Source organism: Streptomyces rimosus subsp. rimosus (assembly GCF_000720725.1).
In the GTDB taxonomy this organism is placed as follows: Bacteria; Actinomycetota; Actinomycetes; order Streptomycetales; family Streptomycetaceae; genus Streptomyces; species Streptomyces rimosus_A.
Genome location: NZ_JOCQ01000032.1, coordinates 1 through 84441, shown reverse-complemented (window position 1 = coordinate 84441; position 84441 = coordinate 1). Strand labels below are relative to the sequence as shown.

Below are 84441 nucleotides of genomic sequence, written 5' to 3'. Positions count from 1 at the left end.
CCCCGGCCCCGCCCCCCGCCGTAACCCCTGCCCCTGCGCCCGCCGCCCGCCTGGCCTCGGCCCTGCGCATCGGCGCGACCGCCACCGCCGTCGGCCTGCTGACCGGCTTCTTCGGTGTCGGCGGCGGCTTCGTCGTCGTACCGGCGCTGACGCTCGTCCTCGGCCTGGAGATGCCGGTCGCCGTCGGTACGTCCCTCCTCGTCATCCTCGTCAACTCGGTCACGGCCTTCGCCACCCGGGCCGGGGCGGGCGGCCTGGACTGGCCGCTGCTGGCGTCCTTCGCCGCCTGCGCCGCGCTCGGCAGCTGGCTCGGCAACCGGCTGGCCGCACGGGTACGGCCGCAGGCCCTGTCCACGGCGTTCGCGTCGCTGGTCACGGTGCTCGCCATATCGATGGTGGTAACCAGCATTCCCCGCTTATAGCCCCCGGGGAACAATCCCCCGATCCCGTCCTCGACCCCAGGAGGAAAACCCATATGACCCCCGCCTCGTCGCACCACCAGGTCGTCATCATCGGCGGCGGTACCGCGGGCATCACCGTCGCCGCCCGGCTGCGCCGCGCCGGGCTGCGCGACATCGCGGTGCTGGAGCCTTCCGAGACGCACTGGTACCAGCCGCTGTGGACGCTGGTCGGCGGCGGTCAGGCGCCGCTGCGGGCCGCACTGCGCACGGAGGCGGAGGTCATGCCGCCCGGCGTGCGCTGGCTGCGCGAGTCCGCCGCCTCGGTCGACCCGGCCGCGCGGACGGTCGGTACCGCTTCGGGGCGGACGGTCTCGTACGACCGGCTGGTGCTCGCCCCCGGGCTGGCCCTCGACTGGGACGGCATACCGGGCCTGGCGCAGGCCCTCGGCCACGGCGGCGTGTCCAGCAACTACCGGCCCGATCTCGCCCCCCTGACCTGGGACTTCATCCGCCGCACCCAGCGCGGTACGGCGCTGTTCACGATGCCGTCCGGGCCGGTGAAGTGCGGCGGCGCGCCGCAGAAGATCGCGTATCTCGCCGCCGACCACTGGCGCAAGCGCGGCGTGCTGGGCCGCATCCGGACGATCCTGGTGCTGCCCGAGCCCGCCATGTTCAAGGTGCCGGTCTTCAACCGGGCGCTGGAGGAGACGGCGCGGCGGTACGGCATCGAGGTGCGCCTCCAGTCGGAGCTGACGCAGGTGGACGGCGCCGCGCGGGAGGCGGAGATCGTCGATCACGCGACCGGCGAGAAGGAGACGATCCGCTACGACCTGCTGCACGCCGTACCGCCGCAGCGTGCGCCGCGGTGGGTGGCGGACAGCCCGCTCGCCGACCCGGCCTCCCCCTTCGGCTATGCCAAGGCCGACCGGGCGACGCTCCAGAACCCGGACTTCCCCGAGGTGTACGCGATCGGCGACGTGGCCAACCTGCCGACGTCCAAGACGGGCGCCGCGATCCGCAAGCAGGCCCCGGTCGTCGTCGCCAACCTGCGCGCCGGGCTGCGCGGGCGGCCCGCCACCGCCCGCTACGACGGCTACACCTCCTGCCCCTTGGTCACCGCCCGCCACAAGATGCTGCTGGCCGAGTTCGACTACGACCTGGAGCCCGCGCCGTCCATCCCGTTCATCGACACGACGAAGGAGCGGACGGACATGTGGTTCCTGAAGCGGTACGGGCTGCCGCAGCTGTACTTCAAGGGGATGCTCAAGGGACTGGCCTGAGCGACACGTCCGCCACCACGCAGCTCACGTTGTCCGGCGCACCGGCCCGATGGGCCAGCGCCACCAGGTCCCGTACGGCCTGGCCGGGGTCCGGTGCCCCGGCCAGGGCGTCCTGTACGGCGTCGGAGGGCACCACCGCCGACAGGCCGTCGGAGCACAGCAGGTAGCGGTCGCCGGGGCGCGCCTCGTGCAGCCCCACTTCGGGCTCACAGTCGGTACCGCCGTCCAAGGCCCTTACCAGGAGCGCGCGTTGCGGGTGCGACTCGGCCTCCTCGGGGGTCAGCCGCCCTTCCTCGACGAGGGACCATACGTGGGTGTGGTCGTGCGTGATCTGGAACAGCGCGCCGTCGCGCAACAGGTACGCACGCGAGTCCCCCACGTGGACGAGGGCAAGGTGGGAGCCGGTCCAGAGCAGGGCGGTCAGGGTGGTACCGGCGGGGTCCTTACCGGTACCGGCCGCCACCACTTGCCGTACGGACCGGTTCGCCTCCCGAGCCGCATCCGCCAGCGCGTTGAGCAGGTCTCCGGGCCGCAACGCCCCGCCGTCGAAGCTCTCCAGGCCACGCAGGGCCTCGACGGCCGCGGCCCCGGCGGACGCCCCGGCCCCGCCGAACCCGTCGGCCACGGCCAGCAGCCGCTCCCCCGCATACGCCGTGTCCTGGTTGCTCTCCCGGACCAGCCCGGTGTCCGACAGCGCCGCGTAACGGATCTCCAGGCGGCGCCGCGTCCGCGGCTCCCCTGCCGGTGTCCGTCCCCTGTTCGCGTCCATGCCCGTCTCCTTCCCTCTCAGGTGGTTCACGAGGAAGGCGGCCAGCTCCCGGCGGGCGGCGGTGTCGGCCTCGGTACGTGCCCAGTACGCCGCCACCGCTTCGGCGGCGGGCCCCGGTGCCAGCCCGCACACGTCCCGTATACGGGCCAGCGGCATGCCGAGCTGCCGCAGCCAGGCGACCAGCCGGGCCTGCTCCAACTGGGCGAGGCGGTAACGCCGGTAGCCGTTGGCGGGGTCGACCTGCGCGGGCGGCAGCAGCCCCAGTTCGTCGTACAGCCGCAACGCCTTCGGCGACAGCCGCGAGGCCCTGGCGAACGCCCCGATGCTCAGCAGTTCCCCAAGCTCCCCGCCCGGCTCCGGTCCCACCCGTCCACCCTCCTCGTACGGGGGTGTTCCCCGCTGCCCCGAGCCTGGGTGTTCCCCCAAGGGCAAGGTCAAGCGCTCTGCCGCCCGGTGAGCGGAGTCAGATGGCTGAGGGCCGCGACGGTGAGGGCCTCGACGCCCATGGCCAGCGTCGGCTGCTTCACCGGCGCGAAGTGCGGTGAGTGGTTGGACGGGATGTCCTGGGCGAGGCGGCCGGAAGCCATGGCGGTGCGGAATTCGTCGGGGTCCCAGCCGCCGAGCCACCAGTAGTAGAGCGGCGCGTCGGCGGCCGTGGCGATCAGGCCGGCGTCCTCGCTGCCGGCGGCCGGTTCGTAGGCGAACAGCCGCGGCGCCCCGAAGTGGTCGGTGAAGGCCGCATTGACCTGCTCCAGCGTCCGGTCGTCGTTGCGGGTGACGGGGAAGGTGTTCAGCACCTCCGACTCCGGCTCCCGCGGCGCGCCGGAGGCGGCGGCCTCGGCCTTGGCGATGCGGTCGATGGCCGCCAGCACCTGGGTGCGGATGTGCTCGTCGAAGGTACGGACGCTGAGCTGCACCACCGCCTGGTCGGGGATGACGTTGGGGGCGTCCCCGGCCTGGAAGGAGCCGACGGTGACGACGGCCCGGTCCTTGGCGGCGATCTCCCGGGCGACGACGGACTGGAGGCGCTGGACGAAGGCGGCGGCCATCAGGATCGGGTCGACGGCGGTCTCGGGGCGGGAGCCGTGGCCGCCGGTGCCATGGAAGGTGATCTTCAGGCTGTCCGAGGCGGCCATGCAGGCGTCGTGCGCGTACGCGATCAGCCCGGCCCCGAACGGGGCGACGTGCTGGGCGAACATCACGTCGGGGGTGGGGATGTCGCCGTGCCCCTCACCGAACAGCCCGTCCTCGACCATCGCCCGCGCCCCGTCCCCGACCTCCTCGGCGGGCTGGAAGAGCACCACCAGGGTGCCGGACCAGTGCTCCCGCCCCGCCGCGAGCAGGTCGGCGGCGCCCGCCAGGCAGGTGACGTGCACATCGTGGCCGCAGGCGTGCATCACGCCGGGGACGGTGGAGGCGTACGGCAGGCCGGAGCGCTCGGTGACGGGCAGGGCGTCCATGTCGGCCCGCAGCAGGACGACCGGTCCGGGCCCGTTGCGCAGCACGCCGACCACACCGGTGCGGCCGATGCCGGTGGTGACCTCGTAGCCGTACGAGGTCAGCCGGCGGGCCGCCTCGGCGGACGTACGGGCTTCCCGGAAGCCGAGTTCGGGGTGGCGGTGGAGGTCTTCGTAGAGGGATTCGAGGTCCGCCATGCGGGCGTCGAGCGGGGCCAGTACGGTGTCACGCGCGCTATCGCTCATACGTAGCATTTGATCACGTAACGGACGCGCGGGCGAGGCCCGGGCCGGTCGCGGCAGGCCCGGATCAGGCCGCGGACGGCGGGCGGGAGACGGGCCGGGAGCACGCTCGGAACCCCGGAGAAACCCCCTACGCACAACGCGCGTTATGCGCGCATGGTTCCCGCGCGCCTCGTGGCGGCCCCCGTCCACGCCAGCTCTACTGAGACGCACCCCTCGACGTGGCACGGAGCAAGGAGCAGCAGTTGCACCGGACGGCCCGCCCATGATGGCCCGCATGAAGGCGCGCGGCCGTTCCGAGACCCACCGCGCCGCCACCCCCCTGGAGCTCTTCTTCGACCTGTGCTTCGTCGTGGCCGTCGCGCAGGCCGGCCGGCAGCTCGTGCACGCGCTCGCGGAGGGACATCCGGGGCACGGCATCCCCGGCTACCTGATGCTGTTCTTCGCCGTGTTCTGGGCGTGGGTGAACTTCTCGTGGTTCTCGTCCGCGTACGACACCGATGACGCGCTGTACCGGGTGGTGACGCTCGTGCAGATCGCGGGCGTGCTGATCCTGGCGGCGGGGGTGCCGCGGGCCTTCGACGGCGACTTCACGGTGGTGTGGTTCGGCTACCTGGTGATGCGGCTCGCGCTGGTGGCGCAGTGGCTGCGGGCCGCGCGCAACAGCACCGGCCGCGAGCGGACCACCGCGCTGCGCTACGCCGCCGGGGTGACCTTGTGCCAGTTCGGCTGGCTGGCGCTGCTGCTGTCGCCGGACGCCGCCCGGCCGTGGGTGTTCCTGGTGCTGGCGGTCGCGGAAATGGCCGTACCCACGCTGGCCGAGCGCGACCACCAGACCTCCTGGCACCCGCACCACATCGCGGAGCGGTACGGCCTGTTCGTCATCATCGTGCTCGGCGAGACGGTTTCCGCCGCCACGGTGGCGGTGCAGTCCGCGGTGGACGAGCAGGACGCACTGGGTGACCTGCTGCCCATCGCGGCGGGCGGCCTGCTGCTGATCTTCGCCGCGTACTGGATCTACTTCGCGGTCCCCATCCACCTGCACCTCGCCTCCAACCGCCAGGCCTTCCTTTGGGGTTACGGCCACTACCTGGTCTTCGGCTCGGCGGCGGCCATCGGCGCGGGCATCGAGGTGGCGGTGGAGGAGGCGGTCGGCAAGGCGCACCTCTCCGTCTTCGCGGCGTCCGCGACCGTGACCGTGCCCGGCGCGCTGTTCATGTTCACCGTGTGGCTGATCCACTCCCGCCACCAGAAGCGCAACCTGGCCCAGCAACTGGTGCTGCCGGTGTCCTCCGTGGTTGTCCTGGCCTGTACGTTCGCGGGGCACGCGGCGGTACTGCTGGCCGGGCTGGCCGGAGCGGTGACGGTCGCGGTGGGCGCGACGCTGACGGCGCGGCAAGGGCAGGCCTTGGGAAGCTGACGGCACGCCAAGGCCAGACCCGACAAAGCTGACGGCGCGACAGAGGCCCACGCCGAAGCGCCGACTCACCGCCACCCTCGCCCCCCTCCAGGCCATCGGACCCCACCATTCCGGCCAATGGTCCCGCGCCTTTCGGCCATTGGCCGGGCGTGACGCATGAAGACGCGAGGGACGGGGCGGGGCGTTTCCGTGGACGGTGTAGGGTGCGGATTGCCCGTTTTATGCCTACGACAGCCCACCGGCCCGGAGCCGACGGGCGAGGAGACGCCACGCATATGGCTGCCCGCCACGCCCAGCAACGCGAGACGCGAATAAGGATGACCCGTCGCGGCAAGGCCGTGAGCGGCCTCGCCCTGACCACGCTGGTGGGCACCGCACTGTGGGCCTGGCCCGCCTCGGGCGACGACCACGACGGCCACCGCTCCGAGCAGGCCCGCCCGGCCCCCTCGGCGCCGGAGGTGCCCGCGCACGCCGCCGCCGGACACGCGGAGGCGACCGTGCCGCGCGCGATCCCGGGCCTGAGCGACGCCGCCCGCAAGCAGATCCCGGCGGACTCCCGGCAGGTGCTCGTCGTCACCGGGCAGGGCGTGGACCAGCACGATTCCTCCGTCGTCCTGTACACCCGCGCGCAGGACTCCGACGACTGGCGCCCCGGCGCGCGCTGGGCCGCGCACAACGCGTCCCGCGGCTGGACCAAGGACCACCGTTACGGTGACCTGCGCTCGCCGGAGGGCGTGTTCACGCTCAGCGACGCGGGCGGCAAGCTGGCACCCCCGGAGGGCACCAAGCTGCCGTACGACCGCAACGACAGTTTCGTCGCGCACGGCACCGGCGTGGAGGGCGAGCCGCTGGGCGGTGCGTTCAACTACGTCATCGCCATCGACTACAACCGGGTCAAGGGCTCGTCCCCGCTGGACCAGCGGCGCCCGCAGGGCGCGGCGAAGGGCGGCGGCGTCTGGCTGCACGTGGACCACGACGGGCCGACGCAGGGCTGCATCAGCCTCAAGCCCGAGGTCATGCAGGAGCTGCTGCGCACGCTGGACCCGGCGCAGCACCCGGTGATCGTGATGGGCCCGTCGGGGCACTGAGGGGGCATCAGGCGGCCCGCCGTGGCACGTACCGCCCATGCCGCCACCGCGGCACGTACCGCCCATGTCGCCACCGCGGCACGTACCGCCCACCCCGTCACGGTGGCTCGTACGGGACATCCCGCCACCGCATACCCCGTGGTACGCATGTGCCATGGCCGACGACACCGAGCAGCCGCGCACCGCGACCGGTAACCACGCCCCGGCTTCCCGCAACCACCCCGGCCCCCGCCCCGGCCCCCGCGACGCCCTGACCGACGTCCCCGGGCTGCGGGTCGGCCACGCGCAGCGCCTCGGTGACGGGTGGCTGTCCGGCATCACCGTCGTCCTGGCCCCCGAAGGCGGCGCCATCGCCGCCGTGGATGTGCGCGGCGGGGGCCCGGGCACCCGCGAGACGGACGCCCTGGACCCGCGCAACCTGGTCCAGCGCATCGACGCCGTCGTCCTGGCCGGCGGCAGCGCCTTCGGCCTCGACGCCGCGTCAGGTGCGGTGGCCTGGCTGGAGGAACACGGCCGCGGCTACCGCGTCGGCCCGGACCCGGCGCAGGTCGTGCCCGTCGTACCGGCCGCGGCCCTGTTCGACCTGGGCCGGGGCGGTGACTGGCGGGCCCGCCCGGATGCCGCGCTCGGCCGCGCCGCCGTCGAGGACGCCGCCGGTACCGAACCGGGCGCGCCTGTCGCCCAGGGCAACACCGGCGCCGGTACGGGCGCGGTGGCCGGCGGCGTCAAGGGCGGCATCGGCACCGCCAGCCAGGTCCTGCCGTCGGGCGTGACCGTCGCCGCGCTCGCGGCCGTCAACGCGGCGGGCTCAGTGGTCGATCCACGTACCGGCGTACTGTACGGGCGGTACGGGGAGGTGTCCGGCCGAGGCGTGCCCTCCCCGGAAATCCACGCCGCCGCTCAGCACCGCCTCGCCGAGGCCCGTAGCGCTTCCGGGCGACGTTCGGCCACCTCCGTACACCCGCCCCTGAACACCACCCTCGCCGTCGTCGCTACGGACGCGGCCCTCAGCCGTGCCCAGGCCCAGAAGCTGGCGGGCATCGCGCACGACGGTCTGGCGCGCGCTGTGCGCCCGGCGCACCTGCTCACCGACGGCGACACCGTCTTCGCGCTCGCCACCGGGGACCGGCCGCTGGTGCCGGAAGAGGCCGCGTCCGACCCGGCGTTCGGGGTGCATCCCGAGACCGGCGCACTCAACGACATCCTGGCCGCGGGGGCCGAGGCGCTGACCCGTGCGGTGGTCAAGGCCGTACTCGCGGCCGAGACGGTGGACACCCCGGGCGGTTGCTTCCCGTCGTACCGCGACCTCTACCCGGCCCCGTAACCGCCCCCGTAACCGCCCCCGGCCCGCCACCCGTCGGAGCCCGCCACCTGGCTCCGGTGGTAGAACGGGCCATATGTCCGCGCCGCCGCCTCCTCCCACGCTCGTCCAGCCGCCCACCGGAAAGAAACCCGGTCCGCCGAGACGGCACCGGCTGTGGTGGCACCGCCTGGTACTCGGCCTCTGGTACCGGCCGGTCGAGGTGATGGACGAGGCCCGGGACCGCAGCGCGTGGAGTGCGGCGGTCCTGCTGTGCCTGGTCAGCGGCGCCCTCGGCATCGTGTCGGTGGACGCCTTCCGCAAGCAGTGGGCGCTGGACCAGCAGCTGGCGCTGCAGATGGCGGCGATCGCGGAGGCGGGGGTGCTGGTCGCCAGCCTCGCGCTGGGCGTGGTCACGCATGCCATCGCCCGTACGATCGGCGGGAACGGCCGGTTCGAGCCGACGGTCAGTCTGTTCGTCGTGCTGTTCTGGGTCACCGACCTGCCGCGGCTCGCGCTGGCGACGTGGCTGCCGCACGGCTCCACCCTCGTACAGGCCGTCGCCTGGACGACCTGGGGCTTCGGCTACCTGCTGGCCATACTGCTCATCCGGGGTCAGCACCACCTGTCCACCCTCAAGGCGGCCGTGGCGGTGGCGGTACAGATGCTGGCGTCACTGGCACTGCTGAAACTGGGGCCGGTGCGGTGACGGCCTGACCGTGGCCGGTCGGCGTGGCCGCGGCCACGCACCGTTCAGCCCTGCTCAGTACCGCTCAGCGCTGCCCAAGTACCGCTCGTCCCCGCTCAGTGCCGCTCCGGCCGCTCCGGCCGCTCCGGCCGCTCGTCCCCGTTCAGGTGCTTCAGCTGCCGTACGAGTCCGGCGAACGCCTCGCGCTCGGCGGCACTCAGCTCCACCCGTTCGGACGGCGGTCCGGCCGGTCCGGTCTGCCGGGGCACCGCGCCGAGCATCGGTCTCTGGCCGTTCGCGCCCGGGATCTCGAAGCGGTGCCGGCGCACGACCCGGGCCTGGCTCACGGCCCACCCGATGGTGACGGCGAGCAGGATGGCCAGGCCGATCTGCTGGAGGAGCGAGACGGAGGGGAGCATGCGGTCCTCCAGGTCGGTGCGCGGTTCCGGGCCCGTTCTCGGGCCCCGGCGGGGCGGACTCCAGCAGTAGACACCATGTCAGGGACCAACGTCAGGGGATTGAAGGGACTTACGTCCCACAAGTGACGTATCTCCCACACCTCCGCACCTCCCGCCCGCTGCCCCCACGCTTCGCCCACACCTCACCGCACGCCCGTCCCACCGCCTCACCACCGCCTCACGCGACGCCCTCCGCGGACGCGCCCTTCCCCTCTCCCAAGATCGTCCCCCAGCATGTCGGCACACCGCCCGCGCGACGTGAGGAGTACGCACGTGCCGCAGCCGACCCCCTCCCCCGGCGCCGCCCCCGAAGCCTCCACCGCCCCCGAAGCTCCTACCGCTCCCGCCACTCCCGCCGCTCCCAAGGCCCTGGCCGGCGTCCTGGTCGCCGACTTCAGCCGCGTCCTGGCCGGCCCGCTGGCCGCCGTCACGCTGGCCGACCTGGGCGCCGACGTGATCAAGGTGGAGCGGCCGGGGGACGGCGACGACACCCGTTCCTGGGGGCCGCCCTTCGCCCCCGGCGGCACGGCCGCTTACTTCGACGCGGCCAACCGCTCCAAGCGCGGCCTCGCCCTGGACCTCGCCGATCCCACCGACGCGGCGGCGGCCCGCGAGTTGGCCCGCCGGGCCGACGTACTGATCGAGAACTTCCGGCCGGGCGCGCTCGCCCGCTACGGCCTGGACCCCGCGACGACCCTCGCCGCCCACCCCGGTCTGGTCCACTGCTCGATCACCGGCTTCGGCTCCGGCGCGGGCGCGCACCTGCCGGGCTACGACTTCGTCGTCCAGGCCGTCGGGGGCCTGATGAGCATCACCGGCGAGCCGGGCGGCGCGCCCCTGAAGGCGGGCGTCGCGCTCGTCGACGTACTGACGGCGAAGGACGCGGCCACTGCCGTACTGGCCGCGCTGCGCCACCGCGACCGTACGGGGCAGGGCCAGCACGTCGAGGTCAACCTGCTGTCGTCGCTGCTCGGCTCGCTGGTGAACCAGGCGTCCGGACAGCTGGCCACCGGCCGGGACCCGGGCCCGATGGGCAACCGCCACCCGAGCATCGCCCCGTACGAGACGCTGGCCTGCCGGGACGGCGAGCCGCTGGCCGTCGCGGTCGGCAACGACCGGCAGTTCCGCGCGCTGGCGCACGCGCTGGGCGCGCCGGAACTGGCCGACGACGAGCGTTTCGCGCGCAACCAGGACCGGGTCCGCCACCGCACCGAGCTGGTCAAGGAGCTGGAGGAGCGGCTGGCGGCGGACACGCCCGCGGCCTGGACCGAGCGGCTGACCGCCGCGTCCGTCCCCTGCGGGCCGGTCAACACCGTCGGCGAGGCGCTGCGGCTGGCCGAACGGCTCGGCCTGGAGCCGGTCGTGCCGGTCGGCGCGGACCGGATACCCCAGGTGCGCAGTCCCCTACGGCTGTCCGCGACGCCGGTCGCCGCCCCGCACGCCCCGCCCGCGCTGGACGAGCACGGCGAGCCCCTGCGCGCCTGGCTGTCCGGCCCGCCCGACGCGCCCCTGCCGCCCCTCCGTGACTCCTGAAGTGACGTTCATCACACCAGCTTCGGGAGTGCAACCAAACCCGCCCGTAGTTGCTGTTTACCAGCACTGACTAACAACACCCTTGCATGGAGCAGCCCGTGACAATGCCGGACAACACCGCGCCGCCCGCACCGTCCCGCACCCGTCGGCTGCGTCGCGGACTCGCGGCGGCCTCCCTCCTCGCCGCTGGTGCCCTGGCCCTGTCCGCCTGCGGCGGTGACGCCTCGGCGGGCGGCAAGGACGGCAAGGACCAGGCCGGCGCGGACGCCGCGGCAGCCAAGGACGCCTCCGAGGCGAAGATCTCGGTCACCTCCAAGGACGGCGCCACCGACGCCAGCATCAACGACACCGGCGTCAAGGTCAGCGGCGGCAAGCTGACCGACGTCAAGCTGGTGCAGGCGGACAACGGCGCCACGGTCAAGGGCTCGATAGCCGCCGACGGCTCCTCCTGGAAGCCGTCGGTGCAGCTGGAGCGCGGCACCAAGTACAAGCTGGTCGCCAACGCCAAGGACGGCAAGGGCCGCCCCGCCACCGAGAACCGCACCTTCACCACGGTCACCTCGAAGAACAGCTTCATCGGCTCCTACACGCCCGACGGCGGCAAGACCGTCGGTGTGGGCATGCCGGTGTCCTTCAACTTCGACAAGGTCATCACCAACAAGAAGGACGTCCAGTCCCACATCACGGTGACCTCCAGCAGCGGCCAGAAGGTCGTCGGCCACTGGTTCGGCTCGCAGCGCCTGGACTTCCGTCCGGAGCAGTACTGGAAGGCCGGCTCCAAGATCACGCTGAAGATCGACCTGGACGGGGTCAAGGGCGGCGAGGGCATCACCGGTGTCCAGTCCAAGACGGTGAACTTCACCATCGGCCGTTCGCAGGTCTCCACCGTCGACATGAACACCCAGACCATGACGGTGGTCCAGGACGGCAAGACCATCAAGTCGATCCCGATCTCCGGCGGCAGCCCGAAGAACCCGACCTACAACGGCCAGATGGTCATCTCCGAGAAGTTCACCCAGACCCGGATGGACGGCTCGACGGTCGGCTTCGGCGGCGAGTACGACATCAAGGACGTACCGCACGCCATGCGCCTGTCCTCCTCCGGCACGTTCATCCACGGCAACTACTGGGGCAGCCCGTCGATCTTCGGCCGGTCCGGCACCAGCCACGGCTGCGTCGGTCTGCGGGACAACAAGGGCGGTGGCGGCGACACCCCGGGCAAGTGGTTCTTCGAGAACTCGCTCGTCGGCGACGTGGTGGTCGTCAAGAACTCGCCCGACAGCACGGTCAAGCCGGACAACGGCCTCAACGGCTGGAACATGTCGTGGAGCCAGTGGACCGCGGGCAGCGCGAGCTGATGCGGTAGCCGCGAGGCGCTAGCAAGGTGGCCGGTCCCCGCGGGGGACCGGCCACTTCCATGTCACCGTCCGTACCGGTGCACCGGTGGGGCGTACGGCATCAGCCACAGCGCCTCTCAGGTGTTGGCGCCTCGTGCCGATATCTGCCAGCGGTCGACCACCTCACGGTGCCGGACGACCACCAGCTCATCGGCGAGGTTCACCGGCGTGCAGATGTGGTTGGGGACGAGGGCGACCCGCGAGCCCAGGCGCGGCCCCGGCACACCGTCCGGAAGGCGGACCACCGCATGGTGCTCCCACAGCCCCGAGACGGTCCCCTCCGGGTACCGGGGCAGGTAGCCGTGGCCCCTCACCCACGGTGACCGGTCGGAGCCCAGGACCTTGCTGCCGACGTCCAGCACGAAGCGGTCGCGCGCGGGAACGCTGATCACCGTCGCCTCGACGGTCAGCGCGAGGTCCTCCACCCCGCACGTGCCGATGGCCAGCTGTGTGGCGTCGTTGAAAACGTAGACGCCGGGGCGCAATTCGTTGACCACGCCCGGCTGCCAGCGGCCCGCGGTCGGGGTCGATCCGCCACTGACCACCTGGGCGTCGAGGCCCAGGTCCCGCAGCGTCTGTGCGGCCTCGCCCAACGCCTGCTCCTCGTCACGAGCGGCGAGTTCCCGCGCCCGCGGGACGTGGCCGTAGCCGTGCCCCGGGAACGTGAACACGCCGACGACGTGTAGTCCTGCGTCCGCCGCGCCTTCTTCATGACAGGTCCCCCACCGGCCCCGTCAGGCCGCCACCGGAGTGCCCTCCGCCGGCTCCGGCTCCGGCGCCACGGAGGCCGGTTCTGTCGTCTTCCGCAGCCCCTTCAGCAGCACCACCAGCGCGGCGCTTACCGCCGTACCGGCGAGCACGGCCACCAGGTACAGCAGCGGCTGTCCGATCAGCGGCACCACGAAGACGCCGCCGTGCGGGGCGCGCAGTGTGCAGCCGAAGGCCATCGACAGGGCGCCGGTCACCGCGCCGCCCGCCATCGCGGACGGGATGACGCGCAGCGGGTCGGCCGCCGCGAACGGGATGGCGCCTTCGGTGATGAAGGAGGCGCCCAGTACCCAGGCCGCCTTGCCGTTCTCCCGCTCGGTACGGGTGAAGAGCCGGCCGCGGACGGTCGTGGCCACGGCCATCGCCAGCGGCGGCACCATGCCCGCCGCCATCACCGCGGCCATCACCTTGAGGCTGCCCTCGTTGGGGTTGGCCAGGCCGCCCACCGCGAACGCGTAGGCCACCTTGTTGAGCGGGCCGCCGAGGTCGAACGTCATCATCAGGCCGAGGATGACGCCCAGGATGACCGCGTTGGCGCCGGAGAGGCCGCTCAGCCAGTCGGTCAGCGCCTTCTGGAGTGCCGCGACGGGCTTGCCGATCACCAGGAACATCAGGAACCCGACGACCGCCGACGAGAGCAGCGGAATGACGACGACGGGCATGATGCCGCGCAGCGCGGGCGGTACCCGGACCCGCTGGACCGCCATCACCACCGCGCCCGCGATCAGGCCCGCGATCAGGCCGCCGAGGAAGCCCGCGTTGACGGTCAGGGAGATCGCGCCGCCGACGAAGCCCGGCACCAGGCCCGGCCGGTCGGCCATGCCGTACGCGATGAAACCGGCGAGGACCGGGACGAGGAAGCCGAAGGCGACGTTGCCGATCTGGAAGAGCAGTGCCGCCCAGCTCGCGGACTCGGTCCACACGAAGTGCTCGGCGACGGACGGCGCCTTGTTGATCCCGTACCCGCCGATCGCGAAGGCCAGCGCGATCAGCAGGCCGCCCGCGGCGACGAACGGGACCATGTAGCTGACGCCGGTCATCAGCCACTTGCGCAGCCGGGTGCCGAAGCCGTCGCCCGCCTCGCCGCCCCGGTCCATGGGCGCGGGGCCGGCCGTCGCGGGCGCGGAGACGTCGCCGCGCGCGGCCTTCTCCCGTACTTCCGCGATCAGTTCGGCGGGCCGGTTGACCCCGGCCTTCACGCCCACGTCGACCGTCGGCTTCCCGGCGAACCGCGCCTTGTCCCGTACTTCCACGTCGTGCGCGAAGATCACGGCGTCCGCCGCCGCGACGACCTCCGGGTCCAGCCGTGTGAACCCGGCCGAGCCCTGTGTCTCCACGACCAGCTCGACCCCGGCTTCCTTGCCCGCCTTGGCCAGCGCTTCGGCGGCCATGTAGGTGTGGGCGATGCCGGTGGGGCAGGAGGTTACGGCGACGATTTTGAAGGGGGCGGCCGTGTTCTCCGGCGCGGCACCGGGCTCGGGCGTTGCCCCGGGTGCGGACTCTGCCTCGTCCTCTGCCTTGTCCTCCGCCTTGTCCTCTGCCTTGTCCTCCGCCTCCGTTACGGCTCCCGGCTCATCACCCCGGATGAGCGCCGCCGCGGCCGCCGGATCGTCCGCCGCCCGCAGCGCCCCCGTGAACTCCTCGTCCATCAGGTGCCGGGCCAGCGTCGACAGGATCGACAGGTGGTCGGCGTCGCCGCCCGCCGGGGCCGCGATCAGGAAGATCAGGTCGGCCGGGCCGTCGGCGGCGCCGAAGTCGATCCCGGCGGCGCTGCGTCCGAAGGCGAGCGTCGGCTCGGTGACGTGCGCGCTGCGGCAGTGCGGTATGCCGATGCCGCCGTCCAGGCCGGTCGGCATCTGGGCCTCGCGCGCGGCCACGTCCGCGAGGAAGCCCTCCAGATCGGTGACCCGGCCCCGCCCGGCCATCCGCTCGGCCAGCGACCGCGCCGCCGCTTCCTTGCTCCCGGCGGACAGGTCCAGATCGACCAGTTCCGCGGTGATCAGCTCACTCATCGCGGGCTCCTTCGCTCGCTCCACGTCCACGCCCGGTTCCGGAAGGAACCGGTCCGCTCAACCCCGCCCCGCTCACCCCGCCGGCTCCCGCAGCTCCATCGCCACGGGCACCGTCTCCCCCACGACCACTGCCGAAAGATCGAGATCCTTCGGCGTCGGCATCGCACTGCCCGGCAACTGCACCGCCGCGGCCCCGTACGCCACCGCCGAGGCCAGCGCCGATACGCCGGTCCCGCCCGCCGCCAGGAACCCGGCCAGCGAAGCGTCGCCCGCGCCCACGTTGCTGCGTACGGCCCCGACCCGCGCGGAAGCGAACCGCACCCCGTCCGCGTCCACGAGCAGCTGCCCGTCCGCGCCGAGGGAGGCGAGCACCGCGCCCGCGCCCAGGTCCCGCAGTTCGCGCGCGGCCTCGACCGCGTCGCCGATGGTGCGCAGCGGGCGGCCCACCGCCTGGGCGAGTTCCTCCGCGTTCGGTTTGACGACGTCCGGCCGCGCGCGCAGCGCCGCGGTCAGCGACGGTCCCGACGTGTCGAGCGCGATCCGGGCTCCGGCCCGGTGCACCTGGGCGACCAGTTCCGCGTACCAGGAAGGGGCCAGCCCGCGCGGCAGGCTGCCGCAGCAGGCGATCCAGTCCGCCCCGGCCGACCGGGTCCGTACGGTGTCCAGCAGCGCCCGCGACTCGTCGGCCGTCAGCTCCGGCCCCGCAGCGTTGATCTTCGTGAGGGTGCCGTCCGGTTCGACGGCGGAGATGTTCGACCGGGTCTGCCCGGCCACCGGTACGCCCGCGACCTCGATGCCCTCCGCCGCCAGCAGGCCGCCCAGCGCCGCGCCCGCCGGTCCGCCCAGCGGCAGCACGGCGAGCGTGCGGTGCCCGGCCGCCGCGACGGCCCGGGAGACGTTGACGCCCTTGCCGCCCGGGTCGATCCGGTCGGCGGTGGCGCGCAGCACGGCGCCGCGCTCCAGCGCGGGGATCTCGTACGTACGGTCCAGGCTGGGGTTGGGGGTGACGGTGAGGATCATGCGCGCACTACTTCCGTGCCCGCGCGCTCGATGGCGAGGGCGTCGTCGGGGCTGAGCCCGGTGTCGGTGACGAGCAGGTCCACGTCGTCGAGTCCGCCGAAGCGGGCGAAGTGCACCTGCCCGAACTTGCTGCTGTCCGCGACGAGCACGACCCGCCGCGCGGCGGCGACCGCGGCCCGCTTGACGGCCGCCTCGGCGAGGTCGGGGGTGGTCAGGCCGCCTTCCAGGGAGAAGCCGTTGGTCGCCAGGAACACCACGTCCGCGTTGATCTCGCGGTAGGCGCGCAGGGCCCAGTCGTCGACGGCGGCCCGCGTACGGTGCCGGATGCGGCCGCCGACGAGGTGCAGGGTCAGGCCCGGGTGGTCGGCCAGCCGGGCGGCGACCGGGAGGGCGTGCGTGACGACGGTCAGCTCGGCCTCCAGCGGCAGCTCGGCGGCGATCCGGGCGGCCGTGGTGCCCGCGTCGAGGATCACGCTGCCGGGTGCGGAGCCGCCGGGCAGTTCGGCGAGCGCGGCCCGCGCGATGCGCTGCTTCTCGTCGGCGGCGACGGTGTCCCGCTCGGCGAGGTCCGGCTCGAAGTCCAGGCGCCCGGCCGGGATGGCGCCGCCGTGCACCCGGCGCACCAGCCCGGCCCGGTCCAGGGCCTTCAGGTCCCGGCGGACGGTCTCGGCGGTGACCTGGAACTCCTCGGCGAGGGAGAGGACGTCGACCCGCCCGCCCTCGCGCGCCAGACGCAGGATCTCCTGCTGCCGCTCCGCTGCGTACATGATGATTTACGCCTGCCTCATGCCCGACCGTGTGGTTTCAAGGCAAAGGTACGACCGGACAGGCGTGAAGTAAACACATCCGGGCCCGCAATCAACGTAAACGGGCACACCCGGCAGCACGAAGCCGGTGCTGAAGGGCAGTAAGAAGTGCCGAAGCGCAGCAAAGAGCCCCGGTACCGAAGGGGGGAGTACGGCACCGGGGCTCGTCTTGAGGGAAGGGGTGAGGGAGGCAGGGACCACGCACACGCGACCGCCGCTCATCCCGCGTCAGGCCACCACCGACGGGGACGCGAGAGCGGGGCCCAGGGCGCGACCGCCCTATGCCGCCGCGTCGAACCCCGTGTCGCGTGCCATCCGCTTCAGCTCCAGCAGCGCGTGCTTCTCTATCTGCCGGATGCGCTCGCGCGTGAGGCCGTGCTGCTTGCCGACCTCGGTGAGCGTCCGCTCGCGGCCGTCCTCGATGCCGTACCGAGCCTTGATGATCGAGGCCGTGCGGTGGTCGAGGCGGTCGATCAGGTCCTCCAGCTCCTCGCTGCGCAGCAGCGTCAGGACGGACTGCTCGGGCGAGGCCGCGGAGGTGTCCTCCAGCAGGTCGCCGAACTGGGTGTCGCCCTCGTCGTCGACCGACATGTTCAGGCTGACCGGGTCGCGCGCCCAGTCCAGCACGTCCGTGACGCGCTCGGGCGTGGAGCCCAGCTCCTGGGCGACCTCGGCGGGCTCCGGGTCGCGGCCGTTCTCGCGGTTGAACTCGCGCTGGACGCGGCGGATGCGGCCCAGCTCCTCCACGAGGTGGACGGGCAGCCGGATGGTGCGCGACTGGTCCGCGATGGAGCGGGTGATGGCCTGGCGGATCCACCACGTCGCGTACGTGGAGAACTTGAAGCCCTTGGCGTAGTCGAACTTCTCGACCGCACGGACCAGGCCCGCGTTGCCCTCCTGGATCAGGTCGAGCAGGGGCAGGCCGGAGCGCGGGTAGCGGCGGGCGACCGCTACGACCAGGCGCAGGTTGGAGCGGATGAAGATGTCCTTGGCCTTCTCCGCCTCGTCGGCCAGGGCCTGGAGCTCCTCGCGGGTGCCGCCGGCGGCGTTGCCGTCCTCGACGATCCCGTCGAGGATCTGCCGGGCGTAGACACCCGCTTCGATGGTCTGGGAGAGCTCGACCTCACGGGCGGCGTCGAGCAGAGGGGTACGCGCGATCTCGTCGAGGTACATGCCGACCAGGTCGCGGTCGGCGATCTCCCCGCCTACGGCGCGAACACTGTTGGCCCCGTCGGCACCGCTGCTGGTGGCCTGACGACGGGCGACGGCACGGGTTGCCATGCGTGTGCTCCCTTGCGATGAGTCTGCGTGAGTCGGTCGCGGGATGGTGGCGGTGGGGACACCGGGTGCTGTCTGGCCTCCGAGTACCCCTTCCGAAGGAAACAACGGCTGGAATCCGGACAGAATTCCCACGACGCGCACCCATTTTCGTGATCATGCAGTACCCTGCATCCCCACCAAGGAGGGCGGATGCCGTCGGAGTACCGGGAAGTGCAGGTCAGAACGGCCACCGAAGCTGATCTCGGTGCCCTCACGGACCTCTACAACCACTACGTCCGTGAGACGACCATCACATTCGACACGGAGCCCTTCACCCCCGAGCAGCGGCGCCCGTGGTTGCTCTCCCACCCTGAAGACGGCCCGCACCGCCTTCTGGTTGCTCAGGAGCGGGCGCAGCGGGAGCGGGCACCGGACGGGCGGCTCCCCGGTCACGGTGACGGGCTATTGGGCTATGTGACCAGTAGTCCTTTCCGGATCAAGCCCGCCTATTCCACTTCGGTCGAGGTCAGCGTCTACTGCGCGCCGCAGGCCGCGGGCCGCGGCGTCGGCACGCTGCTCTACAAGGCGCTCTTCGAAGCCCTCGCCGACGAGGACGTGCACCGCGCCTACGCGGGCATCGCCCTGCCCAACGAGGCATCCGTCCGGCTCCACGCCCGCTTCGGCTTCCGGCACGTCGGTACGTACGGGGAGGTCGGCCGCAAGTTCGGGCGCTACTGGGACGTCGCCTGGTACGAGAAACACCTGGGCACCGGCTCCTCCGGTTGACGCTCGCGGGGTGCGGGTGTGGCCTGGAAGACGGGGCGAGTGAGAGGAGCCCGTCATGCAGACGCCCGCCCACCGGCACGGCGCGACCGCCGACCAGCGGCCGCGGCCCGCGTCGCACCCGAACGCAGCACCCGCGCACACACCCGGCTCGAACACACCCGGCTCCGAGCCGCACGGCAGGTCCGGCACCGCCGTGGCCCTGCCCGTCGCCGCGGCACTCCTCTACGGCCTGTGGACCGTCTTCGTCGACCGCACCAGCGGTTCCTCGCTGGGCCACGCCTGGCTGCTGGGCCTGATCACGGCCGTCGTCAGCGGAGTGCTCGGCCTGCTGCTCGTACGGGTCCAGCCGACCCTGGTCACGGAGGTACGGGCGCTGGCGTACGGAGCCTTCTTCGGCACCGCGATCGGCTACCTCTACAGCATCTCCGGCACGGCCGGGCACACCACCCTGGAGTCGGTGCGCATGGGGCTGGTGATGGGCGCGGTGATGTTCGCCGTCTCCCTGTACATCTTCCGTACCCACCGCACCCGCGAGCCCCACGGCGAACACCGCCCGCGCCGGGCCCACCGCCACCCGCACCCGTCCAACTGAGCACCCGCCTCCAGGGGTCCCGTTCCTCCGGCACGGCTGCCACCCTGCCGTCATGCCGAGACACCAGAGACCCCGGAGAACCCCGTATGTCAGCAGGCGCGCCTTACTGGCGGCCACCGCGTGCGGAGCGATGACCGCCGTCGCCGGTGCCACCCCGGCGACGGCGGCCGTACGCGGCGCGCCCCGCCGCGTGACCTCCGCCCCCGTGGGCGACCCGGACGGCTTCCACATGTGGCAGCCCCTGGACCTGAACCGGAACGGTCATGTGATCGGGTCCTCGGAAGGGACGGGCGGCACCGCCAACGCGCTGGTCTGGGCGAACCGGCGGCTGACCACGGCCCGGCTGCCCGCCTCCGGCGGCAGCCTCTACCTGGAAGCGATCAACGACAACGGGCAGCTCGCGGGCAGTCACCGGGGCGGTGCGGAGGACCTTCAGACTGCCACCGCCTGGCCCGGCGGCGCGGCCGCGGAGCCCGTGTTCCTGGAGACCGACCCGCGCTACCGGGACAGCCGCGCCCACTGCCTCAACAACCGCGGCCAGGTCGTCTACCGCTCCTCGGAGCGCCCCGCCCTCCCCTACCGCGGCTTCGTGTACGACCTGGCGAGCGGCGCCCGCACCGAGATCGTTCCGCCCGCGGGCCAGACCGGCGGTGTCCATCCGCGTGGCTTCAACGACAGCGGCCAGCTGATCAGCAGCGTCTACGCCTCCGGCACCACGTACGCCTTCTTCTGGGACGGCCGTACCGCCACCGACCTGACCCCGCTCGGCATCTCCGGCCTGACCGATCTCAACGCGCGCGGTCAGGTGCTCGGCACCTACCGCCCGCCCTCGGGCGGCGGCTTCCAGCGCGCCTTCATCTGGCAGGACGGCCATCTGACCGACCTGGGCTCGCTGGGCCCGTACGGCGTCGATCTCTCCTTCACCCGCCGGCCCATGAACGACCTCGGCGACGTGATCGGGATCAGCCACACCGCCGACGGGCACCTCCCCTTCCTGTGGAGCGAAGGCCGGATGACCCGGCTGCCCACCAACGGCAAGAAGGACGTGTGGCCGCTGGGCATCAACAACCGCCGGGAGATCGCGGGCCGTTACTCCACGGACGGCTATGCCACCCGGGCCTGCCTGTGGCGGAACGGCGCATTCGTCGACCTGGGCACACCACGCGGTTACAGCGACTGCGAGGGCCTGATGGTCACCGAACAGGGCGACGTACTGGCCTTCGCGTCCGACTACGACAGCCGCCGCAACTGCACCTTCCAGATCACCGCGACCTGACGGGCGCGCCCGCTCCGGCTCACCCGGACGCGAGCGTGACCTCGGGCGGCTCGGCCCCGTTCCCCCGCCGGATGACGCGCAGGGGGCCGCTGGACCGCCAGGCTTCGAGCACGATGTGCGGGTCCGCCACGTACGTACGGATCACCTCGGTCAGCTCCGCCCGGAACAGGTGGAACGGCTCCGGCGGCTCCGTCTCGTCCACGTACCACGCGAGGACCGCCGGGTCGGTCACCTCCACGGCCCGCCCGGCGATCCGCACGTCGCCGCCCGCCAGGTCCGTGCCCGGCCCCGGGTTGGCGTGCAGCGCGAAGCGCGGGTCGCGCCGCAGGTCCCGTGCCTTGCGGGAGCCGGACATCATGCCCAGCCACAGTTCTCCGGCGCGGAAGTCCGCCTCGATGCCGCTCAGGCGCGGCGAACCGTCGCGGCGGAGCGTCCCGAGGACGTGGTGCCGGTACGCCCCGAAGCGCGCCTCCACCCGCTCCGCCGCCTCCGGCTCCGCGGCCGCGAAACCGGCCCAGCTCACGCCCGTGCATGTCTCATCGCTCGTCATGCACCCACCTTCCTTCCGATACCCGACACCTTCTGTCGGGTATCGGGAGCAGTAGGCCCGCCGCCGGCCGTACGACCATCTGCGTACCGCGACGTAGGACCGCCGTCCGTTACCGCGCCCACATCACGCGCCTAGCCTCGGCGGATGGACACCACGAGCGGAATTCTCGACGAAGCTCTGGAGCGCCTGCACGCCTCGGGGCCCGAGTTCCGGGGCTTCCTCGCCAATCACGGGCCGATGGCCGTGGAAGCGCTGGTCAGGCATGGGCAGGCGGATTCCGTGCACCGCTGGCTCGATCATTACGAGGAGAAGCTGGAGGACGTGCCGAGCCTCCGAGGCGCGGTCACCGACGCCAACTGGCGGCAGGCGCTGGGAGATCCGCGCCGGGTCGCCGACTGGACCGCGTACTTCACCCGGCTCGTCGCCGAACGCCCGTGGCGCGACGTGCTCGCCGAGTGGTGGCCGCGCTTACTGCCCGGCATCGCCGGGGCCGCGACGCACCCCGTCATCCGGGTCGGCCACGTCGTACGCACGCTCCTTGAGGACGGTGAAGAGGCGCCCCGCGTCGCGGAGTTGGCGCACGCCCTCGGCTACTGGGCCGCCCGGCACACCGCCCTGCCCGTCTCCGTGAACCCCACCGGCACCGCCTCCCCCGCCGAAGCGCTGGCCGCCCTCCCGCGCGTCGCCGACCAGCAGGTCCTGCCCCTGGACGGCTTGGCCCAGCTGCCCGGCACGCCCGGCTGGCTGACCACCGCCGAGTCGCTGCACGTACCGGACGACGACCCCGACGCCGTACGCGCCCAACTCACCGCGCTCGTCAGGGAAACCGTGCACCACTACCTCGGCCATGGGCACGGCCACGGGGTCCTGATGGTGCACACCGCCACCGCCCCGAACGCCGTCCTGCGCACCCTGCCCGCGCTCCCCCGCGGGCTGTGGGCGCCCTCGCTCGGCGCGGTCTGGACGGCGAGCGCGGCGATCACTTCGGTCTACTCCGCCCCCGAGGCGCAACCGCCGCTGGAGGACGGCGGGCGGCTCGTGGCCGAGGAGGTTTTCGAGCGGGCGGCGCTGCACGGCGACGAACACGTCATCAAGATGACCGACACCGCGCTGGACGTGGCGAAGTGGTCCGCGGAGAGTGACGAGGGCGCGGACGGCGGTGCGGACGGCGCTCCGCAGGGCGCCGATCGGGCTCTGTCCGCCGCTGTACGCGCCCAGCAGCTGATTCCCGCCGATTCCTGAACGGATCGGCCACGTTCCGGAGCGTTCCTGAAAAAACCGGGGCTCCGCGGACGATGGCTCACCTGCGCATTTCCCGCTCGTCACCCTTGGTTAAAACTTCAAGAATCAGCGTGGCGGTGAGACAGTGGATGGTATGAGCAACGAACCCGCAGGCGAGCCGCACTGGCTCAGCGACGAAGAGCAGTACGCCTGGCAGTCGTACCTGCATGCCACCACGCTCCTGGAGGACCATCTCGACCGCCAGCTCCAGCGGGACGCGGGCATGCCGCACGTCTATTACGGGCTGCTCGTCCAGCTCTCCCGGGCGCCCCGGCGCCGGTTGCGGATGACCGAACTGGCCCAGAACGCCAAGATCACCCGCTCCCGGCTGTCGCACGCCGTGGCCCGCCTGGAGAAGAGCGGCTGGGTCCGGCGCGAGGACTGCCCGTCGGACAAGCGCGGCCAGAACGCCGTCCTCACCGACGAGGGCCTGCGCGTCCTGGAGAAGGCCGCGCCCGGCCATGTCTCCGCCGTACGGGCGGCCATATTCGACCGGCTCAGCCCCGAGCAGGTCGGCCAGCTGGCCGCCATCTGCCGCACGGTGGCCGACGGCCTGCAACCGCAAGGCGCCGACCTGCCCTGGCTCCGCTGAGGAGCAAGGGCAGGCCGGCGCCGTAGGGGCCTGTGGCCGGGGCGGCCACAGGCCCGTTCGTGTGCGCTCAGTGCGCCATGACCGGAATCGGCACATCCGCCTCCGCGTCGGCACCCGCCTCCGCGTCCGCACCGTCGCCGGAGCGGGCGACCGGTCCGTTGCCGCCCTGGCTGCCGGTGGTGACCATGGTGAAGGCGATGGCCGCGGCGACGGCCAGGATGCCGACCGCCCACCAGATCGCGGCGGTGTAGCCGTGCACCATCGACTCCAGCTTCAGCAGGTCCACCGAGGGCGCGGACTTCGCGTGCGAGGTGGCGTACGCGGTGGTGGCGCTGGCCGCGATGGTGTTCAGCAGGGCGGTGCCGATCGCGCCGCCCACCTGCTGCGAGGTGTTGACCATCGCCGAGGCGACACCCGCGTCCCGCGGCTGCACGCCGTGCGTGGCGAGCGACATGGCGGGCATGAAGGCCGTACCCATGCCGAGGCCGAGCAGCAGGAAGGCGGGCAGGATCAGCGCCGGGTAGGACGTGTCCAGGCCGATGTGGGTCAGCAGGAACATGCCGACGGCGGCGAGCAGGAAGCCCGGGGCCATCAGCAGCCGCGGCCGGACGCGGGTCATCAGCCGGGCGCCGATCTGCGTCGAGCCGGTGATCATACCGACGATCATCGGCAGGAAGGCCAGACCGGTCGTGACCGGCGTGTAGCCCTTCACAATCTGCATGTAGTACGTCAGGAACAGGAACAGACCGAACATGCCGATGACGGCCAGGCCCAGCGACGTGTAGACGCCGGCGCGGTTGCGGTCGGTGAGCACCCGCAGCGGCAGCAGCGGGGACTTGACCTTCGACTCGACCAGCACGAACGCGGCGAGCAGCACGGCCGCGGCCACGAACAGGCCGATGGTCATCCCGGCGCCCCAGCCGTCGGACTCGGCGCGCGTGAAGCCGTAGACCAGGGACACCAGGCCGAGGGTGGCCAGGATGACGCCGGGCACGTCCAGGCGGGACGGGTTACGGCTGCCGGCGGGCTCGCGGATCACCAGCAGCGCGCCGGCGGCCGCGATCACGGCGAACGGGATGTTGACGAAGAAGGTCCAGCGCCAGTTCATGTACTCGGTCAGCACGCCGCCGAGGATCAGGCCGACGGCACCGCCGCCACCGGCGATGGCACCGAAGATGCCGAACGCCTTGGCCCGCTCCCGCGCCTCGGTGAACGTCACCGCGAGCAGCGACAGCGCCGACGGCGCCAGCAGCGCGCCGAAGACGCCCTGGAGGGCGCGGGCGCCGAGCAGGACGCCCTCGTTGGACGCGGCGCCGCCGAGGGCGGAGGCCAGCGCGAAGCCGACCAGGCCGATGATGAAGGTCCGCTTGCGGCCCATCAGGTCGGCGAGCCGCCCGCCGAACAGCAGCAGGCCGCCGAAGGCGAGGGCGTACGCCGTGATGACCCACTGCCGGTTGGCATCGGAGATGCCGAGGTCGGCCTGGGCGGAGGGCAGCGCGATGTTCACGATCGTCGCGTCGAGCACGACCATGAGCTGCGCCAGGGCGATGAATATGAGCGCTTTCCAGCGCCGGGGATCGACGTTCGTGGCCGATTCAGACATGGGTGGGTCCACCTAGTGGTGCGTGAGCGAGCAGCGGGACGTGGGCGTGAGCCGGTGCGGTGTTCGTAAGTGAGAAGGTCGGTGCCGTTGTGGTGTTGATTTGCTGTTGAACGTGTGTTGATCGGGCGTTGAGCGGCTTGGGATATGGCCGGGCGGGACCGGCTGTGCCAGGGCTCGCGAAAGCCGGTGATCGGGCGGCGATCGGATGGCGATCGGGCGGCGATCGGATGGCAGCGATTTCCGGCCGGGTGGGCCGGAGTCGTGCAGCGGCCTTCCGTCATCCCGTGATCAGCGTCAATGCCCCCGCCGGGCCGCCCCGGCCGGGTCTCGATCCCCCGTGTTCCCCCGTGGTTCCCCGAGTTCCCCCGTGTTTCTCCGTTTCCCCCGTGTGGTCCCCTAGCCGTGCCGGAGGTCCTCCAGCGTGGCCGCGCAACCGGGCAGTTCAGAGCGCGCCGGCGCCCGCAGTCCGTCGAGGAACAGCAGCAGGTGCCGGTACACGAACCGGTCGAAGTCCGTACACCCGCTTCCAGGCAGCGGGCGCGTAAGTTGAGTCAGCGCGACCATCAGGTCACCGACGGCGATGTCGGTACGCAGCTGGCCGCTGTCGCGCGCGGCACCCATCAGGGCCTCGACGGCCCCCTCCAGGCGCCCGCGCGCTGCGAGCAGATCAGGGTGGTCCTTGTCGACGCCGTCCGAGAGCAGCGGGCACAGGGCCCCGATCCGCTCCTCGACCGCCGCGAACACGAAACGCCGCAACGCCTGGAAGGCGTCGGGCTCCTCGGTGAGCGCGGTCTCCGCCTTGTCCGCGGTGCGGTCCATGACGGAGAGCGTGACGTGGTGGATCAAATCCAGGCGATCCGGGAAGTGACGGTAGAGCGTCGCATTGCCGACCCCGGCGCGTCGAGCGATTTCATCGAGCGGGATCTCCGCCCCGAACTCGACCATCGCTTCACGCGCCGCCCCGATGATCCGCTCCCGGTTGCGCAGCGCGTCCGCCCGCAGCCGGTGCGGGGGCGTCGCCGCGCATGCGCCGGGGGCGCGGGTGCGGGACCGGGTGGCGGTCATGTCGGCACGTTCCTTTCGTCTTCGTCGCGTCTCTTCTTCGGCGCGTCGCTTCGTATCCGAGTCGCGCATCCGGGTCGCGTATCCGGGGCGGGCCCGGAAGGCGGTGGTCCGGTAAGCGGGGAGTGATCCCCCGCTTCAGTCGGACACCCGGTTAAACGGGGAGGGCGTCCCCGGTTATTTCAGCCATTCCTGTGTTCTGCGCCACACGCGCCGTACGACCCTCACCCGATACGGCGCGTCGCGCACCGTGGCGTATACATGCGCCATGAGGGATTCGCTCCGCCCGGCCGCCCTGGCCCGCGCGGTCTGGTCTTACGTACGCCGAGCCCCCGGCACGTTCATCTGGCTCGCGATCCTCTTCGGCACGTCGGTGATCGTGCACCACCTGACGCCCGACACCCTGGAGCACGTCCTGCAACGCCGCTCCACCAACATCCACAACCTGCTGTTCTCACCCGGCCGGGTACTGCTTACCAGCGCCCTCTGGCTCGACGGCGGCGGCTGGCCCCTCTACTTCATCCTCTTCAACATCTTCCACGTCCCCGCCGAACGCTGGCTCGGCACCCGCCGCTGGCTGGCGGTCATGGGCGTAGCCCATATCGGCGCCACGTATCTGAGTGAAGGCGTCCTCGCCCTCGCCATCCACACGGACGCGGCGCCGCACTCCGCCGTCAACACGCTGGACGTCGGCGTCAGCTACGCACTGGCCGGCGTCATCGCCGTCCTGACGTACCGCCTCCCCTGGCACCCCCTCCGCTACGTCTACGCCGCAGGCGTCCTCGTCTTCTACGCGATCCCCCTCTTCGACAACCTCACCTTCACCGACATCGGCCACCTGTCGGCTGCGCTGCTGGGGCTGGCGTGTTACCCCCTCACGCCGAACGGTCGCGCGCGTACGCGAGGAATGTGGTCCAGGCGGCGGCCCCGAAGGCGATCTGGGGGCCGCGTGGGTGCTTCGAATCCCGGACGTGAATAGCGTCCGGGGCGGTGGATATCTCTACGCATTCGCCGCCGTCAGTACTGCTGTAGCTCGACTTAAACCACACCAAGCGTCCGCTCATAGCTTCTCGACCAACTCCTTGATGAACCGAGCCGTCTCCATCGGGTCAAGCGCGAGCTGGACGAGCTTGGCCCATCGCTGGCTGATGGTGCTCACGCGCTCCGCATCGTTGCTCAGAGCCGAGCCGAGTTGGCCCTCCTGGTAGACGAGCTGCTCGTGCTCTGCAGTCTCCAGCAGGACGAACGGACCGGCCAGAGCTGGATTGGCCCGCTTGCCAGCCAGCAGGACTTGGATGTCCACGTTGCGCCGTTCCCCGCACTCCAGAATCCGGAGCAACTGCTCCTTGTGCTCCTCCTCGCTCGCGATGGGGTTCGTGAGCACCCCCTCGCTGATCACGAAGCTGAACGCCGTGGTCGTCTTGTCCAGCAACGACTGACGTTCGATACGCGACTTGATGCGCTTCTCGATCGTCGCGTCATCCAGCGGCGGCCAATGCCCGACGATGAGACTCCGTGCGTACGCCTCGGTCTGGAGCAGACCTGGCACCAGCAGAGCCTGGTAGAACCGCAGGGCAATCGCGTCGACCTCGTACAGCATGTAATCCGCCGAATACGAGGCGAACTTTTCGGGCTGTAGATACTCCTCCGCCGCCAGCAGCATCCCCTGTGCCCGGCACACTTGGTCGGCTACGAGTAGGAGCAGATTGGTCGGCTTTCGCCTCCCTTGCTCCATCGACTTCACGTACTCCGCCGAGTATCCGACCTCCTTGGCCAACTCCTCCCGGCTCACCTGCGCATGTGTGCGCCAGAGCTTGATTTGATTGCCGCAGTACCGCCACGCCATCGGTGGTTCGGAATTGCCGACCGTCATCGCTCCCGCCTCCGCTACTCGCGTAGTCCTGACACGGCAAACGCTAGACCCACCCACTGACAATTGAGCCAAATGACTTAGCTACGCCACCAATTGATCAGCGACGGCCAAACACCGATCAGGAAACGGCATCATGCCAATGCCGACGCCCCACGCTGATAAGACGCAGCTGCCTACGCGCAGTTCGAGCGACCGCCCGCCACCGCTCCGAGTCCTCGCCCTCCCCGTCACTCACGTCCAGGAACGCCGAGGCCGTCATCACGAGCCGGTCCACATACAACTCGGCCAGCATCCGGACGTCTTCGTCGCTCCAACCAACCGACACCGGCTGCACCTTGAGCGCCGCCGCAACCTCCGTGGCGAAGCGGTCCAGCTCGCCTGCTATGGCCTGGCGTACGGCCCGTACGCCACCGTGCCGTTCGCGCGCGATGAACCGGACGTGCGCGGGGTGTTCCCGTACGTACCGCTCAACGACCGCCACCGTGTGGTCGATCCGCTCCTCCGCGCCGGCCTGCTCCGCCAGGACCGCCCGCACCGTCGCGTGCAGGCTGGCCAACGACTCCTGGACCAGGGCGACTCCGAGCTCCCCCAGATCACGGAAGTGCCGGTAGAAGGCCGTGGGCGCGACGCCGACCGCGCGGGTCACCTCGCGCAACCCCATGCTGCTCAGGCTCTGTTCCTCCAGCAGGCCCAGTGCCGCGTCGAGCAGGGCCTGCCGGGTGCGCTGCTTCTGGGCCTGGCGGACTCCGACGGTCTCACTGTGACTCATGTCATCCAGTAAACAACCGTTCTCTGAGTTTCTCCACCCCTACACTGGGAACCCAGGTACTGAGTGAACAACTGTCCTCCGAATCGGAAAGGCAGATCATGCTCTTCCTTGTCGCAGCCCTCCTCCTGCTGGGGATTGTGGTGGGTACCGCGGCACATCTCCCGGTCCCCGTCACGATCATCGCGGCAGCGGCCATCGGTTGCTGGCTGCTCGTCTTCACCATTCGCGAGCGCCGCCACCACACCACCCACAGCGAGGGAGCGTCCCGATGACCACCCTCATCACCGGCAGCAAGCACGACACAAAGCCCGAGACCAAGACCGAGGCCAAGACCGACACCGAATCGTCCGCCGACCCGAAGCCCGCGCAGGGCAAAACGCCCTTCGGGCAGGCCGACGGCATGGCCGTGGCCGCGTTCGTGCTCGGCCTCGTCGGCACCCTGGTCGCCAACGTGATCCTCGGCCCCTGCGCCCTCGTACTCGGTGCGCTGGCCCTGGCACGCCACACCACCCGGCGCGCCCGCGCCATGCTCGGCATGGCCCTCGGCGCCGCCGACCTGATCATCCTGGCCACGCTGGCCACCGCCGACGGCTCGCTGAGCTGGACGTTCGGCGGCTGACCGGCCCGTAACCGGTCTGCGCGGCTGCCCGTCACCCCACGAGGGTGAGGGGCAGTTCGCATGCGCGCCGGCCGGGCCCGTGCGGGGCGTGCGGCACAGGCGCGTACGCGGGCTCGTAGGCGGGCGCGGGCGTGCGGGACCGCTGCGCCTCGCGGGCCGACCGTACGGCGTCGAGCGCGGTGAGCGACTGGACCACGTACGCGACCGAGGCCAGCGTCATGTGGCGGTGCCAGCCGTCGTACGACCGCCCCTCGAAGTCGCGCAGCCCCGTACGGCCCCCCGTACGGACACTGTCGCGGGCCACGTGCGCGGCGGTCCGGGTGAGCAGGTGCAGTTCGGCCGGGGCCTTCCGGGTGGGCGTCGTCAGCCAGAAGTCCGCGCGGACACCCGTCCCGCGCCCGTCGTAGTCACCCGCACCTTGCCCGTCGTACGCCTCAAGGCCCTCGTACCGCTGGGCATAGAGCAGCAGTTCGCCGCCGTTTCCGCCCTCCCCGGTCCGCGCGGGGGCGACGCGGGCCAGAACGGCCCGTACACCGGGGGCGACGTTGTGCACGGGCAGGCCGAAACGTTCCGGAGCGGCGAGGACGCGCTGCGCGGTGAGGGCGCCGCGGTGGGACGGCCGGCCGTAACGGTCCACCAGGTGGAGCGGCAGGGAACCGGGCGTACGGGCCATGACGGGCAGGCCGAGCGGCGCCAGCGCGCCCAGCACGTCGGCGGCGTGGTGCATCTGGCTGTCCCAGACCACCGGGGGCAGCTCCTCCGTGTCCGGGCAGGCGGACCGCCGCGCGAGGGAGAGGACCCGCGCGACGCCCTCGTCGCTGAGGACGAACGATCCGGGGTCCGGTGAGGGCAGGTGCAGGCGCCAGTCGACGGGGGCGACGAGGGACCGGCCCGCGTACCAGAGGCCGTATGCCAGCTGCCCGTTGACCAGTTGCCCGGTGGCGGGGACGAAGCGACGGTGGACGCCGACCGAGTTCGTACCGGACTTGGGGATGAGCATCGGGCGGACCACCCAGGAACGCGGCCGGGCATGCCGCACCAGGTACTCCGACAGGGCCTCGCGGACGGCGCGCCAGTTCCACGGGGCGTTGCAGATGAAGTGGTGCAGGCGCTGGGCCGCGCCGGTGTCCTCCAGGGTGCGGGCGATGTTGCGGATGGACTTGCGGCCGGGGGCGGTGAGCAGCCCGCGTACGTACTGCTCACCCTTGAGGTGGTGGTCCGCCCTGGTGAAGGACACGAAAAGCTGTCTGCACAGATCCTCGATCCACGCCTCCTGTGTGCTGGTCGGCCGCCCGGGGAGAGGCGGCGGAACGGCGGTGCGGCGGGCTGTGGGCACGGACAAGGGACTGGCCCCCGGGGAGAGGTTGGCAGGCGGGCGACAGCTCGACAATAAAGAACGTTCGCTATGTTTCTTGAGCCGGTGGGCGGATCGCGGACTACTTCACAAAGTTCCGGAGCGGCACGAAACCAGGGGGCGCGGCCCCCGACAGGGGCCCGAAGCCCGGCCCTCTGTCGGCCCGTTGTCGGCAGTCGTCGGCGCTTGTCGGCAGCCCGTCAGCGCAGCTTGTCACCTTTCCACCATGACCACACCCACACACGTAACGATCATCGGCGCCGGCCTCGGCGGCCTGACGCTCGCCCGCGTCCTGCACGTACACGGCATACCGGCCACGGTCTACGAGGCGGAGGCCTCCCCCACCGCTCGCTCTCAGGGCGGAATGCTCGACATCCACGACGACAACGGACAGCTCGCCCTCAAGGCAGCCGATCTGCTGGACGAGTTCCGTGGCCTCGTTTTGGAGGGCCGCCAGTCGCTGCGGGTCCTCGGCCGCGACGGCGACGTCCTGCACGACCGGCCCGACGACGGCACGGGCGGACGTCCCGAGGTGCAGCGCGGCGAACTGCGGCAGGTCCTGCTCGACTCGCTCCCGGCGGAAACCGTCCGGTGGGGGTACAAGGTCAGCCGTACCCGTGCCCTCGGCGAGGGCCGCCACGAGGTCACGTTCGCCGACGGCAGCACCGTCGAAACGTCCCTGCTGGTCGGCGCGGACGGCGCCTGGTCACGGGTCCGGCCGCTGCTGTCCACCGCCACACCCGAGTACACCGGCGCGTCGGTCGTCGAGACCTACCTGCTCGATGCCGACACCCGGCACCCGGCCGCCGTGACCACGGTCGGCGGCGGATCACTGCTCGCCCTCGCACCGGGCAAGGGCATCCTGGCCCACCGGGAAAAGGGCGGGACCCTCCACATCTACGTATCGCTGGCCAGGCCCCAGGACTGGTTCGCTGCGATCCACTTCACCGATGCCGCGGCGGCCACCGCACGGATCGCGCGCGAATTCGACGGCTGGGCACCCGAGCTGACCGCGCTGATCACCGACGCCGACACCACCCCCGTCCTGCGCCCCCTCAACACGCTGCCGCTCGAACACCGGTGGGGCCGCGTACCGGGGGTGACCCTGATCGGCGACGCCGCCCACCTCGCGCTCCCGAGCGGTGAAGGCGGCGCCAACCTGGCCATGCTCGACGGCGCCGAACTCGCCCAGGCCCTCGCCGCGCGCCCCGACGACACCGAGGCCGCGCTCACCGAGTACGAGCAGGCCATGTTCCCCCGTAGCGCCAGGGCCGCCACCGGGGGCTCCGAACTCCACGAGTTGATGTACGGCGACAACGCGCCCCACAGCCTGATCGCCATGTTCGCCGAACACGACCGGGGCCGGTCCTAGGGAGGCCGGCTCCCGAGGCCATCTCTAAGGCCGGCCCCCGAGGCCGCCCCCGAGGCCGCCTCCGAGGCCGGCCCCAGGGCCAGGACCCGAACCCGGGCCCGTTAGACGTCGGTAGACATCGGCACGACGTCAGCCCTCCAGGCCCCCGGCAAACGGCATGGCCCGCCACTGCTCGATCGCCGGCTTCAGGCCATCCGCGAGCAGGGGCAGTTCCGGTACGAACGCGAGGCACGCCACCACCCGCAGCATTCCCACGGCGTTGACGGCACGCATGGCGCGTTCGTCCAGCTCCCGGAGGCCCAGGCGCCGCGCGGCGTCGTTGTACGCGGCCTCGCACTCGGGACCGTGGGCTGCCATGTCCCATTCAACGGGTCCGAGCGTGGCCAGCTCGAAGTCGGAGTACAGCGTGCCGCCCGTCGTGGTGACGATGTTGACGGCGGGCGCGTCCCCGTGGACCGGCTGGAAGCCGACGCCGGGGAACGCCGCCTCGAACGCGGCGCGCGAGCTGAAGGCGGGCTCCAGGACGGCCCACTCGCGCCGTGCGCGGTCGAGGTCGGCCGGCTCGATGAGGTCGGTGTGCCCTTCGAGGGCGGCGAGCCCGTCGGTGACGAACCGGGGCTCGGCGGCCCCCAGGAACGGCAGCTCGCCCGGGTAGGCACGCAGCGCGGCGTGCAGGTCGGCGACCAGGCCGGAGTTGCGCACGTAGTCAGGCTCGCCGGTCCCGTCCTGCTCGACGAACTGCCAGAACGTCATGGAGAAACCGTCGCGCTGTACGGGCTCACGGGGCACGAGCGGGCTCGGCGGCACCACCGGAACCCCCTGTTCCGCGAGCCAGGCCACCACATCCAGCTCCACCCGCTGACGCGCCGCCTGGCTGTCGGGGGTGGCGTACGGCGGCAGGACGGTCGGGACCCGGACCACCACGGGCGAGGGGGCGAGGTGGACGACGACGGAGAACACATCGTGGAGGATCTTCGCGTCGGTGACCGTGAGCCCCAGGTCACGGCCTGCGCCGACAGCGGCGTCCCGGGCGCGTGACGTACGGGCCGCAAGCTGGTCGGGCGTCATGAACGCCGGCAATCCGGGCATGCCGCCGATGGTCCCACGCCGGGCTGACGGCCGCGACGGATTTGATCGCTACGGCTGCGCTTTGATCGCTGCCGCTTTGATCGCTACGGCACTCCCGACACCATCCCCGACGGCGCAGCCGTCACCGCGTCGCCACCCACCAACAGCGGCGTACGGGCCCCCAGCAGCAGCCCCCACACCCGGTCCACGTGCTCCCACGGCGACAGCCCGGCCGTGGCCCCGCGCGATACACCGATCCGGGCCGCGAACTCCGCACCGGTCACCACGGACAGCGCCGTCGCGGTGACCGCCTCCGAGGTCGTCCAGCCGGCGATGTCCGCGCGCGCCCGGTCGACGAGATCGCCGAGCCACGGCAGCCACATCGCGTACCAGGTGTTGCCGTCGCCCGGGAAGTCCCAGGCGAGGCGGGCGGCGGCCCGTACGGTCGGCTCCTCTTCGAGGAGGCGCGCGAGCGTGCGCGTGAAGGTGACGACCCGTCGTAACTCGCCGTGCGGGCCGGGCTTGGGGCACGCGCCCGCCGACAACAGCGTCGCCAGCGCGCTGCGCGTCAGGGCGCAACCGGAATCCCGGACCGCCTCCGCGAGCGCGGCTTTCGAGGCGAAGTGGAAGGTCAGGCCGCCGATCGTCACCTCGGCGGCGGTGCTGACACGGGCCAGCGAGGCGCCCGCGTACCCCTTCTCGGCGATCTCGTCGGCGGCCGCCCGCAGCAGGGCCCGGCGCGTCCGCTCAGCTCGGTCCTGTCGCGCCATTGTCCCGCCTCGGTGATCGCCCTCGGTTGCCAGCGCCGTACCGGTGACATCCAACCGCCCATGCTAGGGCCGAAATTCGGCGGGCCGCACGGCGACGGGGGCAGTTGGCGGAGACTTGATCAGTATGGGAACCGGGGGCCCGCAGGGGTGCTCTTGAAGCGGTTGCGGGGCCGGGCGGGCGCCGGGCCGGTGCCGGCGGCGAAGCGGAATCGGGGCGCGGCGCCGGGGCGGCTTCCCCGGCGGCTCCCTCCGCGGGCCGTATACGGTCCGTGGCCGCGCGTACGGACGGGCTCGCCCCGCCGCCGGACCGCTGCCGCGCCCCTCCCCGGGGGTACGCGCATGCCCGTCTCCACAGTCGTCCGAGCGTCGCTCAACAGCCTCCCGAGCCGGTTCCGGGTATGACGGAAACAGCCCCGGACCTCGTGGGCTCGCAAAAAAAACGATCGTTCTTTATTCTTTGCGGGTCGGCGCCCGATTCACGGGATGACCACGGGAGGGAACGAACACATGACGACAGAAACCGCGCAGCCGGCCACCCGCACACCCGCACGATCCCTGTCCGCCACCCTCCCTTCCGGCCACCCCTTTGCAGCCGTCGGCGCGACCGACAAGTCCGGTGCGCATGATCGCTCCGGTGTCGCGGCCGACGCCTTCCCCGGCGGCACCGGCCGCGCCGTACGACCGGGCCGGGCCACCCGGTCCGCCACCACCGCAACCACCGGCCGGACCGCCACCACCGGCCGAACCGGAAGCGCCCGCCGGAGCGGCACCGCCGATGCCCCCGCCGCGGCCCCGGCCGCCGCCACCGGTTCCGCGAGCGTCTCCGCCGACGCGCCGGGGTCGTTCGACGCCTTCGCGGACGACCTTTTCGGCCACCTGCCGCGTACCGATCAGCGCCGCTGGGCGCACGCGTACCTGCTGGGCCTGCTGACCACCGAGGGCAAGAAGTCCGTACGCCGGCTGGCCGCCGCGGTGTCCGACTCGCCGACCGCCTCGCAGTCGCTGCACCAGTTCCTCAACGCCAGCCCCTGGGACTGGAACCCCGTACGGCGCGAGATCGCCCGCCGGGCGGAGGCCACCGGCCCGGCCCGGGCGTGGATCCTCGCCCCGGCGGTGATCCCCAAGCGCGGCGGCCACTCCGTCGGCGTGCACCGCCGCTTCTGCGCCCGCGCGGGACGCACCGTCAGCTGCCAACTTGCCATGGGCATGTTCTTCCCGGTGGGCGACGCGGCAGCGCCACCCGCCGCCTCGACGGCGAGCGTCGCCTCGGCCGCCGACTGCGGCGGCAGCGCGGCCGTCTCCGTCGACTGGCGGCTGTTCCTGCCGCCGCAGTGGGCCGGTGACCCGGACCTGCTGCGCCGCAACCGCATCCCCGCCGCGGAGGCGGCCAACCCGCGCCCGATGTGGGTGCACGCCCTGGACCTGGTGGAGGCGCAGGCCGCCCGTACCTGCTCCGCGCCGGCGCCCGTCGTCGCCGACCTGAGCGAGTACTCCGACTCCGTACGGCTCATCGAGGCGCTGGCCCGGCAGGGGCGCGACTTCGTCATCGCCGTACCGTCCGCCACCGCACTGGCCACCCCGGCCGCCCCCGGCGCGCCCGGCGACCCGGGCGCACGCCCGCGGCTCCTGCAGACCGCGCCCACGCCCGTACGCATCCAGGGCTCGCACCACACCTACCGCGCCTTCGCGGAGCCGGGGCAGACCGCCGCCCGGCCGAACCGGATCTGGCTCACCAACATGGCGCACCGCCGCATGGGCCAGCTCGTCGGCCTGGCCCGGCTGCACCAGCTGCCCGCGGCGACCCTGCGCACCCTGGAGACGGACTTCGGACTGCACGACTTCGAGGGCCGCTCGTTCCCGGGGTGGCACCACCACATGACGCTGTCGTCCGCCGCACACGCCTATCGTGCCCTGACGGCGGTGCAGGACGAACAGACGTTGTCTCGGGTGCGGTTCGTGTCCTGAGGTTGTAGGGCCTGATCTTGTAGGGCCTGGCCTTGTAGGTCCTGGCCCTGTAGGCAGGCGGGTCGGAGGGCCGGGTCTTCGAGAAGGTTCGATCCGTTCGCGCGTTCCCGCCGTACGCCCGGGTCTAGGCATGCGTTTGCAGGCGGGCGCGGAGGTGGGCCCGGTACCAGTCCGCCGCCTCCGCGAGGCGTGCCAGCGGGCCGGGGCCCGGGTCGCAGGCTGCCGCCGTCCACACCTCGTCGCTGCGGTACCAGTGATCGCGGGCGAGAAGGGCGAACTGCCGCTCGCTCACCCGGCCGGGGGCGGCTTCGAGCCACTGGAGGCAGTCGGGCCAGGAGAGGCCGGGGAGGGCGGAGGCCCTGTACGGGGCGTTGGGGAAGACTGCGTGGGCAAGGAGGGTGTCCATGAGGTCCCCGTTGCTCACGGGGGTGGGGTGGCTGGCGTGGTGCACGCCGCCGGGGATGTCGTACGGGCTGAGGGCCAGCCGTACGAAGAGGCGGGCCAGGTCCTCGACCGCCACGACCGAGAGCAGTCCGCGGCCCCCGTCCCAGCGTGCCGGCACCCGGCTCAGCAGCTCGGCCAGCGCGGGCACCACCCACCGGTCACCGGCGCCGAGCACGAGGCCCGGGCGCAGCACCGTGCCGCCCGCCGCCAGCACCAGTTGCTCGGCGGCCAGACGGGTGCGGCTGGCGGCGGAGACCGGTTCGGGCGCGATCTCGTCCACGTCCAGGCCTGAGTGCGGTCCCGCCCCGTACACGGCGGCGGTGGAGAGGTGGACGATACGGCCGACACCGGCGCGTACGGCCTCGTCGACCAGCGCGGCGGTGCCGCGGACGTTCACCAGCTCGCAGTGCTCCTCGTCCCGGCCGATGTCGGAGGCCAGGTGGAGCAGTACGTCGACGCGGCCGCCATCGCCGTCATCCCCGCCATCGCCGCCGTCGCCGCCATCGCCTTCGCCGCAGATGCCGCGGAGGGTGGCGGGGTCGGACAGGTCGGCCTGGAGCCAGGCGAGGTTGGGGGCGGTGGTGTGGTCAGGGGATGCGGGCGGCTTGCGCGATGTGGCAAGGATCTGGAGGGGGCGCGGGGAGGAGCCCGGTTCCGTCGCCGGGAGGGGCTGGGACTGCGAGGAAGAGACCGGTTCCGTAGACAGGGGGAACTGCGGAGACGTATCGACTTCCGTGCGCAGAAGCTCGCGCAGGACCGCCGACCCGATGAAGCCGGTCGCTCCGGTGACGAGCACACGCCACGGGCGCGCCGCCGGGCTGCTGTCGGCCCCGGCCTCGGCCCGGCTCTCCGTCTCGGCCCGGCTCACCGTCCCGGCCTGACCCACCATCCCGGCCTGACCCACCGTCCCGACCTGGCTCTCCGTCTTCGCCGTCACGCTCGTGCACTCGCTTCCTGACGCGCTGTCGGAACCGTTCCGGCCACCGGAACCGCTTCACGTCATCTGTCGAAACCGCTCCGCGCCATGGTCTCGTACACGCCTGAGCGGGCCTGCACCGCCTCCTACGGCGGGCCTGGCCTGCACCGCCTCCTACAGGGGGCTTGTCCTGAACCGCCCCCTACAGGCCGCCTCGCTCTCCGGGCCTGTGCGCGCTCACGCCACCGCCCGGCGCCGGCGCGCCGCGAAGGTCAGCAGCGGCCTGAGGGGCGGGGTGGCGACGCCCGGCAGCAGATAGCGCCAGAGGGAGACCACGCGCTGGTGCAGGTCGGCACGGCCGGAGGAGATCTGGGAGAAAAGCTGCGTACCGGTGTAGGCACTGACCAGGACCCAGGCCAGCTCGTCCACGTTCACTTCGGGGAGCAGTTCGCCCTTTTCGCGCGCGGCGCGCAGCTGGCCGCCGAACTCCTCGGCCCAGGCGCGGTACGCGGAGTCGTCCTGCACCCCGAACTCGCCCTGTTCCACCGCAAGCCGGACGCCCGCCCGCAGCTTGGGATTTGTCTGCAATTCCTCGGCCAAATACAGGGTGATGTCGATCAGGCGCTGGAGGCCGTCCTCTCCGGGTGGCAGGTCCAGCCCGCCGCCCTGCTCGACCATCACGGCCTGGGCCAGTGCCTCTTTTGACGGAAAGTGGAAGTACATCCCACCCTGTGTCACTCCGGCCCGCTTCATGATCTTGCTGATACTGGCGCCGCTGAACCCGAACTCGTCGAACACTTCGGCGGCCGCCCGGAGGATGACCTCACGTGTCCTGACCGCACGCTCCTGCATGGACAGCACCAGCTCCCTCGACAAACAAAACGAATACTATTTATTTTATGAAAGCCGAGGCTCTCACGCTGTGCTGACCGAACCGACCGCACAGCGGCCGTCGTTGGCCACCCGGCGGCCGTGCAGGAACGTAGCGGACCGGCGGAGCGCCCCGGCTGACCACAACGGGCCGCAACGGACCGGACCTGCAGACACTCCTCAGGGGGATACCCGCATGAGCACCACCGGCCAGCTTCCGAAGTTTCCCGCACCCGCTGCCGCCGGCCCTTCCCCGCGCACGCTGACCACCACCGTGCCCAAGGAGTATGTGCACAAGACGGCATTGTCCGAAGTCCTGCTCACCAGTTGGCAGGAGACGGCCCCGGATGTCCACACCGTGACCGCGGAATGGCCGCGGGCCCATACGTTCTACTCCTCAAGAAATCGGCTGCACGACCCGCTTCTGCTCGTCGAGACGATCCGGCAGACCATTCCGCTGCTCTCACATCTCGCTTACAACGTGCCGTTCGGACACCAACTCATCTGGGACCACTTCACTTATTCGCTGGAACCTGACGCACTGCGTACCGAGACTGCCCCCACCGAGATCGAACTACGCATCGCCTGCTCCGACATCAAACGCCGCAAGGACACACTGAGTGCCTTGACCATGGATGTCGAGGCCACCCGGAACGGAGTCCGCCTCGGTACCGCGGTCGCACGTTTCACCAGCCACGCGCCGGCCATCTATCGCCGGCTGCGCGGTGAATACGGCGATGCCCGGGAAGCGATGGCCCGCGCGGTACCGCTGCCGCCGCCGGTCGCGCCGCACAGGGTGGCCCGCGCGCAGTTCGAGAGCGTCATGCTCTCGCCCACGGACACCCGCAACCGCTGGCAGCTCCGTACGGACACCACCCACCCGGTCATCTTCGACCACCCCGTCGACCACGCCCCCGGCATGCTGCTGCTGGAGGCCGCCCACCAGGCGGTCCACGCGGCGCTCCACCCGATGGAGGTCATACCCGTCGGCCTGAGCACCGTCTTCACACGGTACGCGGAATTGGACGCACCGTGCTGGATAGAGGCGACGGTACTCGGCCGCCCGGAAGCGGGGGCGGGAAAGATGACGAAGTCGGAACCGGAATCGGGCCCGGAATCGGGTCCGGAGCCGGACGCAGGAGCGGAAGCAGAGGCCGGTACTGCGGATTCGTGGGCCGAAGTCCCGGCCGGGGATACGCCGTGGATCGACGACTCCGGCCTCATCCACACGCGCGTCACCGCGCTTCAGAACGGGCATGAGCTGTTCTCTGCGCGGGTCACGGCACGGCCGCTGGAGAGCGTGCCGGGTGGGGATTCGTAGAGGTCACGCCATAGGGGGGCACAGGGGAGCCGCAGGGGGTTCGCCGACGGGTGCGGGCGTGGGGCCGTTCACGAAGGTGCGTACGGAACGGTGGGCCGGCTCCGGGTGAATTCCGGTGGCGGCCGGGGGCAAGGCCGCGCCGGGGGTGCCCGGAACTGCCAAGGGGATTGCGCGGCGGCTCGCCGGTGATTGCGTGGCGGTTCGCCGGTGATTGCGTGGTCCGCGATCGGTGATTGCGCGGGGATTCGCGTACGGGCGCGGGCGTGGTGGGGAGGGCTGTCGCAGCCCTCCCCACACCGCGTTCCGGGTACCTCCGGGACACGTTCACGGCGCTCGCCCGGCAGGCGCACATTGACCGTCATCCCGGCGCGACTTCGGGAAATCCACCAAGGGTTCACCGCGCGGACGCCTGGTCGCAAACCAGCCACTGGAATCCGTTCCGGCCAACGGCCGGTTTGGCATGCCCATGCTGTACCAATCGGCCACCTTGCCCCCGATGCCAGCACACATTCCCGGCCACGAACGGTCACTATCAGCCACAAACCCCTGCCGAACCATGGCCACAACAGGAAGGATCAAGCCAAAGCACCCCCTCATGCCCGCGTTTGAGCCATCCCGGCATGACAAGCCTTTGACGATCACTTGGTCTTTCTTTTACGTTCTAGGGAGCGGCACCCGCGCGGCTCGCGTGGCTGATCATCGCCGTTTTCCACCATCCCCTGCCTGCGGAGGCTCGACGGACATGGAACAGCTGATCAAGAAGATGGCCCAGGACGGCGTCTGGCGTGAGTGGGTCGCCCTGAACTCGCCGCGCGACGCCGGGAAGGACGGCTGCATCAGCGCCACGAAGTCCGGCTGCATCAGCGCGACCACGGCCGCGCCCAAGACGGGATGTATTTCCTGACCGGGCGCTGAGCCCTCCCGGCGGGGAACCGGTCGGCGGCCCGCACACCACCGGCCGGCTCCCCGCCACTTCACGGCGCCTTACGGCACGACGCACCACGCCACGACGCACTACGCCACGTAACGAACGCCACGCCACGCCCGTACAACAGCCGCCCGAATCGGCGACGTTCCCGGCACGACGCAGGTCCCGCACCCCGCATTCCGTACGCCGCGACACCGATCACTCCCCGTCCGCCACACACGACAGACCTGAGGGTGACCATGGATGGCCAGCCGAGCCGGTCGGGACAACCGACCGCCGACACCGTGCACCGGATAAGGGACATACCCATCTACCGCGCGTCGATAGAACGGGGGCATTTCCCCATACTCGACAAACCGGAGATCGCCCGGGGTTTCCCGGACAATTGGATGACACCGGAACTGGCCGACGCACTCGCCACCGGCAAGGCAGAGTACGTACTCTCCACGGGCACCAATCACGCCCGGATGCAGATCATCCGGCCCCCGTACTTCCTGCTGAACTCCTATTACCGGCTGTGGAGTGAGCACCCGGACATCTCCGGCACCTGGCACGCGGGCTGTCAACGCGTGTCCCTGACGACCGTGTTGGCGACGGAGCACGTGGCGCGCGTCAACGCGAAGAAGCACGGACGGACCGCGCCCGCTCCCGTACCGGGCCCGGAAGGCCGGCCTCCCGCACCGGCCCTGGAAGACCGGCGGCTCGACGACCGCACCTTCTACGTCAACCTCACGCTGGACCCCGCCCATTGGGACCGCGCGGACGTGGAACGGATGCTCGCCGAGATCCGTACGGCCCAGCAGGCACACCCGGACGGCCTCTACCACCTCGACTGCTCCAGCTACCACCTGGCGCACCTGGTGCGGAAGGCCACCGTCTGGGGCCTGTGGGACCGGTTCCCGAGGCCGGCGAGCATCGTGCACGCCTACGAGTACACGCCGGTCAACGTACGGCGCTTCCTGCACGAGCACTTCGACTGCCCGGTCATCGACCTGTTCGGCAGCACCGAACTGGGCTACCTGTACTACAGCGACCGGAACGGCCGGTACCACCCCTACCTCGACAAGATGAGCGTCGAGCTGGTCCCGGTGGCGCCGGGCAGCGGCATCTTCAGCATGATCGTGTCGAGCGTGCGCAACCCGTACATGCCGTTGATCCGCTACCGGTCCGGTGACTGCGCGCGCACGCTGGACGGCACACCGGACCCGACGAAGATCGTCCGGTTCTGCGGCCGCGAGAAGGAACTGCTCACGTCGGCGCACGGCCGGGGGCCGGTCGCGCAGGGCGACCTGGACGATTGTGTGAGCGGGGTTTCGTCCCGGGTGTTCGTCCACCAGCTGCGCGTACTCGGGGGCGGGCCCGGCGAGGCCACGGCCGAGCTGCGGTACACGACGTTCGACGGCGCCCCTCTGGACCCGCCGGAAGCGGCAGCGCTGAGCGCCGGGGTGGAACAGCTGACCGGCATGACGTGCCGGGCCGAGCACCGCGCGCACATCCCGATCGGGAAGTCGGGGAAGTACGCGTGGCTCGATCGGGGGACGGACGGGGCGGGCATGGCGGACGGGGTGGACTGAGCCGGTGGACGGATCCACCCGCCGCCTTACGGACCTCACGCAGTACCCGCGGTAGGCGCGGTACATGCGATTGGCGCGGTACATGCGATACACGCAAAACCCACGGGAGAACCATGACCACGCACCCGCAGGACCAGCTTCCGGCCCCCGCCGGCCATGCGCCCCGCATCACCCCGGACGACCTCGTGACCCTGCTCGGCGACAATCTGCACGCCGAGGTGGTGCAGCACTTCGTGGCGCTGAGCGGCGCGACGCCCGAGTACGTGGAGCGGCAGGTCGTCGAATGCCTGCGGTACCTGTACCTCGTATCCCGGCACCGCGAGCAGCTGAGCGGCCTCTTCCTGCCCGTCGAGCAGGACATCGACGAGATCTGGCACTACCTCATCCTGCAGACGCGCGAATACCGGCAGTTCTGCGAGGAGCGGCTGCCGGGACGGTTCTTCATCGAGCACCGCAGCATCGGCTACGAGGACTACCAGCAGGAACCCGGCCGCGAGCAGGCGATCGAGGAGGCCCTGCGCTGGATACCGCTGTACGTCCGGGAGTTCGGCCCCTACGACGAGGGCGCGCTGCCGCACTGGACGATCGTGCGCTTCCTGCACGACCAGCTGAACATGTCGCTGCGGGACATCGCGGCACTCCAGCCCGCCGGCGCGCCCTGAGGGCGCTTCCGGGGCAGCCCGCCCCTCCCGATCACGAGGACACGGACCCATGAGCGCTCGGCCCGGCGAACCGGCCCCGCACGCCACACCACCCCATGGCCCGCACCCCGCTCCGCACGACGGCACGCCCGCGGGGGTGACCGAGCCCCCCGAGCAGCGGCGTGTGCTGGCCGTGCTCGCCCTCTCGCAGACGCTCAGCGGCGCGGGGCTGGCCGCGGGCATCACGGTGGGCGCGCTGCTCGCCGAGGAAATGCTCGGCTCCACCGGCCTGGCCGGTCTGCCTGCGGCCCTGTTCACGGGCGGTGCCGCGCTCGGCGCCGTGGGGATCGGCCGCGTCTGCCAGCGCTGGGGGCGGCGCCCGGGGCTCACCCTGGGGTACGCCACGGCCGGTTTCGGCAGCCTCGGCGTCGTCATCGCCGCCGCCGTCGCCAACGTGTGGCTGCTGTTCCTGTCCCTCCTCGTGTACGGGGCGGGTACGGCGACGACCCTGATGGCCCGGTACGCGGGCGCCGACCTGGCCTCTCCCGCGCGCCGGGGGCGCGCGGTGAGCCTCGTACTGTTCGCCACGACGCTCGGCGCCGTGGTCGGCCCGAACCTGGTCGGCGTCACGGGCGACCTCGCGCACGGCTGGGGCGTTCCGCGCCTGGCCGGACCGTTCCTGCTGGCGGTGGTCGCGTACGCGGCCGCGGCGGTGGTGCTGGGGGCGTTCCTGCGCCCGGACCCGCTGCGGCTGGCGCGGGCTCGTGCGGCGGAGGCTGAGGCGAAGGCAGGGGCTGAGGCAAAGGCAGGGGCTGAGGGGGAGCCGAGGGCGGCGGCCGCAGGCGCAGGTACGGGCACGGGTACGGGCACGGGCACTGGTACGGGCACGGGCACGGGCCGGGGCGGAAGCGAACGCGCCCCCGAGGAGGCCCTCACGGAGGCCACCGAGGATGCCTCCAAGGAAGCCGCCGAGAAGACCGCCAACTCTGCCGCCCCCACGAACATCCGCGGCATCATCTCCGGCGCCGCCGTCATGACCCTCACCCAGCTGGTCATGATCGCGATCATGACGATGACGCCCGTCCACATGCGGGCGCACGGCCACCCGACCGAGACCGCCGGGCTCGTCATAGCCCTGCACGTGGCGGCGATGTACCTGCCGTCACCGCTCACCGGCCTCCTCGTGGACCGGATCGGCCGGCAGCGGGTCGCGGCGGCCTCCGGCATCGTGCTGCTCGCCGCCGGCGCCCTGGCCGCGCTGGCACCGGCGCACTCCGTACCGGCGCTGGCCACCGCACTCGTACTGCTCGGCGTCGGCTGGAACTTCGGCCTGGTGAGCGGCACCGCCATCGTCACCGACGCCGTGCCGCTGGCCACCCGAGCCTCGACGCAGGGCCTGGTCGACGTGGGGATAGCCGTCGCGGGCGCCACGGGCGGCATGGCGTCGGGGCTGGTCGTGGCCACCGGCGGGTACTCGACGCTGGCGCTGGCCGGCGGGCTGGTGGCGCTCGGTCTCGTACCGGTGCTGGCGCTCACCAGGCGGTCGAAGGGCGAAGCCCGTACGGCATCCGCCGCCGCACCGAGCTCGCCCGCCGTTTCCGCGACCTCCGGGGAGCGGACATGAACGGCGTGACCGGCGACCGCGGTCGCTTCTCCTGGTTCCCGCGGCCGCACAGCCCGCCGGGGACGGTAGCGGGAGCGGGATATACGCCGCCCCGTCGTACCCCGGCCCCGGCCCCAGTCCCAGTCCCCGGCCCGGCCCCGGTCCTTACGGTGGCGCGCGCCGCAGCCCATACGCCGGTACGTACGCCGGTAGGCACACCCGTACACACGCCGGTACGCACGCCGGACCGCGACCCCGGCCGCACGCCTGCACGTACACCAACTGCCCCCCGGCACGGGGCCCGGGCGCGTATGCGCACCGCCCCCGCCAGGCGACCCCGCAGTGGCGCGCGTGCCGGCCGACGGGACGGAGGAGCCCCGGCGTACGGCTACGGCAACCAGCCGTCAAGCACCCGCCCCCTCAGCTCCCCCATCTCCCCCAGTCCCCTCAGTTCCCTCCGCCCCCTCCCCCTCCTCGGCGTCCTCGCCGTGGTCCTGACCCTGCTCTTCTCGGGTACGGCAGCGGCCAAGGGCGGCAAGACCCCGTTCCTCCCGGCCCCCGGCACCACACCGACCCTCGCTCACGCCCATGCCCACGGGCCCGACCACGCCCACGGCCCCGCCCACACTCCCGACCCGGCCCCTGACCCCACCCCGGCGGCTCCCCCGGGCGCGCACGGGACGCCGACCGAGCTGTCCCCGGCGACCAAGCCCCGCACCACGGGCATCCAGTACCGGCGCGACAACGAGCGCGACCCCGGGCGGGAGAAGGAGAAGGACCGCAACCACGCGCGCCGCTGCACGCGGACCGCGCAGGGCGCGCCGTGCCCGTACCGCCGCCCGACCCCGCCGTACCTCCGTACGGCCCGGCCCTACCCGGCCGGCCCCCTGTCGCCCGCGCGCCTCGGCGCCGCCGCCACGCTCACCACCTCAAGACCAGGTGTCTCCACCCGTCCAGCCCTGCACTGTCTGCACTGCGTCTTCCGCTGCTGAGGCGCACCGCTGGGGCTTCCTGCTCCGCACCAGTCGAACGGGTTCTGCCATGCCCTCAGTGGCGCCACGGAACATCCGCGGCACCGCGACACCTTCATGGCACCACTTAACCGACCAGCAGGAGACATTCCCTCGTGGAAACCTTCATCGAACACGCCCGCTCCTTCAACGCCCGCATCGCGGCCGTACACGAGGAGCGTGAGACCTACCGGCGGCTCGCCGACGGCCAGTCGCCGCTCGCCCTGTTCATCACCTGCTCCGACTCACGGATCATCCCGTCCCTGATCACCGGGGCCCTGCCGGGCGAGCTCTTCGAACTCCGTACGGCGGGCAACGCCGTACCTCCGCACCGTCCGGGCATGCCGGCCAGCGCGGAGGCCGCGACGATCGAGTACGCGATGCGGGTGCTGCGCGTCGCGGACATCGTGGTGTGCGGCCACTCGCACTGCGGGGCGGTCGGCGCCATGGCGCGCCGCGAGGACCTCGCCGGCGCCCCCGACGTACGCGCCTGGCTCACCGAGCAGGTCTCCGGCGAACTGCCCAGGGACGAGGCGCCGACAGTGGCGACCGCGGTCCAGCAGCACGTCACCGAACAGCTGGCGCGGCTGCGCGAGTACCCGTGTGTACGCGAGCGCGTCGACGCGGGCGAGGTGGCCCTGCACGGCTGGTACTACGAGGTCCACACCGGCCTCGTCTCCGCGCACCGGCCCACCACCGACACCTTCCTCCCCCTCTGACGGCGAAGGCGCTCCCCATGACACCGAAATCGACCTCGGGCGCGACCACGGGCCCCCGCCCCGCCGCCAACTCCTCCACCCCCACTCCCCAACCACCCTCTCCCCCCTCTCCAGTCTCTCCCTCTCCCGCCTCCCCCTCCCCTTCCCCCCGCTGGCCCTTCCTCCGCGCGGACTTCACGGCCTCCGTCGTCGTCTTCCTGGTGGCCCTGCCGCTGTGCGTCGGCGTGGCCGTCGCCTCCGGCGTCCCCGCCGAACTCGGCCTCATCACGGGCATCGTCGGCGGCCTGCTCACGGGCTTCCTGCCGGGCAGCAGCCTCCAGGTCAGTGGCCCGGCGGCCGGACTGACCGTCCTCGTGTACGAGGCGGTGCAGCAGTTCGGGCTCGGCACCCTGGGGGCGCTCGTCCTCGTGGCGGGCCTCCTCCAGGTCGCGATGGGCGCCCTGCGCCTCGGCAGCTGGTTCCGCGCGATCTCCGTGGCCGTCGTCCAGGGCATGCTCGCGGGCATCGGCCTCGTACTGATCGCCGGCCAGCTGTACGCCCTCACCGACGCCAAGGCGCCCGGCAGCGGCCTCGCCAACCTCGGCGGCCTGCCCCGCCTGGTCACCGGTACTGCCGGGTCGGGCGCGGCGCTGACCGCGTTCGCCGTCGGCGCGGGCACCATCGCCGTACTGGTGCTGTGGCCGCGCTGGAAGCCCGCGGCCCGCGTCCTGCCGGCCCCGCTCGCGGCCGTGGCCCTGGCCACGCTCGCCGTCTTCGCCCTCGACCTGCCCATAGCGCGAGTCGAGGTCACCGGGCTGCTCTCCTCCATCCAGCCGCCCGGAGGCTCGGACTTCGCCCAGCTCGCAGGGGTCGGCGCGATCGGCACCATCCTCGCCTTCGCGCTGATCGCGTCCGCCGAGTCGCTGTTCAGCGCGGCGGCCGTGGACCGGCTGCACGACGGCCCCCGTACGCAGTACGACAAGGAGCTGATGGCCCAGGGCGCGGGCAACACCGTCTGCGGCATCCTCGGCGCCCTGCCGATGACCGCGGTGATCGTACGCAGCTCCGCGAACGTCCAGGCCGGGGCCCGTACGAAGGCGTCCCGCGTGATGCACGGCGCCTGGCTGCTGATCTTCGCGGCGGCGTTCCCGGCGGCGCTGGGCATCATCCCCGTGGCCGCCCTGGCAGGCGTACTGGTCCACGCAGGCTGGAAACTCCTCCCGCTGCGGGACTTCAGGCCCCTCTGGCGTGAGCACCGCGGCGAGGCCGTGATCCTCGCGGCGACCGCCATCGCGATCGTCGTGACCAACATGTTCGAGGGTGTGCTGATCGGCCTCCTGCTGGCCATTGCCAAGACCGCCTGGGAGACCTCGCACGTCCACCTGGAGATCTCCGGCCTGGACGCCCCGTCCACCGACCCCATCCAGGTACGCGCCCTGGGCAACGCCACCTTCCTCCGCCTCCCCAAACTCCTCGACCAGCTGGAGTCCCTCCCCCACAACCGCCGCGTCACCCTCGACCTCACCGGCCTACGCCACCTCGACCACGCCTGCGCCACAGCCCTGACCAGCTGGGAAACCCAGCGCAGCAAGACCACGACCAACTCCCCGACTCCTGATAACCCGGCGCACGCGCCTTAAGCCGGCCGCCTGCTGATCAGGGGGCGGTCCGCCAGGTTCCGCCCGGCTCCGCTCCCTCCAGGGGCCCGAAGGCCCCAAAGCCTTCGGGCCCCGGCCCGTCCCCACCCCCGCCCCCACATCCGCTACCCTGTCCAAAGCTGCCCACCAGCAGCCCGTCCGCGCCCCACGGGGCGCCGGCCACGCCCCGCCTCCGTAGCTCAGGGGATAGAGCACCGCTCTCCTAAAGCGGGTGTCGCAGGTTCGAATCCTGCCGGGGGCACAGCGCGAAGGGTCGGCTCAGGAGGAAATTCCTCCCGTGCCGGCCCTTCTTTTCGTTTCAGGCATAGCGGGCAGGCTATGGGCTGGTCAGCAGCGACGCCAGCGCGCGGGCGGGGGCGGTCGGGGTGGTGGGGTGGATCAGTTCGGTTCGGTGGGTCAGGCGAGGGTGGGTTATCGGGACCGGGGTGGTGTTGGGGGCGGAGGACAGGGATAGCGGGAGTGCGGCCAGGCCGTGACCAGCCGCGATCAGGGTGGTGAGGGTGTGGAGGTCGCTTCCGTGGTGGTGGAGGCGGGGGCGGAAGCCATCGGTTTGGGTTATGGCGCGTAGGCGGCCCAAGGGGATGGCGGTGTCGGGGGCGTCGATCCAGTGGGCTTGGGACAGGTCGGCCAGGTTCAGAGAGTGGCGCATTGCCAGGGGGTGGTCGTGTGGGAACAGCACGGCCAGAGGCTCTTCGGCTATGGGGTAGGTGGTTGCCGGGCCTAGGTCGGGTACGGGAAGAGGGTCGCTGGGGGCGGCTGCGCCGTCGATGAGGCCGATATCGGATTTGCCGGTGAGTACGTCTTCGATAACTGCGTCACGGGCCATTGTGCGTAGCCGGAGATTCAGGGGGTGGGTTTTCGCTCGCAGGTCGGTCAGTGCCCTCGCCACTTTGGGGGTGAAGGATGCCGGCGCGCAGGCGAGCGTCAGTTGGGTGGGGTGGGGGTTGTGGAGGCGGGTGATGTCGGCGCGGGCGGCGTCGAGGCGTAGGAGCAGGGCGGGGGCGTGTTCCAGCAGGCGTTCGCCGGCCGGTGTGGGGGCTACGGGGCGGCGTTCCAGCAGGCGGGTACCGAGATCGGTTTCGAGGGCGGCGATGTGCTGGGAAACGGCGGACTGGGTGTAGCCGAGGGCCGAGGCGGCGGCGGAGAACGAGCGGTGGTCGAGGACGGCGACGAAGGTGCGCAGGAGGTGGGGGTCCATGGACAACAAGCATCATCGATCGGCATCAGTAGGCCTTATGGACGGTGCAGACATCATTGTTGGACGTGATTCGGGACGCGGATGGATGATCCTCGGCATGGCATATACCGCTCGTATCGCTTTGGTTGGGGATCGTTCCGCGGCTGTTCGGTCCCACGTCCGCATTCCTGGTCTGCTCGACGCGTTGCGGGTGCGGGAGGGGCTGGATCTGGATGCGTACTGGGTGCGCAGTGAGGATGCAGGGCAGGGGGTGGAGGGGTTCGACGCGGTTTGGGTGGTGCCGGGGAGTCCGTACCGTAGTGAGGCCGGGGTGGTGGCGGCGATACGGGCTGCACGCGAGGGAGGCATTCCCTTTCTGGGCACCTGTGGGGGCTTTCAGCACATGCTGCTGGAGTTCGCTCGGAATGTGTGCGGCTTGGACCGTGCCGGGCATGCCGAGAACGAGCCGGGTATCGCTGCCGAAGAAGCCGTGGTCGTGGCGATGGCCTGCTCGCTCGTCGGTCATGAGGGCCTCGTCGACATCGCTCCCGGATCGCGGGCGGCGGAGCTGATCGGTGCGGGCCGTACGCAAGCGAGATACCACTGCAACTACGGTCCCAATGCGCGGTACCTCGGCGTCTTGCGTGAGCATGGACTGGTCTTCAGCGGCACCGATGAGGCCGGGGATGTCCGTATCGCCGAACTGCGCGATCACCCCTTCTTCTTGGCCACCCTCTTTCAGCCCGAACTGGACGGTGAGGGCAGCGGACGAGACGGCGACGGGCGAGGTGGCGACGGCGGACGGGCGCATCCGCTGATCGCGGGGCTGGCCAGGGCGGCCGTCGCGCATGCCGCGGACCGTCGCGATTGACCGCGCCGTCCCCCGCACTTCGCGCCCGTACCGATGGGCGCCGTCAACCGTGCTTCGACGTGGTCAGTTGGGTGATCCGTTCCGCGAAGCCGACCGGTGGCAGGGGCAGGTCCAGGTCGGGGTTGTCGGTGAATTGGATGGCCTTGGAGACGTAGCCGAGTACGGCGGCGGCTGTGGTGCGGGTCGGCGGCGGGGCGAAGCCCCGGGCCACTTCGAGGCTTACGGCCCAGGAGATGACCAGGTCGTACGCGTCGGCCGAGGGACGGGTGCGGGCGGGGCGGTCCGGGTCGGCGTGGGCGTGCCACCAGTGGGCCTCGCCGACTTCGGCGAGGGAGAGGTGGTGGAGGTAGAGGCAGTAGGCGGAGGAGGTGTCGCCGGCGCCGGCGGCGTACTGCCACCAGAAGCGGGCGGAGTCCTCGCGCCCGGCCAGTTGCAGGACGCAGGCCAGTACGCGCGCGCCGTCGGGTTCGAGGAGACGTCCGCCGCCGATGAAGGCGGACATCTGGTGGAGGGCTTCGGGCTCGGCGACGACGAGGGCGCAGAGGCGCTGGAGATCCTGCGCGGCGTCGTGCATCCGGCGTTGTTCGGCGGGTTCGCCGCGTTCGCCGGTGGTGCGGTCGCGGCCCAGGGCGGCTTCCACGCGGGCCTGTATGGCGGCGTCGAAGGACAGGGCGCCGTGCAGGACACGGTCGGCCACCCGGGCGCTCAACCGGGCCTCGGCAGCGGCCACCTCGCGTTCTGTGTAAGGGGGCGTGTCGAGGCGGGCCTTGGCCAGGAGGCGGTCGAGATCAGTCGGCGAGGCGGGCATCGTCTTCCCCTTCCTCCAGGCCGAAAGCCTGGCGCAGACGGCGGAGTGCGTGGCGGATGGTCGAGCGGACGCCGGCCTCGGTGATCCCCATGAGGCGCGCCGTTTCCTTGGTGGCGTATCCGAGGGCGTACCGCAGCAGCATGACGTCCCGCTGGCGCTCGGGCAGCGCGGCGAGTGTCTGGTAGAGGGTGAGGGATTCCTCCAACTCGCTGATGGGGTCGAGGGCGTGGCGCAGGGAGTGGGTCTCGAACGCGGCGACGTCGACGACGACCGGGCGGCGGCCGCGGGCCCTGGCGTGGTCGATGGTGCGGTGCTTCACCACGCGCCAGGCGTACGCCTCGGGGACCGCCTGTCGCAGAACGGTCGGCCAGGCGAGCATGAGCTGCTCGAAGGCCAGGTCCACGGCTTCCTCGGCGTCCGCGCGGGACTTCAGGTAGAGCTCGGCGTACCGGATGTATCCGGCGCGGTAGAGCTGGTGGAAGGCGCGGAAGTCGGCGGGCAGGCCGATGCTGGGGAGGGTGTGGGTGCCGGGGGTGCCGGTGGCGCCGGGGGTGCCGGCCGTTCCCGGCGCGCCGGGCGGGCGGAAAGGATACTTCTGGGGGCCGGTGGCGGATTGGGGTGTACGGGTGGGGGCCGCGTGCGGCCCCCGGACCGGTCCGGGCCGCGGGTCGTGGTCGGCGCTCGGCTCGCGTTCGGACATCAGCGCTCGCCCTCCCGGAGGTCGTGATCGCGCTGGGGGTCGTAGGAGGAAGCGCCGGAGGGGTCGTCGTACGGCGAGTTGTACGGGGAGACGGGCGGGGAGACATCCGGGGATACGTACGGGGAGACGTACGGAGAGGCGTAGTCGCGCGGCCGGCGGGCGGGGGCATCGGCACGGCTGCGGGTTCGGGTACGGAGGCGTTCGCGGGTGGCGGCACCGGTACGGGTTCCCGCGCCGGCGCGCGTGAGTTCGGCTACGCCCGCCAGCACCTGGGCGGCGGCGAGGCGGCGCAGCAGCATTCGTATGTCGGCGCTGAACACCCGGGCCGCGATGGCGGCCACGGTCCAGTCACGTACGAGATCAAGGTTCACGGAGCCCTCGGTCCCTCCGGTCGGGGGTGGACGGTGCCTGCTCGTCCCGGCACCGGAGAGCCAGTACGAGCTCTCTGCCCGCAATAGCGTTCAGGAGTGCTCAAGCGTGCAAGGAAAGAAGGCAAAATCTTACGGAGTGCTACCAGCCAGTTACTCTTGTTCGAGGGTCGGGCGGAATGGGCGAACGGGCGGAGCGCGCGAACGGGCGAACGGGCGAACGGGACGCGGCCCGGGAGTCAGGACGAGCGGGTGCGGCCCCGGCGGGGGCGCTGGGAACGCGGGGCTGAACAGCGCGGGCACCAGTAACCGTCGCCCTGGTAGTACGTCCAGCCCATGTCGGCGATGTGCGGGGCGGCCGTCTTGGCACTGTGCAAGAGGTGACCGAAGAGGTCCTTCTCGATGTCCGGCGGCGGATCGGCGACGACCAGGTCGAGAACGGCGCGGGAATCGCAGCCCATGCGGTCGCACAGCAGGAAGAAACGCACGGGGCCCGGCGACTCGCCGGCAGTCGTGAGACTCATGCGCTCACTTTGGTGGATGACGGGGGCGGGGGCGGGCGGTTCGCCATAACCCGCCCCCGGCGTACGCCAGTTGAACCGCGGGGTGGCCGTACGGCGCCGACTTGATCAGCGGGCGCTCGGGCGCCACCAGGTCGTGGTCGGCGACCAGACGGGGATGCCGGCGGGCGCACCCAGGGCCGCGGCGTCGAAGCGGCGGCCGTGGTGGGCGGGGTCGGCGGCGACGGTGACGAAGCCGACGGTACGGGTGGACGGGGACGGCCCGCCGGTGACCGTACGGACCGTCGCGTACGCACTGGCCCCCGGCGCGAGCCGGTACGGGGCGCTCTCGGAGGGCGGGTCGGGCTGCGCGGCGCCGTCCAGGTCACCGAAGGTCACGGTGGGGATGCGGTCGATGACGCAGGTGGTGGTGCGGTTGGTGGCGCTGATGCGCAGGGTGTCGGGGTGCTGAGGGGTGAGGGTGGATGCGGTGATCTTCAGGGCGGATTCGGGGCAGGGGCGGGGTGGGGAGGTGGTGGAGGGGATGGAGGGAGTGGAGGGGGTGGTGGCTGAGGCGGTGGTGGTGGGGGTGGTGAAGGTCATGAGTGTTGCGGCGGCGGTGGTGAGGAGGAGGGTGGCGGGGCGGTGGAAGCGCATGTGGGTCTCCGGGAGTGAAGAAGGCCGATGGGCGCTACTGGGTGCGTCAGGGTGTGGGACGGGTTGCTGGAACGTGTCGGGGTGCTGAGCGGGCCCCGCAGGCTGTATGGGCCGTACAGCCTGCGTTGGGTCGCGGGCGTTGACGGCGTTGACGGCGTTGTACGGCGTTGTACGGCGTTGTTCGGTGTTCCTCGTCGTCGTGTGAGACGGCTGGGTGGTGGATTTCGTTGTACGAGGACGCCAAGGCCCTGCGGCGCCGCAGCGGCCGTGCGAGCTGCGCGGGAGTAGCAGAGGCGGCCGGTCCCGCGCCGAGTTATCCACAGGCTTGAGCGCGGGTGGCGGGATAGCTCGTACGCTGCTGGCATGAGCGAGGTGGAGATGGCTCCCGGGGCCGGGGAAACGGTGGACGACGCCAGTGGCGCAGTGGGCGTGCTGCGGCGGGTATTCGGTTACGACGCGTTCCGCGGGGAACAGCAAACGATCATTGAGCACGTCATAACGGGTGGCGACGCGGTCGTACTGATGCCGACCGGCGGCGGGAAATCCCTCTGCTACCAGATTCCGGCGCTGGTGCGGCCCGGGGTCGGGATCGTGATCTCGCCGCTGATCGCGCTCATGCAGGACCAGGTCGACGCGCTGCGGGCGCTGGGGGTCCGGGCCGGGTTCCTCAATTCCACGCAGGACTTCGAAGAGCGGCGGCTGGTGGAGGCCGAGTTCCTTTCCGGGGAGCTGGACCTGCTGTATCTGGCGCCGGAGCGGCTGCGCGTGGAGCAGACGCTGAACCTGCTGGACCGGGGCAAGATCTCCCTGTTCGCGATCGACGAGGCGCACTGCGTCGCGCAGTGGGGCCACGACTTCCGGCCGGACTACCTGGCCCTGTCGATGCTGCGCGAGCGGTGGCCCGAGGTGCCGCGGATGGCGCTGACGGCGACGGCCACGGAGGCCACCCACCGGGAGATCACCACACGGCTGGGCATGGAGGGCGCCCGGCATTTCGTGGCCAGTTTCGACCGGCCGAACATTCAGTACCGTATCGCCGGCAAGAGCGACCCGAAGAAGCAGCTGCTGGAATTGCTGCGTACCGAGCACGCCGGTGACGCCGGAATCGTGTACTGCCTCTCGCGCGCTTCGGTGGAGAAGACCGCCGAATTCCTGGCGCAGAACGGGATCACGGCGCTTCCGTATCACGCCGGGCTGGAAGCGCGGACGCGCGCGGAACACCAGGCGCGTTTTCTGCGGGAGGACGGGGTGGTTGTCGTCGCCACCATCGCGTTCGGGATGGGCATCGACAAGCCGGACGTACGGTTCGTGGCCCACCTCGACCTGCCGAAATCGGTGGAGGGCTATTACCAGGAAACGGGCCGCGCGGGGCGGGACGGCCAGCCGTCAACGGCGTGGCTGGCGTACGGGCTCCAGGACGTCGTCCAGCAGCGCAAGATGATCGACGGATCGGACGGCGACGACGCCCACCGCAGGCGGCTGACGGCGCACCTCGACGCGATGCTGGCACTGTGCGAGACGGTGGAGTGCCGGCGGGTGCGGCTGCTCGCCTACTTCGGGCAGGAGAGCGGCCCGTGCGGGAACTGCGACACGTGCCTGACGCCGCCGCAGACCTGGGACGGCACGGTCCCCGCGCAGAAGCTGCTCTCCACGGTGGTGCGGTTGCAGCGGGAGCGGAAGCAGAAGTTCGGCGCCGGACAGATCATCGACATCCTGCTGGGGAAGAAGACCGCGAAGGTCATCCAGTTCGATCACGACGCGCTGAGCGTCTTCGGGATCGGGAGCGATCTGCGCGAGGCCGAATGGCGGGGCGTGGTGCGGCAGTTGCTGGCGCAGCGGCTGCTCGCGGTGGAGGGCGACTACGGCACGCTGGTGCTCACCGAGGAGAGCGGTGAGGTGCTGCGGGGGCGGCGTGAGGTGCCGATGCGGCGCGAGCCCGAGAAGACGGCCAAGGCCGCCAAGGCCGCGAAGGCGGCCAAGGGGCGGCGCGCGGCGCCGGTGGACCTGCCGGAGGAGGCCGTTCCGGTCTTCGAGGAGCTGCGGGCCTGGCGGGCGCGTACGGCCAAGGAGCAGGGCGTACCGGCGTACGTGATCTTCCACGACGCCACGCTGCGCGAGATCGCCACGGCCCACCCGGCGAGCCTGGCCGCACTCGGCTCGGTGAGCGGCGTGGGCGAGAACAAGCTCGCGAAGTACGGCGAGCAGATCCTGGACGTGCTGGCGGGGCAGGGGGCGTCGACTGCGGGCGCGTCGGCTGCGGGCGCGTCAGCTGCGGGCGCGTCAGCCGCGGATGGGGCGACCGCAGGTGCGCCTGCCTCGGGTGCGCCTGCCTCGGGTGGACCGGCTGGGGGCGCGCCCGCGGGAGGTCCTACCGCGGGCGCGCCGACCACCGAAGGCCCGGGCGCCGGGTTCAGCGATGAGCTGGGCTGGGATGAACCGGACTGGGGGGAGCCGCCGTACGAGGAGGAGTGAAACGGGGCCGTACGGAGCGGGTCGGGCCTGTACGCAGTGGCCGGGCCTGCATGCGGTGGTCACGCCTGCACGGAGCGGTCGGCCCGCACGGAGTGACCGGGCCCGCACGGAGCGGTCGAGCCCGTACGCAGGGCCGGGCCCGTACGGAGCGGTCCGGACCGTTCTCCCGCCGCGGGAGGGCGGCTCAGGCCCGCATCCCTCCGTCCACCCGGAGCACCGTCCCGGTGACGTAGGAGGAGCGGTCGCTGAGGAGCCAGGCCGCGGCCTGGGCGATCTCTTCCGGGTCGGCGGGGCGGCCAAGCGGGGTCTGCGCGTTGAGCTGCTCGATGGTGCCGGGGGACTTCTCGTCCCACTCGCGCAGCATCTCGGTGAGCGTGGTGCCGGGCGCGATGGCGTTGACGCGGATGTCCTCCGGGCCGTACGTGACGGCCGCCGACGCGGTGAGGCTGTTGAGCGCCCGCTTCGCGGCGCCGTACGCGGGCAGCTCGGGGTTGCCCATCAGACTGCCGACGCTGGAGGTGTTGACGATGGCTCCGCGCCGCGCGGTGGCGCGGATGGCGGTGATCTCGGCGGTCATGGCCAGCCATGGGCCTTTGAGGTTGACGGCGCAGACGTGGTCGAAGTCGGCCTCCGACAGCTGGTCCATCGGGCCGGGCGGCTGGCCCGTGGCGCCGTTGTTGAAGGCCACGTCGAGCCTGCCGTACAGCTCGACACACCGGTCGACGGCCGCCTGGACGCTCGCCGGGTCGGCCAGGTCGCACACCACATGGTCCGCGGTGCCGCCGGCCGCCCGGATCTCCTCCGTCACCGCCTTGAGCTGGTGCTCGGTACGTGCCGCGAGGAGCACCCGGGCACCCTCCCGGGCGAACAGCCGCGCCGAGGCGGCGCCGATGCCCCGCCCGGCACCGGTGACGAAGGCGACCTTGCCGACGAGCAGCCCCGAGACGGGCGTGGCCGTACCGGACCCAGAGGCAGCAGGCACAGAGTCAGCAGACACGGTAGGTATGTCGTTCATGCCGATGAGCCTGCGCGCGCCCGCCCCGCTCATCCAGGAACCAGCAGTACCTGGATGGGTGGCGCGCCCCCGCGCACACTGGCGAGATGGATCAGCGAGTACGACAAGAGCTGGGCGACTTCCTGCGCAGCAGGCGCGAACGCATCAGGCCCGCCGATGTGGGACTGCCCACCGGGACGCGCCGCCGCACGCCGGGGCTGCGGCGTGAGGAGGTGGCGCAGCTGGCGTACATCTCGACCGAGTACTACGCGCGGCTGGAGCAGGCCCGCGCTCCGCACCCCTCCCGCGAGGTGCTGGCCCAGCTCGCCCGCGCGCTGCGCCTCTCGGAAGCCGAGCGCGACCATCTCCACCACCTCGCCGGCACCCCGCCCGGCCCCCCTCCCGGTCCTTCGCGCGAGGTGCGGCAGAGCATCGTCGATCTGCTGAAGCGGCTGCCGGACGCGGCGGCAATCGTGCTGTCGGCGACGTACGAGGTCATCGCCTGGAACGACCTGGCCGCCGCGCTGATGGAGGACTTCTCAGCACTGCCGCGCCGGGACCGCAACCTCCTGCGGCGAGCCTTCCTCGGTCCGCGCGAGGACGGTCGGCGGCTGTACGGCGTATCGGACGCGGACGAGTTCGCCCGGTCCACGGCCCGGCACCTGCGCGCGGCCGCGGCCCGCTACCCCAACGATCCGGAGGTGACCGGCCTGGTCGACGAACTCCTCGCCGGGAGCGAGGAGTTCGCCCGCCTCTGGGCCGCCCATGACGTGGCCGCCCGGCCCACCCTCTGCAAGACCTTCGCGCATCCGCTCGTCGGCCCGGTCAGCGTCACCTGCGACGTCCTGGACATCGCCGACCGCGACCAGAAGGTCGCCATCTACACCGCCGCGCCCGGCTCACCGTCGGAGGAGGCGTTGCGGCTGCTGTCGGTGATCGGGACGCAGCGCATGGACGTACCGGCTGATCCGAGGACCTGACCGTACCGGCTGGTCCGAGGACCTGAACCCGCCGGCTGATCCGAGAACCTGAACGGCACCGACTGGTCCGAGAACCTGAACCCCCCGGCTACTCATGGAACCTGAACCCCAGGCGCTCCCGCAGTGCCTGCGCCTGCTCGGGCGTGACCAGGACCATGATGTTGTCGTAACCGCGGTACGGTTCGCGCTCGAAGTCGAGCTCGCGCCAGGTGCGGGGGTCGTCCTCGTGGGCGGTCACGGCGATGACCTCGCAGGCCGCGGCCGGGTCGTAGTAGTCCTCCGCGTAGTGATCGGCGACGATGGACATGGGTATGCCGTTCCGTTCGAACATCAGGGTGTCCATCCGGCCGCCTTCGAGGTCCCCCTCGCCCTCGACGAGCCGCACGCCGGTGATGGTGACCCGGCCGCCCGCGGCTTCGACGGCGGACTCCATCAGGTCCGTGTAGTCGTCGTAGATCGAGTCGATGTCGTCGGCGTGGACGGAGACCGCCACACCGAACTCTTCCAGGGCGCCCGCCGCCTCGTACTGGTCGATCTCCTCGTCCGCGTAGTCGGCGGCCTCCGCGAGGACGCTGCGCAACTTCTCCTCGGTCACCATGCCGATCTCGTGCAGGATCGCCCCGACACGGGTGTAGGTGTACGTATTCGATGAAACGTTCGACATGAAGGTGATCCTGCCAGAGAGGTCCGCCGAGGGCATTCGGTTCCGGCGGCCCTCCTCCCCACGTCAACTCTTCGACGAATATGCCTCGTTCGGGTGCATCGCTGCTCGGAGCACGCCCACCATTCCGTGAATCCCGGCGGGGCGGCGGGGTATGGGGCGAGAGTTGGCACGAGGCCGGACGGCGGCAGACGGCGACATGGGGGACGGATGAGCATTCAGGTCAGGCTGGACGATGCCGGGAGCGACCGGGAGCTGCGGTCGCTGTGCGACTGGCTGGCGGACGACCCCGCGGTCGCCCGCAGCGCGCGGGTCTCGTTGCGGGCGCGCGAGGCGGAGCCCGGGAGGATGGGGCTGGGGTTCGAGGCGGTGCAGCTGATCGTGGACAGCGCGTTCCAGCTCAGCAGCCTCGCGATCGCCATCGACGGCTGGCGCAGGGCTTACGCGGCGCGCCCCAGGATTACGGTCGAACGCGACGGCGTACGGGTCAGTTTCGCCACGTCGGACACGGACGGCGCGCGGAGCATCCTGCGCGCCCTGGAGGAGTTGGAGCGGCCCCGGGAGCCGAGCGGGCACCGGAACCCGGGCGGGGACCGGAACCCGGACGGGGACCGAAACCCGGACGGGGACCGGAACCCGGACAGGGACCGGAACCCGGACGCCCGGAACAGGGGCTGACATGACGGACTTCGGTTCCGCCCCCGGGCCGGTGTTCAACCCCGCCGAGTCGGCCTGTGTGATCGTCGGCGTCGATTCGTACACCAGCCTGCCGCAGCTGCCCGCCGTGCGGAACAACCTCAAGGCGCTCCGGGCCGCGCTGACCGACCGGACCATCGGCGGCATGCCGAAGCGCAACTGCCGGGTGGTGCTCAACCCGCGGACGATCACCGCCGCGTTGCGCCCGGTCGAGCAGGCGGTCCACACCGCGAAGGACACGCTGATCGTGTACTACGCCGGGCACGGCTTCCTCGACTCCAAACAGGAGGGGCTGTACCTCACGCTGCCCGGCACGGAGGCCGGGAAGCTGCACAGCGGCATCCCGTACGCCTGGCTGCGCAGCGTGCTGGGCACCCGTACGCCGCCCAGGCTCCGCATCGTCATCCTCGACTGCTGCTACAGCGGCAGCGTGATCAAGGGAATGTCCGCCGGGACGATGGCCGGCGGTGCCATGTCCACCGCCGCGGCCACCCAACTGGCGTCCAGCCGGCTCGGCGAGGCCCTGTTCGAGGGCATGGACAGCATGGAGGGCGTCTCGTACCTGCTCACCTCGACGCCGTGGAACGTCGAGGCGCTGGCCCCCGAGGGCGAGGAGTACACGGCGTTCACCGGGGAGTTCCTGCGGGTGCTGTGGGACGGCGTTCCGGGGCCGCAAGGGGGCAGCCGGGCTACGGATGCAGCGCCCTCAGGGCCTGGTGAGCCTCCGGACGCGAACGGGGTGGACACCCACCTCACCCTGGAAGCCATCTACCGCGAGGTCCGCCGCGCGCTACGGGCGAAGAACCGGCCGCTTCCCCAGCAGCAGAGCCAGAACAGCATCGAGAAGCTGCCGTTCGTACGGAACCGGGCGGCGCGACCCGTACCCCAGGTGCCGCAGGGCGGCCGGACCGCGGCCGGAGGACCGGACAGCCCGGGCGGTTCCGCGACGGACCGGGAACGGGAGCTGGAGCAACAGCGCGAGCAGGAGCGGGAGGAGGAGGCGAGGAAGCGCCGGGTTCGGCGCCGGGGGCTGGTCGCCTCCCTCTGCGTGGCGGCCGTCGCCGTACCGTCCTTCGTGTGGTGGCGGTCCGGGGACGACGAGCCGTCCTCCGGCGACTGTTCCGACGATGTGGCGCTGATCGGCCACAGCGACGCGCTCGACGGTGTCGAGTACGAGGCCGCCGTACCGGTCGACGGGCTGTCCGGCCTGGCGATGTCCGGCCCCTCCCGCGCCTGGGCGCTGGCCGACAACCCGCCCGGCCGGATCTTCGACCTGGACCTCGGCACTACGGGGGCCGCCCCGCCCGCCGCCCGCGCCGTGGACATGCGCACCCTCCACCCCACCGGTGGCGGCCGTTTCGACGGCGAGGGACTGGTCCTGGAGCAGGGCGGGCGCACCGTACTGGTCGCCTCGGAGGCGGGCCCGTCCATCCGCAGGTTCCGGGTGTCGGACGGCGCGGAGCTGGGCCGTATCGAGCTGCCGCGCAACCTCGTCGAGTGGTCGGGGCCGGAGAATCTGGAGGCACTGGGCGCGTCCTCGGACGGGCGGTATCTGTACGCGGGCCTGGAGGCGCCGCTCTTCCGCGACGGCAAGGCGCGCGGCCGCGGCCTGCTGCGCATCCAGCGCTTCAAGGGGACGCCCGGCGGCACGTACGTACCGGACAAGCAGTACGCCTATCAGTCGGCGGCCGGTCTGCGCGTGTCGGAGCTGGTGGTGCTGGGCGGCGACCGGCTGCTGGTCCTGGAGACCAACCACGCCGAGGGCCAGGGGAACGCGGTACGGATCTTCGGCGCCGATCTGAGCCGTGCGAAGGACGTGTCCCGGGTCGAGTCGCTGCAGTCCGAGCCGGTCGACGCGTTCGCGAAGAAGTGGGAGGCCGTCGATCTCGTGACGTGTCCGAGGGGCGGTTCGGCGGCTGCGCAGCCACAGTTGAACCCGCTGCTGGAGAACGCCGAAGGGATGGCGCTCGGCACCGCGCCGCTGTCCTCGGGCCCGTACAAGGGGCGGCTGCCGCTGTTCCTCGTCTCGGACAACAACAACAGCCCGCATCAGATCACCCGGGTGTACGCCCTGGCTGTCCGGGTGGGTCGGCCGGCCGCGGAGTAGGCGACGCGGCGGGTGGGCCGTCCGGCGGCGGGGTGAGGCGGAGCACGGCCCGCGCGCCGCCGTCCGGGGCGTTGGTGAAGCTCAGCCCGATCCCCATGACGGCCGCCTGCCCGACCGCGATGGTCAGGCCGAGGCCGTGCCCCTTGCCGCGGCCGGGCGCGTCGGTACGGAAGCGCTGCGGACCGCGGTTCAGCAGCGCTTGCGGGAAGCCCGGGCCGTGGTCGCGTACTTCCACGACGGGGACCGGTTCGGGGCCGCCCCCGTGCGCGCCCTGGCTGCCGTCTCCGCCGTACGCCGCCTGCGTCCCGTACGCGGCCTGTGACCCGTACGCCGCGTGCGTCCCGTACGTGCCTCCGCCCTCCCCCGCCGCGGAAGACCCCCCGTCCGGCACGTCCACCGTCACCACCACCGGCGGCTCCCCGTGCCGGTGCGCGTTCAGGACGAGGTTGCACAGGATGCGGTCCAGGCGGCGGCGGTCCGTCCGGACGACCGCTTCGCGCACGATCCGTACCTCGGTGTCGAGGCCCAGGCCCCGCACCGAACTGCGGACCAGCGCGCCCAGCTCGTAAGAGGCCAGGTCGGCGCGTTCGGCGCCGGAGTCGAGCCGGGAGATCTCCAGCAGGTCCTCGGTGAGCCGGTGCAGCGCCCGCAGCCGGTCGTTGATCATCTCCTTGGGGCGGCCCTCGGGCAGCAGCTCGGCCGAGGCAAGGATGCCGGTCAGCGGGGTACGCAGCTCGTGGGCGACGTCGGCGGTGAAGCGCTGTTCGGCCTGGAGGCGGCCCTGGAGCGAACCGGCCACCGAGTCCAGTGCCGCGGCCACCGCCGCCACCTCGTCCTGCGGCGCGGGGCGGCGCCGCCCCCGGTCCTCGGCGCCGACCCGCGCGTCCAGGTCCCCGGCCGTGATGCGGCGGGCGACGGCGGCCGTGGTGCCCAGCCGTCGGCTGATGCGGTGGGCGAGGAACAGGCCGGCGAGGGCGACGGCGGTGGCGGCGAGGACGGCCGAGCCGAAGATGGCCGTGTCCAGGTTCTCCAGGGAGCGGCGGGTGTTCTCGTACGGGGACCAGACCGCCATCACCTGGTCGCCGGCCGGCGCCGCCGCCCACATGACGCGCTTCCCCCGGTAGGTGCCGACCATGCTGCCGCGCCGGTCGTGATGCACCGACGTGCGGAGTTCCGGCGGCAGTTCGGCGGGGTCCAGTACGGAGTTCAGGCCCTCGCGAGAAGTGCCGTACTCGTACAGTTCCAGCGCCTCGTCCAGGTCGGTCAGTGTCTCCTTGTGCACCTGGCCGACGGTCTGGCGGGCCACTGCGTTGTGGACGAGCACACCCAGGACGGCGGCCACGGCGCAGCACACCGCCGTGACGGTCAGCGCGATCTTCCAGCGGAGGGAGAGCGCCGGGCGGGTCACAGCCGGTCTCCGGCGGAGGGGGGTGGTGGGGGACTTGCCGACGAGCCGGGCGACGTTGTGGGCAGCGGGTTCTGCGGGTGCCGGTACTCGTCCAGGGTGAGGTCCCACAGGCCCATCCGGCTGCCGTCCCAGACGTAGTCGGTGACGCTGACGTAGCGCGGGTCCTTGGTGGGCTCGCGTACGGAGAGGTGCCCGGCGGCCAGGTCGACGCCGGCGAGCACGGCGCGCAGGGCGAGGACGCGGGTCACCACCTCCTTCCGGACGCTGTAGACGCGCAGTTCGCTGGTGCGTCCGTCCAGGTCGACGGCGCTGATCAGGTCGGGCCGTCCGTCGTCCGTGAGGTCGTGGTACACCGGTGCGCGGACGGCTTTCGCGGCGGGCGGCCGCTCCCCGTCAGCCGTATGGTCCGCGCGGACGACGGCCGCCGGGTCGGTGTCCTTCATGTCACCGGACGGGACCCGCGCGACGCCCGGCACGGCGCGCTGGTCGCCGGGGTCCGCCTCGCGAAAGCGCGGCGAGGGCGTCCTGTCGGCCCACAAGGCGAGCGGCGCCTTCACACTCCGCGCCCGCCCGTCGTCGTGCAGGCCCGTGAAGTCCGCGCAGCCCGCCGTCAGGGCGAGCGGCAGCGGCACCACGAGGGGCACCACGAGCGGGACCACCGCCGAGAGCATCCGGCGCCGCACGGCCCACCACCACCTTCCCGCCACGGGGCTCCCGCAGCCGTAGGTACGGACACGGTCGTACGTAACGAGACAAAGTTACCCATAGTGGGGGCGCGACGACGGCTGGTCACCCCCGTGCCGTGACACCACTGCCCGCAGAGCGGGCCCAGGCTGTTACACAACCTACGGATCGCCGTGAAACACGCCTCGTAGATTGATCTCTGCCAGCACGACGCAGCACGAGCCGCAACACGATGCAGCAGCACGACGCAGCAGCAGATCCACGCACGACGAACCCAGCAGACCTACGGCGGCCGGAAACCGCCACGACGAGGAGTAGTCCCATGCGGGCAAAGCGCCGCTCCGTGATCCGTACCGCCGCCGTCGCGACCGGTGTCGCAGCCGTTCTGGCCCTCCCGGCGAGCGGCGCGTTCGCCGCCGACACCGCCACCGACGCCTCCCGCACCTCCGACACCACCGTTTCGCACGCGATGGGCCGCAAGTCCGCCGTACTGCCGGAGGACGGCATCGTCGGAGTCGCCGAGCGGATCGGCCAGCTCCCGACGGGCGGGCTCGTGGGCGCGGCCGGCGTGCTGGGCGCGGCGGGCGTGGGCCTCACGGTGCACCGTCGGCGGCAGGCGCAGCAGGGCTGAGCACCACCAGGCCCGCAGGCCTGATCGCCCACCACTCACTCCAGCCCCACCACTCACTCCAGCCCCGCCAGGCGCTGCACCTCCCCGTAACCGGGCACCCCGGCAAGGCCGGCCCCCAGGTCGTCCGCCCGTACGGACTCGGCCAGCCCCACCGCCGCGTGCAGCGCCGAACGGAACAGCAGGGAGCCGGTGCTGACGCGCCGTACTCCCAGCTCCGCCAAGCGGGCGAGGCGGTGGCGGCCCGGCGCGTACAGGATGTTCAGCGGCGCCGGGATGGCCGCGACGAGTGTGGCGATGGCCCGCTCGTCGGCGACCCCCGGTACGAAGATCCCGTCCGCCCCGGCCGACAGATACGTTTCGGCGCGTCGCAGCGTCTCGTCCAGCGGCCGTTCGGCGGGGTCCGCCACGAGCCAGTGCGTATCGATGCGGGCGTTGACGTAGAGGCCCGGCGCACTCTCCTTGACGGCTCGGATCAACTCGGCCTGCTCCTGGGCCGGGACCAGCGGGCCGTCCCCCGCGCGCCCCGGCAGCCCGTCCTCCAGGTTGACGCCGGAGGCGCCCGCCCCGGCCAACTCCCGCGCCAGTTGCCCCACTTCCTCCGGCCCACCGCCGAAGCCGCCCTCGATGTCCACCGTGTACGGGCAGGCCAGGCGGCTGCCCAGCCGCCGAGCGAGGGCGAGCGTGGCGTCCCGTACGAGAGCCGATCCCTGCCCGTCGGGTTCGCCGAGGGCGGCGGCGACACCCAGGCTCGTGGTGCCGACCGCGGCGAAGCCCGCGGCCGCGAGGGCGACGGCCGAGGCGGCGTCCCAGGCGTTGGGGAGCAGGAGCGGCGCGTCGCGGTGGTGGAGGGCGTGGAAGGTACGGGTTCGATCCGTGCGGTCGGCACCTGTTGGCCTGCTGGTTTCAGCACTCACGCGCACGTCACCTCCAGCCTCACCGGCACCCGCAGGTTCGCGGACGGTTCGGACGGCTCGTACGGCCCATACTCGGACGGTTCGGACGGTTCGGACGGTTCGGACGGCTCATACGGCTCATACGCGGAATCCGGCCCGACGAGTCGACAGCCGCATACGAGCAGCGCGTCCAGCACTCCGGCCGCGAGGGCCCGGGCGTGGGCGCGCCCGGGGCAGGCGTGCGGTCCGGCGCCGAAGGCGAGCGATCCGTCGTCCGTGACGAGGCTGATCCGTACCGGGTCACCGCCGTCCACGCGGGCGCGGAAGGTGCCCCGTACGGGTGGGTCGACGCTCAGCGTCCGGTCGAGCCGGCCGGTGACGACGGAATCGGCAACGGGCCCGGCCTGTCGCTCCGGCGCGTCCTCCGCCAGCATCCGGTACGCCGCGTTGCCGATCAGCCCCGCCGTCGCGTCGTACGCCTGCACCAGCAGCCCGATCCGGGCCGCCGTGGCCTCGTCCCACGCACCGCCGCAGGCCGTCACGAGCCGGGCGAGGGCGCGGTCGGCGGCCGGGACGGTCTCGCCGTGCGCGTGGTAGGCGCGGGCGACGTGCCCGACCAGCCCGGCCGTCTCCGCCGTGACCGGCAGCCCGAGAAATCCGGCGAGCACCTCGGCGGGTACGACGCGCGCCACCCGCGCCATCACGTCCACCGTGCCCGGCTCCGTCCCCGACCCCGGTTTCATCCCGTCCAGCAGCGCTTCCGTCCGTACGCGTGCGGCGTCGCGCAGTGTGTCCGCCGCGTCCTGTCCGCCGAGCGGGCCGACCGCGAGGGCCCGCCGCCGCGTGTGTGCCTCCCCGCTGCTGAAGCGGGCGACCCGGGCCCGCAGCCAGGCCATCCCGCCCTCCGGTACGTCCTGGGGCACCGGCGGCACCACCCATCCCGGGTCGGTGAGCGCGTCCGGGCCCACATCCGCTCGTGTCTCGTCCGAGGTTTCCAAGGTCCGCATGACTGGACCGTAGGACCGTTTCGTTTCGGGGTCGGCCGAAACGTGGCCGCGCACAATGGACTACATGACCACACGGGCACCGTCATCGGTTTCAGCACCGGCTCCGGATCACAGCTCCGAGCTGGCGCGCCTCGCGGGCCTGCTCGCGGACCGCACCCGGGCCGCCTTCTGCCTGGCCCTGCTGGACGGGCGGGCCTGGACGGCGGGCGAGCTGGCGGCGTACGCGCGAGTCGCGCCGTCCAGCGCGAGCGAGCACCTGACGCGGCTGACCGAGGGCGGGCTGCTGGTGCAGCGGCGCCAGGGCCGCCACCGTTACGTACAGCTCGCGAGCCCCCGCGTCGCCGAACTGCTCGAAGTACTCACCGCGCACCTCGAACCGCCCGCCGCCCCGCCGCGCGGGCTGCGCGCCGTCAACGCCTCGGCCGCGCTGGCCCGCGGGCGCACGTGCTACGACCACCTGGCCGGACGCCTGGGCGTGGCCCTCACCGACGCCATGACCGAGCGCGGCCTGCTCGACCAGGACGGCGGCTTCGCACTCACCGGTACGGGCCGTACGTGGTTCGCCGACGCCCTCGGCACCGACGCCGCCGCCCTACGCGCGGGCCGCCGCCCGACGGCCCGCGGCTGCCTGGACTGGACCGAACGACGGCAGCACCTGGCGGGCGTGGCGGGCGCCCGGCTGTGCGCGGAACTGCTGGAGCGGGCATGGGTACGGCGCGTCGGCAGCGGCCGTGCGGTACGGCTGACGACGACGGGCGCGGGGGCTCTGCGCGACCTGCTGGGGCTGGAGGCGGAGGCGCTCCTGTAAGGGCCCTGCAAGAGGCCGTCAATGGTCCCGTAAGGGCGCCTCGCAGTACCCCGGTTAGCAATACCCCGGCCGCGCATACAACGTAACCCTTGCCCCCGTGAGCTCCCGCGTCGCGCAGACCTGGAAAGCGGCGCGCAGAGTCATCCGCTTGGCTATTTCCTGGTCGGTCTTGTCGAGCGGCTGCCCCTTCGCGTCGCCGACCGCGACGATACGGCGGGCCTGCATCATGTGCGCGTGGATGCGGTCGCCGGACAGCTCCGTGCCGTACAGGGTGTGCGAGGCGACCGGGCTGCGGTCGAGCGCCAGGTCCCGCAGGCGGAGGAACTCGTGCGGCTCGGCAGCCGCCCACACCCGCCGCCGGGCGGGCAGGAACAGCAGCCCGTCGCCCGGTGACGACAGCTCCTCGACCGCGCGGGTCACCGCGATCGCGTCGTCCGTACGGCTCTGCGGGCTGCGCAGGAAGACGTTGACGGGGACGAGCAGCGCCGGCACCACGGCCAGCGCCACCGACCGGTACAGCAGTCGGCGCCGGGTCTGGCCGCGATGGCCGACGGGCCGCAACACCCAGTCGAGCGCGGCGCCCGCCAGGAGGGCGAAGCCGGCCACGTAGTACAGGACGTAACGGTCCACGTACATCGGCTTGAGCTGGGAGAGCAGCACCAGCAGCGCCGTGGGCAGCACCAGCAGCGGCAGTGCGACCGGCCGCAGCCGCAGCCGCCGGACGCCCGCCCGGCCGACCGGGGCGCGGGAGCAGAGCAGGCCACCCAGCACCAGGGCGATGAACGTGCCCAGCTGGACGGGGTTGGGCCACTGGAGCCAGCTGAGCTGTTCCGACTGCCCCATGCTGAACAGCGCCAGCGGGACGAGCGCGACGACCACCGCGCCCGCCACCACACACCAGGCCCGCCGGACGGCACGCGGCAGGCCGGACAGGACGACGGCGGCGCCGTGCGCGGGCAGGGCCAGTACGGCGAACTCGTGCATCAGGCAGGCCGCCAGCGACAGCGCCCCGTAGCCCGCCCACAGGCGCCTGCCCGGACGGGCCGCGACCCGCGCCAGTACGTACGTGGACCACACCACCAGCGCGCAGACCAACGCGTAGGAGCGGCCCTCCTGCGCGTACTGCTGCACCATCGGCAGCAGGACGAAGACCAGCCCCGCGAAGAGCCCCGCCCGCCGGCCCGCCAGTTGCCGGCCGAGCAGCGTGACACCGGCGGCGGCGGCCGCCATCGCGACCACGGACGGCAGTCGCAGAGCCACCACTCCCCCGTCGAAGACGAGGAACCAGCCGCGCATGAGGACGTAATAGAGGCCGTGCACCGCGTCCACGGTCTGGAGCGTCGGCCACAGCTCCGCCAGCGTGCGGTGCGCCATGTCGTACGTGACCGCCTCGTCACGCCACATGCTGCCCTGGCGGCGAATCCCCCACAGCCCCGTAACCAGCATCAGAGCCGCCGGAAACAGCGCGACGGCCCCCCGCGACGCCCAGGCACCCCGGGCGCGCGCGAAGGACGCGTACGCGGTCTGCGCTACATCGATGACGGACTCCGCTTCACCGGGCCGGGCGTGACTGTCCGGACACGCTTAGACCGTACGACAGCCGCCGCCCACCGGCAGGCGGGGGCCTGCCGGTGGGCGGCGGCTCGTGTCGTACGGCCCGCTCGCGCGCGCTCAGCCGATGCGCGTCAGCTTCGCGCCGAAGGTCGGTTCGGCGAGGTCCTTCTGCAGGGCCACCGGCACCTTGGCCGCCCTCGCCCCGGTGCCGACGGTCAGCTCGCCGACGACGGTGCCGGCCTTGGCCTCGTGGGGGACGGGCTTGCCGGCGGCCGGGCCGATCTTGAAGTCGATCTTCTGGCCGGGGACGCCGATCGCCTCCAGGTCCTTCGTCGCCACGACGGGCGTCTGACCGCCGACGCCGTCGTCCACGTAGCCGACGACCTGGCCCTTCTTGACGGTTGTGGCGGAGACCAGGGCGTTACGGATGGCTTCGATCATGGGCTTGGTGCGCTGCTGGACCAGGGCGAGGCTGTTCTCGCCGTTACGGTCCGGCCCCTTGGCGTGCTGCCCCATCGTGGCGCCCAGGATGAGCTGGTCCTTGCCGTCCACCGTCTTGTAGGCCGCCCACACCAGGGTTCCGCCGGCCGCCGTGCTGGAGCCGGTCTTGATGCCCTTGACGCTCAGCTCACGGGCCGTCGCGAGCAGCTGGTTGTTGTTGAAGATCCGCTCCGGCAGCCCCTTCTCCGCGTCGGGGAGCGCGACGATCGGCCTGAACGCGTCGAACTTCATGACCTCCTCGGCCAGCTTGAGCTGGTCGACGGCGGTGCTGACGGTGGTCTTGTTCAGACCGCTGGGGTCGGTGTACGTGCTGTTCTTCATGCCGAGGTCCTTGGCCGCGGCGTTCATCTTCTCGGCGAACTTCGCCTCGGACCCGGCGTCCCAACGGGCCAGCGCGCGGGCGATGTTGTTGCCCGAGGGGATCATCAGCATCTGAAGCATTTTGGCCTCGCTGTACTGCTGCCCCTCCTTGAGGCTCTTGATCGTCGACTCGCCCTCGGCCTTGCCCTCCTGCACCGTCTTGGCGTCGATCGTGAGCTTCGGTCCCTCTTCGTCCTTCTTGAGAGGGTGGTTCTTCAGAATCACGTACGCGGTCATGATCTTGGCGACACTCGCCGTCGGCACCGGCTTCTCGTCCCCGGACGTGCCCAGGTTGCCCGCGCCCACGACCTTCGCCGCCGCCTGGCCCTCGCTGGGCCACGGCATCTGGAACGGGCTGCCCCCGAACGTGAACGAGGACTTCTCGCCCAGCGCCAACGTCGGGTCCGGCAGCGGCCGCACCTGCTGGACGACCACGAAGATGATCGCCAACAGGATCACCACCGGGGTCCAGATCTTGAACCGGCGGGCGACCGACCGCATCGGGGTCTCGGGCGGCGGCGGGGTGTTGGTCAGCTGGGCCAGCAGGTCCAGCGGCGGGAGCGGCTGCTGCTTGGTCCGCTCGGAGTCCGGGAGTGCGCCGGGCTGCGCGGCCGTGCCGGTCGTCGCCCCGGCGGGCGCCTCGGGCGTGGCGGTCTTGGCTTCGGCTCCGGTGGTGCCGGCCGCCTTCGCGCCCCACTTCGTGCCCGGGGCGGCGTCCGGCTCGGCGGCCGGCTTCGTGTCCGTACCGGCGGCGGCCTTACCGGCCGCCGCCTTGGTGCCGGGCTTCTCCTCGGTCTTCGCGGCGTCCTTCTCCGCCTTGCCCGGCTTACCCGCCTTGCCCTGCTTGCCGGGCTTGTCGGCCACGACCGGGCGCGGCGGCTTGATCGGCTGCGGGTCGGTGGACTTCAGCGCCACGAACTGGCTGGTGCGCTCCCCGTCCGACTCCGCGGCGCCGGCCGGCCGTACGGCCTTGATCGCCGTGGTCGGCTGGTCGGCCGGCGGCTTGGGGGTCGACGGCTTGGCAGCAGCCGACGGCTTGTCGTCGGACTTGCCGGGGGCAGGAGCGGCCTTCGTACCGGGCTTGGCGTCCGCCTTGGCGTCGGCCTTCCCGGCCTCGTCCGCGCCCTTCGCACCCTTCGCGTCCTTCGCGTCCTTCGTGCCCTCGGCGGTCTTCGCGGAATCGCCGCCGTCCGAACCCTTCTGCTTTGCGATCGAGAACGCGCGCGTCGCGTTGTCGGCCGGCTTGCTCGCGGCCTCGTCGGCACTCGGCGCCTTGAAGATCGCGGTCGGCTGGTCGACGGACTTCGACTGCTTCACGACCTTGGGCTCGCCCTCGGTCGCGGAAGCGGCAGCGTCCTTGGCCGCGGACCCGGAGGAGTCCTTGGCGCCGCTCTCCGCGCCGGAACCCCCGGCGCCGCCCTTGACGCCGGAAGCGGACCCGGAAGCCTTGCCACCACCCTTGGAGGGGCTCTCAGAGGCGCTCTGAGACGTGTCCTCGGCCTCTGCCTTGGCGGCACCCTTGCCCGCGCCCCCGGAAGCGCCCTCGGCCGCGCTCTTGGCGCCGCTCTTCGCCGCGCCCCCGGTGGCCTTCTCCGTCGCCGTACCGGCGTCTCCCGACGCCTTCGTCACCGGCGCCTCAGCCGCCTCATCCTTCGCACGGTCTTCCGGCTCCGATTCAGGCTTCGGCTTCGACTCGCCCTCCGCGTCGCCACCAGCCGCGCTCTCGCCACCGGCCGCGCTCTCGCCACCGTCCTCGTCCGACGTCGCCACCCACGCGGCAACCGCTTCGCGCAGCCGCGCGTCACGGCCCTCGCCGTCCGCCCCGGCCTTGCCGTCAGCGGCGGCCTTGTCCGCCGTACCGGACTTGTCCACCGTACGAGCCTCACCGGCCGAACCCGGCTCACCCGCCTCAGCGACCGCGTCCGACTTCCCGGGCTTACCGGACTTACCGGTCTTCCCGGCCGCCGCACCCTCGCCCTCGGACCCGCCGGCCTTCCCGTCGCGCTCGCCGGCCTTCTCGTCCGGCTTCGGCGCCTCTCGGAAGACCGCGAGTCGCGGGTCGCGTTCGCTCCCCGTCGTCTCCCCCGACGACTGCTTCTGCTCCGGCTTGCCGGGGGACTCGCCCGCCACCTATGTCTCCTTCACACGTCGCGATACGTCGCGCTCTGTCTGGCCCAGTGTTCCCAAGTGTCCTGTGTCCGCGAGGCACGTCCGCACCGCCACGCGAAACGATGGGCGCCCCGCCCCACAAGAGGCGTCGCCAAGCAGCTAGACGAGAACGACATACCTACAGGTTCCCTGCCTAACCCCCCAGGCACTCTCGACAGATGAATGTGAGAGGGGTCACCCTGTCATTCATCCACGCGGGGAGGCATGGATGGGCAGGAGCCGCAGAACAATTCCGGAGGAGCTTCTGCTGCTCGCTTTGGACCCGGCAACGGGAACCACAGCGCAGCCGCAGTCGCTCGACCTCGGTCTGGCCGGGGCCCAGCTAGTAGAGCTGGCTCTGGCCGGACGGATAGCCCCAGACGGGGATCGTATCGCCGTGGTGCTGCCACGGCCGACCGGAGATCCGACTCTGGACTCCGCGCTCGAGTTGCTGCGACGCCGCGGCAGCCCGGTGCGCGCCGTCCACTGGATCGGCGGGCCCCGGCTGGGGCTGCGCCAGACGTATCTCACGCACCTGGAGCGGTGCGGCATGGTGCATGCCGTGGCGGGCCAGATGTGTGGGGTACTGCCGACGACTCGCTATCAGGCGACGGACACGGCCATCAGCCGGGAGATCAAGGCCCGGCTCGACAGCGCGATCCGCACCGGCGTGCCGCCGGACCCGCGGACCGCGGCGCTCGCCGCGCTGGCCCACGCGGTCGGCCTCGGCAAGCACCTGTATCCCGGGAACGAGGGGCGCTCCTCGCGCTCCCGCCTCCGGGACCTGATCCGGCACGACCCGATGGGCGGGCTGGTCGCACATGCCGTCATGGATGTGCAGAACGGCGTCGCGGCGCAGCCGAGGCGCGCACCGGTGGCGACCGCCACCGGGCCGGGAGCGGGCCGGCAGCCCGCGAGCCGCGTCGCGGCGGAACCGGCGGGCGTGCCGGTCCAGCCACGGCACGGTTCCATGGCCCGCGTCGGCGCGCGTTGACGCTCCGCGTCAGCGGAGGTTGACGGAGAACCGGGTACGACACGGGCAATTCACAGAGCGCACACACACCACGCACCACCCACGCATCACCCATGTGGGGCGCGCGTCAGCCGCACCCCCGTAAGACCCACCGCAAGACCCACCGCAAGATCTACCGCAAGACCGGCACCACAGCACCACCGTCCCCACAGTCCCGTTCGGGAGCCGCAGCAAGCGCGGGGTGGCGGGGCCGGCCGTTCCGGACGACGGCCGGCCCCGCCACCCCGCGCGCACGCCGGGGGCCGGTGCCGTCGCCGCGCGCGTACGTCCCGCCCGCCACTCGTACGTACGTCGGGCCCACCACCGCACGCGCACGTCCGCTCGCCTTGTGTGTCCATTCCACTGCGCCGCGCGGACCTGGGATGGCAATCTGCTGAGCAGGAGAAATCAGCAGTACGGAGCCGGAGGTGCACGTCCCGTGGCGTCCAACATCAATCCCACCGTCCGGCGTCGCCGGCTGGGCCAGGAGCTGCGCAGGCTCCGCGAGCTGAAGGGCATGACGGCCGAGGAGGTCGCCGAGCGCCTGCTCGTGTCGCAGTCGAAGATCAGCCGCCTGGAGAACGGCCGCCGCAGCATCAGCCAGCGGGACGTCCGGGACCTGTGCGGGGTCTACGAGGTCGACGACCACCGTGTGGTGGATTCGCTGATGCAGATGGCCAAGGATTCGCGGCAGCAGGGCTGGTGGCACGCGTTCGGCGACATCCCGTACAGCGTCTACATCGGCCTGGAGACCGAGGCGGCCTCGTTGCGGGTGTACGAGTCGCTGCTCGTACCGGGCCTGCTCCAGACGCCCGGATACGCCGAGGCCGTCATTCCCGGCACGGTCCCGGAGCTGACCCAGGAGCAGTTGGAAAAACGGATTCAGGTGCGGATGCGCCGCCAGGAGCGGGTCAACCACCCGGACAATCCGCTGCGGCTGTGGGTCGTCATGGACGAGAGCGCGCTGCGCCGGGTCGTGGGCAGCCACCTGATCATGCGCGAGCAGCTCGACCACCTCGTGGAGGTCAGCCACCTGCCGCATGTGACGGTTCAGGTGCTGCCGTACGACGCGGGCGCGCACGCCGGCATGTCGGGGACGTTCTCGATCCTGGAGTTCGACGACGCGGCCGATTCGAGCGTGGTCTACATCGAAGGCGTCACGAGCGATCTGTATCTGGAGAAGACCAACGACGTCCACAAGTACACGATCATGTACGAGCATCTGCGGGCCCAGGCGCTGAGCGCGGACCAGAGCCGGGAGTTCATCGCCTCGGCCGCCAAGAAGCACGCGGACAGCATGGCCTGACCAGGACGTCAGGATGGCTGAATCGGGGATTCCGGCGCGCAGCGTGGCACCGTACACCGGTGCACCCAGCCTTGAAAAGAGATCAAGGAATATGCCATACGGATGAGTGAACTGCTCCTGCCCTCGGTGATGTTGGCGCGTAGCGTCGGGTCTACCGAATCCGCGGCAACGCGGTGCACCTCAGAGCGAGTCGGAGTGAACATGGCCATTCAGCCCAATTCCGCATTCTCCTGGACGAAGTCCTCGTACTCCGGTGGAAACGGCGCCTGCGTCGAGATCGCCGCTCCGGCGTCGGCCGCCATCGCGGTACGCGACTCCAAGGACCCCGACGGCCCGCGCCTGACCTTCGGCACCTCCGCGTGGAGCACCTTCGTGGCGGACGTGAGCAAAGGCGCCCGCGACCTGACCTGAGCCGACGGGTTCAGGACGGGTCGGATGCGGATTCCGTTCGCATCCTTCTGGTCCGGTCAACCGCATGGCGCACGCCGCCATCCGTACACCGCATGGATGAAGAGCACCACCCCAGAGCCCTCTCGACTGGATCGCCGTCCCGGCCGAGGGGGCTCGGCCATGCCCGAGGAGGGCAGCGCACCCGTCCCCGCCCCGGCGCCTCAGCGCAGCTCGTCCACGTACCGGTCGGTGCCGGGCACCGTGGGCACGAACGGCGCGACCAGCTCCACCCGCCCCAGCCCCGCGTCGGCCACCTCCCCGTCCAGCCCCGTGAAGCAGCGCGTCCAGCACACGCGCGGGTCCTCCTGGAGGAACCACAGCAGCGTCAGCCGGTTGTCCACGCCCTCCACCTGCCGTACGTACGGCATCCGGTCGTCCGGGAGCGGCGTGGGCCGGAACACCGTCACCATGGCCGCGGGCGAGCCCGCCAGCCGGCGCGGCAGCCGATCGTCCCGCAGCCACCGGAGCAGCGCGGCCCGCCCGTCCGCGTCCGCCGCGTCGATGATCTCGACGACCAGTCCGGCGTACGGGTGGTCCAGGGCGTGGAAGTCGCGCGGGCCGCGGTCGCCGTCCCGGTAGACGGTGGCCACATGATCATGGAAGGCGGTGAAGACGTGGGTACGGGCGTGGTGGATGCGGCCGTCGGCGTTCAGGCGCCGGTTGATCGCGACGGTCCACCGCATGTGGTCGTCGTAGCGGCCCTCGGTGATCCAGTACGTGGAGAGATAGCAGCCCGCCGTGACCGGCCGGGCGACGGCGGAGCGCACCGGGCGGCGCAGGAGCCGGAGCTCGCGGGTGGCAACCCAGCGGCGCCCCGCGAAGATCCACGGCATCGCCATGGCCCCGGCGATGTAGTGGTCGTCCTCGTACCAACGGTTGTACGCGCGCTCCTGGCCGGGATGCGGCTCGACCATGGTGATCAGCGCGTGCCCCGGGCGCACGCCGTACGGACCGACGGCGGCCAGGTCGGCATAGGTACCGCTGTTGAGGACGGTGTGCTCGTCCGTGGCGGGAGGGGTGCGGGAGCCCCCGGGGGCTTGGGCCTGTTCGTCCGTACGAGGGTCGCGGGTCATGACTCTTAGGTTTAGCTGACGAGTCGTCAGTTGACGAGGACTGTGACAACCCCTGGTTCGCCGAAGCCACGACAGTCCCGGCGCCCCGGGCCCGCGGTAGCCTCCGCCGCCCCCCGGACTCGCAGCAGCCTCCAGCGCCCCGGACCCGCAGTAGCCTCCGCCGACCATCGCCCGTCGCCCGTCCCCCGGGAGGCGGGGGTTCACCATGCGGGCAACCCTGCACGGCCGCCGCACGTCCGCCTAAGCTCCCTGCATCCTGCACCTATCGAGGGACGGGCGTCTTCGCGCGCCCGGGGCGCAGGCGGTACCCGACGGGAGAACGTCATGCTGCACGACATCCGCCCCAACCCCGCTTCCACCCCCACCCCCGCACTGGCCACGCGTGCGGCGCACACCGGCGGCTCCCCCGTACGCGAGATCCTCGCCCTGACCGCCCGGCCCGAGGTCATATCCTTCGCCGGCGGGCTGCCCGCGGGCGAGCTGTTCGACGCCCGGGGCATCGCGGCGGCCTTCCGGCACGTACTGGACGAGACGCCGCGGCAGGCCCTCCAGTACTCGACGACCGAGGGCGATCCGGCACTGCGCGCGGCCGTCGCGGCCCGGGTGAGTGCCCGCGGCCTGGCCACCGGGGCGGACGACCTGCTGGTCACCACCGGCTCGCAGCAGGGCCTGTCGCTGCTGGCCACGGCGCTGCTGGAGCCGGGCGACACGGTGCTGGTCGAGGACCCGTGCTACCTGGCGGCGCTCCAGGTCTTCGGGTTCGCCGGCGCGCGGGTGGTGCCGGTGCCGACCGACGACGCGGGCCTGGACCCGGCCGCGCTGGACGAGCTCGCGGCGCGCGAGCGGCCGAAGCTGATCTACCTCGTGCCGACGTTCCAGAACCCGACCGGCCGGACGCTGGCCGCCGGGCGGCGGGCCGCGGTGGCCGAGGTGGCGGCCCGGCACGGACTGTGGATCATCGAGGACGACCCGTACGGCGAGCTGCGCTTCGAGGGCGAGCCGGTGCCGTATCTCGCCACGTTCCCCGGCGCCGAGGACCGTACGGCGCTGCTCGGCTCCTTCTCCAAGATCGTGGCGCCGGGCCTGCGGCTGGGCTGGCTGCGCGCGCCGGCCGCGCTGCGCCGCGCCTGCGTCGTCGCGAAGCAGGCGGCGGACCTGCACACCTCGACGGTCGACCAGGCGGCGATCGCCCGGTACCTGGCGGGCCCGGACCTGGACGCCCACCTGGACCGGGTGCGCGGCGCCTATCGGGCGCGCCGCGACGCCCTGGTGGACGGCCTGGGCGCGGCCCTGCCCGACGGCTCGCGCTGGAACCGGCCGGACGGCGGGATGTTCGTCTGGGCGACGATGCCCGCCGGGTACGACGCGACGGCGCTGCTGCCCGAGGTGGTCAGGAACGACGTCGCGTACGTCCCGGGGGCGCCCTTCTACGCGGGGCCGGCGGACACGGGGTCCATGCGGCTGTCCTTCGTGACGCATCCGCCGGAGGAGATCGAGGAGGGGCTGCGGCGGCTGGCGAAGACCTTGCGGAGCGCACAGCCGTAGCCACCGCGGACGCCACCGGCCTATCCTGACGCTCCGTCAGAAGCCAGCCCCGTCGGCGGCGCACCAAGCGCGCCGCCACGGGCGGCCCGGCCAGGAGGCGCGCATGCTGCTGCGGGACAAGACCGTCGTCGTGTCGGGTGTCGGCGCCGGGCTCGGGCACCAGGTCGCGATGGCGTGCGTACGGGACGGCGCCTCGGTGGTGCTCGGTGCCCGTACGGAGTCCCGGCTGGCGGGGACGGCGGCACAGGCCGACCCGTCGGGCGAGCGCGTCGCGTGGCGGGTGACGGACATCGCGGACGAGGAGCAGTGCACGGCGCTGGCCGCACTCGCGGACGAACGCTTCGGCGGCATCGACGCGGTCGTCCAGGTGGCCGCACTGGACTCGCACTTCGGCGGGCTGGCCGACGCCGACTTCGACGCCTGGCAGCGGGTCGTGGACATCAACCTCATCGGCTCGCTGCGGATGATCCGCGCCTGCCTGCCGTCGATGACGCAACGCGGCGGCGGCTCGGTCGTGCTGATCGGCACCCAGTCGTCGGTCGCGGCGCCCACCGAGGTGCGGCAGACGGCCTACGCGGCCTCCAAGGGCGCGCTGGTCTCGGCGATGTACGGGCTCGCGCGCGAGCTGGGGCCGCGCCGGATCCGGGTCAACACCGTGCAGCCGGGCTGGATGTGGGGCCCGCCGGTCGAGGCGTACGTACGGTACGCGGCGCACACCGAGGACGTACCGGAGCGCGAGGTCCTCGACCGGCTCACCGCGCGGATGGCGCTGCCGGAGATGGCGACGGACGCCGATGTGGCCGAGAGCGCGGTCTTCCTGGCGTCCGACCGGGCGCGGGCGATCACCGGCCAGTCGCTGCTGGTGAACGCCGGCGAGATCATGCGCTGACGGCTGCGCCGTCCGGTATCCCGGCACCGCCACCCACGGCCCCCACCGCCCCGCGAAGGGCCCGCCCGAGACGTGCCCGTCCAAAAAGTTCCCGCCCGACGCAGGTCCAGACGCGGGTCCCGACACGGGTCCAGACGCGGGTTCAGACGTGTGCCCCGGCAACCCCTCCGTCGACCGCAACAGCACACAATCGTTCGCCGAGCTGACAGCAGTTCACATCCTTGACCGCCGGGCCCCTTGACCACCCCTCGTCATGAACGGTTCAATCCCCGAAGTCCCCGCTCCCGCACGGGGGTGCCCGCCCCGCGGAACGTACGGCGATGTGTTTCCCGTTCACAAGGCGGACCCCTGGAGGGGCCATGAACACTCTCGACTGGGCCGTGCTCATCGGCTACTTCGGCGTGATGGTCGCGATCGGCGTGTGGTCCCACCGGCGCGTGGACGACGTGGGCGACTTCTTCACCGCGGGCGGCCGGATGCCGTGGTGGCTGTCCGGCATCTCGCACCACATGTCGGGCTACAGCGCGGTGATGTTCACGGGGTACGCGGGCATCGCGTACCAGTACGGCATCACGTCCTACGTCACCTGGTCGTTCCCCATCGCGATCGGGATCGCCATCGGGGCGCGCCTGTTCGCCGGGCGGCTGAACCGGCTGCGGTCGCGGCTGCATGTCGCCTCGCCGCTGGAGTACCTGAAGAGCCGCTACAACCTGCCCACCCAACAGGCGCTCGCCTGGTCCGGCGTGCTGCTGAAGATCGTGGATGTGGGGGCCAAGTGGGCGGCGATCGCCACCCTGCTGTCCGTCTTCACCGGCCTCACCCTCAACCAGGGCATCCTGATCACCGGCGCCGTCACCGGCGTCTACTGCACGGTCGGCGGCCTGTGGGCGGACGCGCTCACCGAACTGGGGCAGTTCGTCATCCAGTTGCTCGCGGGAGTGGCGATGCTGGTGACCGTGCTCGCCGAGCTGGGCGGGGTGAGCGCGCTGTGGACGGTGTGGGACCGGCTGCCGGACAGCCACGCGCAGCCGACGGTCGGCCCGTACACGCTGACGTTCCTGCTCGCGTACCTCTTCATCAAGACCTTCGAGTACAGCGGCGGGATGTGGAACCAGGCGCAGCGCTACATGGCCACCCGCAGTGCCCGCGAGGCGCGGCGATCGGCGCGGCTGTCCGCCGTCCTGTGGTTCGTGTGGCCGGTGGTGCTGTTCTTTCCGATGTGGGTCGCGCCGCTCCTGGTGAAGGCCGAGAAGCCGGACGCGTCCGACTCGTACGCGCTGCTCACCGAGCACCTCCTGCCCCACGGCCTGCTGGGCCTGGTCATCGTCGGATTCCCCTCACACACGATGGCCATGTGCTCTTCCGACGCCAACGCCATCTCGGCCGTCTTCACCCGGGACATCGCGCCCGCGCTGCCGAAGCTGGGCGCGCGGGCGCGCACCTGGTCGCACCGGGCGGGCCTGCTGGCGGCGCGCCTGTCCACCGTGGCCTTCCTGGCCCTGTCGATGGCCATCGCGACACAGGTCAATTCGCCCACGTTCAAGGACATCATCACCGTCGTGATCAAGTGGGTGGCCGGGCTGGTGGGGCCGATCTCGATCCCGTTCCTGCTGGGCATGGTGCCGCGCTTCCGCAGGTCGGGGCCGACCGCGGCGCTGGTGTCCTGGGCGGCGGGCCTGTTCGCCTTCTGGCTCACCAACTACGGGCTGACCGGCGTCCAGCTCCAGATCCAGATCGTGGCGCCGGTGGCCACCTCGCTGGTCCTGTACGTCCTGATCGGCCACCTCAAGCCGGAGGACACGCCGGAGCGGGACGCGGTGCTGGCCCGTATCAACTCCGATGACGACGGGGACGGCGAAGCCGGCAAGGACGGCAAGGGCGGGGAGGAAGGCGACGGCGCCGATGGTGCGGGCGCCGCCGCCCGGCCTCCTACTTCGTGTAACCGATCCGCTCGTAGATGATGTCGGCCATGCCCTGCGCGCCCAGGTTGGCCAAAGTCTTCTTCGCCGCGGTGATCTCGGGCAGCTGATAGGTGGGCAGCACGCCCGCGGTCCGCCACGCCTCCGCGTCGGCCTCGTTCACCGCCTCCAGGGCCGCGGCCGGGTCGGTGGTGCGGCCGGCCTTGTCCAGCAGGTCGTCCAGCTTCGCGCTGCCGGTCTTGGAGATGTTGCTGCCGCCGTCGGACGCGTAGATGTTGCTCGATCCGGTGGCGGAGAACGGCGTACGGGAGAAGCTGTACGGCGCCACGTCGAACTCGCCCGGGGTCAGGTACTTGTCGAAGAACTCGTTGACCGGCACCGTACGGACGTCCAGCTGCACACCGACCTGGGCCCACATCTGGGTGAGGATGGTGGCCTCGTTCTTGGAGGCGGGCTGGCCGGTGGGGATCACGAAGCGCAGCTTCAGCTCCTCGCCGCCCTTCTTGCGGATCTTGCCGTCCAGCTTCCAGCCTGCCTCGTCGAGCATCCGGCCCGCGGCCTTCGGGTCGTACGCGGCGAGGTCGCCGGCGTTGTTGCGGTAGCCCTTCTGGTTGGGCACCAGGAAGTGGTTGTTCAGCGGCTCGGCCTCCCAGTTCAGGCCCTTGACGCTGGACTTGACGAGGGTGTCGCGGTCGGTGGCCTTGAACAGCGCCTTGCGTACATCGGGGTCGCTGAGCTTCGGGCTCTTGCCGTTGAAGGTCAGGTGCCGGTAGTTGGGCCCGCCGGCTTCCCGTATCTCACCGGACTTGACCGTTGACGCCTGCTTGAAAGCGGCGACACCGGCGTTGAGGTCGAAGTAGTCGATCTCCCCGTTGGCGTAGGCGGCGGGCATCGACTCGGTCGTCATCGCATGGAAGACGATCTTGTCGAGTCTGGGCTTGTCGCCCCACCAGCCGGGTTCGGGCACGAGGGTGACGGTCTGCGCGGTCTTGTCGATGCCGGCGAGCTTGTACGGCCCGGCGGTGAGCGGGATCTTGTTGAGGTACCCGGTGGTGAAGCCCTCGGCGTCGGCCATGTACTTCGCCGGGTAGAGCGGCGTGTTGTTGGGCGCGCCGAACAGGGCGCGCCAGTCCGCGTACGGCTTGTCGAAGGTGAGGACGGCCTCGTGGTCGTCCTTGCCCTTGCGTACCGACGACACGTCCTCGTACCCGGCCGGGGAGCCGACCTTGAACGCCGCGTCCTTGCTGCTCATGGCCCGTACGTTGGCCTCCAGGTCCCGGTAGGTGATCGGGGTGCCGTCGGACCACTTCGCCTTCGGGTTCAGCCGGTACGTGACGATCTGCTTGCCACCCTCCGTACGGCTGGCCGCGTCCAGCAGGAAGGCCTTGTTCGGGACCTGCTCGCCGTTCGGGGACGAGTGCCACAGCGACGGCATCAGGGCCTCGACGACGGCGTTGGTGGCGGCCTGGTTGCCGTCCACCTCCATCTCGTTGAACTGCACGGGGAACTGGTCGATCGCCCAGTTCAGCGTCCCACCCTGCGTCAGCTGCGCCGGGTCGGTCCGGTTGATGTCCAGCGCGGTGGTCTTCGGCGCTTCCTTCTTGCCGCCACCGCCCTCGTCGTCCGACCCGCCGCAGGCGGTCAGCGCCAACGACGCCACCGCGGCGGTGGCGACGAGGGAGAGCGGAACTCTGGAGTGCTTCATTGCGGAGATCGTTCCCTTTCTCGACTGGACTGACGAAAACACAGGGATGGTGCGGTGCGGGAGTGGTTCTTCAGCCTCCTGCCGGCGGGGCGGGGTGGTGGCAGGCGGATTGGTGGGGGGCGACGGCTCCCGGGTCTCCCGGCCGGTGGCCGGGCGCGACCGGGCGTAGCAGCGGGTCGTCCTCCTGGCAGCGCCGCTGCTCCGGTGCGCCGAGCGTCGCGTACAGCGGGCAGCGGCTGCGGAACCGGCAGCCGGACGGCACGTCCGCCGGGCTCGGCAGGTCGCCGCTCAGCAGGACCCGGGTCCGGGCCCGTTCCTTGCGCGGGTCGGGCAGCGGTACGGCGGAGAGCAGGGCCCGCGTGTACGGGTGGGACGGCGCGGCGAAGACCTCCGCGGTGCTGCCCGACTCCACGATGCGGCCCAGGTACATCACCGCGATCCGGTCCGCGCTGTGCCGTACGACGGCCAGGTCGTGGGCGACGAGCAGATAGCTCAGGCGCAGCCGGGCCTTCAGCTCGGCCAGCAGGTTGAGCACACCGGCCTGGACCGACACGTCCAGCGCGGAGACCGGCTCGTCCAGCACCAGCAGCCGCGGCTCCAGGGCCAGGGCGCGGGCGATGGCGATGCGCTGGCGCTGGCCGCCGCTGAACTCCCGTGGGTAACGCCCGGCGTCCTCTGCGGCCAGCCCGACCAGCTCCAACAGCTCGGGGACGCGCGCGGCGATCCGGTCCTTGGGGACACGGTGGGTGCGCAGCGGCTCGGCGAGGATGGCACCGGCCGGCATCCGCGGGTCCAGGGCGGCGGCCGGATCCTGGAAGACGATCTGGAGGTCACGGCGCAGGCTCTTGCGCCCGGCACGGTCCAGCTCCCGCACGTCCCGCCCGAAGAGCCGGACGGTACCGGCCGCCTGCCCTGCCGCCAAGTCCATGATCTCCAGCAGGGTGGTGGTCTTCCCGCAGCCGGACTCGCCGACGAGGGCGAGCGTCTCTCCTTCCCGGATGGCGAGATCGATACCGTCGACGGCTCGTACGGTGCCGATGGTGCGTTTGAGGAAGGTTCCTCGGGTGAGGGGGAAGTGTTTGGTGAGGTTGGTTACTTGGAGGATGGCGGGGGTTGGGGTGGGGCTGGGTGGGGTGGGTGATGGGCTGGGGGTGGTGGGGCTGGGGGTGGTTGTGGTGGGCGGTGGCGTGGTTCCGGCTCGCCGCCCTTGGGTAACCCCCTGCTGGGGGGTCGAATCCGTTCGATTCGGCCTAACAGAGGCGCGGTTTGCGGAGGCGGAAGGCGTAGGCAGCGGGCTGCCGAAGATCTCCTCCCGCGGCAGGCTCCCCCCGGCGATCTCCCCCTCCCGGTGGCAGGCAACGGTGTGTCCGCCCTCCGTACCCCAGGCCGTATCTCGGGCCGTACCCTGGGCCGGGCCCCAGGCCGTATCCCGGGCCGGAGCAGGCTCCGTCTCCCGGCAGCGGGCCTCGGCGACGGGGCAGCGTGGCGCGAAGGGGCAGCCGGGCGGCAGGGAGGACAGCGACGGCGGGGTGCCGTGGATGGGTACGAGCGGCACGCCGGCCGGGCCGTCCAGACGCGGCGTGGCGGCCAACAGGCCGATCGTGTACGGCATTCGGGGCCGGTAGTAGATGTCATCGACCGTCCCGTACTCCACCGGTCGCCCCGCGTACATCACCTGCACCCGGTCCGCGAAGCCCGCGACCACCCCCAGGTCGTGCGTGATCAGGACGATCGCGGCGCCGGTCGCCTCCCGAGCGGTCTTCAGCACGTCGAGGATCTGCGCCTGGACGGTGACGTCCAGGGCGGTGGTCGGCTCGTCCGCGACGATGACCCGCGGGTCGTTGGCGATGGCCATGGCGATCACCGCGCGCTGCCGCATCCCGCCGGAGAACTCGTGCGGGAAGGCGTCCGCGCGCCGGTGCGGATCGGGAATGCCGACCAGGTCCAGCAGCTCGACGGCGCGCGCACGGGCGGCCTTGCGGCTCAGGTCCTGGTGGACGCGCAGCGCCTCCACGAGCTGGCTGCCGACGCTGTAGACGGGCGTGAGGGCGGACAGCGGGTCCTGGAAGACCATGCCGATGCCGATGCCGCGGATCCCGGACAGCGCGGCGTCGTCCAGGCCGAGCAGTTCCCGGCCGTCCAGCCGGACGGAGCCGCGTACCTCCGTACCGTCCGGCAGCAGCCCGAGTACGGCCTGCGCGGCGGCGGATTTCCCGGCGCCCGACTCGCCGACGACGCCGAGCACCTCCCCCGGGCGTACGGCGTAGCTCAGACCGCGTACGGCATGCACCGGGCCGGTCTCGCCGGGGAAGGTGACGTGCAGGTCGGTCACACGGAGTACGGGCTCGGGGGCCGATGCCTCCGGGGCGGCGGTGCGCTGTTCGGTCACCGGAGGCGGCCTTCCGCGACAGCGCTGTTCCCGCGCTTCCCGCGCCTCCTGACGCGCGCCTGCGCCCCCGCGGCGTCAGGGTCCAGCGCGTCCCGCAGCCCGTCACCCACGAAGGCGAGCGCCACCCCGATGAGCACCAGGCACCCGGCAGGGAAGAAGAACAGCCACGGGTAACTCGCCGCCATGTTGGTGTTGTCCGCGATGACCGTGCCCAGCGACACGTCCGGGGGCTGCACCCCGAAGCCGAAGTACGACAGCCCGCTCTCCCCGATGACCGCGGCCCCGGCCTGGATGACCGCCTCGATGATCAGCAGCGAGGCCATCTGGGGCAGGATGTGCCGGAAGACGATCACCGGTGCCGGTACGCCCAGGTACTTCGCGGCCTTGACGTACTCCCGTTCCTTGAGCGTGAGCGTCACACTGCGCACCACCCGCCCGGTGATCATCCAGCTGAAGGCGGCCAGCAGCACGACGAAGACCGGCCAGCCCGAGCCCCGTACCAGGGGTGACAGGACGGCGACGAACAGGAACGCGGGCATCACCAGCAGCAGATCGACGGTGCCCGTCAGGAGGCGGTCGGTCCAGCCGCCGAAGTAGCCGGCGAAGGCGCCCACCACGGCCGAGAGGAAGGTGGAGACCACTCCCACCGAGAGGCCGATGACCAGCGACTTCTGGAGCCCGCGCAGGGTGAGCGCGTACAGGTCCAGGCCGCTTTGCGTGGTGCCGAACCAGTGGTCGGCGGACGGCCCGGACAGGAGGTTCAGGAAGTCATGGGTGCGGTGGTCCCACCGGGCCGGCAGCGGGCCCACGTACGCGGCCAGGAAGAGCAGGACCAGCAGCGCGAGGCCGAGCAGCGCGAGCCGGTTGCGGGCGAAGCGGCGGGCGGTCAGGCGGATGCGGGATGCGGTGGGTTCGAGGGACCTGGGGTGGTCACATGCCGTCTGCTCGGCCGGTGACGTGCGGCGGGCGTCCACGGTACGCATCACCGCACCCGTACGCGGGGGTCCAGCGCCGCGTACAACAGGTCCGAGAGCAGGCCCGCGACCACCACCAGGGCGGCGGTGAACAGGCCGACCGCGGCCACCGAGTTGACGTCCTGGTCGCCGACCGAGTCGACGAGCAGCTCCCCCATCCCGTGCCAGCCGAAGGTCTTCTCCACGAAGGTGGCACCGGCGAAGAGCAGCACGATGTTGTAGACCAGCAGCGGTACGACCGGCAGGACGGCCGTGCGCAGCCCGTGCCGTACCAGCGCGGTGCGGCGGCGCAGGCCCTTGGCGCGAGCGGTGCGCAGGAAGTCGGCACCGAGCACGTCCAGCATGGTGCTGCGCTGGTAGCGGCTGTAGAGGGCGACCTGCACGATGATCAGGGTCAGCGCGGGGAGCAGCATGTGCTGGGCGCGGTTGAGCAGGGCCGCGGGGTCCCACCGGCCGGCGTACTGCGCGTCGTACTCACCGAGCACCTTGATCGTCTGGGTGCCGTCGTTGAGGGCGGTGGCCCCGATCTTCAGCGCCACACCGATCACGAACACCGGCATGGCCAGCACGAAGAACGAGGCCAGGGTGGAGAACCGGTCGAATAACCGGTACTGGCGGATCGCGCCGTACGCACCGACCGCCACGCCGAGCGCCGAACCGACGAGGGTGGCCAGGAGCAGCAGCCGTGCGCTGACGCCGACCCGGCGCCCGAAGTCGTCGTTGACGGAGTCGCCGTCGACGGTGCGGCCGAGGTCGCCGTGGGCGACATCACCGGCCCAGCGCGCGAAGCGGACCACGACCGGGGTGTCCGGGTTCATGTTGTAGTCGTCGAGGGTGCGGGTGATGGCGGCCTCGGGCAGCGGCGGGTTGCGGCCCTCGAACCGGGCCCGGGGGTTGAGGCTCAGCCCCGCGAGGAAATACGTCAGCGACGCCGCCACGGCCACCAGAACCAGGTAACCGGCCATCCTGCGCAGCAGGTAGCGGCCCATGGTGACACTCCCCCTCACACGCCTTCGACGCGAACCACCCGCGTCCCCCTGGGCTGTTCTCGCATGCGCGGGGCCGGTTTGTCGACCAAGGGTGGGGCAAAGGGGGGCAT

76 protein-coding genes, 1 tRNA gene and 1 pseudogene are annotated in these 84441 nt (G+C 71.8%); 40 read left to right on the top strand and 38 right to left on the bottom strand.

Translation table 11 applies throughout. The features are described 5' to 3' along the window. Together IH45_RS0118475 and IH45_RS0118470 are read left to right on the top strand one after the other, a co-directional pair. Positions 1–422, top strand: a 422-nt coding sequence (locus IH45_RS0118475) for a sulfite exporter TauE/SafE family protein (protein ID WP_030669023.1), incomplete at its 5' end; no start/stop codon positions are given. 53 nt (positions 423–475) lie between these two features. Beyond that, entirely contained in the window at positions 476–1681 is a 1206-nt protein-coding gene (locus tag IH45_RS0118470; RefSeq protein ID WP_030669021.1) for an NAD(P)/FAD-dependent oxidoreductase, read from the top strand. Here the strand turns inward: IH45_RS0118470 and IH45_RS0118465 are convergent. Together IH45_RS0118465 and IH45_RS0118460 are read right to left on the bottom strand one after the other, a co-directional pair. Continuing rightward, positions 1665–2816, bottom strand: a complete 1152-nt coding sequence (locus tag IH45_RS0118465) for a MerR family transcriptional regulator (RefSeq protein WP_032917763.1) — start codon at positions 2814–2816, stop codon at positions 1665–1667. The two genes, IH45_RS0118470 and IH45_RS0118465, sit on opposite strands and share 17 nt — an antisense overlap. Before the next feature lie 68 nt (positions 2817–2884). After that, positions 2885–4153, bottom strand: coding sequence for an amidohydrolase (locus IH45_RS0118460; RefSeq protein ID WP_030669017.1), 1269 nt, complete (start codon positions 4151–4153; stop codon positions 2885–2887). Between the two features lie 262 nt (positions 4154–4415). On the opposite strand from IH45_RS0118460, the gene IH45_RS0118455 reads away from it, so the two are divergent. From IH45_RS0118455 to IH45_RS0118440, 4 genes are all read left to right on the top strand, one after another. After that, complete coding sequence (locus tag IH45_RS0118455; protein ID WP_032917760.1) at positions 4416–5570, top strand: low temperature requirement protein A; 1155 nt, start codon at positions 4416–4418, stop codon at positions 5568–5570. 275 nt (positions 5571–5845) lie between these two features. Then, positions 5846–6658, top strand: coding sequence for a L,D-transpeptidase family protein (locus IH45_RS0118450; protein ID WP_030669013.1), 813 nt, complete (start codon positions 5846–5848; stop codon positions 6656–6658). A 154-nt stretch (positions 6659–6812) separates the two neighbouring features. Next, positions 6813–7982, top strand: a complete 1170-nt coding sequence (locus IH45_RS0118445; RefSeq protein WP_030669011.1) for a P1 family peptidase — start codon at positions 6813–6815, stop codon at positions 7980–7982. Between the two features lie 73 nt (positions 7983–8055). Then, a complete protein-coding gene (locus IH45_RS0118440; RefSeq protein ID WP_234440584.1) occupies positions 8056–8667 on the top strand; it encodes a Yip1 family protein in 612 nt (203 codons plus the stop codon). A gap of 95 nt (positions 8668–8762) precedes the next feature. Here IH45_RS0118440 and IH45_RS0118435 read toward each other — a convergent pair whose 3' ends face one another. Beyond that, positions 8763–9065 carry a hypothetical protein gene (locus IH45_RS0118435; RefSeq protein WP_030669007.1) on the bottom strand — a complete coding sequence of 101 codons (303 nt, stop codon included), beginning with the start codon at positions 9063–9065 and terminating at the stop codon, positions 8763–8765. 312 nt (positions 9066–9377) lie between these two features. Between IH45_RS0118435 and IH45_RS0118430 the strand changes: the two genes are divergently transcribed. Both IH45_RS0118430 and IH45_RS0118425 read left to right on the top strand, forming a co-directional pair. Further along, positions 9378–10637, top strand: a complete 1260-nt coding sequence (locus IH45_RS0118430) for a CaiB/BaiF CoA transferase family protein (RefSeq protein WP_394298683.1) — start codon at positions 9378–9380, stop codon at positions 10635–10637. Positions 10638–10741: 104 nt separating this feature from the next. Beyond that, positions 10742–11995: a L,D-transpeptidase gene (locus IH45_RS0118425; protein ID WP_050514966.1), complete on the top strand. Its 1254-nt coding sequence runs from the start codon at positions 10742–10744 to the stop codon at positions 11993–11995. Between the two features lie 116 nt (positions 11996–12111). Here the strand turns inward: IH45_RS0118425 and IH45_RS0118420 are convergent, their stop codons facing one another. The 5 genes from IH45_RS0118420 to IH45_RS0118400 all read right to left on the bottom strand — a co-directional run bounded on the left by IH45_RS0118420 (position 12112) and on the right by IH45_RS0118400 (position 17921). Further along, positions 12112–12705, bottom strand: coding sequence for a type III PLP-dependent enzyme domain-containing protein (locus IH45_RS0118420; RefSeq protein ID WP_234440583.1), 594 nt, complete (start codon positions 12703–12705; stop codon positions 12112–12114). 63 nt (positions 12706–12768) lie between these two features. After that, positions 12769–14814 (bottom strand): PTS fructose transporter subunit IIABC, encoded by a 2046-nt coding sequence (locus IH45_RS0118415; protein ID WP_030668995.1) that lies wholly within the window; start codon positions 14812–14814, stop codon positions 12769–12771. A gap of 72 nt (positions 14815–14886) precedes the next feature. Continuing rightward, on the bottom strand, positions 14887–15834 hold the full coding sequence (pfkB, locus tag IH45_RS0118410; protein WP_030668993.1) for a 1-phosphofructokinase: 948 nt from the start codon (positions 15832–15834) through the stop codon (positions 14887–14889). Then, positions 15831–16601: a DeoR/GlpR family DNA-binding transcription regulator gene (locus IH45_RS0118405; protein ID WP_003979573.1), complete on the bottom strand. Its 771-nt coding sequence runs from the start codon at positions 16599–16601 to the stop codon at positions 15831–15833. The genes pfkB and IH45_RS0118405 overlap by 4 nt, the downstream gene beginning before the upstream one ends. Positions 16602–16919: 318 nt before the next feature. Then, entirely contained in the window at positions 16920–17921 is a 1002-nt protein-coding gene (locus IH45_RS0118400) for a sigma-70 family RNA polymerase sigma factor (RefSeq protein WP_030668991.1), read from the bottom strand. 189 nt (positions 17922–18110) lie between these two features. Here IH45_RS0118400 and IH45_RS0118395 point away from each other — a divergent pair, with 189 nt between their 5' ends. The 3 genes from IH45_RS0118395 to IH45_RS0118385 all read left to right on the top strand — a co-directional run bounded on the left by IH45_RS0118395 (position 18111) and on the right by IH45_RS0118385 (position 20554). Beyond that, a complete protein-coding gene (locus tag IH45_RS0118395) occupies positions 18111–18686 on the top strand; it encodes a GNAT family N-acetyltransferase (protein ID WP_030668988.1) in 576 nt (191 codons plus the stop codon). 55 nt (positions 18687–18741) lie between these two features. Continuing rightward, positions 18742–19278 carry an ABC transporter permease family protein gene (locus IH45_RS01000000143770; protein WP_050514965.1) on the top strand — a complete coding sequence of 179 codons (537 nt, stop codon included), beginning with the start codon at positions 18742–18744 and terminating at the stop codon, positions 19276–19278. A 130-nt stretch (positions 19279–19408) separates the two neighbouring features. Further along, the gene (locus tag IH45_RS0118385) at positions 19409–20554 is read left to right on the top strand and encodes an HAF repeat-containing protein (RefSeq protein ID WP_030668982.1); all 1146 of its coding nucleotides are present in this window, start codon (positions 19409–19411) and stop codon (positions 20552–20554) included. 19 nt (positions 20555–20573) lie between these two features. On the opposite strand, the gene IH45_RS0118380 is transcribed toward IH45_RS0118385, so the two are convergent. Continuing rightward, positions 20574–21104, bottom strand: a complete 531-nt coding sequence (locus tag IH45_RS0118380; protein ID WP_030668980.1) for a pyridoxamine 5'-phosphate oxidase family protein — start codon at positions 21102–21104, stop codon at positions 20574–20576. Positions 21105–21248: 144 nt separating this feature from the next. On the opposite strand from IH45_RS0118380, the gene IH45_RS0118375 reads away from it, so the two are divergent. Both IH45_RS0118375 and IH45_RS0118370 read left to right on the top strand, forming a co-directional pair. Continuing rightward, a complete protein-coding gene (locus IH45_RS0118375; protein WP_030668978.1) occupies positions 21249–22346 on the top strand; it encodes a questin oxidase family protein in 1098 nt (365 codons plus the stop codon). A gap of 133 nt (positions 22347–22479) precedes the next feature. Next, positions 22480–22977, top strand: a complete 498-nt coding sequence (locus IH45_RS0118370) for a MarR family winged helix-turn-helix transcriptional regulator (protein WP_030668975.1) — start codon at positions 22480–22482, stop codon at positions 22975–22977. Positions 22978–23044: 67 nt separating this feature from the next. Here IH45_RS0118370 and IH45_RS0118365 read toward each other — a convergent pair whose 3' ends face one another. Beyond that, entirely contained in the window at positions 23045–24580 is a 1536-nt protein-coding gene (locus IH45_RS0118365) for an MFS transporter (RefSeq protein ID WP_030668972.1), read from the bottom strand. Positions 24581–24976: 396 nt separating this feature from the next. Beyond that, a complete protein-coding gene (locus IH45_RS0118360) occupies positions 24977–25645 on the bottom strand; it encodes a TetR/AcrR family transcriptional regulator (RefSeq protein ID WP_030668969.1) in 669 nt (222 codons plus the stop codon). Positions 25646–25910: 265 nt separating this feature from the next. Between IH45_RS0118360 and IH45_RS1000000149965 the strand changes: the two genes are divergently transcribed. After that, positions 25911–26621, top strand: coding sequence for a rhomboid-like protein (locus IH45_RS1000000149965; RefSeq protein WP_030668966.1), 711 nt, complete (start codon positions 25911–25913; stop codon positions 26619–26621). On the opposite strand, the pseudogene IH45_RS1000000146605 reads toward IH45_RS1000000149965, so the two are convergent. From IH45_RS1000000146605 to IH45_RS0118345, 3 genes and pseudogenes are all read right to left on the bottom strand, one after another. Continuing rightward, positions 26593–26706: pseudogene (locus IH45_RS1000000146605) on the bottom strand (DUF397 domain-containing protein); the annotation flags it as partial. The gene IH45_RS1000000149965 and the pseudogene IH45_RS1000000146605 overlap by 29 nt on opposite strands. After that, positions 26703–27515 carry a helix-turn-helix domain-containing protein gene (locus IH45_RS0118350; protein WP_050514964.1) on the bottom strand — a complete coding sequence of 271 codons (813 nt, stop codon included), beginning with the start codon at positions 27513–27515 and terminating at the stop codon, positions 26703–26705. The gene IH45_RS0118350 and the pseudogene IH45_RS1000000146605, both read right to left, overlap by 4 nt. Positions 27516–27633: 118 nt before the next feature. After that, complete coding sequence (locus IH45_RS0118345; protein WP_030668959.1) at positions 27634–28284, bottom strand: TetR family transcriptional regulator; 651 nt, start codon at positions 28282–28284, stop codon at positions 27634–27636. Between the two features lie 98 nt (positions 28285–28382). On the opposite strand from IH45_RS0118345, the gene IH45_RS1000000149355 reads away from it, so the two are divergent. Together IH45_RS1000000149355 and IH45_RS0118335 are read left to right on the top strand one after the other, a co-directional pair. Next, positions 28383–28556, top strand: a complete 174-nt coding sequence (locus tag IH45_RS1000000149355) for a small hydrophobic membrane protein (RefSeq protein WP_030668955.1) — start codon at positions 28383–28385, stop codon at positions 28554–28556. Further along, positions 28553–28903, top strand: coding sequence for a hypothetical protein (locus IH45_RS0118335; RefSeq protein ID WP_030668952.1), 351 nt, complete (start codon positions 28553–28555; stop codon positions 28901–28903). The genes IH45_RS1000000149355 and IH45_RS0118335 overlap by 4 nt, the downstream gene beginning before the upstream one ends. Positions 28904–28934: 31 nt before the next feature. Here IH45_RS0118335 and IH45_RS0118330 read toward each other — a convergent pair whose 3' ends face one another. Next, positions 28935–30239, bottom strand: a complete 1305-nt coding sequence (locus tag IH45_RS0118330; RefSeq protein ID WP_463607454.1) for an IS701 family transposase — start codon at positions 30237–30239, stop codon at positions 28935–28937. Between the two features lie 244 nt (positions 30240–30483). Between IH45_RS0118330 and IH45_RS0118325 the strand changes: the two genes are divergently transcribed. Then, positions 30484–31629, top strand: a complete 1146-nt coding sequence (locus IH45_RS0118325; RefSeq protein ID WP_030668947.1) for an FAD-dependent oxidoreductase — start codon at positions 30484–30486, stop codon at positions 31627–31629. Positions 31630–31758: 129 nt separating this feature from the next. On the opposite strand, the gene IH45_RS0118320 is transcribed toward IH45_RS0118325, so the two are convergent. Both IH45_RS0118320 and IH45_RS1000000145290 read right to left on the bottom strand, forming a co-directional pair. After that, complete coding sequence (locus tag IH45_RS0118320; RefSeq protein ID WP_234440582.1) at positions 31759–32718, bottom strand: phosphotransferase; 960 nt, start codon at positions 32716–32718, stop codon at positions 31759–31761. Positions 32719–32801: 83 nt separating this feature from the next. Beyond that, positions 32802–33467: a TetR/AcrR family transcriptional regulator gene (locus IH45_RS1000000145290; RefSeq protein WP_050514962.1), complete on the bottom strand. Its 666-nt coding sequence runs from the start codon at positions 33465–33467 to the stop codon at positions 32802–32804. Positions 33468–33974: 507 nt separating this feature from the next. Here IH45_RS1000000145290 and IH45_RS0118310 point away from each other — a divergent pair. Further along, a complete protein-coding gene (locus tag IH45_RS0118310) occupies positions 33975–35432 on the top strand; it encodes a transposase (protein ID WP_050514961.1) in 1458 nt (485 codons plus the stop codon). Positions 35433–35556: 124 nt separating this feature from the next. Here IH45_RS0118310 and IH45_RS0118305 read toward each other — a convergent pair whose 3' ends face one another. Both IH45_RS0118305 and IH45_RS0118300 read right to left on the bottom strand, forming a co-directional pair. Continuing rightward, positions 35557–36813 carry an NAD-dependent epimerase/dehydratase family protein gene (locus IH45_RS0118305; protein ID WP_234440581.1) on the bottom strand — a complete coding sequence of 419 codons (1257 nt, stop codon included), beginning with the start codon at positions 36811–36813 and terminating at the stop codon, positions 35557–35559. 216 nt (positions 36814–37029) lie between these two features. Further along, positions 37030–37644, bottom strand: a complete 615-nt coding sequence (locus IH45_RS0118300) for a ScbR family autoregulator-binding transcription factor (RefSeq protein WP_032917771.1) — start codon at positions 37642–37644, stop codon at positions 37030–37032. A gap of 214 nt (positions 37645–37858) precedes the next feature. Here IH45_RS0118300 and IH45_RS0118295 point away from each other — a divergent pair, with 214 nt between their 5' ends. The 9 genes from IH45_RS0118295 to IH45_RS0118255 all read left to right on the top strand — a co-directional run bounded on the left by IH45_RS0118295 (position 37859) and on the right by IH45_RS0118255 (position 47336). Beyond that, positions 37859–38983, top strand: a complete 1125-nt coding sequence (locus IH45_RS0118295; RefSeq protein WP_030668932.1) for a ScbA/BarX family gamma-butyrolactone biosynthesis protein — start codon at positions 37859–37861, stop codon at positions 38981–38983. 742 nt (positions 38984–39725) lie between these two features. Further along, entirely contained in the window at positions 39726–39887 is a 162-nt protein-coding gene (locus IH45_RS1000000149350; RefSeq protein ID WP_199810685.1) for a hypothetical protein, read from the top strand. Positions 39888–40150: 263 nt separating this feature from the next. Further along, positions 40151–41485 (top strand): phenylacetate--CoA ligase family protein, encoded by a 1335-nt coding sequence (locus IH45_RS0118285; protein WP_030668929.1) that lies wholly within the window; start codon positions 40151–40153, stop codon positions 41483–41485. A 113-nt stretch (positions 41486–41598) separates the two neighbouring features. Continuing rightward, the gene (locus IH45_RS0118280) at positions 41599–42147 is read left to right on the top strand and encodes a glycine-rich domain-containing protein (RefSeq protein WP_050514960.1); all 549 of its coding nucleotides are present in this window, start codon (positions 41599–41601) and stop codon (positions 42145–42147) included. A gap of 49 nt (positions 42148–42196) precedes the next feature. Then, the gene (locus tag IH45_RS0118275; RefSeq protein ID WP_030668923.1) at positions 42197–43750 is read left to right on the top strand and encodes an MFS transporter; all 1554 of its coding nucleotides are present in this window, start codon (positions 42197–42199) and stop codon (positions 43748–43750) included. Positions 43751–44217: 467 nt separating this feature from the next. Further along, positions 44218–44721, top strand: coding sequence for a hypothetical protein (locus IH45_RS0118270; RefSeq protein WP_030668920.1), 504 nt, complete (start codon positions 44218–44220; stop codon positions 44719–44721). A gap of 134 nt (positions 44722–44855) precedes the next feature. Beyond that, entirely contained in the window at positions 44856–45458 is a 603-nt protein-coding gene (locus IH45_RS0118265) for a carbonic anhydrase (protein WP_030668917.1), read from the top strand. A gap of 17 nt (positions 45459–45475) precedes the next feature. Then, entirely contained in the window at positions 45476–47077 is a 1602-nt protein-coding gene (locus tag IH45_RS0118260) for a SulP family inorganic anion transporter (protein WP_078897641.1), read from the top strand. 186 nt (positions 47078–47263) lie between these two features. Next, positions 47264–47336: transfer RNA gene (locus IH45_RS0118255), tRNA-Arg, on the top strand. A gap of 75 nt (positions 47337–47411) precedes the next feature. On the opposite strand, the gene IH45_RS0118250 is transcribed toward IH45_RS0118255, so the two are convergent. Next, positions 47412–48293 (bottom strand): LysR family transcriptional regulator, encoded by an 882-nt coding sequence (locus IH45_RS0118250; protein WP_030668912.1) that lies wholly within the window; start codon positions 48291–48293, stop codon positions 47412–47414. A 97-nt stretch (positions 48294–48390) separates the two neighbouring features. Here IH45_RS0118250 and IH45_RS0118245 point away from each other — a divergent pair, with 97 nt between their 5' ends. After that, a complete protein-coding gene (locus IH45_RS0118245; protein ID WP_030668909.1) occupies positions 48391–49143 on the top strand; it encodes a CTP synthase C-terminal region-related (seleno)protein in 753 nt (250 codons plus the stop codon). A 43-nt stretch (positions 49144–49186) separates the two neighbouring features. On the opposite strand, the gene IH45_RS0118240 is transcribed toward IH45_RS0118245, so the two are convergent. From IH45_RS0118240 to IH45_RS0118220, 5 genes are all read right to left on the bottom strand, one after another. Next, positions 49187–49951, bottom strand: coding sequence for a hypothetical protein (locus IH45_RS0118240; RefSeq protein WP_030668907.1), 765 nt, complete (start codon positions 49949–49951; stop codon positions 49187–49189). After that, positions 49932–50651, bottom strand: coding sequence for an RNA polymerase sigma factor (locus IH45_RS0118235; RefSeq protein WP_078897640.1), 720 nt, complete (start codon positions 50649–50651; stop codon positions 49932–49934). Before IH45_RS0118235 ends, IH45_RS0118240 begins: the two co-directional genes overlap by 20 nt. Next, the gene (locus IH45_RS0118230) at positions 50651–51022 is read right to left on the bottom strand and encodes a hypothetical protein (protein ID WP_030668903.1); all 372 of its coding nucleotides are present in this window, start codon (positions 51020–51022) and stop codon (positions 50651–50653) included. The genes IH45_RS0118235 and IH45_RS0118230 overlap by 1 nt, the downstream gene beginning before the upstream one ends. Before the next feature lie 236 nt (positions 51023–51258). Beyond that, positions 51259–51543 carry a hypothetical protein gene (locus IH45_RS0118225; RefSeq protein WP_030668901.1) on the bottom strand — a complete coding sequence of 95 codons (285 nt, stop codon included), beginning with the start codon at positions 51541–51543 and terminating at the stop codon, positions 51259–51261. Positions 51544–51648: 105 nt separating this feature from the next. Next, complete coding sequence (locus IH45_RS0118220) at positions 51649–52176, bottom strand: DUF4232 domain-containing protein (RefSeq protein ID WP_030668899.1); 528 nt, start codon at positions 52174–52176, stop codon at positions 51649–51651. 363 nt (positions 52177–52539) lie between these two features. Between IH45_RS0118220 and recQ the strand changes: the two genes are divergently transcribed. Beyond that, the gene (gene recQ, locus IH45_RS0118215; RefSeq protein WP_078897639.1) at positions 52540–54648 is read left to right on the top strand and encodes a DNA helicase RecQ; all 2109 of its coding nucleotides are present in this window, start codon (positions 52540–52542) and stop codon (positions 54646–54648) included. Between the two features lie 184 nt (positions 54649–54832). Here recQ and IH45_RS0118210 read toward each other — a convergent pair whose 3' ends face one another. Continuing rightward, a complete protein-coding gene (locus IH45_RS0118210) occupies positions 54833–55663 on the bottom strand; it encodes an SDR family NAD(P)-dependent oxidoreductase (RefSeq protein WP_394298682.1) in 831 nt (276 codons plus the stop codon). A gap of 86 nt (positions 55664–55749) precedes the next feature. Here IH45_RS0118210 and IH45_RS0118205 point away from each other — a divergent pair, with 86 nt between their 5' ends. Continuing rightward, positions 55750–56622 carry a helix-turn-helix transcriptional regulator gene (locus IH45_RS0118205; RefSeq protein WP_030668892.1) on the top strand — a complete coding sequence of 291 codons (873 nt, stop codon included), beginning with the start codon at positions 55750–55752 and terminating at the stop codon, positions 56620–56622. Between the two features lie 88 nt (positions 56623–56710). Here the strand turns inward: IH45_RS0118205 and IH45_RS0118200 are convergent, their stop codons facing one another. Beyond that, positions 56711–57286, bottom strand: coding sequence for a hypothetical protein (locus IH45_RS0118200; protein ID WP_030668889.1), 576 nt, complete (start codon positions 57284–57286; stop codon positions 56711–56713). A gap of 207 nt (positions 57287–57493) precedes the next feature. On the opposite strand from IH45_RS0118200, the gene IH45_RS1000000149345 reads away from it, so the two are divergent. Together IH45_RS1000000149345 and IH45_RS1000000146600 are read left to right on the top strand one after the other, a co-directional pair. Continuing rightward, complete coding sequence (locus IH45_RS1000000149345; RefSeq protein ID WP_050514958.1) at positions 57494–57961, top strand: effector-associated constant component EACC1; 468 nt, start codon at positions 57494–57496, stop codon at positions 57959–57961. A 1-nt stretch (position 57962) separates the two neighbouring features. Continuing rightward, the gene (locus IH45_RS1000000146600; protein WP_050514957.1) at positions 57963–60086 is read left to right on the top strand and encodes an esterase-like activity of phytase family protein; all 2124 of its coding nucleotides are present in this window, start codon (positions 57963–57965) and stop codon (positions 60084–60086) included. On the opposite strand, the gene IH45_RS01000000143760 is transcribed toward IH45_RS1000000146600, so the two are convergent. Further along, positions 60034–61494: a sensor histidine kinase gene (locus tag IH45_RS01000000143760; RefSeq protein WP_032917752.1), complete on the bottom strand. Its 1461-nt coding sequence runs from the start codon at positions 61492–61494 to the stop codon at positions 60034–60036. The genes IH45_RS1000000146600 and IH45_RS01000000143760 overlap by 53 nt on opposite strands. Further along, entirely contained in the window at positions 61491–62177 is a 687-nt protein-coding gene (locus tag IH45_RS0118180) for a hypothetical protein (RefSeq protein ID WP_030668876.1), read from the bottom strand. Before IH45_RS0118180 ends, IH45_RS01000000143760 begins: the two co-directional genes overlap by 4 nt. 323 nt (positions 62178–62500) lie before the next feature. Here IH45_RS0118180 and IH45_RS0118175 point away from each other — a divergent pair, with 323 nt between their 5' ends. Beyond that, entirely contained in the window at positions 62501–62809 is a 309-nt protein-coding gene (locus tag IH45_RS0118175; RefSeq protein ID WP_030668872.1) for a hypothetical protein, read from the top strand. Between the two features lie 53 nt (positions 62810–62862). Here IH45_RS0118175 and IH45_RS0118170 read toward each other — a convergent pair whose 3' ends face one another. Both IH45_RS0118170 and IH45_RS0118165 read right to left on the bottom strand, forming a co-directional pair. Further along, the gene (locus IH45_RS0118170) at positions 62863–63723 is read right to left on the bottom strand and encodes an isocitrate lyase/PEP mutase family protein (protein WP_050514969.1); all 861 of its coding nucleotides are present in this window, start codon (positions 63721–63723) and stop codon (positions 62863–62865) included. Continuing rightward, a complete protein-coding gene (locus tag IH45_RS0118165) occupies positions 63720–64709 on the bottom strand; it encodes a cytochrome P450 family protein (RefSeq protein WP_199810684.1) in 990 nt (329 codons plus the stop codon). The genes IH45_RS0118170 and IH45_RS0118165 overlap by 4 nt, the downstream gene beginning before the upstream one ends. 64 nt (positions 64710–64773) lie before the next feature. Here IH45_RS0118165 and IH45_RS0118160 point away from each other — a divergent pair, with 64 nt between their 5' ends. Beyond that, complete coding sequence (locus IH45_RS0118160; protein WP_050514968.1) at positions 64774–65517, top strand: ArsR/SmtB family transcription factor; 744 nt, start codon at positions 64774–64776, stop codon at positions 65515–65517. Positions 65518–65571: 54 nt separating this feature from the next. On the opposite strand, the gene IH45_RS0118155 is transcribed toward IH45_RS0118160, so the two are convergent. Further along, positions 65572–66963, bottom strand: a complete 1392-nt coding sequence (locus tag IH45_RS0118155; protein WP_032917750.1) for a glycosyltransferase family 39 protein — start codon at positions 66961–66963, stop codon at positions 65572–65574. A 225-nt stretch (positions 66964–67188) separates the two neighbouring features. Continuing rightward, positions 67189–70062: a serine hydrolase gene (locus IH45_RS0118150; RefSeq protein ID WP_030668857.1), complete on the bottom strand. Its 2874-nt coding sequence runs from the start codon at positions 70060–70062 to the stop codon at positions 67189–67191. A 247-nt stretch (positions 70063–70309) separates the two neighbouring features. On the opposite strand from IH45_RS0118150, the gene IH45_RS0118145 reads away from it, so the two are divergent. The 3 genes from IH45_RS0118145 to IH45_RS0118135 all read left to right on the top strand — a co-directional run bounded on the left by IH45_RS0118145 (position 70310) and on the right by IH45_RS0118135 (position 72809). Next, positions 70310–71074: a GOLPH3/VPS74 family protein gene (locus IH45_RS0118145; protein ID WP_030668854.1), complete on the top strand. Its 765-nt coding sequence runs from the start codon at positions 70310–70312 to the stop codon at positions 71072–71074. 457 nt (positions 71075–71531) lie between these two features. Beyond that, positions 71532–72398: a helix-turn-helix domain-containing protein gene (locus IH45_RS0118140; RefSeq protein WP_030591403.1), complete on the top strand. Its 867-nt coding sequence runs from the start codon at positions 71532–71534 to the stop codon at positions 72396–72398. 201 nt (positions 72399–72599) lie between these two features. Further along, positions 72600–72809 carry a DUF397 domain-containing protein gene (locus tag IH45_RS0118135; RefSeq protein ID WP_030668851.1) on the top strand — a complete coding sequence of 70 codons (210 nt, stop codon included), beginning with the start codon at positions 72600–72602 and terminating at the stop codon, positions 72807–72809. Between the two features lie 200 nt (positions 72810–73009). Here the strand turns inward: IH45_RS0118135 and IH45_RS0118130 are convergent, their stop codons facing one another. Beyond that, positions 73010–73921: a hypothetical protein gene (locus IH45_RS0118130; RefSeq protein WP_030668849.1), complete on the bottom strand. Its 912-nt coding sequence runs from the start codon at positions 73919–73921 to the stop codon at positions 73010–73012. Between the two features lie 324 nt (positions 73922–74245). On the opposite strand from IH45_RS0118130, the gene IH45_RS0118125 reads away from it, so the two are divergent. The 3 genes from IH45_RS0118125 (at position 74246) to IH45_RS0118115 (ending at position 78316) form a co-directional block, all read left to right on the top strand. Then, the gene (locus tag IH45_RS0118125; protein ID WP_030668846.1) at positions 74246–75466 is read left to right on the top strand and encodes an aminotransferase-like domain-containing protein; all 1221 of its coding nucleotides are present in this window, start codon (positions 74246–74248) and stop codon (positions 75464–75466) included. A gap of 103 nt (positions 75467–75569) precedes the next feature. Further along, positions 75570–76355 (top strand): SDR family oxidoreductase, encoded by a 786-nt coding sequence (locus IH45_RS0118120; protein WP_030668843.1) that lies wholly within the window; start codon positions 75570–75572, stop codon positions 76353–76355. 359 nt (positions 76356–76714) lie between these two features. Beyond that, complete coding sequence (locus tag IH45_RS0118115; protein WP_030668840.1) at positions 76715–78316, top strand: sodium:solute symporter family protein; 1602 nt, start codon at positions 76715–76717, stop codon at positions 78314–78316. Here the strand turns inward: IH45_RS0118115 and IH45_RS0118110 are convergent. The 4 genes from IH45_RS0118110 to IH45_RS0118095 form a co-directional block, all read right to left on the bottom strand. Beyond that, positions 78285–79979 carry an ABC transporter family substrate-binding protein gene (locus IH45_RS0118110; RefSeq protein ID WP_030668838.1) on the bottom strand — a complete coding sequence of 565 codons (1695 nt, stop codon included), beginning with the start codon at positions 79977–79979 and terminating at the stop codon, positions 78285–78287. The genes IH45_RS0118115 and IH45_RS0118110 overlap by 32 nt on opposite strands. A 70-nt stretch (positions 79980–80049) precedes the next feature. After that, on the bottom strand, positions 80050–82368 hold the full coding sequence (locus IH45_RS0118105; RefSeq protein WP_030668835.1) for a dipeptide ABC transporter ATP-binding protein: 2319 nt from the start codon (positions 82366–82368) through the stop codon (positions 80050–80052). Continuing rightward, positions 82365–83351: an ABC transporter permease gene (locus IH45_RS0118100; RefSeq protein WP_030668832.1), complete on the bottom strand. Its 987-nt coding sequence runs from the start codon at positions 83349–83351 to the stop codon at positions 82365–82367. The genes IH45_RS0118105 and IH45_RS0118100 overlap by 4 nt, the downstream gene beginning before the upstream one ends. Then, a complete protein-coding gene (locus IH45_RS0118095; RefSeq protein ID WP_030668830.1) occupies positions 83351–84331 on the bottom strand; it encodes an ABC transporter permease in 981 nt (326 codons plus the stop codon). The genes IH45_RS0118100 and IH45_RS0118095 overlap by 1 nt, the downstream gene beginning before the upstream one ends. Positions 84332–84441: the final 110 nt, after the last annotated feature.

Bases quoted from the DNA above. Each gene is read 5' to 3' on its own strand.
- IH45_RS0118470 (WP_030669021.1), top strand. From the start codon at position 476: ATGACCCCCGCCTCGTCGCACCACCAGGTCGTCATCATCGGCGGCGGT.
- IH45_RS0118460 (WP_030669017.1), bottom strand. From the start codon at position 4,153: ATGAGCGATAGCGCGCGTGACACCGTACTGGCCCCGCTCGACGCCCGC.
- IH45_RS0118455 (WP_032917760.1), top strand. From the start codon at position 4,416: ATGATGGCCCGCATGAAGGCGCGCGGCCGTTCCGAGACCCACCGCGCC.
- IH45_RS0118450 (WP_030669013.1), top strand. From the start codon at position 5,846: ATGGCTGCCCGCCACGCCCAGCAACGCGAGACGCGAATAAGGATGACC.
- IH45_RS0118445 (WP_030669011.1), top strand. From the start codon at position 6,813: ATGGCCGACGACACCGAGCAGCCGCGCACCGCGACCGGTAACCACGCC.
- IH45_RS0118440 (WP_234440584.1), top strand. From the start codon at position 8,056: ATGTCCGCGCCGCCGCCTCCTCCCACGCTCGTCCAGCCGCCCACCGGA.
- IH45_RS0118435 (WP_030669007.1), bottom strand. From the start codon at position 9,065: ATGCTCCCCTCCGTCTCGCTCCTCCAGCAGATCGGCCTGGCCATCCTG.
- IH45_RS0118425 (WP_050514966.1), top strand. From the start codon at position 10,742: ATGCCGGACAACACCGCGCCGCCCGCACCGTCCCGCACCCGTCGGCTG.
- IH45_RS0118415 (WP_030668995.1), bottom strand. From the start codon at position 14,814: ATGAGTGAGCTGATCACCGCGGAACTGGTCGATCTGGACCTGTCCGCC.
- pfkB (WP_030668993.1), bottom strand. From the start codon at position 15,834: ATGATCCTCACCGTCACCCCCAACCCCAGCCTGGACCGTACGTACGAG.
- IH45_RS0118405 (WP_003979573.1), bottom strand. From the start codon at position 16,601: ATGTACGCAGCGGAGCGGCAGCAGGAGATCCTGCGTCTGGCGCGCGAG.
- IH45_RS0118400 (WP_030668991.1), bottom strand. From the start codon at position 17,921: ATGGCAACCCGTGCCGTCGCCCGTCGTCAGGCCACCAGCAGCGGTGCC.
- IH45_RS0118395 (WP_030668988.1), top strand. From the start codon at position 18,111: ATGCCGTCGGAGTACCGGGAAGTGCAGGTCAGAACGGCCACCGAAGCT.
- IH45_RS01000000143770 (WP_050514965.1), top strand. From the start codon at position 18,742: ATGCAGACGCCCGCCCACCGGCACGGCGCGACCGCCGACCAGCGGCCG.
- IH45_RS0118385 (WP_030668982.1), top strand. From the start codon at position 19,409: ATGACCGCCGTCGCCGGTGCCACCCCGGCGACGGCGGCCGTACGCGGC.
- IH45_RS0118380 (WP_030668980.1), bottom strand. From the start codon at position 21,104: ATGACGAGCGATGAGACATGCACGGGCGTGAGCTGGGCCGGTTTCGCG.
- IH45_RS0118375 (WP_030668978.1), top strand. From the start codon at position 21,249: ATGGACACCACGAGCGGAATTCTCGACGAAGCTCTGGAGCGCCTGCAC.
- IH45_RS0118370 (WP_030668975.1), top strand. From the start codon at position 22,480: ATGAGCAACGAACCCGCAGGCGAGCCGCACTGGCTCAGCGACGAAGAG.
- IH45_RS0118365 (WP_030668972.1), bottom strand. From the start codon at position 24,580: ATGTCTGAATCGGCCACGAACGTCGATCCCCGGCGCTGGAAAGCGCTC.
- IH45_RS0118360 (WP_030668969.1), bottom strand. From the start codon at position 25,645: ATGACCGCCACCCGGTCCCGCACCCGCGCCCCCGGCGCATGCGCGGCG.
- IH45_RS1000000149965 (WP_030668966.1), top strand. From the start codon at position 25,911: ATGAGGGATTCGCTCCGCCCGGCCGCCCTGGCCCGCGCGGTCTGGTCT.
- IH45_RS0118350 (WP_050514964.1), bottom strand. From the start codon at position 27,515: ATGACGGTCGGCAATTCCGAACCACCGATGGCGTGGCGGTACTGCGGC.
- IH45_RS0118345 (WP_030668959.1), bottom strand. From the start codon at position 28,284: ATGAGTCACAGTGAGACCGTCGGAGTCCGCCAGGCCCAGAAGCAGCGC.
- IH45_RS1000000149355 (WP_030668955.1), top strand. From the start codon at position 28,383: ATGCTCTTCCTTGTCGCAGCCCTCCTCCTGCTGGGGATTGTGGTGGGT.
- IH45_RS0118335 (WP_030668952.1), top strand. From the start codon at position 28,553: ATGACCACCCTCATCACCGGCAGCAAGCACGACACAAAGCCCGAGACC.
- IH45_RS0118325 (WP_030668947.1), top strand. From the start codon at position 30,484: ATGACCACACCCACACACGTAACGATCATCGGCGCCGGCCTCGGCGGC.
- IH45_RS0118320 (WP_234440582.1), bottom strand. From the start codon at position 32,718: ATGCCCGGATTGCCGGCGTTCATGACGCCCGACCAGCTTGCGGCCCGT.
- IH45_RS1000000145290 (WP_050514962.1), bottom strand. From the start codon at position 33,467: ATGGCGCGACAGGACCGAGCTGAGCGGACGCGCCGGGCCCTGCTGCGG.
- IH45_RS0118310 (WP_050514961.1), top strand. From the start codon at position 33,975: ATGACGACAGAAACCGCGCAGCCGGCCACCCGCACACCCGCACGATCC.
- IH45_RS0118300 (WP_032917771.1), bottom strand. From the start codon at position 37,644: ATGCAGGAGCGTGCGGTCAGGACACGTGAGGTCATCCTCCGGGCGGCC.
- IH45_RS0118295 (WP_030668932.1), top strand. From the start codon at position 37,859: ATGAGCACCACCGGCCAGCTTCCGAAGTTTCCCGCACCCGCTGCCGCC.
- IH45_RS1000000149350 (WP_199810685.1), top strand. From the start codon at position 39,726: ATGGAACAGCTGATCAAGAAGATGGCCCAGGACGGCGTCTGGCGTGAG.
- IH45_RS0118285 (WP_030668929.1), top strand. From the start codon at position 40,151: ATGGATGGCCAGCCGAGCCGGTCGGGACAACCGACCGCCGACACCGTG.
- IH45_RS0118280 (WP_050514960.1), top strand. From the start codon at position 41,599: ATGACCACGCACCCGCAGGACCAGCTTCCGGCCCCCGCCGGCCATGCG.
- IH45_RS0118275 (WP_030668923.1), top strand. From the start codon at position 42,197: ATGAGCGCTCGGCCCGGCGAACCGGCCCCGCACGCCACACCACCCCAT.
- IH45_RS0118260 (WP_078897641.1), top strand. From the start codon at position 45,476: ATGACACCGAAATCGACCTCGGGCGCGACCACGGGCCCCCGCCCCGCC.
- IH45_RS0118250 (WP_030668912.1), bottom strand. From the start codon at position 48,293: ATGGACCCCCACCTCCTGCGCACCTTCGTCGCCGTCCTCGACCACCGC.
- IH45_RS0118245 (WP_030668909.1), top strand. From the start codon at position 48,391: ATGGCATATACCGCTCGTATCGCTTTGGTTGGGGATCGTTCCGCGGCT.
- IH45_RS0118240 (WP_030668907.1), bottom strand. From the start codon at position 49,951: ATGCCCGCCTCGCCGACTGATCTCGACCGCCTCCTGGCCAAGGCCCGC.
- IH45_RS0118235 (WP_078897640.1), bottom strand. From the start codon at position 50,651: ATGTCCGAACGCGAGCCGAGCGCCGACCACGACCCGCGGCCCGGACCG.
- IH45_RS0118225 (WP_030668901.1), bottom strand. From the start codon at position 51,543: ATGAGTCTCACGACTGCCGGCGAGTCGCCGGGCCCCGTGCGTTTCTTC.
- IH45_RS0118220 (WP_030668899.1), bottom strand. From the start codon at position 52,176: ATGCGCTTCCACCGCCCCGCCACCCTCCTCCTCACCACCGCCGCCGCA.
- recQ (WP_078897639.1), top strand. From the start codon at position 52,540: ATGAGCGAGGTGGAGATGGCTCCCGGGGCCGGGGAAACGGTGGACGAC.
- IH45_RS0118210 (WP_394298682.1), bottom strand. From the start codon at position 55,663: ATGAACGACATACCTACCGTGTCTGCTGACTCTGTGCCTGCTGCCTCT.
- IH45_RS0118205 (WP_030668892.1), top strand. From the start codon at position 55,750: ATGGATCAGCGAGTACGACAAGAGCTGGGCGACTTCCTGCGCAGCAGG.
- IH45_RS0118200 (WP_030668889.1), bottom strand. From the start codon at position 57,286: ATGTCGAACGTTTCATCGAATACGTACACCTACACCCGTGTCGGGGCG.
- IH45_RS1000000149345 (WP_050514958.1), top strand. From the start codon at position 57,494: ATGAGCATTCAGGTCAGGCTGGACGATGCCGGGAGCGACCGGGAGCTG.
- IH45_RS1000000146600 (WP_050514957.1), top strand. From the start codon at position 57,963: ATGACGGACTTCGGTTCCGCCCCCGGGCCGGTGTTCAACCCCGCCGAG.
- IH45_RS0118175 (WP_030668872.1), top strand. From the start codon at position 62,501: ATGCGGGCAAAGCGCCGCTCCGTGATCCGTACCGCCGCCGTCGCGACC.
- IH45_RS0118165 (WP_199810684.1), bottom strand. From the start codon at position 64,709: ATGCGGACCTTGGAAACCTCGGACGAGACACGAGCGGATGTGGGCCCG.
- IH45_RS0118160 (WP_050514968.1), top strand. From the start codon at position 64,774: ATGACCACACGGGCACCGTCATCGGTTTCAGCACCGGCTCCGGATCAC.
- IH45_RS0118155 (WP_032917750.1), bottom strand. From the start codon at position 66,963: ATGCTGGTTACGGGGCTGTGGGGGATTCGCCGCCAGGGCAGCATGTGG.
- IH45_RS0118145 (WP_030668854.1), top strand. From the start codon at position 70,310: ATGGGCAGGAGCCGCAGAACAATTCCGGAGGAGCTTCTGCTGCTCGCT.
- IH45_RS0118135 (WP_030668851.1), top strand. From the start codon at position 72,600: ATGGCCATTCAGCCCAATTCCGCATTCTCCTGGACGAAGTCCTCGTAC.
- IH45_RS0118130 (WP_030668849.1), bottom strand. From the start codon at position 73,921: ATGACCCGCGACCCTCGTACGGACGAACAGGCCCAAGCCCCCGGGGGC.
- IH45_RS0118125 (WP_030668846.1), top strand. From the start codon at position 74,246: ATGCTGCACGACATCCGCCCCAACCCCGCTTCCACCCCCACCCCCGCA.
- IH45_RS0118120 (WP_030668843.1), top strand. From the start codon at position 75,570: ATGCTGCTGCGGGACAAGACCGTCGTCGTGTCGGGTGTCGGCGCCGGG.
- IH45_RS0118115 (WP_030668840.1), top strand. From the start codon at position 76,715: ATGAACACTCTCGACTGGGCCGTGCTCATCGGCTACTTCGGCGTGATG.
- IH45_RS0118110 (WP_030668838.1), bottom strand. From the start codon at position 79,979: ATGAAGCACTCCAGAGTTCCGCTCTCCCTCGTCGCCACCGCCGCGGTG.
- IH45_RS0118100 (WP_030668832.1), bottom strand. From the start codon at position 83,351: ATGCGTACCGTGGACGCCCGCCGCACGTCACCGGCCGAGCAGACGGCA.
- IH45_RS0118095 (WP_030668830.1), bottom strand. From the start codon at position 84,331: ATGGGCCGCTACCTGCTGCGCAGGATGGCCGGTTACCTGGTTCTGGTG.